Raw genomic sequence first — 115,343 nt, forward strand, 5'->3', positions numbered from 1 at the left:
ACATCCCAGACATCCCAGACATCCCAGACATCCCAGACATCCCAGACATCCCAGACATCCCAGACATCCCAGACATCCCAGACATCCCAGACATCCCAGACATCCCAGACATGTCACCCATGTCACCCATCATATCCGCCATCGTCAGCCATTCGGCCTTGTCGACAGCTGGCACAGGGGCTTGCACACCCGGACGCACGGCGAGAGTGCCGCGGGCGTACCCGGTCCGGTCCATCGTCTGGGCAAACACTGTGTGGGCCTCGTCCGTTGGAGCGACCACTACGTCGCAGGTCTCGCCAGGGCCGAAGCGGAACTCATCGACCGACACCGGCTCGATATCCTGTCCGTCGACCTGCACCACCTTCATTTTCAGGCCCGGAATGCGAACGTCATAGAACGTGTTGCCGGCCCCATTGATGAAGCGCAGCCGTACCGTCTGGCCCGGAGAAAATAGGCCGGTCCAATTCCCCGCTGGCGTCACGCCATTCATGAGGTAGGTCAGCGTTGCGCTGGAGAGATCCGCCAGATCGGTCGGATTCATCCGCATCTGGTTCCACATCCGTCGCTTGTCCATGGCAGAGGTCCATCCCTCACGCGAGACGTCGCGAAAGAAATCGACCACGGTCGGCTGGTTATAGTTGTAGTAGTCGCCCTGGATCTTGAGCTTGGTTAGGACGCGCATCGGATCCTCGTCCGTCCAGTCGGAGAGCAAGACGGTGTAATCGCGATCGGCCCGCACGCGGTCCTCGCCCGCGGGGTCGATAACGATGCCCCCATACAGCCCAGTCATTTCCTGGAAGCCGGAGTGCGAGTGGTACCAGTAACTGCCGCTCTGCTGTACCTTGAAGCGATACGTGAATGTTTCGCCCGGAGCGATCCCAGAAAAGCTGATCCCGGGTACGCCGTCCATCTGGAACGGCAGAATGATGCCGTGCCAATGAATTGACGTGGGCTCCGGCAGACGGTTGGTCACCCGGATGGTGACCGTGTCACCTTCACGCCACCGCAACGTTGGGCCAGGCAGCATGCCATTGATGGTAGTCGCCATGCCTGGCTTGCCGGTAAAGTTCACTGGGGTCTCAGCGATCACCAGATCGAATTCGGTGCCCCGCAGCACGGGCGCGGTGCCAAAGGCTGTGCCCTGGGCCTGCGACGCCCGCGCGGGCATCCCGCCCAAGCCCAGGCCAGCGATCACCCCTCCGGCGGCCAAGCCTTGCACAAATCGCCTCCGCGGAAGGTTCGGAAGCACCACGCCCATTGCACGATTGCTGCGCATCTCTTTATTCCTTGCGTAAGTCCCTGATGAGATTTGTACGGCAGGAGCAGCCTAATCACTCCAAGGCTACCTTAACCTGACCGAAACATTACATATTGGTCAGGTTGGTCAGCAACCATGCCGCTCCATGTACGCTACACGATACCGGTCGCACTTTTCGTGCGCCATAAGTAATAAAGAGACAGACATGAAGCTCCTTGTTGTCGAAGACGAATCCAAGACCGGCGAATATTTGCAGCAGGGGTTGTCGGAAGCCGGCTTTGTTGTGGACCTTGCCCGCAATGGCTTGGACGGCCGACATCTTGCAATGACGGGCGACTATGACCTCTTGATTCTTGACGTGATGTTGCCCGATCTCGAAGGGTGGCAGATCCTGCACGCACTGCGCTCAACTGAACTGGCTGTGCCGGTGCTGTTTCTGACCGCGCGCGATAGCGTCGCTGATCGGGTCAAGGGCTTGGAACTAGGCGCGGACGATTACTTGGTGAAACCTTTTGCATTCGCGGAATTGCTCGCCCGTGTTCGGAGCCTGCTTCGACGAGGCAGTGCGCCATCACTTGCAGAACGCATCCAGGTGGCCGACCTGGTGCTGGATCTGACTCGCCGTCGTGCTTCCCGTGGCGGTCAGCGAATCACGTTGACCAGTAAGGAGTTCTCGCTGCTGGAACTGCTAGCCCGCCGTCATGGCGAGGTGTTGCCCCGGTCCCTGATCGCCTCCCAAGTCTGGGACATGAATTTCGACAGCGACACTAACGTGATCGACGTCGCCATTCGACGCCTGCGCGCCAAAATCGACGATAACTTCGAACCTAAATTGATCCATACCGTCCGTGGCATGGGCTATGTCCTCGAAGGTCCGGAGGACGGGGAGTAATGAGGCGCCATTCACTAACGGCGCGGCTGACCGCGTATTTCTCCTTGTCATCAGCGGCCATGTTGTTGGGCCTCGGCATTCTGATCGCCCTGGCCATGGAGGAGCATTTTGCAGTGGAAGACTTTACGGCGTTGGGCGAGAACGTGAACGTTATTCGCCGGGTGGTTGAGAGTAGCTCTGCACCCGAGGTCTCTAGTCGGCTCAACGACGTGCTACAGCACCGCACGGATCTGATTGTGCGAGTCCAGGCGCCACAGGGTCAGGCCTTGTTTGCCACCCCCGACTTTGACTTTGCGGAGGTGTTGGCCGTGCTACGCAAGGCAGGCCGTCATTCCGGGGCCCTTGTTTGGCAGCAGGGCGAAGAGCAATACCGGGGTGTGCATATGCAAGTGCCACTGCGCGACGGCGATGCGCTCGACGTGTTGGTGGGCATCAATACGGAGATCCATGCGCATTTCCTACGAGCGTTTCGGAAGACGTTGATGCTCTACATCGCGTTGGCCGCCTTGGCGAGCGGCCTATTCGGATGGTGGGCGGCCCGGCGCGGGCTGTTGCCATTGCGCGCAATGGCTTCGCGAGCGAAGTCTGTAACTGCCGACCGCCTGAACGAACGGATGCCGGTTGATATGGTACCTGTCGAGGTTGCCGATCTTGGCGTGACGTTGAACGGCATGCTCGCGCGCCTGCAGGGCGATTTCCAGCGACTCACCGACTTCTCGACCGATATCGCACACGAGCTACGCACACCGATCACCAACCTGTTGACGCAAACCGAGGTGGCACTCTCACAGACTCGCGAGCCTGCGAAATACAGAGACGTCCTTGCTTCAAACGTGGAAGAGCTGCAGCGGCTGGCTCGGATGGTGTCGGACATGCTTTATCTAGCCAAGATGGAGCACAACCTGACGCTGCCTAGTGCCGAGATGATCGAGCTTGCCGACGAGGTGCGTGCCCTCTTTGAGTTCTACGATGCGTTTGCAGAGGACAAAGCCGTGCAGTTGCAAGTGGAAGGACAAGCGCAGGTGCGCGGCGATCGGCTCATGCTCAGACGCGCCTTCAGCAATCTGTTGTCGAATGCAATACGGCACACGCCCAGGTGCGGCCGTGTGATCGTTTCCATCAAGCCAGGCGAGGAGGATCTCGCCGTGACGATCGACAACGACGGCGAAGCGATTGCTCCTGACGTGCTGCCGTTCATCTTCGAGCGCTTCTTTCGTGCAGACAAGTCACGCGCGCGTCCCGAATCTGACGGAGCAGGCCTTGGCTTGGCCATCACCAAAGCAATCGTTCTCGCCCATGGGGGAATCATTTCTGTTACACGCGCGCACGACCGTACTCGATTTACCGTCCGGCTGCCGATCCGCTCCTGAACTTTGGGCGTCCGCTCGCTGACGTGATGCGCCGGCTCGACCAGGATGACGGCACAGGCGCAGTCCAACCTGTCCGAAATCTTGCTTACCTATGACGTTTTTGAAAGTATGTGCACGCATCACAACATGGCGACAGCATTTCTCCACAAGCACCAAGGCCCAGGCTCTCTCCTTGCTCCACGTGCATCGTGCCATTTCGGCACGTCGCCAATCAAGGAGAACCCAAATGCCTCACCAATACTTCCAAACCTGCATCGATGAATGCGCCGCGTGTCACGTGGCGTGCCTGCACTGCGCCGCCTCCTGCCTGACCGAAAAGGACGCTCTGACATTGAGCACCTGCATTCGGCTGGATCTCGATTGCGCTGATATCTGCGGGACCGCCGTGGGGTTGATGGCGCGAGGCAGCACCCAAGCCAATGCCATATGCGAACTGTGCGCGAGAATCTGTCAAGCTTGCGCCGCCGAGTGTGCCAAGCACTCCCATGAGCACTGTCAGGAGTGCGCGCGCGCCTGCGAGAAGTGTGCCGACGCCTGTCGTGCCATGCATTGAGGGTGGCATACCGGATCAATCTCGCTGATCTGGCGCAGTTGTAATACGAGGGTCACGTTTCTGTCAGCCTCAGCCTTCTACACTGCCGTGACTAGCAGTGTCTTGTTTCAACTTGAAGAAGGAGAACGCGATGAACATCCTGAAAAAATCCGCATTGATGGGGGCAGCGTTGCTGGCGCTCGGTATCAACGTCGCCAACGCGTCAATGGCTACCGGCGCGCGCGACCCCTATACCGATGGCGGTCACGCGATGGGCAAGCGCGACCCCTATACCGATGGTGGACGCGCAGCGCGCGACATCTACACCGATGGCGCGCATTCGATGGGCACACGCGATCCCTACACGGACGGCGGTCACCAGTAACTGAAAGCTCAACCCCGGAACACCCCCTTCCGGGCTTTCCCCCTCACCCCGGAGCGCACCTCCGGGGCTTTTTTGCACGTCGAGGCATTCGCTGCACGTGCTCGCTGGACTGACTCATCAATCCGCTTCAATCGCTCTAGTGCCGCGCACTCTTGCTCGCCGACGCACGATAGCCTTCGTGGCGCTTCCGGCCGATGAGCATGTGTAGGGGAACGGCCGCAACAGCGGCGATGCCCATCACAAGGTGCGCAGTCTTTGCAAGACCACTCCAATCTTCGGGGCCGTAATACAGACCATAGGCGCTGATGGTCAGCAGCAAGAACACGATTCCCGTCAACGTGCCGGTCACGCGGTTGCGGCGCGCGACCCACGCGAAGCGGATGTGCTGCGGCAGCATGGAACCGAAGAGAATCAGGCTGCAGAACGCAAAGGCGCCGTGCAATTGCAGTATCTGGCGGACGACCGGCGCATCCGCCCATTGAAGCAGGTCATGCAAAACTGTCCACACCAGTCCAGACACCGCTACCGCTAGTAATACGGCGAGAGCAAGCCAATAGTGATACGGATGCAAGCGGATGCCTGTCCCTTTAAGCGGATGTCGATGCGAGGATTGCGTCATGATGCAACAACGTGTGCGTGATAACTCGATAGCGCGCGGATCGTGGAAGGGGCCGTCGTGCCCGCAAGCATGGCAACCTTGGTAAGAGCGTCCGCCCAGATACAGCGAGGAGCGATAACGGTGACAGTCCGCTCTGCGCAGGGCGCCTCCGTCAGTATTTGTTGCGATCGAATGGACTCAGTACCGGGAGGCAATCCGAAGCTTTCTGCGAAATAGTGACCGCTGGTGGCCGCGGCCCCGTGGGCGAGCATACCGAGTAATTCCAGCCGAGCCGGCGCGTTGGCACTGCGTACGTGGATGGGCTGCGCATGTGTGCCAAAGACGCGCAGATCCCCTCCAGCCGAAACGGCACCACTGCGGATGCCGTGGTGCCGTAAACTCAGGACGGCCATGTCGACGGCAAAGCCTTTGGCGATGCCACCGAGGTCCAACCATAGCGGGCGCCGCTTGCCGATGCGATTTTCACCGAGCGTCACCACGTCCGCAATCCGCGCGTCGACTTCCGCTGTCGGCCCCGCCGGGCGGGGCAGAATCTTGTGTGCCACCAACATGCGGGCCACGGTGGGGTCGAACACGCCGCCGGTACGCTCGTGCATGCGCTGGGCCTCGCGCAGCACACGCATGGTCCAAGGGTGAACGCGGACCGCTTCGCCTACCGACGCCGCATGCAGACGTGACAAGTCGCTATCCGAGCGCTGGAAGCTCATCAACGCCTCGGCTTGCTCGATTACGGAGAACGCCGCTGCGATGGCGGTTTCTGCCAAGTGAGCGCAGTCCTGGGGATACACATCGTCAATGCGAACTTCAACGAAAGTCCCCAATAGCGGTTTGGAGCGACGAATCACATCTTGGCTAGTAAGAGGTCATACACAGCCAGCACCCGCTTGACTCCCTGGGTGATGTGTTTGCATGAGAGCGTCGCGCCACTGATGTTACGGATGTCTTTACCAAGCTGCACAGCATCCTGCGCGGTCTTACCAACAAACTGGGCACGCCAGTCGGCATTGCGCACCTCATAGCCATACGTTTCCTGGTACGTCAGGATATCGACGGCGCGCACGGCTCCCTTGGCGTCGAGCGCCACGGCATACGTGATTTTTTCATGCTTGCCCACCACGCGATCCACGATGAACCAGCCGCCAGTCGACACTTTCCAGACCCCCTTGTCATTGAATGGCTCGTGTACCCCGGAGCGCTCGTTCAATGTTTCGCGAATCTGGTCCGTAATCTGGAGAGGCACGGCCTGAAAACTCGCGCCAGGAAACATCTGCGCCTGAGCCTGTTGAACTGTCAGGTATTCCGTCGCTTGGACGGGCACGACCAGCACCGCAAGCGGCACTGCCGCCATGGGAGTCCACTTCATGTCTGTCTCCGTATCAATGGACGCGCTTCAAAATGGGAACCCCACCTTGACCATGAACTCGTTGCGCGCATGCTCGTCACCGAAGATACGGTTGCCTGCCACTACGTCCGCCTGGTCCTCGTTGTAGGTTTTGACTACGGGCAATTGGTGGCGCCACGCGGCCGTTACCCACCAGTGTTTGGTGGCGTAGTGCAAATTGGGGCCAAGAAACCACGCGGAGTGATCACGACGGTTATAGCGATACCCCTGGAATTCACGATGGTTGCGCGCCTCCATGCCCAGGCTCAGGTTGTCGGTCAAGCGATAGGACACGCCGGCGGTCAGATCAAGCATGGAAGCACGCTCAATATCACCCATGGCGGTTTTGTCGCGCTCATGGGCACCGAGAATATTGGCGGCAAAAATGAGCCGATCATCCAACCAGTTCTTCTGCAAGATGATGCGCCATTCGAGATCGCGCTCACGGGGCCCCAGTTCTGGCTCGATGTACAGTGCCAAGCCGATCGGATCAGTCACTGGGTTCATGAGTTGGTAGATCGCTTCGAGTGAAACAGTCTCGAAGCGAGTCTTGCGGTAACGCCCAGTCGGATCGTCATTGGGACCGAGATCTGTCAGCGGCCCACGCGTGGTGCCATCAAGACCATTCCGATTGGCGTTCACGTAGCTCCAGTTGAAATAGCCGGCCAATTGGAATTTGTCCGTCACGCCGTACTCGACTTCTTCGCGGTTGAGCAATCCGCTATAGGATCCTTGGGACTGGCCCCGCTGCAGGAAAGACTGGTGCTCGAATTCGAAGCGGCCTTTGGGCATAACGTCGGCCGTGTAAATCCACCCGAACGGCGATTCGCCGGCAAGCGCAGTTGTGGAACACAGCCAGGCAAGCGCCCCAGCAAGCCAAACCTTCCCCCAATGCGTGCTTTTTGTAGCACCTTGCATTTGACTCCCCTTCCGAAATAAGGAGATTGTAAGGGAGAATGAGAATTGTTCGCAATAGCCTCGTGAAGCGGCGAATGCTGGGATCAGAGTCGGGTCGCACGGAGTCGCAGCGCATTGGCGACCACCGATGCCGAACTCAAGCTCATCGCCAATGCGGCAATCATGGGTGATAACAGAAGTCCGGTAAAAGGATAGAGCACGCCGGCAGCCAATGGCACACCCAGTGCGTTGTAAAGGAAGGCGAAGCCGAGGTTTTGCTTCATGTTGGCAATCGTTGCCTCGGATAAGGCGCGGGCACGGGCAATGCCCCGCAGGTCGCCTTTCACGAGGGTAACCTGGGCGCTGTTCATCGCGACATCGGTACCGGTACCCATCGCAATACCCACGTCGGCTTTGGCGAGCGCCGGTGCATCATTGATGCCGTCGCCTGCCATCGCTACAACCAAGCCTCGTTCTTGAAGTGTGGCGACCAACGCCAGCTTATCCGCAGGCTTGACCTCGCCGCGAAACTCAACAATGCCAAGTTGTTTTGCGACGGATTGGGCGGTCACGTTTCCGTCGCCGGTAGCCATCACGATCCGAAGCCCATCGGCTCTGAGTTGGGTCAGGGCCTGCGGTGTTGTCGTCTTCACGCGATCGGAAACCGACAGCAGGCCAGCAAGGACCCCATCGACCGCCAGGTACATCACACTGGCGCCTCGGGCTCGCATGGCGTCTGCCTCGGTGGAGGCGGCATCGACAGCAACCGCGTGCGCCTGCATCAGCGAGGTGTTGCCGAGCGCCAGGCTTCGCCCAGCGACGTGTCCTCTCACGCCGATCCCTGACGCGGATTCAAAATCTTCCGGCCGCTCGAGCGCGAGCCCCTGTTCGCGCGCTTGCGCCACGATCGCAGCGGCCAAGGGGTGCTCACTACCTTGGTCCAGACTGGCCGCCAAGCGCAAGACGTCCATGTCGGAAAATCCATTGAGGCCAATGGCCCGATCGAATGAGGGGCGCCCTTCGGTCAACGTGCCTGTCTTGTCCACAATAAGCGTGTCGACCTTGCGCAGGTTCTCGATTGCTGCGGCATCCCGAAAAAGAATGCCGTGTTCGGCCCCTTTGCCGCTGGCCACCATGATGGACATGGGCGTGGCAAGCCCGAGCGCGCACGGGCAAGCAATGATCAGCACGGCGACCGCATTGATCAAGCCGTGGGCCCAACTCGGCTGTGGACCCCAGATCCCCCAGGCGAAGAGCGTCATGACGGCGATGCCGACCACACCGATCACAAAGACGCCCGCCACCTTGTCTGCCATCCGCTGCATCGGCGCCTTGGAACGCTGTGCTTGCGCAACCATTTGTACGATTTGCGAGAGGACCGTCTGCGCGCCCACTTTCTCGGACCGGACCACGAGTGCGCCCGAGGTGTTCATGGTGGCACCGATCACATGGTCGCCCGCGCGTTTGGAGACGGGAATCGGCTCACCGGTGATCATCGACTCGTCGAGCGCGCTCGCGCCCGCGACCACAACGCCATCCACGGGCACCTTTTCACCGGGTCGCACACGCAGCAAATCGCCCACATGAACATGGGCAATGGGAACATCCTCTTCGCTGTCGTCTGCGTTGATACGCCTGGCCGTTTTCGGGGCCAAGCCGAGTAGAGACTTGATTGCGGCTGAGGTCTGCGAGCGGGCTTTCAGTTCGAGCATCTGCCCCAGCAGTGTCAATGAAATGATGACGGCCGCCGCTTCGAAATACACTTGCACCCGGCCGGACGCCGCAAAGGTAGAGGGAAACACACCCGGCGCAACGACCGCTACCGCGCTGTAAAGATAGGCAGCCCCCGTGCCCAGGCCGATGAGCGTCCACATGTTCGGGCTGCGGTATACAAAGGATTGGGCACACCGTCTGAAGAATGGCAATCCCGCCCAAAGCACGACCGGTGTGGCCAGTGCCAACTCAAACCTGTCTTGCCATGCTGGATCGAGGCGAGTCAATCGGTGTCCAGCCATGGCCAGCACAAAAACAATCGCCGTCAATGGAAAGCTTGCCCAGAATCGCCGCCGGAAGTCCGCAAGCTCCGCATTCTCTTCCTCCTCTACCGCGGGCATGACCGGCTCCAGCGTCATACCGCATTTGGGGCACGTGCCGGGATGATCCTGGCGAATCTCCGGATGCATCGGGCAGGTGTAAACCGTGGGCGCGAACTCCGTCGTTGATGAGACGCCTGCTTTGTCGCTCTCGACAGCCTCGGGCACGGGGGGCGAATGAGCGTGTTGGTCGTCGCTGTCGCATAGGCGTTGGTGCGTGTACTCGTTGTGTGTTTGCGGTGCGTTGGCGTTTTCCTGGCGCGAAGCTGCTTCTTTGTGGCTGTGCTGGCGGGTCATGCTCGGCATCCTGTGAGGAAAGAGTGGCGCGCTACGAAGGTCGTAGTGAGCATAGCGGTCTGGCACAGGAGGAGCAATGGTGAGCGAAGACAACAACGCCGCCGTTGCACCCTCCGCCCTGGGCATGCCCCATGCTACCGACATTGAGTCCCGTTGGGGACTATCGTTCGTAACGCAGGACCACAACCTTCCAACATAGGGAGAGGATCGTGAGCGACAGCATTTCACTGGGCAGCGTGGGCCGCCGCAAGTTTTTGCACCGGATGGCTGGCACGGTCGCAACCGCGTTCGGCGGGACAATGGCCGCGCCCATATGGGCACAACAAGTTCAGAACTATCCGGGTGCGCTTACGGGGACCGACTTTGACTTGACTATTGGACGCACGCTCGTCAATTTCACTGGGCGCGCACGCTATGCCATCACCGTGAATGGGTCGATCCCAGCGCCGATACTGCGATGGAAGCAGGGGTCAAAGGTGACACTGCGGGTCACCAACACACTGGACACGCAAACCTCGATCCACTGGCACGGCATCCTCGTTCCATTTGCGATGGATGGTGTGCCCGGCGTGTCATTCCCTGGCATTCCCGCTCACCAGACATTCATCTACACGTTCAAGGTGAGGCAGGCCGGCACCTACTGGTATCACAGTCACACGCGTTTTCAGGAGCAGCTCGGACTCTACGGCCCATTGGTAATCGAACCACAAGAGCCAGATCTCGTCCGCAGTGACCGCGACTACATTGTCATGCTGAGCGATTGGACGGACGAAAATCCAGACAGCGTGTTCCTACATCTGAAGCAATCGAGCGATTTTTATAACTTCCAGCTACCTACGGTCGCCGACTTCGTTGACGACACAAGGACAGTGGGCATCTCGGGAGCGCTCAAACGTCGGCGCATGTGGAACGAGATGCGCATGAACCCTACCGACCTCGCCGACGTATCAGCCGCCACTTATAGCTATTTAGTCAACGGCGCCACTCCCTTTGCCAACTGGACGGCCATCGCGAAGGCCGGCGAGCGCGTACGACTGCGCTTTATCAATGGATCGGCTACCACTACCTTCGACGTCCGGATTCCGGGTCTAACGATGCGCGTTTGCGCAGCGGACGGGCAAGACGTCGAAGCGGTGGACGTCGACGAGTTCCGGATCGGGGTGGCCGAGACCTACGATGTGTTGGTGCAAATGCCCCAGGATGCTGCATACACGATCTTTGCTCAGGCGATGGATCGCAGCGGCTACGCACGTGCCACACTCGCGCCGGAGCCGGGCATGCGCGCCGAGGTTCCACCGATGGACCCTAAAACTTGGCTCTCCATGGCGGACATGGGAATGGAGACTAGCGGGATGGCTATGGGCAGAGAACAGCCCGGTACCACGATGCGAATGCCAAACAACGGATCCCACTCCGCCCCCCGCCATTCAATGCCGGAGATGAGCGGACCCGTGGCCGATATGCAAGACAAGCAACCGCAGTCAGGCCATGAAGGAATGGCATCCCCCATGCCGATGCCGCCACGCCAAAAGCCCATGATTTCTCCGCCAATGACGATGTCGGTCATGCAGACCGGCCCCGAAGTCGACATGCGTTCCATGAATCCTTCGAAGTCGCTCGCCGACCCCGGTCCAAGATTGCGCGACAACGGCCGTCGGGTATTGGCCTATGCGGATTTGCGAACGCTCGCCCCCCCATTGACGCTCGGCCCCCGGGCCGCGAAATCGTCCTGCACCTGACCGGAAACATGCGCCGGTTCATTTGGGGGTTCGATGGCAAGAAGTTCTCCGAGGCTGAGCCAATCCGTTTGTATTACGGCGAACGGGTGCGGATCACCCTCGTCAACGACACCATGATGAACCACCCCATGCATTTGCACGGCATGTTTAGCGAATTGGAGAACGGTGAGCGCCAAGCCCTCGTTCGCAAGCACACCATCAACGTTCAACCGTCCAAGCAGATCAGTTTCCTCGTGACGGCAGATGCCCCGGGGCAGTGGGCATTCCATTGTCACCTGCTGTATCACATGGAAGCCGGCATGTTCCGCAAGGTGGTTGTGGCCTAACCCATCGGCTAAGGAGCGAGTCATGTTGCCAAGAGTGCAAAGATGGCTGTGTTTGGTCGCCGCGCCGCTGGCGCTTACTGTGGACGCCGCAGGCGCACAGACAGCAGGCTCCTCCATGCAAGCCATGCCACAGAAGCGACAGGGCATGCCTGACCAAGTTCTCAGCCAGGGAGCAAACATGTCCGCATCACCCGAACGGGCCGCTAATACCGAGGAAAGCGGCATCAACGTCATCCTTAAGAGCGATGAGCCTCGCGTGCCCATGCGAGATCCCAAGCGAGGCATCACCATGCCGGGAAACACCATGGCCGACAACGACGTTTATCACCAATTCTTGTTCGACCGGTTCGAAGCCATACGCGCTCCCGCTGCCACCGGGTTGGCGTGGGACATGCACGGATGGATCGGAAAGGACATCAATAGGCTGTGGCTCAAACTGCAGGGTATGCGGCTATTCGGTAAGACCGAAGATGCAAAAGTTGAGGCGCTGTGGGGACATGCATTTGCTCCGTTCTGGGATTGGCAGACGGGCATTCGGCGCGACTTTGGTGGCGGGCCGGCGCGCACATGGGCAGCGTTCGGAATCCAAGGCCTTGCGCCTTACTGGTTCGATGCAGAGGCGACACTGTACGTCAGCAACGCGGGGCGCGTGGCTGCGCGTGTACGCTCTACCTACGACGTCCGCTTCTCACAGCGCATCGTCCTGACTCCCGAAATCGAAGCGAACGCCTACGCAAAGACTGACGAGGCACGGGAAATCGGCAGCGGGCTGGCTGACCTCCGGCTAGGTCTGCGACTCCGATACGAAGTCCGCCGCGACTTTGCTCCGTATATCGGCGTGGTTTGGGGCAAGAAGATGGGCAAGACCGCCGACTTTGCGCGAGCGGCGGGGCAAAGCGCGACAGATAGGCAAATCATTGCCGGCATACGGTGGTGGTTCTGAATGGGGGCATGGCCCTTTTTTTGTGTACCTCCCCTGAGGCTCATCTTCGGTATGAGCGCCTTACCGAGACGTAATTCGCGAGTCATCGAAGGGAGAGGAATGCCTCTCTAGAATCGTTCACACCACTTGACGCTCCAGGAGAAAACGATGAATCGCAATGGACTTGCTTCGCTCATGCTCGCAGTCCTCTTTGCCGCAAGCTCGGCGGCATGGGCCTCTGACAAATTCCGCGGTGACGGCGGGGACAATTGGATCGAACACGTGCGGCAAAGCCCGTCGGCACCCCCGTCGAATATGAACAAGACCGCATTGTTGTTCGGCTCACCTGCCCCTGCGTCAATGGCTGCGCGCACGGTGGTAGTGAAGCCCGGGATGAAGTACATCAATGTTGACTCCGGTGAGACCATCGCATTCTCCACGGGGACCGGGACGCAAGCGTGGACATTCATTGAAGCGATGCAGAGCACCTCGGTCGACCTGGGCGTTCTGCTGCCGGATGCACCCGAAGCCAAGGGAGTGCGTGTCATCATCGCGCGCAGCACCTGGTTCACCGGCAGTTAAAATACCACCAGCCCTGTCACGCCTCACACGGTTGTGCAGGGCTGGTTTCATTGCACCGCTTTGCTCGTCGCCAAGCGATCAGAGCCGTGACCTGGATCCCTGTGTTGACGAACTGCAATGCAATCAATGCAAATTGCTTGGTCTCCCAGTACACGAACACCAGGCCCATGTTGCCGGCAATCCAGGCTAGATAGCCGCGCGGGTCTTTGCGGGCAATGAATAGCTGGCCGGTTAAGCCGGCCAAGATAACGAAGAGTTGCAGTGGGCTCACGGTGATTTTTCGACTGTTGCGGCGGTTTCGCTACTGTGTCAGAACAGTGCAACGCGCAGTCTCTGCAACAGAGGCACATTGCCCGCTCATTCTTGGCTTTTGCCGTGCGGGCTAACGTCTGCCTCAGGTGTTGCACGCGGAGAAATTAAGGCGCCGCTGTACTGACGACCACCATCATTGGAGTCCAAGCCTCCATAGCCAGTTCTCTCGCTTCCCCCGGCTCCAACACCAAATCGATCGGTTGCGTGCCCGGTAGTGCGCCGATCCCGCCTGCGTCTTGTATATCCAAGCGGAGTTTCACGGAAACGCTTCCACGGTTGACCAGCCGCATGGAATAGCGCTGTTGAGACGAAAGCGTTTTGGACAGAATATCGCCCCGTTTGAGCGAAACGTCGATCTCTTCAGGGAGTGCGGATGAGGGCTGCATGCCGCCCAACGTCACGACGGGGTTGTGGGTGCCGAACCCATGTTCGAGATGCAGGACGAAGGCGCTTGCAATCGTGGGAAAGCTGGCAAGGGTTGCCAATATCGATATGACAGTACTTTTTCTCATGGCATCGTCTCCTGATGTAACTGCCCTAAGGCGTGTTGAGGCTGTGCTGTCCAGTGTTTGCGTTGGTGAGACATGGGTCACTTATCGAGGGGGGGCACGCGCGCACCGGAAAACGTCCAACGGCGGTGGAGATTGAAATTGATCAGGACCAAGACCCCGGTTGCGGTCACCTGCGCAACCAGATAGTGGAACCCTAAAGCGAGGAGGGATGCCAGTGCCCAGGCGTTGATCAACAATGCCAGCATCCATACGAGGGCGAATCGGGCGAGCGTCTCCGGGATCTTGGCTGACGCATCGAAGACCCACCGCCGACTGACCGAGTAGTTGAGCACCAGCCCCACCAGCGCCGCAATGGTTGATCCGAGCACAGGCTCGGTCCCCATTTGGACCAGCGCGTATAGGGTCAGATAGTGAGCGGCGGTGGAAACACCGCCGCTCGCGAGGTACCTGTAGAAGCGATGTCGATTCGTCATGGCGGCTCATTCTCGTAGGTGTATCGGACACGTGTAAATGGCGGGTTCCTGTTCGTTGAGTCGCTACCTTACTCCTTGACCGCAATGGCGAGCAGTGAGCCGCCGGCCGGAAAGTGAATGCCGCGGGTAAGCAAGCGAGACTCAACGTTGCAGACCGTCGAGAACAGGCGATTAAGCGTTTTCCCGATACGAAAGCCTTCGTCAACTTCCTGCTCGGTCCGTGCGATCTTTTGATGCAGACGCGAAAGAACCATGACCGGTAGCAGCAGCGACATAAAGGAGTTGACATAGAGCGGTCGGAACCCGGTGGCGCGCAACTTTTCAATGAGATCCCGGCGCGTATAGCGACGTTTGTGCTTGGCCGCATCGTCCACGCGGCTCCAGAGCCGGGGGTGCTGGGGCACTGTCAAGATCAGCCCGCCACCGCGCCGGCAGGCCTTGTACATCTCACTTAGGGCACGTCGATCATCATCGATATGCTCGATGACATCAAAGGCGCCGACCACCTCAAATGCCTCAACAAACGGTATCGCGCGAGCATCCATTTGCAAGAACTTCGCCCCGCAATGACGGCGCGCCATCTGGAGTGCATTCAGCGAGGGTTCCCCACCGCACACTTCTGCGTGCCGAAACCGATCTGCAATCGCGGCTAGGTTCTCCGCTGTGCCGCAGCCAACTTCCAGAAACGACTGGAGCTGCGGGAAATGGCGCTGCAGCGCCCACACGATTAGCCTGCGGCGATGCACGAACCAAAAGTGGTCAGCCTGCAGCTTTTGGTATTCCTCGAACAGCGGCTCATGGAAGCCGTCGTTGTCCTGCAGCATCTCGGGCGCCAAGCAAGCGACGCCATCACGGATGGTGGCTCGCCAGCCACAAGCGCTGCACGACCAAGCGAAGGGCCTCAAGGGTGTATGGCAACTTACACAGATATGCACGGCAAACTCCTACGCAGCAAGCAACTGCGCCATTGACGGCGTCCTGGTTGCTTGCTGACGAAACACTCGATTTCCCTTGGCGCGTGTAGAGGCGCTGCCAAAGGTCTTGCCGATGCGCCGTCTGCCTCCTCTTACAAAAGCGAAAGCTGGCTCGCCATCGGCGATGCGTGTTAGACAACCAGCCGAGGAGGCCGTAGGAGAAGGTCCGGGACGAAGCTGAGAAAGTGAGCGCGAGACGAACGATGTGTTTTCAATCTCGGCTGGTAAGCGGACATGGTCAGTCCCGCCAACATCGCATGCTGCGGAACTTCCCCGCAAGACGGACATGACTTGCAGCGGTCGTCGAAACGAACGGGCGTGGCTTTTCCATGGTGGTCATGACAATGCTCATGGCCGGCGCGTGCAGCGGTGGGGGGCCGCTGGGGCTGCATCTTTCGTAACTTCTTGGTTGTTGTATGCGCGCGTTCGCAGTCGGCGAGAATGCCTGCGCCCATGCCCTGTGAGGGCAGCGCAAGCAGTACTAACCAGAGCAAAAACACACGCAGCAACTTCACCGGGCACCATGAACCAACGATCACGAAGCCGCAGTCTAGGAAACGGAACCTGACCACAGAGTTACGGGCGCATTACAAGAATGCAGCCGGTTGAAGGTGTTTGGCGCTGCGCGTTTCCCTCCCACTAGACAAGGTGGGCATGCTGACGGCACAAGCATGCAATCGGTACATGATCGCTCGCGCCAGGACATGATTTGCCAAGGGTGCAAAGCCTACGCAACGCTCCAGTGGTCCACCCCAACAATAGAAAGAATATGCGCAGTGTGTCCTATCAGTTGCGCAATCGATCTTGGCAATTGCGCTCTTTCATATTGGCAATCGGGGTAGTCGTCCTTTTCAGGCATGTATGGCCTCGACGTCTATTGCAAGCCTCTGTTGGTGATGTTGAAACGGTCTGCATGCATGTATCCGGCTTGCCTGGTAGGCCGCTGCTGAAGCAATCCCGCAGCCTTGATGAGATCCGCGCACCTTGTCCTTAGCAAAATCATGGCGTCCCCGAAGGCCGCCGCCGGCACGCGCCAGCCTACCCTGCGCAGACGAAGTTCAGCATTTGGACCAATGTCAAACGCCAGCGTGTCGCCGGTAGCCAAGCCCGTGGTCGTCGTCTGATCATCGGGGGGAGCATCAAGATTGGCCTTAACAGGCCTCGTCGGCATCTGGTTGATCGGCGTCACAAAGCGCTCCACCATGGCACCCATGCTTCTCCTCTTCGTCGACGGCGGGCGTGCTACAGCATCAATTGCCGTGCGGTTTTCGGCACCCCTATACTCATCTCACACAACCGGGATTCCCAGGTCGTTGGTAGCAGCTTGCCGTCCCGGCGCTAGCGTAGATATTGATCAACAACGCAAGGAGCACACTATGTCGCGTACCCTGATGATGTTGGCGCTGGGCGCGGTCGCATCGTTTCCGGCGCTTGCCGAGCCGCCCGAGGTTATGCAAGGCAAGCTGGTCGATGAGCACAAGATGACGCTGTATGTTTTCGACAAAGACACTGCGGCCGGCAAAAGCGCGTGCAACGGGACGTGCGCGACCAACTGGCCACCCGCGCTGGCCGATTCATACGACAAGGCGAGCGGTGATTGGAGTTTCATCACCCGTGATGACGGCAAGCGCCAGTGGGCCTACAAGGGCCATCCGCTTTACCGCTGGAGCAAGGATCAGAAGCCGGGCGACACCACTGGCGACGGCGTCATTGGCGCGTGGCACGTGGCCAGGCCTTGACTGGCGCGTTAGAAGAGCACGTGGATGGAGCGGGCGCTGCGGCCCAATGATTCAACGACCTGCTCTTCATGCGATCGGGATCGCTTTGGCCTCACTTGCCTTTGGCGCGCCGGCTCGTGCAGAGGGTGACCCCGCGCGGGGTGCACAAGCCGCCCGCACTTGCATGGCGTGCCATTCATTTGCACCGAGTCGCCACTTGACGGGCCCGAGCTTGGCGGGCGTTTTGGGACGTAAAGCAGGCACAGCCGACGGCTTTGCACGCTACTCTGACGCCCTCAAGCAATCAGGTCTGGTCTGGGACAAACGGAACCTCGATGCGTGGCTTGAGAATCCGGCGGCCCTGGTGCCGGGTAACGCGATGACCTTTCCCGGCATTGCCGATGCACGCACGCGGGCCGATCTGGTCGCCTACATTGAGGCAGTTTCCACGGGGCGTGTGAAGGTGCCCGATCGTGGCCTGCCGAATTTGAAGGAGTCCGATGCGGCGTCGCGGGTCACCTCAATCCGCTTCTGTGGCGATACCTATCGCCTCACCACCGCCGACCGGAAGGCCCACGTCTTTTGGGAGTTCAACCTGCGCTTCAAAACCGATGGCAGTGCTGCCGGCCCGGCTGCCGGTCAACCTGTGCTGATCGGCACAGGCATGCAGGGCGACCGCGCCGCCGTGGTTTTTGCGCGCCCCGAGGAAATCTCTGCCTTCATTCAGAGGCGGTGTCCATAAAGACTGGCCACCCTGCCAACAGCATCTAGAACCCGGTGGCGATACTGCTGCATAAGCTGCGGGCGGGGTCAGGCAGATCTCAATGCTTCCCGTCGTCGCCGAAGGCTTTCGCGAGACTGTCGAGAAAAAGGCTTGCAGACTGGAAGCCGATCACTCGCACCGGGCTCTCACGTCCATCGGCACCGTACAAGATGATGCCGGGTGGACCGAATAGGCCGAAGCGTTTGAGCAGGGTGCGATCGTCGGCAGAATTGCGTGTCACGTCGGCCTGCAGCAGCACAACATCCGCCAGCCGTGCCTGGACTCTCGGATCGCTAAAGGTCAAGCGTTCCATCTCCTTGCAGCTGACACACCAATCGGCATAGAAATCTAGTAGCACCGGCTTGCCGGCCGCGGCGGCCTGCACCAGGCGCGCGTCGAGTTCGGCCACAGAACGGATGCGCTCGAAGCGCACCAGCGCCGGGCCAGCAGTGGAGGCGGGCGCCATCAGGCCAGCACGCAGATGCGACAGCGGCTGGAGCAGATCCCGTCCGCCGGACGCCAGACCGACCAGCAGGATCGCCCCTGCCAGCGCGGCCACCATGCCCATGCCCTTGCCCAACCGGGTCAAGCTGCGAGGCTCTGGACCAAGCGAACCGAAGGCGCCCAGGAAGGCGGAGGCAATCAGCAGCAGCATGGCCCACGCCGCCATCAATGCCCAGGGTGGCAAAAGCGGGCTGACAGCCCAGAGCGCCTCGCCGAGCAGCAGGAAGCCCAAGAAGCGCTTCGTCACCATCAACCAGTGCCCAGCGCGCGGCACAAGATAGCCAGTAGCGACGCCGACCAGCACCAACGGCGCCCCCATGCCGATCGCCATACCGAATAGTGCACCGCCACTGCCAATCGCATCACCGGTTTGCTCGGCATCGGTCAGCGTGCCCGACAGCGGCACAGGCACGCTGCGCACGACGACCAATGCTGAAATCACGCCTGCTGCTGCGGCAACAGCAATCCGACCGCCCGACCAGCGATTTGAGGATGCCGTCATTGGGGGCAGCCGCCCTAGCTCATAGAGTCCGAACATTGACAGCGCCAGGGCCACCGCCAGCATGGTAAAAGCCCCCAGCGCCCACGGCGTCAGCAGCCCCGTCGAGAATCTCTCGCCGAGCAATCCCGCTGCCACGCCGACACCGGCATCAGCCACCGCCGTTCCGAGCACGTAGGCTAATGAGACCACCAAGGCACGACCGCGCGTCACGTGCTCGCCGACGACGATTGACGACAGGATCGGCACCATCGCCAGCACGCCTGGCGTGAGCGTCATCAGCAGACCGAGGCCGAAAAAGACCGTAGCAATCCTCCCAAGCTGGTGGCCGGCCAACACGTGCGCAACGCGGTCGCCGTCGTCATTCCTTGGCGCGGCTGATGGAACAGCCGGCCCAATTTGCCCCTCTCCCAAGCTGGGCAAAATCGGCATCGCCGGCGGCACGGGCGACGTCATTGGCCTGCTGCTCCGATGCTTATCGAATAGGCCACCGAGCAAGCCACCGCCGACCTTGTACACACTGTGCATCGGCGGATAGCAGATTCCCTTGTCGGCACAGCCTTGTGATGTCACCGTCAGCAGCCATTCGCCGTCAGCCGGCACGACCGCCACCGGCACGCGAATGGTGACGCCGCCATGATAGATCTCCATCTGCTTGCCGAGCGCTTCGTCAAATTTGACCTGCCCTGGCGGAAACTCGGGCGTACCGAGCTTGACCCCAGCCGGCTGTGCGGCGAACACAAATCGCTCACGGAAGAGGTGATAGCCGTCGGCGATGTCGAAGTGCACCTCGATGGAGCGGTCGTCGAGTTGCCGCGCCGCAAAGCGGAAGGCCTGCTCCGGTGGCAAGAGATTTTCCTCTTCCGCGGCATGGGCAACACCACCGGAGCCTGCGACGCAGAACCACAGGACAGCGAGCAGCAGCAAAACGAGCTGTGCCGGGGCGACGCCTCGTACTCGCCCGCCACCTCCAGTGCGCGTCGCTGCCACGCTCCACCCCATACATCACTCCCTGACCTCAATGACCGACCACACCGTGCTGATCGCGCTATAGCCTCTCGGCGGATGCCCTCACGCCTCGCGGGTCACACGGGCATGTGATCCCGTGCCGCCTGGCGCCCCGCCATTGACACACGATGGGATTATTCCGCCGGACCAGCCGACTCCCCAGGGGGAACGTGAAGATGCAAGAACCCCTCGACAGGAACAACCGCGACGATCCCGGCGCCCGGCACCGTCGATTTTCCGACCTCAACGATCGCGTTGGTGATAGCCTCGACCTCGGCCTCGTCCGCGAAGATTTCAACCTTGGTGTGCACGGTGGTCAGGTCACTGGAAAAGAAGTTCTTGTACTCGCCGTACCCCTTGACCTTTGTGATCGTCAGGCCAGGGGCATGGGCGGTCGCGAGCTGCCTCTCCAGCGACTCAAGCAGTTCAGTGGGAATGATGGCGATGATCCATTTGGTACGCATAACCCTCTCCTTGATCATCAAGGTGCGACCACGGCAGCCGGGGCTATAGGGCGAGAAATCATGAGCCCACGTGGGTGCTGAATAGCTGTTTCCATTGACTGCGGCCCGGTACGAACATGGGCACCCTGCGTCGATACGCCTCGTAAGCGGCCCCAAAACGGCTGACCATGTCTTGTTCTTCCTTGCGCGCCAGCCTGACATAAACAAACACAATGACTGGCAACAGCACCACGGTGATCAGCGTGGGCCAGTGCACCAGCTGCCCAAAGACAGCCAGCATGATGCCGAGGTACTGCGGGTGACGGACGAATCCGTAAGGCCCCTCCTGGGCGATGCGGCCGGCACGGCATGCTCGATAGACAGTGCTCCACCCCCAAATCAGCAGAATGAGGCCCGGGAGGATAAAGACAGTCGCTATCACCATCTCGACCATTGCGCCTGCCATGCCATAACCGAGCAGCGTTGCCCACAGATGCCCACTGTAGGCCGTCAGCGGTATGTCGATTCCGAGGAAGCCCGTCAGGAGGTAGATCGTGAGGGGGAAGCCGTACATTTCCGCGTACAGCGCGATCACAAAGGCCTGCACGAGACCCGCCCCAGTCCATTCGCGCCAGCCTTGCGGCGCCACGTACCGATACAAGATCCATGACACCACCCCAACCAAGACCGCGACCAGGTTCCAATGGCCGTAGTGCGCACTGAAACTACTCATGATGCTCATCGCACTCCTCCCGCAGACGACAGGATTGGATTTGCCCCTGTATCTCCGGACACAGCCTCACACTTGCGCTGATGATTTCGCGTACCACGCTGGCCTACAGTCCTTGTCCTGCTCGCGCTGGAACCCGCCTTCGCGATACGCGCGGCCGCACTCACGATTCACTTTTCGATCCGAAACGGCTGCTTCCGCTCAGGCGTGTCCTCTCTCATGGAACGCCGCTGATCGTCTTGACCTTGCATGCCTTTCATCATCAGCCACATCGATAGCGGGCAGACGAGGATCAACAGGTAGGGACCAATGCCCAGCACGAAGGCACGAACTGACGGGAAAACGGCATAGGCGACTGCCAAGATCGCCACCAGGGCAGCGCCCACGGCGACCATGGTTCTCGTGTTGCATTTCATAGCGGTACTCCTGTGGTACTCGGTCGTTCGCGATACGGCCGGCCACCGTCATTTCGATGAGGGCGTCTGGATCTTGTCCGCGTACTTGCGCAGGATTTCCCCCATCGCCTGCATCATTTCTCCGTGCATCTGCATCGAGAGCTTTTCGTTTCCGGGCGGCAACTGCCCCATCATCGGACAACCGCCCATCATCCCGCCGTCCATCATGTGGCCCATCATCATGGAATGCATGGGGTCTTGCGGACTTGCTTTGGCGCCTTCGGTAGCGCGACTGGGGCCGGCTGCAGCGCTCCATCCACCGGCCCCAAGCAGGGCAAGCGCAAGCGCTGTGGCCATGACTGATCTCGTTCTCATGACGATCTCCATCTTCGATTAAGTTCCGTGCTGTTCGCCACCGGTTCCGGATGCCGCAAGATCAAGCGGCTTACTCCCGGTAAGCGATTGCGTCGATATACGCGCCTCGACGACCAGGCCGAAGCGCATGCGATCATTTCGCCTCGGATGGGCCCTTCGGGCTGGCGCTGTCCGCCGACGACTTCATCATTTCAGCGCACTGCTTCTGCATCGCATCCTTGGCTGATGCGGCGCCCGGAGCTGCGGCAGAGCGTTTCGCCGCCGCGCGCGCACTGTTGATGGCATCCCAATTGGGACCTGCGAAGGCCGCGCCAGCGGCAACACCAAGCGAAACGAGAACGATGATTCTGAGAATGGAATGCATGATGGTCTTCCCCACATAAGGTTTCTTTCCGGCTCAGTCAAGGCAGAGTCCAGGGACATCCCGCCGGGGGAGCGATTGAAATCAAGGCTCGCGGCGACGGATTGCCGCGTGTGGGGAGCGATCAGATTCGCAAGCGCGCTGTTGCGAGGTAGATGGGCCCAGGTACTGCAACGGGCCGAGAGGCCTTCGGGTAAGCCGGTCCGGCGTAAGGCGTCGGAGGAAGAACGTGCACGAGCCCAATTGCGGCGGGCAGCATGCCAAGATCAGGAGCGTGGCCGTTGGCATCCGCCCAATGGCGCCCATCGTGCCGATGGTCCGCGCAGAGCGCGGGCTGCGCCTCATCCATGTGCTGGCAGTTCACGACGGAAACAACCATCGTCGAGGAGTTCGCCATGGTCCCCGCCTCGGGCGGGCAAACGTATCCCGCAATCGCAAGGCGCGAGAAAAGCACCATCGCGATCAATGAGAGCGTAAGCAGCCGAGCGAGAGGACTTTGGCGATGCATCATGAATCACTGCCAACAATTGTGTTCACTCTAGTTCTGCCAAACCTTGACCGCAAGGCGGGCAAAAACGGTGAGGGGCGATTGCGCACGGGCATGATGGTCATCCAAGAGGCAGCGCCTAAAACACCTGCGTTCTCAACCGAAGCGCATTGGAAATCACTGACACCGAACTCAGGCTCATGGCCAAGGCCGCGATCATCGGTGACAGCAGCCACCCGGTGAACGGGTACAGCACTCCGGCTGCCAGCGGTATGCCCAGCGCGTTGTAGACGAACGCAAATCCCAGGTTCTGTTTCATATTGGCAATGGTGGCCTGCGACAGTTCCCGTGCGCGCGCAAGGCCGCGCAGGTCACCCTTGACCAGCGTGACCTGGGCGCTATGCATTGCCACATCGGTTCCTGTCCCCATGGCAATGCCGACATCGGCTTTGGCCAGTGCCGGTGCGTCATTGATGCCGTCGCCAGCCATTGCCACCACGTGGCCCTCGCTCTGGAGTTTTGCGACCAGCGCCAGCTTGTCGGCCGGTTTGACCTCACCATGAAACTCGTTAATGCCAAGGGGGCCGGCCACGGCTCGCGTTGTCGCGATGCTGTCGCCGCTTGCCATCACCACGCGAATCCCGGCTGCTTTGAGCGCCGCAAGCGCTTCGGGGGTGCTGGCCTTGACCGGGTCCGAGACCGTCAGCAGCCCCGCCAATTTCCGGTCAACGGCCAGGTACATGACACTGGCGCCGTACTGCCCCAGCACGTTTGCCCGCAACGCTTGCGATTCAATATCGACTTGCTCCCGACGCATCAGGGAGGCATTGCCGAGTATCAGTTGGTGACCGTCAACCCGGCCTCGCACGCCCATGCCCGCGTCCGATGCGAAATGTTCGACCTTCGCCAAGGTCAGGCCCCGTTCACGCGCCGCCGCAACGATGGTGGCCGCCAGCGGGTGCTCGCTGCCTTGATCGAGACTCGCCGCCAGACGCAGCACCGTGGTCTCATCGAGCGAATCGACGGCCAACGCCCGCTCGAAGACCGGACGGCCTTCGGTCAGCGTGCCGGTCTTGTCGACGATCAGGGTGTCGACCTTGCGGAAATGTTCGATGGCCGCCGCGTCGCGGAACAGAATGCCCTGGGTCGCCGCCTTGCCGCTCGCCACCATGATCGACATCGGTGTAGCCAGCCCCAGCGCGCATGGACAGGCGATGATCAGCACGGCCACCGCGTTGACCAGCCCAAAGACCCAGCTCGGCTCGGGACCGAACAATCCCCAGCCGAAGAAGGCAAGCACGGCGATGGCTACCACCACCAGCACGAACACCCCGGCCACCTGGTCCGCCATCCGCTGCATTGGCGCCTTCGAGCGCTGGGCCTGGGCTACCATCTGCACGATCTGGGACAGTACCGTCTGAGCGCCAACCTTTTCCGAGCGCATGACCAGGCTGCCCGACGTATTGAGGGTGGCGCCGATCACGTGGTCGCCCGCCCGCTTGAAGACAGGCAGTGGCTCACCGGTGATCATCGATTCGTCGATGGCACTCACACCTTCAATCACAACGCCATCGGTCGGCACTTTCTCGCCCGGCCGAATTCTCAGCAAGTCACCGACATGCACGTGCGTGAGCGGGATGTCCTCCTCGCTGCCGTCCGGGTTGATGCGGCGTGCTGTCTTGGGTGCCAGACCAAGCAGCGACTTGATGGCCGCCGAGGTCTGTGAGCGCGCCCTCAGCTCGAAGATCTGGCCGAGCAGCGTCAGCGAAATGATCACGGCGGCGGCCTCGAAGTAGACCGCAATGCGGCCATGCACAACAAAGCTGCGGGGGAACAGGTCGGGCGCCACGGTGGCCGCAACGCTGTACACGAACGCGGCGCCGGTGCCCAGACCGATCAGCGTCCACATATTTGGGCTGCGGTTTCGGAACGATTGCAGGCACCGGGCATAGACGGGGAAGCCTGCCCACAGGACCACGGGCGCAGATAATGCGAACTCCACCCAGCTTTGCACCGTCGGCCCCATTGCCCAGGCATGTTCACCCAGCATCGCAAGCAATGCGGTGGCAATCGTCAACGGCAAGGTCCACCAGAAGCGCCGGCGGAACGCTGCGAGTTCAGGATTCTCGTCGGCGTCGAGGCTCGGCATCTCAGGCTCAAGCGCCATGCCGCATTTCGGGCAGCTCCCGGGATGGTCCTGACGGACCTCGGGATGCATAGGGCAGGTGTAGACGGCGCCAGGTGCTGCACTGGCTTCGTCACCGGCGGAGACATACTTGGCTGGCTCCGCCTCAAACTTCCTCTGGCATGCCGCGCTACAGAAGACGTACCGCGCCCCCGCGTAGTTTGACTGGTATGGCGTACCGAGCTTCACTGCCATGCCGCACACTGGATCTCGGTCCTCGGTGGCGGTCACAAGCGTCAGTTGCTTCGCCATGGCGTGCTGGTGGTCCCCGCCTTGTGCGCACAAATCTCCGCCGACGTGCCCGGGCGCAGGGGATGACGTATGCGGATGTGGTCGTTTGTCGTTCATTCTCGCGGTGCCTCAATGCCGCGTGGCATGTGCCACAGGCTGCCTCTCTGGGACGGCGCTGCTGATCGCGTCCAAAATCGGGCAGGCGGGGCGATCGTCGCCGTCACAGTGCTGGGCGAGATACATCAGGGTGTCGCGCACGCCGGTAAGCGCGGCAATCCGAGCGTCCAGCTCTTGAATGCGCTGCAACGCAATCGCCTTCACCGTTGCACTCGCGCGCCGCTTGTTTTCCCACAGCCCGAGCAATTCTCGAATCTGCTCCATGGAGAAGCCCAATGCCCGCGCCCGCCCAATGAAGCGCAGGGCGTGGATGTCGTTGTCTCCATACGTCCGGTAGTTGCCCGCGCTCCGGGCAGCCGACGCCACCAGGCCAATGCTTTCGTAGTAGCGGATCATTTTGGCCGAGACCCCGGATACGCTCGCGGCCTGTCCGATATTCATGGTGTGCTCCTCGATTCCTGCGTGCATCGAAGCTTCGGCATCACGTGTCCGTGGCATGTGCCACGGGAGCGACGCGTACCCAAATCTTCACGGCTTCACGGTAGACCCTGCCCACGTGGGAAGGTCAAGGACGGCGCGCTCGTTCTTTTGTCCGATCGCGGCGCGGGTATCCGGCGAAGTTACATTGCGCATGAAAAAAGGTATGCTTCCGACAAAGTTTCCACGGCAATTAACCCTTGCGTCACACGCTGCGCCGGCATTCTTTCTTCGCTGGCTTTCTCCTGCTGGTCTTCCTGTCAGTCCAACTGGCAGCGGCGGCGTACGCCTGTGCCGGCAGCCGATACCAAGTGGGCAGCAACAACATGAAGGCCGCCCTGACCGAATCGTGCGCCGACATGGCCAATGGGACCGATCAGGGCAGCAGCCAGGACAAGGACAACGGCGCGCTGTGCTTGGCCCACTGCCAGGCTGACTCCAAGAGCGCTGATCATGTCGCACCGCAACTGCCGGTGTTCTTGCCGGTGCTCACCGGCGTCATCGAACCGGCCCCCGTGGCGTTTGCCAATATCCGCACGGTGCTGCGCACACAAGTGGCAGCGCGCGCGCCGCCACCACCGCTGGCCGTTCTTTACTGCAGTTTCCAAACGTAGCCTCCAGACCGACGTCACCCGGTGCTGCCCTCTCTAGATTGGGGTAGCTGTCGTCGTTCTTGGAGGCTTTATGCTTTTTCCACGTCGCCTGACGCTGGCGTTGCTTTGCGCGCCTGCCTTCGGCATCGCGATGTCGCATGCCGCGACCTCGCAATCTGTCCCTACGCTTTCCGTTGAGGAAACCGTCGCGCTCGCCACCGCGCATGCCGGCGACGCCGAATCCTCGCGCGGGACCATCGACGCCGCGACCCAAATGGCGGTCGCCGCCGGCCAATTGCCGGACCCCGTGCTCAAGCTCGGCATCAACAACGTGCCGGTCAATGGCCCCGACCAGTTTTCGGTCAGCCGGGATTTCATGACCATGCGCTCCATCAGCGTGATGCAGGAATTCACACGCCCGGACAAACGCCGCGCCAAGGTGGCACGCTTCGAAGCGGAAGCCGACGCTGCCGAAGCGCAGCGCGCGGTCAGCATGGCCAACGTGCAGCGCAACGCCGTCAGCGCATGGCTGGACCGCTGGTATGCCGAGCAGACGGGGACCTTGCTGGGCCACCATGGACACCCACTTGAACTTGCGTTGCAGGCGGCGACCGCCGCGTATCGCAGCGGACGGGGCACGCGCGCCGACGTGCTGGCGATGGAACTGGAAATCCAGAAGCTGCAGGACCGCCTGGACGAAAACCGCGCCGCCGTGGCGGCCAGCGCCGTCGCGCTAGAGCGCTGGATCGGTCCGGCCGCCACCCGCCCGCTCTCCGAGCCGCCGCGCCTGGACGTTCCCCTGCCGGTCGAGCGGTTGGCGCGCGGTGAGTTGGATACCGTGCCTGAGGTCGCCGCCGCGCAACGCGAGGTGGGTCTGGCAGAGAGCGAGATCCGGGCCGCTGCGCAAGCAAAGAAGCCAGATATCACGGTCGAGCTGATGGTCAGCCAGCGCGGCTCCGCGTTCTCGAACATGGGCTCCGTGAACGTCAGCTTTCCGCTGCCTTGGGACCAGGGCAACCGGCAGGACCGCGAAGTCGCGGCCAGGCTGGCCCAGGCCCAGGCGGCACGTGCCAAGTCCGAAATCCTCCGGCGCGACACCCAGGCCATGGTCGGCGCCAAGCTGGCCGAGCTGCAGCGCAATCTCGAACGGCTCAAGCGCTATGACGAGAAGACCTTGCCGCTCGCCAGCACGCAGGCGGAGGCGGCCCTGACAGCCTACCGCGCCAATACCGGATCGCTGCTGGCCGTGGCCGAGGCCAATCACCGCGCCATCGATACGGAATTGGAACGGCTCGCGCTGGAAGCCAAGACGGCCAAGCTGTGGGCCGATCTGACCTTCCTGGTTCCGCTGCCCACCGCGCAGACCGAGTCCGCCATCAAGGAACGCAAATGAAAAAACTGGTCATTGCAACGGCTGTGGGGCTCGTTCTTATCGGGACCGCCATCTATGGCGCCTACCGGGTCGGCGTCACGCAGGGTGCCCGGTTGGCACCATCGTCGATGCCGGCCAGCTCGGCATCCGGCCTCAAGGCCGGCGACGTCGATCCCCAGACCGGCAAGAAGGTACTGTACTGGCACGACCCCATGGTGCCCGGGCAGCGTTTCGACAAGCCGGGCAAATCCCCCTTCATGGACATGCAGTTGGTGCCCGTCTATGCCGAGGGGGACGGAGGTAGCGGCATCGCGGTCGATAGCCGTGTTGCGCAAAACCTCGGCATCCGCACGACCGAAGTCAAAGCCGGCCGGTTGAGCGCGGTGCTGGAGGCGCCCGGCAATATCGCCATCGACGAGCGCAGCGTGCAGGTGATCCAGGCGCGCACGAATGCCTTCGTCCAGCACGTCGCGGTCAGGGCGACGCTTGACCCCGTGCGGCGGGGGCAGGCACTGGTGACGCTGTATTCGCCGGACTGGGTGGCGGCCCAGGAAGAGTATCTGGCCGTGTTGCGCCAGTCGGCACACGGTCAGGCCGATCTCGCCGGTGCGGCCAAGGCGCGCATGCTGCAGGCCGGCATGACGCCGGGTCAGGTCAGCGCGGTCGAGGCATCCGGCCGGCTGCAGCCCAGCGTGGGCATCGCAAGCCCCATCGATGGCATCGTGACTGAGGTTGCGGTGCGAGACGGGATGACCGTCTCCCCCGGCATGACGCTATTCCGCTTGGCCGACCTGAGCCAGGTCTGGGTCATTGCCGAGGTACCGGAAGGCCAAGCTCGCATCATCTCGCCTGGCCTCGCGGTCAAGGTGACACCGACCGGGGCAGTCGAGCCGCTGGTCGGCAAGGTCGACACCGTGTTGCCCGACGTCAACCCGGCGACGCGGACCATCAAGGTGCGCATCGTCCTGCCCAACAAGGGCCGGCACCTGTTGCCGGGCATGTTTGCCACGGTCCGCTTCGACAGCGGCGAGCACCAGGACGTGCTGACCATCCCGTTGGAGGCCGTCATCCGTACCGGTCAGCGCAGCATTGTCATGGTGGACGGAGGTCAGTCGGGCTTTGTGGCCACCGAGATCAAGACCGGGCGCGAGGCCGGCGGCATGGTCGAAGTCCTGGCGGGCCTCAAGGCTGGCCAGAAGGTAGTCACCTCCGGCCAGTTCCTGATCGATTCGGAGGCCAGTCTGCGCGGCACCACCGAGCGCATGGCGGCGCCGGCCGCGGCATCTGAGCCCGCGGCGGCCACCACCGAACACGAAGGCGTCGGTCGCATCGAGGCCGTCACGGGTGAAGGCCTGACAATCTCGCATGGTCCGATCCCCTCGATTCAGTGGGGTGCCATGACGATGGATTTCGCGGCGCCGTCCGCCGGGCTACCGAAGGGACTGAAGGCGGGTGACCGGGTGCGATTCCGCTTCCACCTGGATAAGGACGGCATGGCAGTCCTCTCCTCGGTCGCGCCCGCCGGCGCGGATCAGGGAGGCAAGCCATGATCGCCCGGCTGATTCTGGCGTCGATCCGCAACCGCTTCCTGATCCTGCTGGCGACGCTGATGCTGACTGCGTGGGGATTGTGGGCCGTGCGTAGCACGCCGCTCGATGCCTTGCCCGACCTGTCGGACGTGCAAGTCATCATCCGCACACCGTTCCCCGGCCAGGCGCCGCAGATCGTGGAGAACCAGGTCACCTATCCACTGACCACCACCATGCTGTCGGTGCCGGGTGCCAAGACGGTGCGCGGCTACTCGTTCTTTGGTGACTCGTTTGTCTACGTGCTGTTCGAGGATGGGACCGACCTGTATTGGGCACGCTCACGGGTGCTGGAATACCTGAACCAGGTGCAATCCCGCCTGCCGGCCGCCGCCAAGCCCGCGCTGGGCCCGGACGCGACCGGCGTGGGCTGGATTTACGAGTACGCGCTGGTGGACAAGACCGGCCAGCACGATCTCAGCCAGCTGCGCGCGCTGCAGGACTGGTTCCTGCGCTTCGAACTCAAGTCGCTGCCCAATGTGGCCGAGGTGGCGTCGCTCGGCGGGATGGTGAAGCAGTTCCAGGTCGTCCTGATGCCGGATCGATTACGCGCCTACAACCTGTCCCAAGCCAAGGTGCTGGCGGCGCTCAAGGGAGCCAACCAGGAGACTGGCGGCTCGGTGCTGGAGTTGGGCGAGGCGGAATACATGGTCCGCGCCAGCGGCTACCTGAAGACGCTCGACGACTTCCGGCAGATTCCACTGACGACGAACGACGCAGGCATCGCCGTTCGCCTGGGCGATGTCGCCACCCTCCAGCTCGGGCCGGAGATGCGGCGTGGCATTGCCGATCTCAACGGCCAGGGTGAGGTCGCTGGCGGCGTCATCGTGATGCGCTCCGGCAAGAACGCACTGGAAACCATCGAAGCGGTCAAGGCTAAGCTCGCCACGCTGCAGAAGAGCCTGCCAGCCGGTGTCGAGATCGTGCCGACCTACGACCGTTCCGCGCTGATCAACCGCGCGGTGGAGAACCTGACGCACAAGCTGATCGAGGAATTCATCGTCGTCGCATTGGTGTGTCTGGTGTTCCTGTTCCATCTGCGCTCGGCGCTAGTGGCCATCGTCTCGCTGCCGCTGGGCGTGCTGGCGGCCTTCCTGGTGATGCGCTACCAGGGCGTCAATGCCAACATCATGTCGTTAGGCGGCATCGCCATCGCCGTCGGTGCCATGGTCGACGCCGCCGTGGTCATGATCGAGAACGCGCACAAGCACCTGGAACGCTGGCATGAGGAAAATCCGAACCGCGAGCTCGAAGGCCACGAGCGCTGGAGTGTGATCGGCGAATCGGCAGCCGAGGTCGGGCCGGCGCTGTTCTTCTCACTGCTGATCATCACGCTGTCATTCATTCCGGTGTTCACGCTGGAGGCGCAGGAAGGCCGGCTGTTCTCGCCGCTGGCATTTACCAAGACCTACTCGATGGCAGCAGCGGCTGGTCTGTCGGTCACGCTCGTGCCGGTCCTGATGGGTTACATGATCCGGGGACGGATTCCCACGGAGCAGTCCAACCCGCTCAGCCGCTGGCTGATCCGCCTCTACCAGCCGATGCTGGCCAAGGTGCTCGCCTACCCCAAAGCCACCGTCGGGATCGCCGCCGTCCTGCTGATCGCAACCGCCTGGCCGGTGATGCGGATCGGAGGCGAATTCATGCCGCCGCTGGATGAAGGCGACCTGCTGTACATGCCATCGGCGCTGCCGGGGCTCTCCGCCGGCAAGGCGGCCCAGCTATTGCAGCAAACCGACCGCCTCATCAAGACCGTCCCTGAGGTCGCCAGTGTGTTCGGCAAGGCAGGCCGCGCCGACACCGCCACCGATCCGGCCCCCATCGAGATGTTCGAGACCACCATCCAGTTCAAGCCGCGCGAGCAGTGGCGGCCCGGCATGACCACCGACAAGCTGGTGGAGGAACTTGACCGCGTGGTCAAGGTACCGGGCCTGTCCAACATCTGGGTGCCGCCGATCCGCAACCGCATCGACATGCTCGCCACCGGCATCAAGAGTCCGGTCGGCATCAAGGTGGCGGGCACGGACTTGAAGGAAATCGACCGGCTGACCACTCGGATCGAGGAGGCCGTCAAGACCGTACCCGGAGTCACGTCCGCGCTGGCCGAACGCCTGTCCGGCGGGCGCTACATTGACGTCGATATCGATCGGATGGCCGCGGGGCGATACGGCCTCAATATCGAGGACGTGCAAAGCATCGTGTCATCAGCCGTGGGGGGAGACAACGTGGGTGAAGTCGTGGATGGTCTGGCCCGGTTCCCCATCAACGTCCGTTACCCACGGGACTACCGCGACTCGGTCGAGCAGTTGCGGAGCCTGCCGATCGTCACCGACCGCGGCCAGCAGATCACGCTGGCCGACGTGGCCCGTATCCAGGTGGTGCAAGGCCCGCCGATGTTGCGCAGCGAGAACGCCCGGCTGTCGGGCTGGGTGTACGTGGACATCCGTGGGCGCGATTTGCGTTCCGCAGTGAAAGACATGCAAGCGGCGGTCGCCAAAGCGGTGCCGATGCCGGCGGGCTATGCGCTGAGCTGGTCGGGCCAGTTCGAGTACCTGGAGCGCGCCAGCGCCAAACTGAAGGTCGTCGTGCCGTTCACTTTGCTGATCATCTTCGTGCTGCTGTACCTGGTGTTCGGCCGGATCGACGAGGCGCTGCTCATCATGGGCACGCTGCCGCTCGCGCTGATCGGCGGTTTCTGGCTGCTCTATCTGCTGGGCTACAACTTGTCGGTGGCCGGGGTCGTCGGCTTCATCGCACTGGCCGGCGTGGCGGCCGAGTTCGGCGTGATCATGCTGCTCTACCTCAAGCAGGCGTGGACGGAGCGGCAGGAGGCGGGCCAGAACACGATACCAGCGCTGCTGGAAGCCATCCAGGAAGGCGCCGTGCTACGGGTCCGCCCGAAGGCCATGACGGTCGCCGTCATCCTGGCCGGCCTGATCCCGATCATGTGGGCGCACGGCACCGGGTCCGAGATCATGCAGCGCATTGCCGCCCCGATGGTCGGCGGCATGGTCACTGCGCCCTTACTGTCCCTGTTCGTCGTCCCAGCCGTGTATCTGCTGATCCGTCGGCGGCAGACGAAATCATCACCACTTCCCACCCACCCCTCACATCAAGAGGAATCACCATGAAGCACATCAAGACCTTTGCGATCCTGCTTGCACTCACTGCAGCGCCAGCGGCATTTGCGGCCGAATCCATGGATGGCATGGACATGAAGCCGGCCGGCCATGCCAAGCAGTCACCCAAGCCCGTGGCTGCGGAGATCCGCAAGATCCACCTCGACACCGGCAAGGTCACGCTCAAGCACGGCGCCATCGACAACCTCGGCATGGGCGCGATGACGATGACGTTTGCCGTGAAGGACAAGGCGTCGCTGAAAAACTTCAAGGAAGGCCAATCAGTGTTGGCGGTCTTTGACATGGTCGATGGCCAGCCGACCGTGGTGGACCTGCGGAGCAAGTAAGCCGTCGGCGGCGCACGGCCCATCGGTCGTGTGCCGCCGCAAGGTATGGCTGCAATCAGCCGGACAGGGTTTTCGCCGTAATGCCATGCCGTTGCGTCAACACTGCCAGCATCAGCGATGCCGCGCCCGCGGAGATAGCCATATCAGCAAGGTTGAATGCCGGCCAGTGGAGTTGCATCCAATGCAGGTCCAGAAAGTCCACGACCTGACCACGCCAGACGCGGTCTGTGAGATTTCCCGCTGCACCGCCAAGGATCAAGCTGTACGCCAAAGCTTCCATACGAGACAACCGCTTGCGCAACGTGTGGGCCAACCACGCTGAGACAGCCAGGCCCAAGCCAATAAAAAGGTAGCGCTGCCAGCCGGCCTCATTGGCGAGGAAACTGAAGGCCGCGCCAGGATTGCGCACGTACACGAGGTTGAACGTTGACGTGATCTCAACCCGCTCACCATAGGCAAACATCCGCGTGATGGCGAACTTGGCAGCTTGATCGGCCATGAAGCAACACGCCGCAACGCCATACCAGACCGCGTTCGGTGTGCCACGGTTCCTCCATGTTGCAGCAAGCAACGGCACCAGGTGGCCAGCGACAACGACGCAGCCAGCCCCGAGGGTCCAGCCCGCAAGTACATCCGCCGGAAAATGCATCCCCGCCGCAATGCGTGACCACCCGACGAGAGCGGCGTAGCACACCAAGGCGAGATGGCCTCGACGTCCCATCAAGGGCCAGAGTGCGCCCACAACCAGTGCCGCGTAGGTCGCGTGTCCGCTGGGCAGGCTGTAGCGCAGTTCCGCTACGCCGATGACGTGCACGAGAGTGCCAAGCACTGCGGGCGGCCGCGGGAAATCCAGCCCCCACTTCAACGCGGAAGCGGCCAGCAAGGCGAGCGCAAAGGCCACGCCGAACGTGACCAGACGGTGCCGCACAGCGCATGCGCGAGTCGGATTCGATGCAGACGTGGACCACCACCACAGGCCCAGCAGCATGAGCGGCGCGGTCCAATAGCTCCCAACCAGACTAAAAAGCCACGCCCACGGGTCCAGCGCGCCCGGCGTCCCGGAATTGATGGCCTGGAACAGCGCGACATTCCAGCCGCCCCAGTCGTACAACAGGAACTTCCAATTCATTTGCGCAGCAACCTCAGCCCGTTGCCGACCACCAGCAGGCTGGCCCCCATGTCGGCAAACACCGCCATCCACATGGTGGCCTGGCCGGTAAAGGTCAGCACCAGGAACACCACCTTGATGCCGAGCGCCAGCGCAATGTTCTGCTTCAGAACTCCCGCCGTGGACCGGGATAGCCGTACAAAGGCCGGGAGCTTGCGCAGATCGTCGTCCATCAGCGCGACGTCGGCCGTTTCGATCGCCGTGTCCGTCCCGGCGGCCCCCATCGCGAAACCGATATCGGCCCGTGCCAGCGCCGGCGCGTCGTTGATGCCATCGCCGACCATGCCGATGGTTCCCTGTGCCGATAGCTGCTCGATTTCGCGCTGCTTGTCTTCCGGTAGCAGGTTGCCCCGAGCTTTGTCGATACCCACTTGCTGCGCGATCGCCTCCGCGGTGTGCGGGTTGTCACCACTGAGCATCACGGTTTTGATGCCCAGCGCGTGCAGGTCCTTGATCGCCTGGCGACTGCTGTCCTTGATGGTGTCGGCCACGCCGAACAGCGCGCGTACGCCGTCCGGGCCGATCAGCATCACGACGGTTTTGCCCTGGGTTTCGAGGGTGGCAAGGTTGGTTTCCAATGCCGGCGAGCACACCCCGAGTTCCTCAACCAGGCGATGATTGCCCAAGTGATAGAGCGCACCGTCGATATGGCCCCGGACGCCGCGCCCAGGCATGGCCGCGAAATCGGCGACCTCGCCTGGGGTGAGACCTTTGTCCTGCGCTGCGCGGGCCACCGCCTGAGAGACGGGGTGGTCGGAGCGAATCGCCAGGCTGGCGGCAAGCCTCTCGGCGGCCGAGGGGTCTGTGCCGTTCCAGGCCATGACATCGGTGAGCGCCGGCTTGCCGTGTGTGATGGTGCCGGTCTTGTCGAGCGCCAACCATTTCAGCTTGCGCCCCTCTTCGAGATAGACCCCGCCCTTGATCAGGATGCCGCGTCGCGCGGCGGCGGCCAGGCCGCTCACGATGCTCACCGGCGTCGAAATCACGAGGGCGCAGGGACACGCGATCACCAGCAGTACGAGGGCCTTGTAGATCCAATCCAGCCAGGCGGCACCGAACAGGAGCGGCGGCAAGATGGCCACCGCCAGCGCGACGGCGAAGACGATGGGGGTGTACAGCCGGGCGAACTGATCAACGAAACGCTGCGTGGGTGCGCGACTGCCTTGAGCAGCCTCCACTGCGTGGATGATGCGTGCCAGCGTAGAGTCGCTTGCCGCCGCGGTGACGCGGTACTCGAACGATCCGGACTCGTTGATGGTGCCGGCGAACACCGGGTCGCCTTCCGCCTTCTCGACCGGCAGGCTCTCGCCCGTAATCGGTGCCTGGTTCACGGAGGAGCGCCCCTGCAGCACCTCGCCATCGAGCGCGATGCGCTCGCCCGGCTTGACCCGCACCCGGCTGCCGACGGCAACGGTCTTGGCATCGACGTCGCCCCAGCTCCCATCGCTGCGCTGAACCATGGCGGTCTCGGGCGCGAGATCCATCAAACCACGGATCGCGTCACGCGCACGATCCAGCGACCGGGCTTCGACGACTTCGGCCAGCGCGAACAAGACCATCACCATCGCTGCTTCCGGCCAGTGGCCGATCACCATCGCGCCCGTCACCGCAATCGACATGAGGGCACTCATGTTCAGGTTGCGGTTCTTGAGCGCGATCCAGCCTTTCTTGTAGGTGGTGAGCCCGCCGGTCAGGATCGCGGCTAATGCCAGGACCACCACCACCCAGTGATTGCCACCGTTGAGCCAATAGACGACCTCCGCCAGTACGGCGTTCGCCCCGGAAATGGCAAGCGGCCACCATTTGGTGGGCGCGGCATCCGGCACAGAAGCGGGTGCGGCAGCGGAGGTGTCGCGGACCTCGGCATCGAAGCCAAGCGATTGGATGGCGGCCAATACTTGGGGCAACGTGTGCGCAGCGTGACGGACCGCCAGCGTGCGCTGAACGAGGTTGAAATCAAGACCGGCCACACCCGGCACGCCCGCCAGCTTGCCCCGAATCAGTGCTTCCTCAGTGGGACAGTCCATCTGCCGGATGGTCAGGACCGTGCTTTGCGCGGAACGCGTCTCTTCCGCGCGCACGGCTTGCATGCCAATGGCCGACAACGCCTGTTCGATTGAGGCCGGGGACGGCAGCCGGTGATTGACGGTCAGCGAACGCTGTACCAGATTGAACTCAAGCTTCACCACCCCAGGCAACGTCGCCAGCTTGTTGCGAATGAGCGCTTCCTCGGTTGGGCAATCCATGTTGTCGATCCGGTAGCGCGAGCGCTTCAAATCGACGCCAGTTGCATCGGGGGCCGGAGGCGCCACGTTGACAGCAGCGCAATCGCATCCCTTCGGGCCGCATTCGCTCACGGCAACTCCTTGTCGCTTGAATTGGATTGGGCTTAAGTACACACTCTATAGTTACTATAGAGTCAAGAGACTCCTGCCCAACATCATGACGATTCAGATCGGTGAACTGGCCAAGCGCACGGCGTGCCCGGTTCAAACCATCCGCTACTACGAGCGCGAAGGCCTGCTGCCGCCGCCTGAGCGCAGCTCAGGAAATTTCCGGCTGTATGGCGAGCGGCACATTGAACGGCTGCAGTTCATCCTCCACTGCCGGTCGCTGGACATGCCGCTGAGCGACGTGCGGGCTCTGCTGCGCTACCGCGAGCAACCGCGCGAGGATTGCGGTGCGGTGAACACCCTCCTGGACAAGCATATCCATGAGGTCGAGCGGCGCATCGAGGCGCTTGCGGCCTTGAAGCGCCATCTGTACGCGTTGCGCGAAAGCTGCTCCGATGGCCGGGCCGCTGAAGCGTGCGGGATCCTGCAAGGGTTGTCCGACGCGAGTTACGGGTGCGACGCTGACGTCACCCGTCAAGGCTGATACGCAGCCCACAGGTCATCGTCCCGATTCTTCGCGCCGATCATCTCTCAGGAACCGCCTGCACGGCTGCAGGGAGGACGTGGATGGCTTTTGCTGCGAAACATGAATTACAATCATTCTCATTTAAGGCAATCTCTCCCGCTTCGCCGGAAGGTTTTTCATGCAGCTGCAGCGCGTCGTTTCTCTCCTCCTGTTCTACCTTCTGGCATCGGTCTCAAGCGCGTACGCCGACACGCTGTCGACGCAAGACAAGACCAAGCAGGTCTGGCAGTTGCTTGATTATCTGGCGGTCGATTACGGCCGCTCCGTCAAGGACGGGCAGGTCGCCAATGCCGACGAGTACGCCGAAATGCAGGAATTTGCGCATGCGGCGGAGCGCCAGATTGCAGAGTTGCCGGCGGGGCCCGGCACGCAAGCACTGCTCAAGGATGCCGGGGCATTGCGCTCGCAAATCGCCGACAAAGCCGCGCCAGCCGCAGTCGGTGAGCAGGCGCACAAGCTCGCGGATAGCTTGCTGGCAGCCTATCCGGTGCCAATGGCGCCCAGCAAGGTGCCCGACCTCAAGCGTGGGGCCACGCTGTATCAAAATCAGTGTGCGTCCTGCCACGGTAGCTCCGGACACGCCGATGGCGTTCTGGCCGCCAAACTGAGTCCGCCGCCCATTGCCCTGGCCGATCATCAACGGGCTCAGGAGCGCAGCGTCTTCGCGCTCCAGCAGATCATCACGCGCGGTGTCGAGGGCACCTCGATGCCGAGCTTCGCGCAGCTCACCGACGACGATCGCTGGGCGCTCGCCTATTTTGCGTCGACCCTGTCGTATTCCGATGCGGATCGGCAAGCCGGCGCCAAGTTGTGGGCGTCCCGCCCTGAGTTGCATGGCGCGGTGCCCACGCTCGCCAAACTCAGCCAGACGCCCGAGGCGTCGCTGGCTAAGTCGACCAGCCCGGATGCTGCGCGGCAATTGACCGCTTACCTCAGAAGCGCTCCGGACGTGCTGAGCGCGTCCACCGCTGACAGTCTCGCGATTGCCAAGGACAAGCTGAAGGAAAGCGTGGCCGCCTTCGACCAAGGTGACAAAGCGACCGCCTCGCGCCTTGCGCTTTCCGCCTACCTCGACGGCTTCGAGCCGGTTGAGCCCGCCTTGGCCGCCAAGAACCAGGCGCTGTTCCAGGACATCGAAAAGACGATGGGGCTGTACCGCAACGCCATCACAACCGGACAGGCAGGGCAAGTGCAGGAAATCGCTCAGCGTCTGCAGACCATGTTGACCGAAGCCCAGGACGCGCTGGGCGGCACTAACGATCCGCTGTCGACCTTCCTGGGCGCCTTGACGATCCTGCTGCGCGAAGGCCTTGAAGCGCTGCTCGTCGTGGTCGCCATGATGGCGTTCCTGAAGAAAGCGGAGCGCACGGACGTGCTTCCGTACGTCCATGCCGGCTGGATTGTTGCACTGGCCGCCGGTGGGCTGACGTGGGCCGTCGCCACCTATCTGGTGGACTTGAGCGGCGCCAGCCGCGAGATGACCGAAGGTTTCTCGGCGATCTTTGCGGCCGTGGTCCTGCTTGGCGTGGGGATGTGGATGCACCAGAAGAGCCTGGCCGGTCGCTGGCAGGCCTACGTGAAGCAGAAGCTGTCGTCGGCGCTGAACAAGCGCTCGGCGATCATGCTGTTCGTGCTGTCGTTCGTGACGGTGTACCGCGAGGTGTTCGAGACAGTGCTGTTCTACGCCGCACTGTGGAGCGAAGGCAACGGCATCTACCTGCTGGCCGGCTTGGGCTCGGGGATCGCCATCCTGGCAGCCATCGCCGTTGTTCTACTGCGATCCTCGGCACGCCTGCCGATCCGCCAGTTCTTTGCCTTCAGTTCGGCTCTGGTCGCTGTCCTGGCGGTAGTGCTGATCGGCAAAGGGGTCGCAGCGCTGCAGAAGGTCGGCTTCCTGCACATCACGCCGATTTCGATGCCGCGCATCGACGTGCTGGGAATTTACCCCTCTGTGCAGACCGTGCTGGCCCAGGTGGCGATTCTGTTGATCATTGCCGGCATGATCGCCTACAACGTGCGGTCTGCATCGAACAAGGCATAAGCGTCAGCCTACCGCGAACCAGGGGTCCGGCCGAAGCGCGTCGGACTCGTACAGCCTCAAGTGAGCTGCCGTCACCGGCGCATACGCCCGGCACCTGCCGTCTCGCCCGACGACAGCCTCCGCGCGCCATACCGCGCAAGGATGATCAACGCGATGGTGGCCACACAGAAGGCAGCGCCGGCATAGAAGGTGAAAGCGGCCCCGAGCTGGTCCCACAGCAGGCCAGCCAAGGCGCTGGCCACCAGCAGCGCTAGGCCGCTGGCCAGGTTGAAGAAGCCGAAAGCAGTACCGCGCAAATCCTCTGGGGCGGTGTCGGCGACCATGGTGGCGAGCAGCCCCTGCGTCATGCCCATGTGAAGGCCCCACACTGCCACACCGGCAAGCGTGGCGGCCCAATGCGCGCTTACTGCTAGCACCAGGTCGGCGAGAATCAGGACCCCAAGGCCCCACGCCAGCAGCGTGGTGTGACGTAGGCGATCGGACAGCTTGCCAAACGGATAGGCCGAGAGCGAATAGACGACGTTCATCGCGACCAACACCAGCGGCGCCAGGTATAGCGGCAGGCCGACCTGCTGGGAGCGCAGCACCAGAAACGCTTCGCTAAAGCGCGCCAGCGTGAACAGCGCTCCAATTGCGACCACTTGCCAGTATGGACGTCCAAGCCGGACAAGGTTCGCCCACTTGATCGGGTTGGTCCGCTTGGCGCCGATGTGGGTATCCGGTTCCCGCACGCCGACCAGAAGGAGCAACACCGAGAGAATGCCCGGGATGACGGCCACCCAGAAAACAGCCCTGAAATCGTTCGCCCACAAAAACATCAGGCCAATGGCGATCAGGGGGCCGAGAAAGGCGCCCACAGTATCCAAAGACTGCCGCAACCCGAAGGCTGCCCCTCGGAGATGCGGTGGCGCAATGTCTGCGACCAGCGCGTCACGGGGTGCGCCCCGAATGCCCTTGCCGATCCGGTCGGCCAGACGCGCCGCCAGCACGACTCCCACCCCTGGCGCCAGCGCGAAGAACGGCTTAGACAGCGCCCCAAGGGCATAGCCCAGCACCGCGATCCCTTTACGCTTGCCGAGGTAGTCGCTCAATGCGCCCGAAAACACCTTGACGATCAACGCAGTCGCCTCGGCGACACCCTCGATGAGGCCAACATAGAAGGCACTCGCGCCGAGTGCGGTCACCATGAAGACAGGCAGCAGGCTGTGAATGATTTCCGACGAAATGTCCATCAGCAGGCTGACAAAGCCAAGCATCCAAATCCCTGCGGGTATCTGGCTCAAGGTGGTGCGAGTGGGTGCAGTCACAGCGATTGGCTCTGTGTCGGGTGGATCGATCCTGCCATAGCGAGGCCGAGAACCGCGGTCGCTTGAGCCGCGCTGGTCGCGCCCATACCGTATGGCCGCGCCACGAGTCTATCCGCTCCCTTGAGGTCGTCGCGACACAAACGGGCATTTTCCCGCGATTACAGCAGGTTCTTTGTCATACACGTGGCGGACGCCGGACACAGCAAGCTGAATTGCGAGCTGGATTGAAGCGAGCCAGGCGCCAAGCGCCGGTCGAAGCGCTCGTACCCCAGCGCGGTGAAGTAGCCTGCTGCTGTCGTCGTCAGCAGAAAGAGGCGGCTTACGCCAATGGCAAAGGCATCGCGCTCGGCGATTCCCACGAGGGCGCGGCCAAGACCGTTCTGGCGGGCGCATTTGGCGACGGCGACCGATCGGAGCAGCGCATCCGACCCGTATAGCTCCAACCCTGCACAAGCCAAAAGCTCTCCATCCTGCACAGCCAGGTGGAAGCGGCTGACTTGCCCGACCGCAACATCCTCGCTCGGCAGCCCTTCCTCAATGAGCAGCGCGCGAATGGCTGGATAGTCCTCAGGGCGTGCAGGGCGAAAGTCAGGTGTGCTCATTGGAGAAGTCAATCCGCCGGGTGTTCGCCGGAGGACTCGATGACGTTGGGATGCCCGCGACGCGCCAGACGCGGCTCCAGCATCCGGTGCAGCATCAATCCGAGCACCGCGCCAGCGCATTCGGCCAGCACAAAACCCGGTACGCTGCTTGGGGCAATGCCGGCGAAACTGTTGCTGAACATGCGTCCGAACGCGGCCGCCGGGTTGGCGAACGACGTAGAGGCCGTAAACCAGTAGGCCGCACCGATGTAGGCCGCCACCATGGAAGAGGCACGACCGTTCGGCGCACGCAGAATCACCAGCAGCAGCCCCGCGGTCGCCACCGCCTCGGCAATCCATTGCCCCGGTCCGCTGCGCACCTTGGTCGAGAACTGCAGGATCGTCATGTCGAACATGGCGTGCGCCAGCCATGCACCCAGTACCGCCCCCACAAGCTGTGCCGCGATGTAGGGAGCGAGCGCCGAACCGGGCAGTTCTGCGCGTGCCGCCATGACCGCACGGACAGCCGGATTGAAGTGCGCGCCGCTGATCGGCCCGAACACCTCGATCAGGATGTAGAGGCCGCCGACCGTGGCAGCTGTGTTGGCCAGCAGTGCCACCGCGACGTTGCCGCCCGCCAGGCGCTCGGCCATGATGCCGGACCCGATGACAATGGCGAGCAGTAGCGCCGTGCCCAATGCTTCGGCGGCAAGCCGGCTGCGCAGATCCACCATGGCGTTCAGTCTTGCGAGATGCGTTCGAGCTGCGCTTGCAACTCGGCGTTGGAGAGCGTATCGAGTGGCAACGCCAGCAGTTGTAGCATGCGGTAGCCGATGGCTTGGCGCGTCACCTCAAACGCTTGTCGCTTACCCTCGTCGCCGCCTGGAGCGTTGGATGGGTCGGCATAGCCCCAATGCACCTTGACCGGGCTGCCCGGCCAGTAGGGACATTGCTCGGCGGCGGCGCTGTCGCACACGGTGATGACGACGCGCATCTGTGGCGCACCGTCAGCGACGAACTCGTCCCAGCTCTTGCTGCGATAACCGGCGGTGTCGATGCCGGCGTTGGTGAGGGCTTCCAATGCAAACGGGTTGAGGCGGCCGCTCGGCGCGCTACCGGCGCTGTAGGCGCGCACGTCTTTGCCGAGCTTTTGTGCCCAGTGGTTGAGCATGCCTTCACTCAGCACGCTGCGTGCGGAGTTGTGGGTGCAGAGGATAAGGACGTTTGTAGTCATGGGAAGAAATCGGGTTATTGCTGGCCGATGTCGCGCACAGCCTTCTGTAAGGCAACGGTATCGAGCTTTGGAATTGGCAACGACAGGAACAGCTCGATGCGGCGCTTCAGGGTGATGGCTGCATCGCGGATGGCCTGCTGCTTGCGCTCGTCGGAACCCTCCACCGCTGCAGGATCAACCACACCCCAATGGGCGGTCATGGGCTGGCCCGGCCATACCGGACACACCTCGCCGGCTGCCTTGTCGCAGACGGTGAAAACGAAGTCCAGTTCGGGCGCGCCGTCTTGCGAGAACTCGTCCCAGCTCTTGCTACGGAACCCGTCCGTCGGGATACCGAACTGCTGCAGGGCATGCAGCGCAAACGGGTTCACCGCACCGGCGGGGTGGCTACCTGCGGAGAAGGCCTTGAATCGGTCGCCACCGAGGTGGTTCAACAGACCCTCGGCCAGGATCGAGCGCGCGGAATTGCCGGTGCAGATGAACAGCACGTTGTAGGTCTTGTCGGCCATGGAGGGGCTCCTAGCAGCAGGACGAACCCGACTTCACCGCAATCCCAATCGGCTTTCCACCCGGCGCACGCGGAGCGCAGCAGGCGGAGCCTTCAGTAGCAACTTCTTCCTTCTTGCCTTCGCTGAATACCGGGATGTTGCCGAGCGAATGGAAGTGCTCCCACGCGATGCCCTGCGGGTCGGTGATCCAGTGCTTGTCGCTACGGGCGTAGCAGCAGGTGGTCTCGCCCTCGTCCAGCAACGCCATGTCTGCGGCTTCGGCTCGCGCCTTCAACTCGGCCAACTCGGCAGCGTCATCGACCTGGAAGCCGAGGTGGTCCACTCCGGCGGCGCTGCCGCGCGTGGAGATGGCAAAGTTGATGCGCGGATCGTCCAGCATCCATTTCGCATAGTCGCTTTCCACGCGCGCCGGCTCGGCGGCGAACAGCTTCGAATAGAAGGCGATGCTCTTGCCAAGATCGTCAACGTGAACGTGTACGTGAAATCGCTTCATTTGGCATCTCCAGTCAGCATTTGCATGCGGTGGTGTCGGCTTCCAGGCAGGCTTCGCCCTGGCAGCAGTTGGCGGTCAGGAAGCCCAACAGTGCATCCATATGGTCGTAGGCCGCGCGGTAGATCAGGTTGCGGCCGTCGCGCTCTTGCGTCACCAGGTGCGCGTTCATCAGTTCCTTGAGGTGGAACGACAAGGTCGCACCCGGCACGTCGAGCTGTTCGGCGATCGCACCTGGAGTCATGCCCGTGGGCCCAGCCACCACCAGCATGCGGAAAACTTGCAGGCGGAGGCTGTGCGCGAGCGCGGCGAGGGATCGGATGACGTCGTTTTCTTCCATATTTCCAATGTAGTAGAAATATGGATTGATGGCAAGGAGTACGGTCACTGTTGACCGGTGCCACATCACGGTGCTGCAGCGGCGACAATATGGCCATCCAGCCCACCACGACTGCTTCATGGCCGACATCGACCGATACCTGGAAGCCGCAACCCGCGATCACACGCGACGCAGCTATCAGTCTGCCATCCGCCATTTCGAGCGGGAATGGGGAGGCTTCCTGCCGGCCAGCGCCGACAACATTGCGCAGTATTTGGCCGAGCACGCGCAGACGCTTTCCATCAACACGCTGCGTCAGCGTTTGGCTGCGATCGCGCAATGGCACATCTCGCAGGGCTTTCCGGACCCCACCCGAGCGCCACATGTCCGCAAGGTTCTGAAGGGCATCCAGGCGCTGCACCCGGCCCAGGAGCGACGTGCCAAGCCGCTGCAGCTCGCCCAACTGGAGCAGTTGGTGGCGTGGCTGGACGCGCAAATTGCGGCAGACTCGGCCGCGGGAAACGTCCATCCACTACAAGTTCATGCCCGCAACAAGGCGCTGGTGCTGATCGGCTTCTGGCGGGGCTTCCGCTCCGACGAACTGAGCCGGCTGCAGATCGAGCACATCACGGTCGAGGCCGGCCGGGGCATGACGATCTTCCTGCCGCGCACCAAGACGGACCGCAACCACGTGGGCACCACCCACAAGGCACCGGCCCTGTCGCGCTTGTGTCCGGTCGCCGCCTACGAGGCTTGGCTGGGCGCATCCGGATTGGCCGGCGGCCCCGTGTTCCGACGGATCGATCGCTGGGGACGGATGGCCGACGACGGGCTGCAGGCCAGCAGCATCGTGCCGTTGCTGCGTTCGCTGTTTCGTGACGCAGGCCTGGCGCAGGCGGGTAGCTACAGCAGCCACTCGCTGCGGCGCGGCTTCGCCACCTGGGCCAATGGGAGGGATGGCCGGGATTCGTAAAAAATCCGCCACATCCGATCTAAGGTGCTGATTTGAAAAGAAAATAGGTCATAGGATCAAGCGGTGGAGCGCGCCTCTATGGATTCAAGGGGCAACGTACACTTCAAAAACATACACCTTCGCAATTGGCCGTACGGCCACCGACCCTGCTCTCAGTGAGCCACACTGGTATCACCTGACGCCTGCGGTGCACGTTCCAGGGTGTCCGCCGAAATCAGTTTGCGCCCATACAGCATTCCCGGCACCAGCACGCTGGTTATCGAAACAAGACGCGCATACGAGCGACAAATTGAACGCATTCTTTGAGAAGATAGACTCCGATCTTTTGAAGAACACTGGCGTGCATGACCGATTTGACAAGAACGCTCATTGAGCGATGGAAAGCTGACAGGGACGGGACATATCAGACGTGGTTTCTCTGGCCGGAGCGCCTCAAGAACTTCCGCTCCATTCGGCGCGGCATCGGCGCGGTCGTCAATGAGATTCAAGCTGGGACATTCGGCAACGCCTATCGCGGGTCCCCCCTCGAAACCGTGGTCTCCTCGATTGCAGAGCAGCGCCAGATCTTCAAGGGGGCGGACCATGCCTTCCTCTGGAAGCCCAAACTGCGCATCCCGGACATCTATGAGAATGCCGATCATCAGCGAGCGTTCGCCAGGCTGCTGCATACGTGCAATTGCTGCGACACCGAACAAGAACTGGTTCAAGCGATTCAGCAGTTGAACCAACACGGCATCAAGGGGCTGGGCCCGGCCGTCGCCAACCTGCTGTACTTCATTCACCCGACGCTGGCGGTTCCCTTCAACACCGCGATCGTCAACGGATACAACGCGCTGACGGGTTCTCGCGTCAAGCTCGGGAAATGGGACCACTACCTGGCCATGCGCGAGGGTGTGCTGTCCCTGAATGGTCGCTACCGCGACCTCCTGTCCAACGATTTGGGCGCAGTTGCCGGACTGCTGTTCGATATCGGAATGGAGCGCTATCCGGCGCCGCCGCGAGAAGGCGATGCTGCCACGATCGCTGAGTGGGAGAGCAATCTGGCCAAGGCGCGCGAGGAAGCGGCCTCCTTCGCCAAACAACTTCAGGCGGGACGAACCGACGATGCCTCCCATACAGAGGTGCAAGGCTGGTTGCGCGATCTCGGCAAGGCACTGGGCTTCGCAGTATGGGTGGCAACCAACGACCGTAGCCGCCCTTACAACGGCGGCGTGCTCAGCGATGGCTGCCTGGCAACGTTGCCGAACTCGCTGTTGGTAGCGGGTGCCGACACCGTGCCCCTTATCGACGTCGTTTGGCTGAACGCTGCTTCGCTGGAGGTGGAAGCCGCCTTCGAGGTCGAACACACCACTTCGATCTACTCAGGCATCGTGCGACTGCTTGATTTAGCCCTGGGCACAGAACAGCCGGCGAAGAAACACCTGTTCCTGGTTGCGCCGGATGGACGAGAGGCCGACGTGCGCGCTCAACTTGCACGCCCCGCCTTCAGCCGCGTATCGGAACTTGGCATCCGATATGTGCCCTACACCAGCCTCACCGAGCACCGGGAAACCATGGCCCGGTTCGGCGCAGGTATCAAGCCGATTGAAGCCATCGCCAAAACGCTCTGACCGGTGGCACGATTGCGGGTGCCAAGGAGACGGTCACACCCCATCAGCTGTATGCGCGGAACACGGTGGCCTGTCCGTCCAATCCGATCAGCAGGACGTTGTATGGCATGCGCCGATTACCGTATGCCGGCCCATCCATGCCAGGGGCGCCGAGCGGCATGCTGGGGACCGCCAGCCCGATCGCTTTCGGGCGCTCCTGCAGCAGACGCTTGATTTCGCGTGCCGGAACATGGCCTTCCAGCGCATAGTCCTGCACGATGCCCGTGTGACAAGAGGCATAGCGCTCTGGCATGCCAGCCTTTCGCCTGGCTTCCACCGTTTCCTCGACGTCATGTGCAACCACGTCGAACCCGTTGTCCCGCAAGTGGGCAAGCCAATCCTTGCAGCAGCCGCAACCCGGCGTTTTCCACACCTGGATCACGGGTTTCGATCCGGCCTTTTGCGCCAGGGCTACGGCAGGCAGCAGTAACAGACCTGCAATCAGGGACCGTCTTGTCGCGGACACGGGCTTGGCAGTCGGCGATTTCATCATCATGGTTCCTCCGGCAAACAGGTAAGCAGTATCAGGTTCCAGGCGGCGAAAGCACACCAAGCCAAGCGACCAACGCCAAAATCAGTATGGCAAGGCTGGTTTCCATGACCAGACTGCGGCGCAGTGCTATCACCGCGTGGACGTGGTCTGCGGCCCTAACCGCCGCCGCAAGCCGTGGGCTCAGCCGATAACGATTGGCTGCGGCCAGTCCGAGCATCAGCGCGAACAAAGCCAGCTTGATCAACAATAAGCGCCCGTATGGCGTGGTGAACAACCCGTTAATCGTCGGCCCAACGATCAAAAAATAGTTGAACGTCCCTGTCGCAAACAGCGTGGCAACAATCAGCGTCCCAAGACGCGCGAAGCCATTGGATGTGTGACTAAGGATTTCCACCGTTTCCGATGAGGCCGCTTGTCTTGTCGACGCCAGCAGCACAAACGCTGCCAATGCGCCAACCCAGGCGCCCGCGGCCAAAACGTGCGCGATATCAAATGTGAGATGAAGGTATCCCTTCACACCGTCGTCCATCGCCCCATGCCCGGCCCAAGTGACCGTTAGCAGAGCCACCGCACCCAGCCCGGCGCACACGCCGAAGTGAGGCGCTGGGTGCTTCCGCAAACGCGCAACGGCGACCAAGCATCCGGCCAGGGCCACCAATCGCGCCATCCAGGCCAGGCCAACCGCGGTGGTGGTCAGCATCATGCTGAAGACATGGCTGGTGAGTTCAGCGTACTCGGTGGCCCCCGTCATCGCCTTGGCCATGACAACGAAGCTCCAGAGCGACAGCACGATGCCCAATGCGGCAGTGACTCCGACGGCACGGACGTATCGGCGCGCAATCGCCGTGGCCCGGTGATCGGGTCGCAACGCCTGGACCCCGAACAGCGAGACCCCGAAAAGGATCGTCAAGTCCAGGTACAGCCCAAAGCGCAGGGCGATATTGAGCCAATCGTCCGCCATGGCCTTACTTCACCTTGAACGTGAAATTCCCCGTCATCGGGTGGGTATCCGACGAGACCGCGCGCCACTCCACCTTGTACGTCCCGGTCGTCAGCGGTTGTGCGGGCGTGATGACCATCGTCTTGGCGTCGTCGCCGGCGGAGACTTTTGCGCCAACCTTCATCGGGTTATGCCCCGACATGCCGGGCATCTCCGTCATGACGAGATTGGCCCCGGAGAATTGTGTCGTGAGGGTCTCCGAGAACTTCAGCTCGATCTTCGTCGGCGCAGTCACTTCCGCCTGATCGGCGGGCGTCGAAGAGACCAGTTTGGGATGCGCGAACGCGGCCGAAGCCAGAAGCGCCAAGGACGTGCCAATGATGGCCTTGGTGGCAAAACGAGACGTGAACATAGAAACACCCTTGTGGTTGGGAGTTGAGAAAACTAGAACCAGAGGCGCACACCCGCAACAAAACGGGTGTCGCCGCGGCGCCCACCGGCCGCTTCGATCATGTTGGCGGTACCGCCAAATGCCTGACTGCGTTCGACGCCGATATAGGGCGCAAACTGGCGGCTGAACTCATAGCGCAGCCGCAAGCCCACCGTCGCGTTGGAAAGCCCGCTGCCAACGGCGAGATCGGGATCGCGCTTGCCATAGAAGTTGGCTTCGATGCGCGGCTGCAGGATCAGCCGCTGGGTCAGCAACAGCTCGTATTCGCTGGACAGACGCAATGCCGTGCGTCCACTATTGCCCACATAGGCGGTGGCCTCGACATCGAACCAGTATGGAGCCAGACCTTGCACGCCGAAGGCCACCCAGTTGCGTGTGGGTCGGCCGAAACCCGTGTCATTCCGCACACCGAGCTGGGTATCCCAGAACGTTGTGACGGCATGGCTCCACAGCAACTCGGTGCGCGCCTCTTCGAAGCGCCCCTTTGAGACATCGCCTTCGGCTTTTAGGACCGCTTTGTTGTACACGCTGCCGAACCGGGCTTGCAATTCGTAGGCGGTTGCATTGGCATCGTTACCGTGCACCCACTCCAGCCGGTCAACCAGCACTGAGCCAAAGTTGTGCGCGTCCGCCATCATCATCATGTGGCGGGGATCGCCCAGTGCGTATTTGCCGGTGCCGAGCTGGTATCCGCCCGAGTAAGCATCGGGATCGCGTGCGTCGGGCGGCGCCGAACCATCCTGCATCTTCATGCTGCCGTGGTCCATGCCTTGCATCGAGCCGTGGTCCATCCCCTGCATTGAGCTGCCAGTATTCTGAGCGCCAGATTGGGACGCCGGGGTTGTCTCCCCGTTCATCAGTTGGATTTCCTGGGCCGAGGCAACGCCGATGCCGGCGGCAGCCAGCGCCACAGTCAACAGTGTTCTTACGTGCTTGTGCATGATCAATCCGCTGTGAAAGTCGAGCATCAGACCACCACCACTTCGCGGAACATACCCGCATCCATGTGCAACATCAGGTGGCAATGCCAGGCCCAGCGACCCAGCGCGTCCGCTGTGACGAGAAAGCTGATCCGTTGGGCGGGCTGGACGGGGATGGTATGCCGGCGCGCGAGGAACGTACCGTCCGGCGCTTCCAGTTCGCTCCACATACCATGCAGGTGCATGGGGTGCGTCATCATCGTGTCGTTGTGGAGGATGACGCGCAGCCGTTCGCCATAACGGAAGTGCACAGGTGTCGATTTGCCGAACTCCACGCCGTCGAACGACCACGTGTAGCGCTCCATGTTGCCGGTGAGGTGCAGTTCCACCTCGCGCTCCGGACCGCGCTTATCCATCGGACCGCCGATGGTATGCATGTCGGCGAGCACCAGAACGCGGCGCCCGTTGTTGCGCAGACCGACGCCGGGATCGTCCAGGTTGGTGCGCGCCATGTCGACGTGCATATCGGTGCTCGGACCGTATTCCGTGCGCGCGTGCCGTGCTGTCTTGCTCGGCACCTTCAAGCTGTTAGCCGCTCCGCCGGATTCCGCATGCTGGCTGTGGTCCATCATCTGCATGCCGCCGGAGTCCATCATGGTCATGCCAGTGTCGTCCATCATCTGCATGTCGCCATGATCCATACCGGGCATGCCGCCGTGGTTCATACCGGACATCGCACCATGGTCCATGCCCGACATGCCACCGTGGCTCATGCCACCCATACCGCCCATGTCACCCATCATGTCAGCCATGGACAGCCATTCCACCTTGTCGAGCGCAGGCACTGCAGCCTGCAAGCCCCGGCAGACAGCCAGCGTGCCACGTGCATAACCAGTACGGTCCATCGACTGCGAGAAGATGGTGTAGGCGTCGTCCTTGGGCGCGACCAGCACATCGCAAGTCTCGCCGGGGCCGAAGCGGAATTCGTCCACCGTGACCGGCTCGATGTTCTGCCCATCGACCTGAACCACCTTGAGTTTCAGCCCCGGGATGCGCACGTCGTAGAACGTGTTGCCGGAGCCGTTAATGAAGCGCAACCGCACAGTCTCGCCCGGCGTAAACAGGCCCGTCCAATTGCCGGCCGGCGTGACGCCGTTGGTCAGATAGGTGAGCGTTGCACTGGAGAGATCGGCCAGATCGGTCGGGTTCATGCGCATCTGGTTCCACATGGCCCGCTTTTCCATGGCCGCCTTCCAGCCATCGTTGGAAACGTCGCGGAAGAAGTCCACCACCGTAGGCTGGTGGTAGTTGTAGTAGTCGCCCTGCGTCTTGAGCTTGGAGAGGACGCGCATCGGATCTTCGTCGGTCCAGTCCGACAGCAGCACGCTGTAATCGCGGTCGGCCCGGATCGCGTCACCGCCGGCGGCATCGATGATGAGGGCGCCATAGACCCCGGTCATCTCCTGGAAGCCCGAATGCGAGTGGTACCAGTAGCTGCCGCTTTGTCGCACCTTGAAGCGGTAGGTAAAGGTCTCGCCGGGCGGAATGCCGTGGAAGCTGATGCCCGGTACGCCATCCATCTCGAACGGCAGGACAATGCCGTGCCAGTGGATTGACGTCGGCTCGCGCAGGCGATTGGTCACGCGCAAGGTGACGGTGTCACCCTCGCGCCAGCGCAGCGTGGGCCCCGGGAGCATGCCATTGATGGTCGTGGCCATAGCCGGCTTGCCCGTGAAGTTGACCGGCGTCTCGTCGATCACCAAGTCGAATTCGGTGCCGCGCAGCACTGGTGCGGTCCCCAGCGCGGTGGACGCAGCGGATGCCGCCGAAGTGAAACCACCCAGGCCCAAACCGGCGATGACACCGCCGGCAGCCAAACCTTGCACAAACCGCCGCCGCGGCAGGTTCGGTAGCACGAGGCCGGATGCACGATTGCTGCGCATGATCGAGATTTCCTTAACAAAATGTCCGACTCTGAAAGGTGGGTGCAGGCTACCCAGCGCCAGGCTACCCCGACCTGACTGAAACATTACAAATCCGTCATCTTGGTGTGATGCCGCCTGCAGCGCGGTACTCTACAGCCCATAAATCATAGGAAGTGATTCAGGCGCGATATGAAACTGTTGGTCGTCGAGGACGAGCCCAAAACCGGAGAGTATCTGCAGCAAGGCCTGACCGAAGCCGGCTTTGTGGTCGATCTGGCACGCAACGGTACTGACGGCCGCCATCTGGCCATGTCGGGCGACTACGACTTGCTGTTGCTGGACGTGATGCTGCCTGACGTGGATGGCTGGCAGATCGTCCAATCGTTGCGCGCTGCGGAACAGGCGGTGCCGGTGTTGTTCTTGACCGCCCGCGACAGCGTGGCCGACCGCGTCAAAGGCCTTGAAATGGGCGCCGACGACTACTTGGTGAAGCCATTCGCGTTTGCTGAGTTGCTAGCCCGGGTCCGCACGCTGCTGCGCCGGGGAACCGGTGCCGTCTCGTCCGACCGAATCCAAGTGGCCGACCTTGTGCTGGATTTGGCTCGCCGTCGTGCCTCACGCGGAGGCCAGAAGATCCCGCTGACGAGCAAGGAGTTCTCCCTGCTGGAGCTGCTGGTCCGCCGCCGTGGCGAGGTCTTGCCTCGCTCCCTGATCGCCTCGCAGGTCTGGGACATGAACTTCGACAGTGATACCAATGTGATCGACGTCGCCATTCGCCGGTTGCGCGCCAAGATCGACGACCACTTCGAGCCGAAGCTGATCCAAACGGTACGCGGCATGGGTTATGTACTGGAAGCGCCCGAGGACGCGGCCTGATGGGGCAGTTCTCCCTGACCACTCGGCTCACCGCGTATTTCTCGCTGTGTTCGGCAGCCGTCTTGCTGGGCCTGGGCGTGGTGATTGCGCTGGCCATGGATCAGCACTTTGCGGTGGAGGACTACACCGCGCTGCGCGAGAACGTCAGCGTCATTGAAAAGATTGTCGAATCGAGTCCCGCCGAACAGGTCCCCGAACGCATCCGCGAGGCAATCCAACATCGCACCGATCTCGTAGCTCGTATCCAGGGTTCGGACGGGCACATGCTGTACGTAACCCAGGATTTCGATTTTCAAGCGGCAACGCAAGCGCTGGCGCAGTTGCGGCATACCAGCGAAACCCTCGTTTGGGCGCAAGGCGGTCAGCAATATCGGGGCATGCACGCGGCCATCCCACTGCGAGATGGATCATCGGGCGAGCTTGATGTCCTGCTGGGGATCAACACGGACATTCACGCCCACTTCCTCCACACCTTCCGCGGGACGCTCGCTTTCTATATCGCCGTCGCAGCGCTGGCCACGGGCCTATTCGGCTGGTGGGCTGCACGCCGAGGCCTGGCGCCTTTGCGCACCATGGCCTCGCGGGCGCGCACGGTGACTGCCGACAAGCTCGATGAACGCATGCCTGTTGATACCGTGCCAGTCGAAGTGGCGGACCTTGCCGCGACCCTGAACGGCATGTTGGAGCGCCTGCAGAACGATTTCCGCCGCTTGTCGGACTTCTCGACCGACATCGCCCATGAACTGCGTACGCCTATCACGAACCTGCTCACGCAGACGGAGGTCGTGCTATCCCAGCCGCGCGAGGGCACGAAGTATCGCGATGTGCTGACCTCCAATGCGGAGGAACTGCAGCGCCTGGCACGCATGGTGTCCGACATGCTGTACCTCGCCAAGATGGAGCACAGCCTGACGCTGCCAAGCGCCGAAGACATCCGCATCGCTGACGAAATCCGCGCGTTGTTCGATTTCTATGACGCGCTTGCAGAAGACAAGGCTGTCCTGCTCGAAACGCGGGGCGATGGACACGTCACAGGAGACCGGCTCATGCTGCGCCGTGCGTTGAGCAACCTGCTCTCCAACGCCATCCGGCACACCCCGCGACATGGCCGCGTGGTCGTCTCGGTCAGTGATGATCGCGACGGCATGACGGTTTCGGTAGACAACGACGGCAGCGAGATCGCGCCGCAGCTGCTGCCATTTATCTTCGAGCGCTTTTTCCGGGCGGACAAATCGCGCGCGCGGCCCGAGTCGGAAAGTGCCGGCCTTGGCTTGGCCATCACCAAAGCGATCGTTGCGGCGCACGGCGGCACCATCACCGTTGCGCGCATTGACGGGCGCACACGGTTCTCTATCCGCCTACCGCGTTGCATCGATGCCGCAATATTGTCTGTATAGTTCTTTGCACACTGCGGCGACTACTGCCAAGCCGGGCTTGGCGGGCATTTTGGGTCGCAAACCGAAACAGCCGCCGGTTTCGCGCGCCACTCCGATGGACTCAAACGATGAGGATCGGCGCTTCATCGTACTCGGAATACGATCCTGCCATTGACAGGATGCCCATCGGATGAGACCGCTTGCCAGTCAACGCGATAGGAACCAGCCATGAGAGGTTGAGTCGGCTGAATAACGACCGTCTTGGCGTCTCCGCCACGCGATACTTCAGCCGGAATCTTCATCGGCCCGTGAAGCGCCCGGCCCGGCAGCCACGCCATAACTAGATTACCTCCCGAAGGCGGGAATACAAGTTCCTCTGAAAATCTCAATTCGATTCGCTTTGGGGCGGCCACTTCAGAATTGTTCGCTGGTCTCGATGAAACCAGCTTTGGATGGCCGAGAGCGATCTCGCTCAGAATCGCGAACAGGACGGTGACTGAGCCTCGCAATGCGCGGCGACTTGCGGACATGGCGCACCTCCGTTTCTTGGGAATGTGCATTTAGCTTAAGTCGTTGCACACGGAGCCTGTTGATGCAGGTCAGACCACCCACGAGCAACTAGCGTGCGATGAGATGGTAATCGGTGTCCCAAAACAGCACGATATGGCAATGCGTACCGAAGTTGTTGGTGCGCGCGGTAGCGCCCGCTGGGTGATGTCACGACGCATAGAGGTGTACGGGTTCGGCACCGGCTCGACACCGTCCACCAGAGGCTAGTTCTAGACCACTTTGCTGTGGCGCTGCTACGTTGGTGATTTGCTGCCCAATGCGATCCGGCACACCCCCGCGACATGGCCTTGTGGTCGTCGTGGCGCACGCGCGTCTCCACGTGCCGACCGCATTCCGCCGAGAGCGCGAACACTTCGGTTCACCATGGGCCACTGGCGGAAAGCGCACATGACCGCCACATGGCGGTCCGATTACGGTTCGGACAGATCTGGCCATTTGCGACTCAACGTGCCCCGCCTCTTTGGCACAAGGCGCCGTCCTTGCTTTCTCGTGGGTGCGCATGCCATGTCGGTACGCCAACCACCCAGGAGAACGACGATGTCTCACCAAACCTATCAAGAATGTCTCGACGCCTGTAACGCGTGTCAGGTCACATGCTTGCACTGTGCTGTGGCTTGCCTCAACGAGCCAAGCCCGGCGGAACTTGCCGACTGTATTCGCCTGGATCTCGATTGCGCGGAGTTGTGCCAGACTGCCGTTGGTTATATGGCACGCGGCAGCAGCCAAGCCAAAGCCGTTTGCGTATTATGCGCAACCATCTGTCAGAAATGCGGCGCAGAGTGCGCGAAGCATGCACACGACCACTGTCAAACTTGCGCACGTGCGTGTGAGGAATGCGCGCAAGCCTGTCGAGCTATGCAATAACGGCTTTGAACCCCAGTTCAATTGGAAGGAGCAAATGGCGCTGATAGGTCACATCCGCCGTCACGTGTTACACCATCCACGAATTGCCGGTTCGGTGCGCTGCCATTGGAAAGCGGCCTCAAAAGCACAATGCGCGCACATAGCACGAGGAATTTTCATTGTTGTTCATGCGCCCCGCCCTTCCCTCGTCTGCCTTTCTCCTTCTGCTTGAAAGCTGCGCTGCTCTGGCTGACGTTCAGCCTGCCGCGCCGCGCCCCACCAACGCAGTGCAGCCACACTACCAAGCAGCAACACAGCCGCCGCTGCCCAAAATGGAGCGAACGTATTCCATCCAAACAGGGTACCGGCACTCACCGAACCTAGTGCCTGCCCCAGGTTGCCTGCGGCTGCCTGCCTTGCCAACAGCGACCCAGCGAAACTACGGTCACCTTCCAGCAACTCATAAGACAGCACCGGTCCAATCATGCCGACGCCGGTAGCCACCACGGCGATTAGCAGCCCAAGCGCGGCGGCATCGGGCACCAGTGCGGCAAAGCCCAGTGCCACCGCTGAGCCGGCAAATGCGCCGGCAACCCAGCGATGGTCGATATGCTTGCGCACTGCCGGAAGCAGCAGCAAAGCCTGCGCGGCGAGCATCGCCAGGCTGCACGTGACAAACATCACCGCAATCATCGAGTTGGGTAGGCGCAGTGTCTGGCCACCAAACAGGCTGAAGCCGACTTCGAAGGTACCTGCGGCAAAGGACGCCAGCAGGGCTAACAGCATCGATACAGCAACGAAGCGCTTGCGCTGCCGGGTCATCTGCACCGAGCCGCTGTCGAGCAAGATCGGCTTGGTCGTGCTCAGGCAGCGGCGAACCGCCAACAGAAGTGGCAGTCCGACCGATGCGACCACCAACGCGGGCCAGTTGACCATACTGGGCATCTGGCCTGCAGGCATGCCCATCAGCGGCCCGGCAAGCCAACTACCGAACGCGGGGCCCGCGAGAAAGCCAACGAACGATGCACTACCGATCAGCACAAAGCGCCGACTCCTGTCCTCGGTATTGCTGATGTCGGTCACATAGGCCTGGGCACCGGGCACGATAGCCGCTGCCCCCGCCCCGGCGATCAATCGACCGCCATAGATCGCCATGAGACTGGGTATTAGCGCGACCATCGCGGTTCCCAGCACAAACATAGCGAAGCCGGTAGTCAGCGCCGCCGCCCGCCCACGATGATCCGACTGGCGGCCCCACCACGGCGCAAAGATGAACAGCGCGAGCGTGTAGATTCCTCCCAGCATGCCAACGTGCCACGCCAGCGTTTGCCGCGTCGCACCAGGCAGGTACTGCGCCAGATACAACTGCAGCAACGGCAGCCCGACTCCATAGCCGAGAGAGACAACAAATACCAGAGCAAGCAGCACGACCAACGCTGGCCTGACGGCCCGCGCATCGAGGGGTGCGGGAGTGGCGGACGATTGATTAAGCATGATGCCTTCAGCCCGCGCCGTGAGCGGCCACCGGAGCGGTCACGCCGTTGTGGACCGTCGCCGCGCTTGCGCGTCGGATTCCAGTCAGCCGGGTTCGCTTGAGCATTAGCGCGTTAATCGCCACTAGCGCAGAGCTGCCCGACATGGTAATCGCCGCCACCTCGGGGCTGATCGTGAATGGGTAGAGTACGCCGGCCGCCAACGGGAACGCCACTACGTTATAGGCGACCGCCCACCACAGGTTCTGATGCATCTTTCGCAAGGTCGCGCGGGACAGTTCAATCGCACCGACCACATCCAGCGGATCGCTTTTCATCAGGACCACATCGGCACTCTCCATCGCGACATCGGTGCCCGCACCGATCGCGAAGCCCACGTCGGCTTGCGTCAGCGCCGGAGCATCATTGACGCCATCGCCCACCATGCCGACCTTCTTGCCCTGCCCCTGCAGTTCCTTGACCTTTGCGGCCTTGTCGCCCGGCAGCACGTCGGCCAGCACGATGTCGATGCCCAATTCCTTCGCAATGCGCTCAGCGGTCGAACGGTTGTCACCGGTTAGCATTGCGACCTGCACCCCGCGGCCATGCAGTGCCTTGATCGTCTCGGCCGAAGACGGCCTCACTGCGTCGGCGATCGCGATCAAACCGATCAGGCGACCGCCGTGTGCGACGTGCACCACGGTGCGGCCTTGGCCCTGCAGACGGTCGGCATCTGCCTTGAGCGCGCCAAGGTCAACGCCATTGGCCTCCATCAACCGCCGATTACCGAGCAGGGCCAGCCGACCGGCCACCACCGCCTGCGTGCCCTGCCCATCGATGTTGGTGAAATCCGTCACCGCTTCGGAGGCCAGTGCGCCGGCACGCTTGAGGATCGCGACCGCAAGCGGGTGTTCGGAGAGCTTTTCGACCGAGCCTGAAACGCGCAGCAGGTCGTCTGGCGTTACGTCCCGGGCCACCGCTATATCGACCACTTCCGGCTCGCCAAGCGTCAGGGTGCCGGTCTTGTCGAAGATCACCACATTTAGCCGTGTCGCGTCCTCCAGCGCCGCAGCATTCTTGAACAAGATGCCGTTCATCGCGCCCAGGCCGGTACCCACCATCACCGCCATCGGCGTCGCCAACCCCAGTGCATCTGGGCAGGCAATCACAAACACCGTGATCGTGAGTGTCAGTGCCAGCAGTACCGGCTGCCCGAGCACGAAGTACCAGACAGCGAAAGTGGCCACACCGATCAGGAAGGCGATCACGACCAGCCATTGTGAGGCCTGGTCGGCCAGCAACTGCGCTGGCGCTTTGGAATTCTGCGCCTCCTGCACCAGTTTGACGATCTGCGCCAACGCGGTGTCGGCACCCACCTTGGTCGCACGATAACGGAAGCTGCCGCTCTTGTTGATCGTCGCGCCAATCACCTTGTCGCCCACCATCTTCTTCACCGGCATCGACTCGCCGGTGAGCATCGATTCGTCCACCTGAGAACCGCCCTCGAGCACCTCGCCGTCAACCGGAATCTTGTCGCCAGGACGCACCAGGACGATGTCGTCGAGCAGCACTTCGGCGGTCGCCACAGTCACTTCCTTGCCGGCGCGCAAGACAGTGGCCTTTGGCGGGGCCAAATCCATCAGCGCGCGGATGGCTTCCGACGCTCCTGCGCGCGCGCGCATCTCCAGCCAGTGGCCCAGCAGAATGAACACCAGCAACACCGACACAGCCTCATAGAACTGCGCACCGCCGAAAATGAAGGTGCTGCCGACACTGAAGACGTAGCCGGTGCCGACGCTCAGCACCACCAACACCGCCATGTTGAGCACGCCATTGCGCAACGCACGCGCGGCGGCGACGAAGAACGGCCACGCGGGGTAGATCACCGCAGCGGTGGCGAGCAGGAACAGCCACAGCCCCAAATCCAAGCCGAACGGTGGCTTCAGCTTGATGAAATCCATGCCCATCGGGGCATACAGGAAGATCGGCACCGTAAACGCCAGGCAGACCCAGAAACGGTTGCGCATGTCGCGCGCCATCCCCTTGGCATCCATACCGGGGCCATGGCCCATCTCGTGGGCCATTGCATCCATGCCACCGTGAGCCATCGCGGCGTGGTCGTGCGCGACGGGCGCCTCCGCTGTGGCCGGCCCACCAGCGGCATGTACGTGCCGCTCAGGATGCTCGTGCTGAATATGGCCGTGCGCGTGTGCCGGCGCCACAGCATGCTCCATCGGCCCGCACATGTGCCGGGGCAACATTTCGCCCGCACAGTGGTACCCGCAGTCCTGGATTGCCGCCCGGATGCGTTCCGGATCAATGCGCCCCTGGTCGTACGTCACCGTGGCCGATCCGGCCACCGCGTTGACCGAGACATGCTCAATGCCCGGCATCTGCGCTAGGTGCTTTTCGACGCCGCGCGCTGCCAGCGGCGATAGTAGCCCTGCCACCTCGAATGTGTTGGTTGTGCTCATGAGGGAATCCGTTGTTGGGGAATCGAACGCAGTGCGATGAAGTGCAGTGCGACAGCGCCACTCAGCAGCGCGGCGAAGAAGCACCACACCGAAATGAACCAATGGGCATAGAAAACGTAGGCGGTGAACGAAGCGGCCAGCGTGAGCGCCCCGAACACCTTGACCCAAACATGGCTGGAGAGCAACAGGCTCACCGTCGTGGAAAGCAGGTACAGCGTCATCGACGCGACAATGTAGAAATGCGGGGACTGGTAGTCCACATGGCCTGCCATCGGGCGCGCCTGAATCGGGTTGACCACCAGGCTGTACAACAGGTATGCACCCACAGCCAGACCCATAACCACAAAGGCCAACAACCCTCGGCGGCGCGGACCCCGGGGCTCTAGCAGCCATGCCGCTAAGGGGACGTACACCGGCCACAGTACGTGGGAGAAAAATGAGTACACCTGCGTAGCAACAAAGTTAAGCCAAGCGGGGCCACCAAAACTGAGCCAGACCACCCCCTCGACAAGCTGCTGGATCGCAAACAGCAATGGGATGGCGGCATAAGGGCGCTCCGCCGGGCAGCGCGCCATACGCAGCGTCACGGTGCCGATTGCCAGCAGTAGCGTGCCGGAGCCAAAGCTGGCCGTCGCGGAAAAGCACATAGCGCTAGTTCCCCCAATCCCAATGCGGTCGACTGCGGTACAGATCACGCCGTGTCATCGGCACAGGCCATTTACCCGGGTGGCGATTGGACGCCAGGATTTGATAGATGCCGGAGCCACCGGCCTCGAACTCCAACGCGCAGGCCGCCATGTACAGGCGCCAGACGCGATAGGCGGCTTCTCCAACTTCAGCGATCGCCGCATCGCGCTGAGCCTCCAGGCGATGCACCCAGTGCCGTAAGGTCATCGCGTAGTGCGGGCGCAGTCCCTCGACGTCATGGATCTCAAAGCCCGCGCGCTCCATGCCGAGTTGGATGTTGCTGATGCAATCAAGCTCGCCGTCGGGAAATACATAGCGATTGATGAACTCGGTGGCAGCTGTCTTGTTCCACCCTTCCTCGTCGTGCGTGATGCCGTGGTTCAAGAATAGGCCGCCCGGCTTGAGCATCCGACGCACCACCGCATAGTAGGCCGGCAGGTTGCGCAGGCCGACGTGCTCGAACATCCCGATGCTGGAAACCTTGTCGTAGACACCCTCGCCTTCCAGATCACGGTAATCGCGCAACTCCACCGTGACGCGATCCTGTAACCCTTCGATCCGAATGCGCTCGCGGGCGTATTCGAGCTGTCGCTCGCTTAGGGTGATGCCGTGGGCGTGCACACCGTGCTCGCGCGCGGCCCAACATACGAGCGCCCCCCAGCCGCAGCCGATATCCAGCAGCCGTTCGCCGGGCCGCAGGCGCAGCTTGCGGCAAACGTGCTCAAGCTTGTTGCGCTGCGCCGTGTCCAGCGAATCGGAGGGCTGCTCGAAGTAGGCGCAGGAGTACACCCGCTCCTCGTCCAGCCACAACCCATAGAACTTGTTGGACACGTCATAGTGGAACGAGATCGCGGCGCGATCGCTGTGGCGCGAATGCCGGTGCGCGAAGCGCCGGGCGACCCGGGATGCGAAGCCCGCATCCGGTTTGATCTCACCCAGGTCCGGAGCGGGCAGCATTAACGCGTCCTTTAACAGCGCGAGCTTGTCGCGCCACGACAACTGGATCGACTCGAAATGGTTCTTCAACCGGAGCGCGCCGTACAGGTCTCCCTCGATGTCGAGCACGCCCCGAAAGTACGCGTCAGCCAATAAAAGGGGACTGCGCGCCACCACCAACTGACGCAACAGGCTGGGGTCCCGCACCACCAACGTGAAATCGACCGCCGTATCGTGCCCGTGCAGCGTGTCGTTCCACAGCCGCAGTGCGGGCGGCTTCTCCATCCCAGCGAGCAACCGACGCAGGATGCGTAGCGCCGGCTCGGTGTCGGTCGAAGGAACGCTGCCAATAAATGCCTTGGTGCTGTTCATCTCTTGCCCTCCCGTTGGGTTGATGGCTCGTCGCGGTCCTCTCCGCCAATTGACACGATGAAGCGCCAACCCGACATCGGAATCGCGGCTTTGCAAAATCCGGCCAGATCTATCTCGAAGTGAACGTGCGGAGTCTTGGCACTCATGTGGCACCCCCGGGGTCTTGCATGAGTTCACGAACCGCGGACGCTAGGTCCGGGGCAACGGAGATTCCATTGGTGGGATGGACAACCGTGTCGCAGCTCACCACCAGCCCGGCCCCAGTGGACTCCAAATCCTGAACCGCGTTGCCTGAAAACACCGCGTGAATCGCGATGCACACAGGCGCGGCCAAGCCCGCGCGCCGCAGATGACCAATGGTCTCGGCCATCGTGCGACCGGTGGAGACAATGTCATCGACCAGCACCGGCGTGTGGTCGCGCCAGCGCTCCACATCCGGCACCGAAACCTCGACATCCCGGTCACCTTTGCGGACCTTGTGCAGCACCACCATGGGCGCGTCCGCCCTGCTTGCGACATCGGCCACCCATTGGTTGCTCTCCTCGTCAGGGCCCACAAGCGCCGGGCGTGTCACATGGGCGCGCAGCCATGCCGCCACAGCCGGCGCCGCGTGGACGTGACGCGTTGGGATTACATAGACCTGCGACAACTTGGTGATGCGGTGCAAGTGGGGATCGACTGTTGCCAGCCAATCAAATCCACGCGACAACCAGGCTGCAAAATGCCGTGCACTCACCGTCTCACCCGGCTGGAAGCAACTATCCTGTCGCATGTAGGCGAGGTAAGGTGCGACCAGACCAACGTCGGTCGCACCGTTCTCCCGGGCGGCCGCCGCCAACAGCAGCAACGGAATCAGCTTGTCGTCCGGCCGGTCTAGCGTGCAGACGATGGCGACCCGCCGCCCCTCCACGGCAGACTCCACCCGCACATACGACTCTCCATCCGGAAAGCGCCGCACCGTCGTAGTCCCGCGCTCTGCGCCCAACGCCGAAGCCAGCTTCTCTGCCATCGCTTCATTGCCCGGCATGGCAAAAATCAGTGGCGTCATCTCGAATCTCCCACATCGATCAGCGGGTGAGCCTCCAGGTAGTCGAACGCGTAGTCCAACTCGCCGAGCGCTTCGGCATGCACGGTGAACAGCGGCATACCTCGCTCGACGCGATCCCCCAGCTTGACATGCAGTTCGAGCCCGGCAGCGGGTGCCTTCGGTGCCCCGGCGAGCTTGGCCACGCGAGCCAACCGCCGGCTGTCGATCTCACGTACCATCCCGTCACGTTCGGCCAGCACAGGCTCGCGTAGCCGCGCCCGCTGCGGCTCGCGTAAGCCCCCTTGCGCTTTGCAGATCGCCTGGAATTTGGCCCACGCGGCGCCGCTATCAAGCAACCGCTGAGCGACCAAGACGCCAGTACCCGGCTCGCTGTGACCGCAAAATTCCAACAGTTGTCCAGCCAATGCGACAGCGCGCACGCTCAGATCCTCGGGCGCGCGCTCGGCACGCTGAAGGACTGCCAGCACGTCGTGCGCCTCCAGTGAGGGACCAATGCCACGGCCCACCGGCTGCGTCCCGTCCGTACGCACTACCTGCAAGTGCAAATCAAAGGCCTGCGCTACCTGCTCCAGCATTTGCTTCAGGCACTCGTAGTCTGCGTCACTGCGCACCTTGGCGGTCGGCCCGACCGGCACATCGATCACGGAGTGGGTAGCGCCGGCAGCGATCTTCTTCGACAGCACAGATGCCACGAGCTGCGCGTCGCTGTCGAGGTCCAGCGGGCGCTCGACGCGGATCAACATGTCGTCGGCCGGGCTGAGCGCCAGCGAGCCTCCCCAGACAAAGCAGCCGCCCTCGCGTTGGACAACGCGGCGCATCTGCTCCAAATCGAGCGCCACCGGCGTCATCGTTTCGATCACGTCGGCGGTGCCAGCCGGCGAGGTAATGGCCCTTGACGACGTCTTCGGCATCGTGAGCCCGGCCGCGGTGATGATCGACACGACAATCGGCGTCGTGCGGTTTCCCGGCAATCCACCCACACAGTGCTTGTCCGCGATCGGTGCATGCCCCCAGTCGAGCCGCTTGCCCGCGGCCAGCATCGCTCGCGTCAGATCGATCGTCTCCTGCAAATCCATCCGCCCGCCGGCGCAGGCGCTTAGAAAAGCGGCGATATGTGTCCCAGGGTAGCTGCCAGCGGCGACGTCACTAATGATCGAGTCCAGAGCCGACGCGTCGAGCCTGTGGCCGTAGATCTTCGCCCGCACCTGGCTCATTGAGTCCAGCGTCGGGGCATGCGAGATCGTGATCCGGTCGCCCGGCGCGGGCGCCAGCGCTCGCCACGCGCTGTTCGAAAGCGCCGCCTCCCCCAACTCCAGCAAGGTCGGATCGACAACGTTCAGCGTGGCGATGATCGAGCGTCCGTTCAGGCTAATCAGTACTCGCGTCTGCGCCTCGAAACCCTCGGAGCGGCAAACATGGCAGTCTCGATGCATGTAGACGACATATTCCTGCTGCGTCTCGATGCCCATCCGACGCACGGCAAGACTTGCCCTGTGGCGAGGGTTCCTCATACATCGAACTCCACGTGCTGTCCCAACAACGGAACGCTGGCGGACCACCCAAGTTCCCGCTCGATGCGCTGGCGCATCGCATCAGCCGGCCCCGGCTCGCCATGGGTGACGAACACCGAGCGCGGCGCCGCTGGCGCACTGCCCAGCCACTCGATCAATTGGCTTGCATCGGCATGCGCCGACATGCCCTGCAGTGAAATCACTTCGGCACGCACGGCGACGTCCTCACCGTGAATGCGCAGGCTTCGCTCACCAGCCTGCAGCCGCGCGCCGCGTGTCCCCCCAGCCTGATAACCGGCCAGGATGATGGTGTTGCGCCGGTCCGGCGCCAGATGCTTCAGATGGTGCAGCACGCGGCCGCCGGTGGCCATGCCGCTGGCCGAGATGATCACAGCCGGGAGGGCCAGCCCAGCCAGCGCCCGCGATTCCTCCGGGGTCCTGATCATGCGCGCAGCTTTGTACATCCCGAGGCAATCTTCGAGCGACAGCTTATGTTCGGCGTGATGGCGGTGATAGATCTCGGTTGCATCTATTGCCATCGGGCTGTCGAGAAAAACAGGCAGGTCTGGAATCGCGCCCTGTTGCTTCAGCTTGTGGATCAAATGCAGCAGCAACTGTGCACGCCCCACCGCAAACGCCGGAATCACGACCATGCCGCCACGGTGTGCTGTGCGAGCAATCGCCTCACCGAGCACGGCCTGCGCATTGGGTACCGGTTCGTGTAGCCGGTCCCCATAAGTCGATTCGACAACGATGTAGTCTGCCTTGGGAGCCGGCGCAGGCGCACGCATCACCGGGTCGTCGGGGCGGCCAACGTCTCCGGAGAACAGCACTGTCGTCTGCCCCGCTGTCAGTTCGGCCGAGGCCGCGCCGAGAATATGCCCAGCCGGGCGCAAGGTCACCGTAACGTCGGGGACGACGTCCACACACTGGTCGAAAGGCAATCGGTGCAACTGTTCCATTGCGCGACGTGCGTCGTCCTCCGTGTACAGCGGCAAAGCCGTGGCGTGCTTGGAGGTGTGATGCCGGTTCGCATAGGCGGCGTCCTCCTCCTGGATTCTCCCGCTGTCGGGCAACAGCAGACCGCATAGTTCGATTGTCGAGGGCGTCGCCAGAATCCGGCCCCGGAAGCCCTGTTTCACGAGCAACGGTAACGCACCGGCATGGTCCAGATGGGAGTGTGTCAGCACCACCGCATCGATGTCGGCGGCGCTGAACGGCAACGGCTCCCAGTTCAGCAATCGCAACTGCTTGTAGCCCTGGAACAACCCGCAATCAACCAGCAGGCGCTGCCCCTGATGCTCCACCAAATACTTTGAGCCGGTCACTGTGCCGGCCGCACCGTGAAAACTGAGCTTCATCGCCTCCCCCTTTTTGTCATGCGTGGTGGTGGCGATCCGCTTGCTTGTCGCCAAAATTCGGGATGAACCGCGGGGTGTGCGACGCATAGTGCGCCCACTCCTCCCCAAATTCGCGCTCCGCCCACTTCTCTTCCGTAATGGCCAAACGCACGTACATGACCACCAGCACTGGGAACATCAGCAGTGTCAGGATGGTCGGCCACTGCAGTAGAAAACCGAACATGATCAAAACGAAGCCCACATACTGCGGATGCCGGATACGGGAGTAGGCGCCGGTGGTCGCCAGCGTATGGCTCCGCTGGTTGTGGTAAAGCACCGCCCAAGCGGCCGACAATAGCCAAAAGCCACCGCCGATGAAGATAGCGCTCAGCAGATGGAACGGCCCGAAATGCGGATTGGCGCGCCAGCCGAACATCACCTCCAGCAGGTGGCCAGCGTCATGCGACATGAAATTCACGCCGGGGAACTTCGCGCTCAGCCAACCCGACAGGAGGTAGATCGTCAGCGGGAAGCCGTACATCTCGGTGAATAGCGCCACCAGGAACGCAGAGAACGCGCCAAACGAACGCCAGTCGCGCGGGCTTTGTGGCTTGGCGAAGCTGAACGCGAAGATGATGAAAACGAGGGAATTGATGATTACCAGCGACCATAAGCCATAGGCGGGAGGTGTCGATTGGTCCATGATGGCGCTCCTCTGAGAAGAACTTAGTGGTGGTGATGCTGAGCGCCCTGAACGGGCGGTTGTTCGCTGGCCGTCGACCCCGATGGGCGGCTACTTCCGGAATCGGAACCGCGCGGCTGGTCCTCGTGACCTGCGTGCCCTCCATGGCCACCGTGCCCGTGGAAGAGGTGCAGCAGCGGACAAGCCAGCAGTAGAAGAAACGGCAACCAGCCGAACAGATGTGCCCGGTGCTCGGTGAACAGGAAGAACAGGGCAATCAACGCAAACGCAATGAAGATGGCCCCTGAACCGATGCGGCCCGACTGGCGGTGCCTGGAGAGAGATCGAAGCGACGACATGAGAACTCCTTCGCAAGGTCAAGGTTAGGGACGCCGATCGGTGCACTGCCCGGCCGCCCCTCCTAGCGGTCTATCAGTGGCAGCATCCACCGCTCTTGTGAGCAGTGCCGGTTGGGACGTCACCATGGTGGGCATGCTCCGTCTTCGCTCCGGCGCCAGTGCTAAGCGACTCGGCTTCGTAACCGGCTGCTGCCAGCGCGGCCAGCATTGCGGGCGCGGCCTGGGCGTTACCGCTGACGCGCGCGATACCGCGCGCCAGATCCACGTCGACGGCATCCACACCAGGCACTCGCTGCAGTGCATGAGTAACCGACGAGACGCAGGAGCCGCAGCTCATGCCCTTGATCTTCAGTTCGATAGTGTCCATGGAAGAAATCCTTTTAGGAGGTGACGTTGAAAATCTCACTGCGACTGCGTTCAACACAGCGCCAGACACTTTCCGGCAGTAGAGAAAGAACGCAATCGAGACGCTCGGGGCGAATGCCGACCAAGGCCGCTTTTGTTCAGTGCATTGACGATGGAACGGCGTGTTGCAACGCACCTTTGGCGGTGTCCGCACTGGATGCGCGTCAAGGCGATACGTAAGACAAAGCCGCGCACTGCCAAACAGCGACAGAGCGCTATAGCGTCAACCGGAGGAAGACGATTGGTATAGACGCGAACTTGTCCGCTGGCCGGGGATTGGACTGACGGTGCACACTGCAGCGGTCCACCTCCGGCGTGGATGCCATGCTCATCGGTAATGGCACGGCCACCGGAATGAGAGGCTTGTCATGATCCGACAGCACACGGGGAATGCTGGTTGAGGACTTTTCGCAGAAGCTGTGGCAGGCAATCTTGCCGCTATCGTCACAGCCATCATCGTCGGCATCCGCATGGTGTCCATGACTGTGGGCTGACACGTGGCCAGATGCCGGCGCTGCGGCCTTACCTGCATCCGCGACAGCGCACGCGTTTGCGATGCCGACGGCCAGACCCAACAGCCACACCAGTAGCATTTGAGCTGCCCAGCGGCGTAGATGTCGGGAGTGGAAGAACATGATTTCTGCCCAAAGAGAGGAACGGTCACACAGAGTCAGCCTAGGCGCGGATGTCCAACCTCCGGTTGATACAAATCAACCGTAAACCGTCCGACGGTTCAACTCAACAACGTCTTCAGGCCCGCAAACGCAGCGCCTGGGTCAGCAATCCCGTGGTAAATGGCCGGGATCTCGTTCTTCAAGCCCAGCAGCCCATAAACCGCGTGCATCGCGCCGCGAACCGAATATTCGACGGTGAACACTACGTCCTGAGGGATCTCAACATACTGCCCAAGCAGCGCGAAGTTCTTCGCTCCGTGCGGGATCACTGGCGGCCGATCCGAAGGCTCGCGGCGCTCAAATTCGCTGGTGATGTACGGCATCATCACCGGGATCACAGTGGTGGTACGACAGACCTCGTCAAGAATGTCCTCGCAATGCAAATGGTGCAGCAGCTCGGTGAGGATTTCCTGGCCGGTTGCCTGGGCCATCGTCTTGTCGATGTAATCGCCCTTGTTGTCCACGAAGAGCCCGTAGCCCCACAGGGTGTACATGTCTTTCGGCTGTCCGGCGAAGTGCGGCGCGTGAGGCACGACGATCGACATCAGCCAACTCGAATCCTTGAACGTCATCAGACCGCCGGTGCCTGGCGCATTGCCGGTAAAGGTCTCAATCCGGTGCACAAGCGCCGGGCTGCGCATCGTCAAGGTGAACGACTCCCACTTGCTTTCGTCGACGTTGCCACAGAACGCATTCGGCCGCCCGAGCCCAGGTTCCTTACGGGCCATGGTCTCCCACAGAGTCCAGGCGCCATCGCGTTTGTCGCGCACCAGTTCCGGTGCATGGTGGTCGTCCCCATAAGACGCGTCGGCGGTCATCGAGCCGATGGTGATGAGCACCAGATCCTCTTGCCGCACGTCATAGGCCATCGGCTGTCCGCCGCGCACCACGCGCAGCAGTCCAATTCGCCGGCCGTCACCGGTTTCAACAAAGTCGACATCCTCCACCTTTGTGCCATATTCGAACACCACACCCTGCTGTTTCAGCCATTGCTCCATCGGCCGCACGATCGCGTCATACTGGTTCAGCGGCGTGCGCCGTACGCCGGCCAACGTGTGGATACGCGGGAACTCCTGCAAGAAGCGCAACATATAGCGTTTGAGTTCGATCGCGCTGTGCCAGTTCTGGAAGGCGAAGGTCGTACGCCACATGGCCCAGAAGTTGGTCTCGAAGAAGTGCGGCGAGAAACAGTCCTCAATGCGAAGCGTATGCAGCAGCCCTTCTGGCGTGGCCAGCAATCGCATGATCTCCAACCGGTCATGGAGGTTGAAACCCAGATCGGCAGCGTCGAGGATACGGCGTTGCCCGTCGATCAGCCGGGCGTGTGAATCCGAGCGCCATTCGGCGTTGAAGGCCCAGGCCTGCTGCTTGACACTGATTTTCGGATCATCCAGCGACGGAATGCTGTCGAGCACGTTCCACAGACAGACATAAGTCTCTTCGGTGAACATGCGACCGCCCCGAGTTACATAGCCTTTGTGCGGATCACCGGAGCCATCGAGCGCACCACCGGCCACCTGCTGTTCCTCCAAGATGTGGATGTTCTCCCCCTTGAAGCCTGCGTCGCGAATCAGCAGCACGGCAGCCGACAATGACGCAATGCCGCTGCCAACCAGGTATGCGCTACGGTGCTCGTTCTTCGTTACCTCAGCCATGGAATCCTCTGATTCTGTGTGGATGCTCAATGAGCAACGCGACTTGGGAATACTTTAGGTGGGTATGCGATCGATACTTTGCGCCAGCGCAAGTTGCTGTTGAGTCTCATGCCGCCGTAATGGATTTGTCATGTTTGCTTTCCGCGACACATCCCCTATCGGCTGGGCACAACCATGGAGAAGCCACGGCGCTTGCGCCCGCGCGCGCGGCCCCAATGTCGCGGGTTGATGAAGGTCAACCTCGGCGATTTCCAAGCGTCAATACTGGGAACGCATACCAATGCGCGGTTGTCCGGCGCCTACCCAGGCCGCCCACCAACCTTCCCAGCATTGGAGACCAGACTCACTTTCAATAAGGTCGACTTGGAGAAGAATCCCATGGAACCGCGACAGCAACAGTTCTCCCTCTGGTACGTGCTCGTGACCATACTGGCCATGCTTGCAATCCAGACGCTCTTCGTGTCGGGGCATGTCGAGACGATCCCATACAGCGATTTCAAGGTCCTACTGAAGGCTGGCAAGCTCAAGGACGTGGCTATTGGTGAGCAGGCTATCAGCGGAACCTTCTCGACAGAAGGTATCGACAATCTCCTTGCCAAGCAGCAGATCGAGGAAATCCGCCGAGAGGCAAAGGGCGACCACGCCTTCTCCACGCTTCGAGTGGCCGATCCTGAGCTGGTGCAGGAGCTCGAAGCGGCAAAGGTGCGCTTCGTCGGGCAGCCCGACAACAAATGGCTGAGCACGATCCTCTCGTGGGTTGTGCCGGCCGTCATCTTTTTCGGTATCTGGAGCTTTCTCATCAAGCGCGTGGGCGGCGCCGCCGGCAGCATGATGGAAATTGGCAAGAGCAAGGCAAAGGTCTACATGCAAAAGGAGACCGGCGTGACTTTTGCCGACGTGGCTGGAATCGACGAAGCCAAGGAGGAGCTGTCGGAGATTGTTAGCTTCCTGAAAGATCCTCAGCGGTACCAGCGCCTGGGCGGAAAAATTCCCAAGGGCGTGCTGCTGGTTGGGGCCCCGGGCACTGGCAAGACCTTATTGGCAAAGGCCGTGGCAGGCGAAGCCGGCGTGCCATTCTTCAGCATGAGCGGCTCCGACTTCGTCGAGATGTTCGTTGGTGTGGGTGCAGCACGGGTCCGCGATCTCTTTAAGCAAGCCGAAACCAAAGCCCCCTGCATCATCTTCATTGATGAGCTTGACGCACTCGGAAAGACGCGAGCACTGAATGCGGTCGGCGGCAACGAGGAGCGCGAACAAACACTGAACCAGCTTCTGGTCGAGATGGACGGTTTTGATAGCAACAAAGGCGTCATCATCATGGCCGCCACAAACCGACCCGAGATACTGGACCCCGCCCTGCTTCGCCCCGGTCGCTTTGACCGCCACGTCGCACTGGACCGGCCTGACCTCAAGGGACGGGAGCAGATTCTCAAAGTTCACGTCAAGGGCGTTGTCCTCGCTCCTGAGGTCGACCTGACTAAACTCGCCGGACGGACCCCGGGGTTCGCAGGTGCCGATCTTGCCAACTTGGTTAACGAAGCCGCGCTCCTTGCCGCGCGCAAGAGCAAGCAAATGGTCGAGATGGCAGATTTCGACGAGGCGCTTGACCGGATCGTCGGCGGCCTGGAAAAAAAGAACCGCGTGATGAATCCGAAGGAGAAGGAAACTATCGCATTCCACGAGGCAGGACATGCCATCGTCGCGGAGCATCGGCCGCTGGCTGACCGTGTCTCCAAAGTTTCCATCATTCCGCGGGGCGTTGCGGCGTTGGGTTACACGCAACAGACCCCAACCGAGGACCGCTACCTGCTCAAGCGCAGCGAACTGCTTGACCGGCTCGATGTCTTGCTCGGTGGCCGTATTGCGGAACAGCTCATTTTCGGCGACGTATCCACGGGCGCACAGAACGACCTGCAGCGCGCAACCGACATGGCTCGGCAGATGATTACCCAGTTTGGCATGAGCGACCAGCTGGGCCTGGCCACGTACGAGAATATGCCGAACCCGCTCTTTGCTGGGACGGGGCTAATGCAGCGCGAACGCAATGAATACAGCGAGAGCACCGCACAGATGATTGATGCTGAAGTCCGTAAGCTATTGGCAGAAGCAAGTCATCGCGTACAAGCGACGCTGGAAGGACAGCGGACCAAGCTCGATGCTCTGGCCCAATTACTTCTCGAGAAGGAAGTGGTTGACCGCCAAGACCTGGACATGTTTTTGTCAGCGAAGGTGACGCCAATGCCTCCGCCCAAGCCCGTCGCGAATATCGAGGAGTCAACTGCAACGGGGAAACCGGACCAAAAAACGCAAGGCACATAGAGCGAAGATTGATGCCATGGCATGCCAAGAACGCAACCACGCCAAAGCGCGGCCGGCTGCCGGCAATCAATGCGTTCACCACGTGAGACAGGCGCCCCGATGGTGTATTGAGCTACCGACGCCCTCCCCGCGTGGGGGTTGTGCCACCGTCAGCCTTCGTGCCGTTGCCGAGCACTGCCCGCAACGTATCGACATGGCGCCGGCCGTGGCGCACAAGCCGATCCGGAAATCGCGAGGCGAGCCAGGCGTAAACATGGTATTTCGCCAACTTGCCGAGCCACAGTGCGGCGATGACCTCTGCGACCGGAAGTCGCGAGATCGCCGCAAACATGAGAGCGGGGGTGAGAGGCACCGGTAATGCGGCAATGACCGAAAGCGATACGACGCCGTAGTGTTCGAGCCAGTGGGTCGCATCACGCCACGCGGTGGATCGCACCACGTCCGGGTAGGCAGCGAACAACCGGTTCCACCCCAGGTGATGAAAGACGAGGTACAGCACGAGAGCGCCAACAGCGGCCCCCAGGCTGGCCAAAGTCGCGATGGACACCCAGCGGCGCGGCGCCAACAGGACTGCGGCCATCAGCAGGCTGGCAAATGGAACCGACATCGACAGTTCCGCCGCCAGTGCTGCCCCGGCAACCACCAGTGGGAACGCGCGCGAGTCGGCCCGCCGGGTTAGGGCACGGAGCAGACCGGACTGCAGGCTCAGGCGTAGCATTGCTCAGTTGCCTTCATCGCTCACGCAGACGACCTTCAAGCGTCTCCTCCTTATCGATTGCGTCTGCTGGATAGCATCAGGATGCGAGACGTTTCGCATCGAGGCACTCCTTCGAAAATTCGAACACGACCTCAGGATCGGGAGCGACCAGCTTGTTCTTCTTGCCCGCGTAGTGCAGCCGCGACAGGATGTGACGAATCAAGTTGAGCCTGGCCGTGCGCTTGTCGTCGGCGAGCACGATGTGCCATGGCGCGGCAGCCGTGTGCGTATGCATCAGCATGGCGTTGCGTGCCGTCGTATAGGCATCCCAATGCTTCAACGCCACGGCGTCGACCGGGCTCGTCTTCCACTGCTTGAGCGGATCGCGGCGCCGCTCGGCAAGTCGGCGAGCTTGCTCGGCTTTGCTGATGTCGAGGTAGTACTTAAGCAGCTTGATACCGGAATTGACGAGCATTTCCTCGAAGTGGGGCACGGAGTACATGAACTCGTCATACTGCTCAGCAGTGCAGAAGCCCATCACGCTCTCAACGCCTGCCCGGTTGTACCAGCTGCGGTTGAAGAGGACAAACTCTTCGGCGAGAGGAAGATGGGGCACGTAGCGCTGGAAATACCAGCCGGTGCGCTCGCGATCTGACGGCTTACCCAGCGCTACCACCCTCGTCTCGCGGGGGCTGAGAAATTCGATAATGCGTTTGATGCTGCCGTCTTTGCCTGCCGCATCCCGCCCCTCCAGCAGGACAAGGATGCGGTCACCACACCCGATGAAATGCCGTTGAAGCTTGACCAATTCAATTTGCAGCAGGTGCAGTTGCGCCTCGTAGTCCTCGCGACCCTGGACTCCTTTGGCAGCATCGACTCGCGCCTGGCTGGACGATAAGCCAGTTACGTGTTCGGCGTCCGATGAAGTGGTCTTTTTCTTCGACTTGCCTTTTGCCATATGCGCACCTCCGGCGTTGGCTATGGAAACGGGAGTAACGCTCCAGAGCGTCATCAGCCGTATGGCGGTTTCGTTGTTACGAAACGCTCAAATGGGCAGACAACCACATTTTGAACCTACGAACGGGTGAACAAGCTTAAGCACCTGCCAATTTTGCGCGGTTGATGTGAGTCAAGCGCCCTCCGATGTATGGTCGAATTCAGGAGGACATGGATCAGCGCGACTATTGCGCGATCCTTTGCCCGAATGACGCTCTCGTAATGTGGTCGTCATCGCTCGGTCAGGGGCGGATTCTTATAGTGGCTCCCATAGCAAGTCCTTTGAGTCCAACCACTTCAGGAGAATGCAATGAACCACACCAAGAAGACCGTCTTGATCGCAGCCGCGCTGATTTCTCTCGGCGCGAACATTTCCAGCGCAGCAACCTCCAGCAACGGGGCCCTCGCTCAGCGCGACGTCTACACCGACGGGGCGCGGGCTGCTGACGCGCGCGATCCGTACACTGATGGCGCCAAGGCTGGAAAGTTTGAGATCTACTCGGACGGCGCATGGACGGGCGACACGCGCTATCCGGCCACCGGTGGCTCGTCGAGTTGAGGCATTACGAAATGTCTACGCGATCATGGCCCTCAACCTGAGTTGACAGGTCTTGGTCGCTGCTGACCTTTTCGACGTCCAATCATCGTCTTACAGGCTTGGCGAATCCGCCGAGATGCATTGGTCGGCACAGTATCGGCCATGCTCCATCCGGTATCAAGGTTCACTTCCGCCGATGTGCGGAGGCGAGACCGAAATCCGATATTCGATGTCATTCGTTCGGTCAACAAGTTTCACCAGTACGCGGAAATACACGCGCCCACTCAGCACCGAGGTGAACACCTGGCCGTAGGAAACCTGGCCGTTGATAACCATGGGCGTCAGATACTTCGGCGGCGAATCAACGATCCCGACTTCCTTGAGTTGCGCACGCACCACGGCATCTGTGATACGGGAGCCGTCGGCACGAAACAACGCCACTAGCAAGTGGTGAGGGCGGCCGCCTCCCGGTGAAGGTGCGCCATGCGACTCCTCCAAGTCGAGCCTTTCCGAGGCGATGGCGGCGGGAATCAACCCCCAGTAGAGGACGACGCCCTCACGTTCGAGCCGCGCTTGCGCGAGCGTTTCCACCGACGGCAGCGCCAAGACACAAATCACCGCAGCGTAGGGAACAAATGAGCGCAGAGACAACATATTCACCTCCTACCGCGACTTCGCAAATATCAAACAGAGATTTCTGCGTCTTCACAGGATGACCGGCTTGCCGGGCAACCTCTGCTCGCGCCGGTCGCGCGCCGGGAAATGCTGCGTCAGGCGCAGCGTGATGGATCGTATCCCGTCGATCACACCGCGCTCATATTCGGCGCGCCGACACGCGGCTTCCATCTGGCTGCAGATCGCCTGCCATCCTTGAGCACCAACCCGCGCGTGAATGCCACGGTCGGCAACGATCTCGACACTGCGGTCCGCCAGCAATAGATAAATCAGGACGCCGTTGTTCTGCTCTGTGTCCCACACACGCAGTTGCGAAAAGACTTCAAGAGCCCGTTCCCGCGCCGTCACCCCCTTCCATAGCGCAGAGAAGCTCAACGCGCCTTCCACGGCAAAGCACAGATGCCCGACATGGGACGACTCGCTTTGAGCGATCGCTTGCCCGATGGCCCGCATCGCCTTGCGCGGGAACGCTCGCCTGACGCGCCAGTGCGTCGTCAGTAGATGGGAAAGAATTCGCTTGATGTTTTCCATCACCATTTTCCCGAGGCACCACCACCACCGAAACCACCGCCGCCTCCACCGAAACCGCCGCTGCCACCGCCGAAACCGCCGCTGCCACCGCCGAATCCCCCGCGGCCCGAGCGTGAGCCTGTAGACCAAGAGCCTCCGTGCCCAACCATGCCCGGACCCAATAGCGTATAGATGAGCGCGATCACTCCCGCCGTAAACGCGACAAAAATGGCGCCCGAAAGCAACCAAGCGACTAGGGCGACGGCGCCGCCCGCTGCAACCGCCCCCGGAAAACGGCCAAGGAAGTCTCGCAGCGCGCCGCCAAACACCAACGTCAACACCAGAATGACAGGCATATAGGACCGAACGGATACGCCTCCGTCGCGCGTCGACCGTGAGGGGGGCGGCAGTGCTTCACCCTCAATCACGGCTTGCATACTCTGAACACCGTCTTTCACGCCGCCATAAAAATCGCCAGTCTTGAACCGCGGCGAGATGACTTCGCTAATGATGCGCTTGCTTGTCGCATCGGTTAGGACACCTTCCAACCCGTACCCGACTTCAATGCGAAGTGTGCGGTCGTCTTTAGCGATGATCAGCAGTGCGCCGTCGTCGACGCGCTTTCGCCCCAACTTCCATTGCTCGACCACGCGCAGCGAATACTGTTCGATGGCTTCGGGCAGTGTGCTGGGCACGATCAGTACAGCGATCTGCACGCCCTTTTTGTTTTCGAAGGCTTGCAGCGTCTGTTCTAGCTCTGCTAGTTGCCCAGGCGTGAGTGTGCCGGTCTGGTCAGTCACCCGCGCCGTCAAGGGTGGCACGGCAACTTCGGCAACCGCCCCAAAAGAGACGAGCGCAGCCGCTGCCACAAGCAAGCCACGCGCGATTTTGAGGAGGTTCACTTGGAGCTCCCCGGCGCACTGGCGGACGGCGAACCGAATTCCACCTGGGGCGGCTTGGCAATGGCCGTCTCGTTGGCAACGGTGAAATTGGGCTTCTCCTGATAGCCGAAGGCCTTCGCGGTCAGATTCGATGGAAATGAGCGCACGGTCACGTTGTAGCTCTGTACCGATTGGATGTACCGATTTCGTGCAATGGTGATCCGGTTCTCGGTCCCCTCAAGCTGTGCTTGCAGATCGCGAAACCCAGCATCTGCCTTCAACTGCGGGTAGTTCTCCGACACGGCAAGGAGTCGGGACAGCGATCCGGTCAACTGCTGCTGCGCCGACTGGAATCGGGCAAACGCCTGCGGATCATTGAGCAACGCAGGCGAGGCTTGGATGGCGCCGACACGCGCGCGAGCCTCAGTCACCTCCGTCAACACCTCTTTCTCATGACTTGCGTAACCCTTGACCGTGTTGACCAGGTTCGGTACCAGGTCGGCGCGCCGCTGGTATTGGTTCACGACTTCAGACCAGCCTGCCTTGACCTGTTCATCCTGCGCTTGAATGGTGTTATAGCCGCACCCCGAGAGGCTGATTGCCAAAATTACCGCAACAACGACTGACCATGCTGCTCGCATCAGACACCTCCATTTTCGAGATTCTTAGCCCCGGAGGCATGGGAACACCGCGCATGGGCCAACCATGCCGTTCCTGCCACACAAGAGCCCATGCCGCTCCGGGTGTCCTGTTTCCATGCTAGTCACTCGGGCGGCGAATTTGTTGATGTCGCTCAAGGCCCACAATCGCGACCCCCGAGGGGACGGTCTTAATACCAAACTGGACTGCCAGTGAATAGAATGACCCAATCGGATTTGGGCAGGAGCGTCTTATCATGCGGACTGTCGGCGAAATTGCACTCTCCATCTCGACCACGTCGACGCTGGAAGCCACACAAACCGAAATTGCCGAGCACAAGGGCTTCGGCCATCCGGACAGCCTGTGCGATGGCGCCGTCGAGGCGGCAGCCTGCGCCCTATCCCGAGCCTATCTGCAAGCATACGGAGCGATTCAGCACTTCAACCTGGATAAGGCGCTGTTAATCGGAGGCATCAGCCAGCCACGGTTCGGCGGCGGCAAAGTTCTGCGTCCCGCGCGGCTGATCGTCTGCGGCCCCGTGACCGAGTTGCCGTCGGCTTCGGCCACGTCACTCGTCGAGCAATCCATCCGCGAATACCTGGTGGCAACCTTGGGAAAGGCAGGCAATGACATCGGCATCGAGCTTGTTTTGAGGCCTTCGGCGCCGAATCTTCAGCGTGTTATCCAGCAGGCGGCGCTTCCGCTGGCCAACGACACCTCCTTCGGCGTCGGGTACGCACCCCGCTCCCGACTCGAAGACACGGTCCTTTGCGCTGCGCGCGTCCTGCGCTCCAACGAATTTCGCAGCGCCTTTGATGCGGCTGGGGCGGATTTTAAGATCATGGGGCACCGGCTGGGCGCGCACTTCGGCCTTACCGTGGCGCTCGCACTCGTCGACCGAGACGTGGGAAGTATTGAAGACTATTTCACACTCAAGGGCCGATTGGCAGCGTACCTGGCTGGGTGTCTGCCGACGGCGTGCCATATCGGGATCAACACCCTGGATGACCCAGCTACGCTTGACGAGAGCGGAATTTACCTGACCGTGACCGGGTTAAGTGCGGAGCACGGCGACGATGGCGAGGTCGGCCGCGGCAATCGCGTCAACGGCTTGATCACGCCGTACCGCCCGATGTCATTGGAAGCGGCAGCGGGAAAGAATCCGGCCGCGCATGTCGGCAAGCTCTACAACGTGCTGGCACATCGATTGGCGGCGAGCATTCATGCCGACATCGAAGGCGTGGATGAAGTGACGGTCAGGCTGCTCTCGGCAATCGGCCACCCGGTCGACCAGCCTCAGTTGGTGGCGATCGACCTTGCAGCGGCGGGTGGGTTCTCCGCTGCGCGGCAGCGGCAAGTTCGCGAGCTGACCGCGCAGCATTTGGCGGCGCTTCCAGCGCTGATACGGGAGTTGGCCACGGGTGCCATCGCCGTCTTTTAGCGGAGCGCTGCATCGTTGCTTTCGAGGCCCCATTGCTTGTAGCGGCGCCTCTAGAACTTTCCTGATCGCAGGATCGCAACCGCCCAAGCGAGGCCCATCACGCTGGCGACGACGAAACCCAGAAGCCCCAGCACTGGAATGCCCGCATAGTGCGGACCGCTGTGGAACGCCATGACGATTGAGGAGCCAATCACGACGCTCGCAATAATCAAGCTCAAGCTCAGCCGGTTGCTTGCACGGTCGATATGCGCTTCCAATCCTTGCAACTGGTCGTGTTTGATATGCAGCGTCGCCTTACCGCTGCTGAGCGCCTCCACCGTGCGGTTCAGAATGTCGGGCAGCAAGGCGGCGGCGTGATGCAGCGCGCGCAAGGTGCGGAATCCCCTGCTGAACTCGGTCTGTACATTCGCCCCCTGCAATAGTTTGCGGCCGAGCAAATGCGGCGCATATTCCCGCAAGGACGCGAGTGCGTTGAAGTCCGGGGCGAGCGTCAACGCTTGCGATTCGACCAGCATGAACGCTTTCGAGACCAGCAGAAACTGGCGCGGCAGTTTGATCCGATGGCGCTGGCTGAGCAGCGCAAACTGGCGGACAATTTCGCCGAACGAATAGCCTTTCCCGGCGGCTTCGTAGTATGCGTCAAGTGCCTGCGAAGCATCGCGGGTAAATGCCTCACGATCCACCCCCTCGGTCGCCACCCCCATCTCGAAATAGGCATCCACCATCCATGACACCTCGCCGGAACTGACGGCGAGAATCAACTGGGCCAAGGCTTCCTGATCATAGGCGGACAGCCGTCCCATGATGCCAAAGTCATGAAAGCAAAGCCGGCCGTCCTCCAGCAAAAATACGTTGCCCGGATGCGGGTCGCCGTGAAAGAAGCCGTCCTCGAAGACCTGCTTCAAGAACGATGCCATCAGCGCCTGCGCCACGCGCCGTCGGCTCTCCTGTTCGGACGACGGAATATGCGTAAGCTTCTTGCCGAAACTGCGCTCCATGGTCAAGACACGTCGGCTGGTCTGCTCCCAAAAGATGCGGGGCACGAAGACGTGCTTATCATCCTGCAAATTCTCCCTCAGGAGATCGCCGTTGCGCGCCTCGACTTGATAGTCCAATTCTTCGTTGATGAGCCGGGCAAACTCTTCCACCAGATCGCCCGGGCCAAATCGGCGACTCTCCGGCACATACCGCTCCAGTTGACGGGCCAAGAAGCGCATGATCCTGACATCGGCATGAATGATGGGCTCGATGCCGGGGCGCTGCACCTTGACCACCACGCTGGTGCCGTCAATCAACTGCGCCGTATGGACCTGGCCGATCGACGCGGCAGCCAGGGGCGTCTCATCGAAACTGGTGAACAACGCGTGAACGGATTTGCCCAGTTCACGCTCGACAATCTCACGCGCCTGCTCGCCAGGGAAAACAGCGACATCATCCTGGAGCCGTTGCAGCTCCTCGATATAGACCTCCGGCAACATATCGCGCCGCAGGCTCAGAAGCTGGCCAAACTTGACGAACGCGGGCCCCAGCCCTTCGAGCGTAGCTCTCAGCCGCTTTGCATCCTGATCGGTCGCTTGCACCGCCTCAACTGAAGCTTCGAGTGCGTCACGGCCAATCCGTAGCCGCTCCACATAATGCGCCCACCCTGCCCCGGCCAATGCGCGCAGGATGTACAAGAGCCGTGGCAGTTCAGCGGGCACCCGCTCGCGCACCGCTGGTTCGGGATTCGCATGCGTTATGACGCCCATGTTCCTTCTCCTCGTTGCCCACCTTCCCCATTGCCGCGCCATGCACGCATCCGAGCCCAGCTTTCCGGACGTCGACAGCCGGCAAGCACTATCGTTTTAGAAGAACCACTGTATCTGCGTGTAGTAGATGTGATGGAAATGTCCAAACTCACTGCCACTGCTGCCCATAAAGAACTGGGCGCCGATCTGCCAGTCGAGATTCGTCTTGATCGAATAGGTCAGCAGGGGCGAAACGAAACGGCTATGGTCGTCCAAATTGACCACCACATAGCCCTCCCACTTGAGCAGCGGCGTGATTTCGTAGCTCATGTAGCCACCAGCATAGTGCTTGGCAACGCTGCGAATCTTGCCGGTCAACAGCGACGTGAAATCGTACGCGGCGGCATTGGTCGTGCCGGCGCCGTTGTAGTAGAGCTCGGCGCTAAGCGTGAGCGTGTTCGCAAACGCATAATCGAGCGCGAGAACGGCACGTTGATAGGTCGAGCCAGTCTTGGCACGCACTTGCGTGAACTCACCACGAATGCCCGCCGTGCCGATCTGCCCCGCGAGATCGAAGCCGGCGACCTGCTCATTGCCGAAGCGCCCGCCGACAATGGAATAGTCCACGCCATGCGTGTTGGCGTGCCAATTGAATGCCGCGCTGGAGTCCGCGCCACCGTGCCCCGGCGCGTACACAGCGCTGATGCGGGAGATGGGCCCCAGCTTGTGCTCGGCCAGCACCGCGTCGACACCCACGCGCTCCTCGCGCTCGATGGCAGTCGGGTTCAGGGGGTTCAGCAGGTCGAGCGGGCTCCAGAAACGGCCCGTTCCCCATGCGATGCGCTGCCGCCCGATGCGCACATCGGTGTCGCCCGATGACAGGGTGACGTTGCCGCGATACAGCCGGTGCTGGCCGTAGTACGAGCCGCCACGCAGGTAATTGCCGTCGAGATCCAGGTACTGATCCGGCGCGAGACTGCTCTGGCTTGCGAACTGTGCGGTGTGCAGGTAGCTGCCGAACAGCAATTCGTTGTCGTACTGCAGATCCACGGCGACGTGCTCGGAGAGCTTGCCCTGCAACTGCAGCCGCAGGCGATTGAGATCGAGCAGATAGCGTTGCCCGCCGGGCACGATGGTTTCCGATTCCTCCAGCAAGCTCTTGTAGTAACCGGAAAATTTCAACCCGGACTGCGACGTCTCCTGCGCCGAGGCTCCGAAGGCCAGAGCCGCCAGAAGTCCGAACGGCACGGCTTGCTTAAACATGGCGTATCGCTTGCACTGGATCGAGCCGCGCCGCCTTGGCCGCGGGATAGAGCGAAACCAGCACGCCGGCAATCAACAGCGCAATACCCGGCGGGACCACCGTCGCACCGAAAATGCGCGGATAAACGATGCCGGTCAACCCGGGGATGGCGGAATATCCGGCGAAGAAGCTCGACAGGTCCATACCGGCATGCCCAAGATACAGCACCAGCGCAATGCCGGCGCCATACCCGACGGCAGACGCGATCAACAGCAAGGCGATGGACTCATATACGACCATGCGCCTCAAGGCGGCGGGCGACGTGCCAAGCGCCAGCATCACGCCAAACTCGCGCGTGCGCTCGGTGACGGCCATGAACACGGTATTGATGACCGACGTGGTAATCACCAGAAGCAGCACCGCCAGGATGATACTGCTCACCACGCGCAGGAGCCGGACCATGTCTTCGAGCTGCGGCAAGAGTTCCTGCCACGGTATCAGCGTCACGTCGGTGCCACCGATACGCGCGCGTAGCAGGGCAACGGCAGCGGACACGTGCGCGCGATCCTCCAGCCGGACATTGATGGTGGAAACGCGTGAACCGAGCGCAAGCAACGACTGCGCCGCTGGCAGCGTGACAAAAGCAAATGCGCCATCGAAACTGGCACTTTCCGTCGAGAAAATGCCCCCCACCCCGTAGGCTGCCGTGCCGAGCTCGCCGTTGGCGGCCTGGGCCATGACGACGATCTTCTCGCCCAGGCGGACACCGAGCTTGTCGGCGAGCCTGCGGCCAATCATGACTTCGCGATCGGCGCCAGGTATGAGCGCCCGTCCCTGGACAACCGTGCGGGAAATGAACGTGACCTTAGCCTCCGCCACCGGATCGATGCCGATGAGCATGATGCCTTCGGATTTCGAGGCCGTGCTGGCCAACGCCTGGACCTGGGTGCGCGGCGCAGCCGCAATCACGCCAGGCGTGCCCCGGACGGCTTGCAGCAGCGAGACGGCATCGTCGATGGCAAGCTCGGGGGCATAATCCTTGCGAAAGCCCTTGCGTTCGACCTGGATGTGCCCCGTCAGATAACGCGTGGAGTTCTCGATCGTCTGGTCGAAGAATCCGTCGAAAAACCCCAGGATGAAGACAAAGCCCACGATGCCGAAGGCAGCGCCTGCGGCCATGAGGGCCGTGCGGCGTGGATTGCGCAGCAGGTTGCGCAGTGCGAGCAGCACGAACACCGGCAAGCGGGAATCGCCCGTGTTTCGTGACGACACCCGCATGGCAGCGGGTAGCCCGCGAATCGCCTCGATGGGCCGCAACTGCACGGCCTTGGCAGCGGGATACAGTGCCGCCAGCCCGGCAATGACGAAGACCGCCACTGACAGCACGACGCCACGCTCGGCGCTCACCACCGGATAGACGACGTCGGACAGCCCGGGCATCGTGCGCAGCCCGGCTTCAAAACCGTGCAGATGGATACCCGCGCGCGCGAAATACGCCGTCACTGTCCAGCCGACGGCGTTGCCGACGATCAGGCCAACGATGCCCAGAAGGATCGATTCATACAGGACCAGCCGAAGCACGCGCGTGCGGCTCATGCCGACGGCAAGCATGATGCCGAATTCGCGCGTGCGCTCCATCACGGACATCAGCACAGGATTCGCCACCGCGAAGACGACCACCACGAAGAACACCAACAGCACCACGTAGGTCGTGACCTCGTGAAAGCGCGAACTGACCGCTACCATCGGTAGCAGCCGTGGCCACCCCACGACTTCGTAACGATCTCCCAGGCGCTCGGCGAGCCCCGCGCTGACCGGCTCCAGGCGCGAGCGCTCGCGCAGCCGCAGGGCGATGGCGGTGGCGCCACCGGGCGCGGAGAGAAACTCCCGCACAACAGGCAGCGGCATCACGGCGACGTAGCCGTCGAGATCGTCGATCTTGCTGCGGAAGATGCCGCGCACCGGATACTTTCCGCTCGATATCGAGCCGTCGTAGCCCTGCCCCACGAACACGATGTTCTGCCCGGGCCGCACCGCGAGCGCTTCAGCAAGCATCTCCCCGATCAGCACGCCGGGCGCGCCGGTCGTCAGCGGCTGCCCGGCCACGATGGCGTCCGAGAGCATCGTCACCTGCGCCTCGTCTGCCGGCTCGACGCCGACGAGCATGAGGCCGCGCGACTTGTCGCCCCGGCTGGCCAGCGCTTTGGTTTCCAGGCGGATGCTGGCGGCTGCCACCCCAGCCTCGTTGCGCACGGCATGCAGGATGGGGGCCGAGTCTGGCATGGCGAGATCAAGGATCGGATCGTCGTGGTAGCCCTTGAGATGCACCTGCGCATCGCCGGCGAAATACCGCGTGGTGTTCTCGACCATCTCGCGGTTCATGCCAGCGGTGAATCCCCAGTTGAAGATCATCGCCGCTAGGCCGATGGCGATCGACGAGATGGTGATGGCGGAACGCCTGCGGTTGCGCAGCACATTGCGCACGGCGAGTGGCAGCAGCATCATGGCGGTCGGCGCTCATCGGCTTCGATCCGGCCGTCACGCAGGCGAATGACCCGCCGCGCGCGTTCGACCACCATCGGGTCGTGGGTGGAGAACACGAACGTCACGCCGCGCCGTTCATTCATGGCCTTCATCATGTCCATGAGCGCGGCGCCGGCTTTGGAATCCAGATTGGCGGTCGGCTCATCGGGCAGCACGATGATCGGCTCGGCCGCGATGGCGCGCGCCACCGCCACGCGCTGCTGCTGCCCACCGGAGAGTTGCTGCGGACGCCTGTGCTCCATCCCTTCCAATCCCAGTTCCTTGAGCAGCGTCATGGCGCGGTCCCGGCGCTGCATCTCTGGCACCCCCTGCAACAGCATCACGAATTCCACGTTTTCTAGCGCGGAAAGAACGGGAATCAGATTGAACTCCTGGAAGACGAAGCCGATCTTGCGCAAGCGGATGTCCGAAAGCGCGGCTTTACCCAGTGTCCCGATCTCGCTGCCGTCGACCCAGACATGGCCTTCGGTGGGTGAGTCCAAGCCACCGATCACGTTCAGGAGCGTTGTCTTGCCCGAGCCGGACGGCCCTACCAGCACCGCAAAGTCGCCTTTGCGGATTTCCAGATTGATATGCTGCAGCGCATGCACGACGCTGGCACCTTGCCGATACAGCCTGGAGACACCTACGAGCTTGACGACTGTATCGGCTGCAGCATTCATGGCTTTTGCAGATTGCGCTGCGTAAAGCGTTCGTCGTCAATCGGCTGGTCGTAGCGCGCGGCCTTGACGACGATCACGGTTGCGTGGCCTGGATCATTCACGGGGCGCATTTCCCATTTGGTCGGAATGGTGCGGCCACCCATCGGGCCAACGTCGGAGAACGTCAGGACCCGCACCAGTTCGTTGCGCTCGTTGTAGTAATACTGCTTGAGCGGAATCGTATCCGCTTGCCGAATCCAGTAGAGAATCTTTCCCCACACGACGGCGGCATCCGGCTTGGGAATCGATTCAATCACGTAAGACGCGGCGCCGTTCAGCACCTCCGTGCGGAGAACCCGATGCGTGTAGTCATCCACGGCGCTGCTTTGCTTGACCAAGTCGTCGTTGGTGAAGTCGGAGCCCATCCAGGGCTGCAGCATCATCGACGGCGGAATCTTGATGGTGCGCTCGATGTTGGGCAGGTAGTTCCACATCTCCGAGCCGATACGCAGCGACCCAATACCGGCCTCCTTGGCCGGCGCCAGAACGCGGATGAACGAGCGCCGCGGCCGCTCCATCCAGGCGCGCAGGTCAAGCGCGCGCTGCCAGCGCGGTGTGGTGATCGTCATCTGGAACTCGCCTTGCAGCGTCTTGCCCCACAGCAGGGTATCGACGCGATCGACGAGCGTGCGGCCGTCTGGTTCCTCAGCCCAAGCCCCACCCACCATGCATGCGGCAGCAAACGCCACAAGGCACGCGGACACCAGAGAGGGAATGGCCTTGCGAACCATGGTGCCATCCGGGCAGCTGAACGATTTCATGGCATCCGACTAGCCAGGACGGCCAGACCCTTGCCGTGGCCATTCGACAAATGCCAGCACCCAAAGCCCGATCAGGTTGAAGAATGGCACCAGCACCAGAATGGCCCAAAAAGGCGACAACCCGATCCGCATCAGGATTCGGCCGATGGGATACAGCAATACCACCGCCATGACGGCAAACGTGATCCAGTGAGCGAGACCATAGCCGGCCATGTCGAACCCGTGAACCATCATCGTGCACCTCCTCGTGAAACCCAAGGTGTAACCCCAAGCACAATTCACGTTACACCTTTATGGGCGGCATCGCTTTACCTGGATCAAGGCATATTCGATCCAATTGCGTAGCAGGTAATAGCTTACCCGTCGCCATTTCAGCCCCCATGTGCCAGAAACATGCACCTGAAGATCAAGCAACTGGAATGCATGACAGAAAAGTCACCTTCCGGTCAGCTTCCCATCGGGAAGCAGTTGGCAGACTGCCGATACCCCGCTCATGGAAACCATCCCCGCACCCACCGCCCCTGCCCAAGAGCATTGGGGCATGGCGTACGAGACCAAACATCCTGCTATTGGCTGGGTGAAATGAGACATGGAGCGCCGATCCGGCTTGACATGGATCAAGCCACGGTCGCTATCCAGCAGGAGTCAGTGCAATAGTGGCCCCTCATCACCCAGAATGGACTGCAAAACTGAACCGCCAACTTTTATCGCTAGGAGACACAACGTGAACCGCAAAACCATCCTTTCCGCACTGCTGCTTGCAACCGCCGCATCCATGTCGGCCGGCGTATTTGCCACGGACAACGACATGCCCATGGCATCCGAAGCCTCCGGCGCGCACAAAATGAAACCGCATTCGCACGTCGCCGAGAAAGCTGGCGCTTCCGCCGCCAGCGCGCCGGCGGCCGCCCCCGCCGAGGACACCAAGGGCAGGGACAAGTCCAAGCATTTCCATCCCGATACCAAGTAAGTCTGCGCGCGGGCTCAGAAAAGAGCCCGCGCTTCAATTCACCTGACCTGCGACAACGAAGTTCGGCCCGATGCGGCTAAGCTGGCCTACAAGGCCCATGCAGTTGCACCGCATGATTTGCAGCCCGTGTCCGCACTGTCTGGTGACGGACATCACGACTTTCACAGGAAGTGATGAGGTGGTGTGATGACAGACCGTACGGTACAGCGCAAACGACGTCCGGCCCGATCGGCGCCGGGTGTAGCAGCCCCGGCGCTGCGGTTGGTTAGCGAACCGGACCACCAGGCCGAGCCACAGCCGGCACCTGCCGAGCCCCCTCTTGAGCAAGGGTGGGACTACTGGGTGGATGTCACGCAGCGGTGGATTCTGTTCATCGATATCCTGCGGCAACGCGCCAACAATATGTTGGCCCATGAGGAGGCCGGCCTGCCGCCACCGCTGCATTTCGACTACGAATTGCTACTGGATGCGCGAACCTTCGAGCGCCCGGCCAACTATGCCCTGCTCCGTATCACGCGCTGTGGCACCGACCACCTGGAGCGACAGGTTCGGGCGGATGCAACCCCCGTCATCGTCATCGACCCGCGTGCCGGTCACGGACCGGGCATTGGGGGCTTCAAGCGCGATTCGGAAGTCGGCATGGCCCTCGCCGAAGGCCATCCTGTCTACTTTGTCAGCTTCTTCCCGGCCCCCTGCCGCGGACAGACCCTTGGCGACGTCCTGAACGCGCTTCGTACCTTCGTCGAGGAGGTCGCGCGACGGCATGACGGGCAGGCGCCGGTGCTCTACGGCAACTGCCAGGCCGGCTGGGAAGTGATGCTCCTGTCTGCCCACTGCTGCGAGCGCGTCGCCTGCCCTGCGGTGCTCAACGGCTCCCCGCTCTCGTACTGGTCCGGCGAAGCAGGCGTCAACCCGATGCGCCTGCTCGGGGCGTTCACCGGCGGCGTGTGGTCAGCAAACTTTCTTGCCGATCTGGGCAACGGCCGTTTTGACGGTGCATGGCTGGTACAGAACTTCGAGGCACTCAAGCCTGAGTCCGCGCTCTGGACCAAGCTCTACACTGTCTTCGCCGATCCGGATGGTGAAGGTGACCGGTTTTTGGAATTCGAGCGCTGGTGGAATGGCTTTTACTTTCTCAGCCGGGAAGAACTGGTCGCAACCATCCAGGATCTTTTTGTCGGCAACAAGTTGGAAACCGGCGAAGTGCATGTCGACGGTAAGTGCACGGTCGACTTACGGCGCATTTGCAAACCGATCGTCATCTTTGCCTCGTACGGCGACAACATCACGCCACCGCACCAGGCGCTCGGCTGGATTCCCGTCGTGTACGAAAGTACGGAAGCTCTGGTCGCCGCCGGCCAGCGAATCGTGTATCTCACCAACCCGCATGTCGGACACCTCGGCATTTTCGTCTCCGCAAGCGTGGCGCGTCACGAGCATCGCGCGATCCTGCAAAGCCTCGATGCGATTGAGGCGCTGCCGCCCGGCTTGTACGAGATGAAGCTGTCGGAACACTCCGATGCGCCGCCACAGAACAACTCCCAACGCGGGGTCACGTTTGAGCCGCGTCGCGTCGAAGACATTCAATTCCCATACCCGCGTGCCCTGTTCGAGCATGTGCGCGCCGTCTCGGAAATCAACGAACGGCTGTATGACCAGTTCTGGAGCCCAACCGTGCGCGCGCTGGCAACGCCGTGGAGCGCTGAATGGCTGAAATGGAGCCATCCGATGCGCTGGACGCGCTATGCATGGTCCGAGCGGTTCCAACCATGGCTGTTGCTCGTAGCCGCCATGGCTGCGGGCGTGAGGGCCTCCAGGCGAAAAGCCGGGGAAGACAATATCTGGCGCGCTTCGGAAGAAGCGCTTAGCGCCACGCTGACACACACACTTGAGACAGGTCGGTCAGTGCGCGACTTGGTGGCCGAGACGGCATTCCAGTGGCTTTACGGGCCATCTTGGCCCTACTCGTTTGCGCAGTCTTATATTCCGGCATCAGACCATCGTGACTGCGACGTTGGAGAAGCAACGGTTCGCCAAGCTTGCAGCGCTTGCGACACTGACGTGCGGTGAGGTTTCCGGCGACTCTTAGCTGCATATCCAATGGGCGGTTGTGATGATCCAGACATGGGCAATGGCCCAATCAACGGGCGCTCGAATTTGCCGGCCAAGCGCACTAGCAACGCGAGCCTCAGCGGGCAGCGCTTTCTCTTTGACCTAACTGGCCGTTGTGCGGCGACTAAAAGAAGGCGCCCGCCGCAAAGAACCGTACTACAAACATGATGGCGGGATACAGAAGGGACCATCACGTGAGCAGTTGGCCGGCAGATGCTTGAAATCTACGCCATGGAAAAGCGTGCCCATGAAATCCACGAAAGGTTCGGGCGCCGCCAGCCAAGCCAACGTGCATTACGTGGAGAAGAGGATCAGAGTGGCGGACTCTGTTACAGCGGCTGCGAAGGGTTGCCTCCTGCCGAGGATGTCGTGATCAATGAGACGACGCCTTCGACGCACCACTGCTCCAACGGGGGATGAAACGTGGTGTGCGCTCACAATACGCTTCGTATGCCCGGCCGAACTCGGCCAGCGCATCTCGCTCCTCAGTCAGCGCGAGATGAACATACATCCAGACCAGCACTGGAAACATGATCAGCGTGAGCAACGTCGGCCACTGCAGCAGGAAGCCGAGCATGATCAGGACAAACGCCACATATTGCGGATGGCGCATGCGGGTATAGAGTCCACCGGTGGCCAGACGGTGCTGCTGCTGCGCCAGATACAGCACCCGCCAGGCGGAAGCGAGCATGATGAAACCACCGAAGATCAGCAGGTTGCTTAGGATGTGGAACGGCCCGAAATGCGGATTAGCGCGCCAGCCGAACATCACCTCCAGCAAATGCCCCGCGTCGTGAGAGAGGAAATCGATACCGGGAAAATGCTTGCTCAACCAGGGCAGCAACAAGTAGATCGTCAGTGGGAACCCGTACATCTCCGTAAACAGCGCCACGAGAAACGCCGAGAAGGCCCCGAAGGACCGCCAGTCACGCGAGGTCTTTGGCTTGGTGAAGCTGAAAGCGAAGATGATGAAGATGGCCGAGTTGATGATGACCAACGACCAGAGCCCGTAGCCGGATTGTGTGTCGTGCTGCATCGTTACTCTCCCTTTGGATGTACGTGCGTTGACGGCTCGCCCCCTTCGTCTTGGTGGCCGTGGTGCATGAACAGGTGCATCAACGGGCAAGTAGCGAGCAACAGGAAGGGCAGGAACGGGATCACGTGTGCCCGATGTTCCGTGAACAGGAAATAGGCGATCACAAGCAGGAAGCCTATCAAAACCCACCTGGACCTGAAGACTGTCCTGTGCGCCGCGTGCGGCCCATCTTCAGGGTTCATTTGATCATTCATGCGAGCCTCCTCGTCCACAGGCAATCGGCTTGAAAAAAGGCTGGCTAGCAGCACCCGCCGTGATGGCGATGGTGTTGGTGGACGAAACGTGAAGGATTCTGCTGAAAGACCGCGCGAGATTGCTCAGACTCGAAGTAGAACGTCTTCCCTTCAAAATTGGCCGTGATGGCGTGGGTCGGGTCAACCCGGTTTCCGGTCACTGGGTCACTGTTTGCATCTGGAGCGCCGTGCATCATGCCGGCACCCTCGCCGCCTCTGGAGCGCATCGCTTGGCTGCGCCAAAGGAACACCACCACCAATCCGCCCAGCACGATCCAGATCAGGTTTTGCGAAAGCCAGGTCATTTTCCACCTCCGTCTTACGACTTCCTACGCGATTTCAGTTCCCGCTCCACTGCCGCCTCAACCTCTCGTCTGGTTTGCCGTGAAAGACGCAAACTCATCCAGATCACCCAGACCGGACAGGCCAGGAGAATCAGCGCAACCAGCACCGAGAACAGTGAGATTCCGTACCAATAGAGGATGGCGGCGGCCAGCGCCGTCGCCACGGCGGCACAGAACCAGACAGCGGGTTTCATGCCGGCACCTCCTGCGCCTTACTTGTCAGCCGCACGCGCTTGAGCATGGCCGAATTCGCCACCACGCTAAGCGAGGACAGCGACATCGCCGCCGCCGCCAGGATGGGATTGAGCAGGCCGAAAGCCGCCACCGGAATGCCGATGGTGTTGTAGAAGAAGGCCCAAAACAGGTTCTGCTTGATCTTGCGCATCGTGGCGCGGGACAACTCGATGGAAGCCGCCACGTCGCGTACGTCATTGCGGATCAGGATGATGCTGCCGGTCTCCTTGGCCACATCCGAGCCCGAGCCGATAGCGACGCCGATATCCGCCGCAGCGAGCGCGGGCGCGTCGTTGACCCCATCGCCGACCATGGCAACCACCTCGCCGTCCTTCTGCAAGCCCTGGATGGTCTTGACCTTGTCTTCCGGCATGACCTCTGCGATTACGCGCTCGATGCCGACCTGCCGCCCGATAGCTTGCGCGGTGCGCTGGTTATCCCCACTGAGCAGAACCACCTTGATGCCGCGCGACTTGAGCATGGCAATGGCCTCTGACGCCTCTGGCTTGACCGTATCGGCCACGGCGATGATGCCAAGCAGTTCATGCCCGATCCCCGCCAGCATCGCTGTCTTGCCATCAGCCTCCAGCCCGGCCAGCGTCGCTTCAATCGTATCGACTGAGATGGCCTGCTGCGCGAGCATGCGCCGGTTTCCTAGCCAGGCCTGCTGGCCGTCGATGGCCCCCTGAATACCCATCCCCGACAGCGCCTGGATGTTGTTCGCCTTACGCGTCGCCAGCTCACGATGCTGTGCGGCACGGACGATCGCTTCGCCCAGCGGATGCTCCGAGCCGGACTCGACCGCTGCAGCAATACTGAGCAGCTCGGCTTCCTGGTGTGTCCCAAGCGGCAGGATATCGGTCACGGTCGGTTCGCCGCGCGTAATCGTGCCCGTCTTGTCAAAGACAACGGTGGTCAATTTCTCAGCGCGTTCGAGCACTTCGCCGCCGCGGATCAGGATGCCGGCGTCCGCGCCTTTTCCCACGCCGACCATCAAGGCGGCAGGCGTCGCTACACCCAGAGCGCACGGGCAGGAGATGATAAGCACGGCAATAAAGGCGAGCAGCCCCTGCGGGAAATGCCCCGCGAGCGTCCATCCGATGACAGCCAGCAGTGCAACGCCCACGACCGCCGGCACAAAATAGCCGGTCACCTGGTCGGCCAGCCGCTGAATCTGTGCCGAGCTTGCCTGCGCGTCTTCTACCATCTTGATGATCTGCGCCAGCGCCGTATCCGCACCGATGCGGGTCGCCTGGAACGTAAAGGCGCCTGACCGGTTCAGCGTACCGCCGATCACCGTTGCCCCAGGCTTCTTGTCAACTGGCATCGACTCCCCGGTCAGCATCGATTCGTCCACGCTGGTTTGCCCGTCCGTCACCTTGCCATCGGTTGGAATCTTCTCGCCGGGGCGGACCACTACCAGCTCCGAGACCATGATGCTTTCGGCGGGAATCTCGACTTCCTTGCCATCGCGAATCACGTGCGCCACAGCGGGCTTGAGGTCAAGCAGGCGACGGACTGCGGCGGAGGACTTCTTTTTGATGATCTCCTCCATGTACTTGCCCAGCAGCACAAAAGCGATGATGACCGCGGACACCTCGAAGTAGACATCGCGTTCGGCCACCTTCACCGGCAACCAGGATGGGAAGAACAACACGACCACGCTGTAGAAGTACGCTACCGACGTACCCAGCGCGATCAGGAAATCCATGTTGATGTTGCGCGTGCGGACCGCGTTCCACGCGCCTTTGTAGAAGCTCCAACCTCCAATGAACTGTACGGGGGTCACCAGCAGGAACAGCCATATTCCCCATGTGAACCAAGGCAGCGCCGGAATGGGCGCCCAAGTCAGCAGGGTCGCACCTGCAGCCAAGGCCAGAAACGCCCCGGCGCGTAACACCGCCAACGCCAGCACACCGGTCAAGGCAATGGTGACGCGCGTCTTCATCGCCTTCAGTTCGGACTCCGGCGACTCAAACGTGTGCAGACAGCTCTCGCTGCAGAAGTAGTACTTTCGCCCTCCTCGCTCTGCGGACAAGGCAGTGGCCTTGTCAACCATCATTCCGCAGATGGGGTCCTTGGCCAGTTGCTTCGTGCTTGCGGACACCGCAGCAACTCCGGTTGGCGCGTGATCATGGGCCGCGCCGTCGTGGTCATGCGCGTCATGCGCGTCATGCGAGAGATATCGCGCCGGATCAGCGAGAAAAGTCTTCTCACAGTGCCGAGAACAGAACCAATAGCGCTGATGCCCGACTTCCGTGCTGGCTGCTGCCTGCGCAGGGGAAATCTCCATACCGCAAACCGGATCGCGCACGCGACCGGCATCGACGACCGGTTGAGCGATGCGCAGCGCGCTCTGCCGACCGACCACTTGATCGCCACGATGGTGTCCGATGGAATCGCTTGGCATGCCAACCTCGGATGTGCTGATTGTTTAACTTGATTAGGTCTGGGCACAACTACGATTGCAGTGTGTTCCACGCCCGGAACGGGAGGTTGATACGGGTCAAGCGAGAGCAATTCGTTGTGATACGTCAACTGGCGACCACCGATCGCATATCAAAATGAAATCCCATCATTTCAGGAGGCAGCACCATGACGAACAACAAGCATGTTGGCTTTCTTGTAGCAGGCGCGCTGCTGATCGCCAGTGCATCGGTCTGGGCCGTTGACGAGCACCACCCCGCCGCAGCGAGCCAGCCTAGTGCGGCAACCCCAGCGAAGACTGCCCCTGCCACGGCAAACTCTGCGGATACGGAAAAGCGCTTCGAGCAAGCCCGTCAGCAGATGAAGAAGATGCAGGCCCAGATGGACAAGATCCATCAGACCAAGGACCCGAAGGAACGGCAACGTCTGATGGCCGAGCACATGCAGGCCATGCAGGACACGATGCAGACAATGCACGGTATGGGCGGCCCGATGATGATGGACATGATGGGCGGTCAAGGGATGGGGGCCGGCGGTGCGGCGCCGATGATGGGCGGCTCGGGCATGCCCATGGAGCAGCGCATGAACATGATGGAAAACCGCATGGACATGATGCAGATGATGATGGACCAGATGCTCAAACAGCAGGAACCATCAAAGAAACCTTGACGTTGCCATTGTGGGAAGGTGAATACTGCCCAGAATTGGTCAACAGGCGTGCGTGACGCATACCTGCTGACCGTTAGCTTGAACCTACGCAACATCTGACAAAAATCCGCGCGCGATGAATCCCCTTTGGCGCATGCTGATGATCGTGCTGCTTGCCGTGGCGTTGCCTGCGCGCGGGCTCCCCATGGCATCAATGCAGATGCACGGCGCTGTGGGTCTGCCAGGGCTGTCGACAGCGCATGATGTCGTACAAGCCGAGAAAGGACACCCCTGCCATATCACCGGTGACGGCCATGCCCAGAGTGGTTCCGACTGCACGGACACCGCTCCTTGCGTGTCTTTCTGCGCTGTGATCGGGGCGCTTTCCAGCCCAGCGATGCCGCTCGGCGCCAAGGGGATGCACATCCTGGTTCCCGCCCAGGAGCCTGTCTATATTTCCGCAGTTCCTGTGCCGCTCGAACGGCCACCCCGAGCCCGCTCCATTTAGCTTTACGGATCGCGCCTTTTTGCAGTGCGGCATCCGTATAGCGGCGTAAGCGAATACGCCACGCAAATTGCTAAGCCGGCATTCATGCCGGCCCCGCGTGAAATCACTGGAGCATCACCATGAAGAAGGTCATTCTTTCCGCTGTCGGCTTGGCGGCTGTTTTGACATCGTTGACGGCCATTGCCGGGCCAGACTGGCAGGTCATCGAGAAAGCTCGCAACGCGAAACTTGCGCAGATCCGCGCAGCGCAAGCGCAGAAAAGCGCTGGCATGCCTGCGATGCCGCAGCCCTGCCAAGACATGATTCAAGCGCCGAAATAACACGGTGGGGCGTTCTGCATTATCGGCAGGACGCCCATCGCGCGATGGCACGTTTGCGGCAGATCAACCCGTTCGATCATAAGCCGCGTCCGCGTGCACATCGCGCGTAGCCGCTGTTACCATTCGATCCAATCACATCATCTGCAGAACGTGCGCGCATCGCTTCGCCGGCCGTGGTTCGCCGGATTCCTAGTCATCGCTTTCCTGACAGTTCAACTGGCAGCGGCAGCATACGCCTGTGCGGCAAGCCGCGGCTCAGCGGAGGTCATGCCCACCATGGCCGATGCGACCGACGCCGGTGCCATGGTGCAGTCGTGCCCCGAGATGGCCATGCAGGCGCAGCAGGATGTGCACCAGCATGACGGCCTCTGTCTTGAGCACTGCCAGAGCGGCACCAAGTCGGCCAATCACGTATCGCCGCAGATTCCCATCTTCCTGCCCGTCCTGATCCGGATGATCACGGCCGAGCCAGTCATCATGGCGGACGGCCAATCGGTCTTGCTCGCCGATGTGGCGCCCCGTGCACCACCACCCCCGATTCCCATCCTGAACTGCTGTTTCCGCACGTAGCCTCCGAAGCGACGTATCTCTCACGCCTTGCCGCCTAACCGGCAAGGTGGTCGTTGCTTTCCGGAGGCTTTATGCTTTTGCGTTTTCCCCCACGCGGTGGGCGCTTGCTCGCGCTCGCCGTCCTGCTGCTTTTAAGCAGTCATCTGGCGTATAGCCAGACCGATGCGCTCTCCTTGCAGGAAGCGATCGGCTTGGCATCGTCCCGCTCCGCCGACGCGGAAACCTCCCGCGCCGGTGTACAGTCGGCGCTCGACATGGCCGTGGCGGCAGCCCAACTGCCCGACCCTGTCCTCAAATTCGGCGTGAACAATGTTCCCGCCGATGGCAGCGACCGGTTCTCCATCGGCACCGATTTCATGACCATGCGCTCGGTCAGCGTGATGCAAGAGCTCACGCGGACCGAGAAGCGCCGTGCCCGTGCGGAACGTTTCAACGCCGAGGCCTCCGCGGCCGAAACACAGCGTGTCGCCGCGCTGGCAGCCGTCCAGCGCAGCACAGCGCAAGCCTGGCTTGACCGCTGGTATGCCGCACGTACCGTTCAACTGCTGGCGGAACAAACAGCCTCTGTCGCCTTGCAGGTCGAGGCAGCCGAGGCGGCCTATCGCGGCAATCGCGGCTCACGCGCCGACATCGTAGCTGCACGCCTTGAACGGCAGCAGTTGCAAGACCGGACCGACGAGGCCCGGGCGACGGAAGCGTCTGCCAAGGCCATGCTGCGGCGCTGGGTAGGCGACGCATCCAGCCGCCCGCCCGCCGCGCCCCCCAGGTTCGACGTCCCGCAGTGGCTCGACGCGCTGGACGACGCGGCCATCGATACCCTGCCCGATGTGGCCGCTGCCAGCGCGCAAGCCGCCATGGCGGACGCTGAAGGACGTGTCTCTCGTGCGGCCAAGACACCCGACGTGACGGTGGAGCTGATGTATAGCCAGCGCGGACCGGCTTACGCCAACATGGTGTCGTTGAACGTCTCCCTGCCGATTCCCTGGGATCAGAAGAACCGCCAGGACCGCGAGGTCTCGGCCAAGCTGGCGCAAGCCAATGCCGCGCGCGCTCAAGCAGAAGTCTTGCGGCGCAACATGGTGGGCCAGATTCTGGGCAAGCGCGAGACGTTGCGACTGAACCAACGCCGCCTGGATCGCTATCAAACCACGACCGTCCCGCTAGCGCGCGCGCAAACCGAGGCAGCGCTAACGTCCTACCGGACTGGAAGCGGTTCGCTCGCCGCGGTCGCCGAGGCAAGCCGCAAGGCACTCGACCTTGCGCTGGAACGTCTCAAGCTCGAAGCGTCGACGGCCCAACTCTGGGCCGAGCTCGCCTTCCTCAAACCGCTCCCCACGGCAAACCAGCCGACCTCCAACGTTGGAGTTCAACCATGAACCGAACCATCTTTGCGCGCATTGCAGCCAGTCTGGTGTTGGCGAGCCTTGGCATGGGCGCCACCTACTACCTTGGCGTGAGGCAGGGACAGCGGAGCGCGCCCACGCAGGCGGCAGCATCTGCCCAAGCCGCCGATGCCCCGCTCAAAGCGGGCGACATCGATCCCAAGACGGGCAAGCGGATTCTCTATTGGCAAGACCCCATGGCACCTGGCCAGCGTTTCGACAAACCAGGCAAATCACCTTTCATGGACATGCCGCTTGCCCCCGTCTACGAGAATGGCGCCGGCGGGAGCGCCGCCGTCACGGTTGATGGCCGTGTGGCACAGAATCTTGCTGTGCGCACGGCTGAGGTCAAGACCGGCCGGCTGGACGCCATGCTGGAAGTGCCCGGCAATATCGCCATCAACGAGCGCGGCATCGAGATCATTCAAGCGCGCGCCGCCGGCTTTGTCGAACGGGCGTACGCGAAAACCACGTTAGACCCGGTCAAGCGCGGGCAACCGCTGATCGTCGTCTACGCGCCGGAATGGGTCGCCGCACAAGAGGAGTACCTGGCCGTTTCGCGTACGGCCAACGCCCTGCAGGGGGACCTGCGCAGCGCAGCGTTGCTGCGCATGCGCCAGGCCGGCATGACGGAGGCGCAGATCCGGCTGGTCGAATCCACCGGCAAGCCACAGCCACGGCTGGCGATTTCCAGCGACATCGATGGCGTCATCACCGAGGTCGGGGTCCGGGACGGCATGGCTGTCGCACCCGGCATGACGCTCTTCAAGATTGCCGACTTGTCCACCGTGTGGGTCTTGGCGGAGATTCCCGAGAGCCAAGCATCGGCCATCCGCCCGGGCCAGGCGGTGACGGCCACGGCGACGGCAATCGCTGGACACGCGCTGACCGGCAAGGTGGATGCCATCCTGCCCGACGTCAATGCCAATACGCGAACCGTCAAGGTGCGCGTCGAACTCCAGAACCGGGACCGCCGCCTCTTGCCCGGCATGTTCGCCAACGTGCGGTTTGGCGCGCAAGCCGGCCCGGACAAGCTGCTGGTCCCCACGGAGGCGTTGATTCGCACCGGTACGCGCACGATCGTCATGGTGGACGCCGGCAATGGCGGCTTCAACCCCATCGAAGTCAAGACCGGAGCCGAAGCCAATGGGCAGACCGAAGTGACCGACGGTTTGAGCGCGGGACAGAAGGTGGTGGTTTCCGGGCAGTTCCTGATTGATTCGGAAGCTAGCCTGCGCGGCACCGCCCAACGCATGGCATCGCCACCTGCGGCCTCCGCGCCCGCAGCGGCCGCCATCGAGCATGAAGGCGTCGGCCGCATTGAGGCTGTCACCAGCGAAGGCCTGACGATCTCACATGGCGCGATTCCGTCCGCGCACTGGAGCGCGATGACAATGGATTTTGCCGCACCGCCCTCCGGCCTGCCAAAGCGCTTCAAGCCTGGGGACCGTGTGCGCTTCCGGTTCCAACTGCATGACGATGGCATGGCAGTCCTGTCCTCGGTCGAGCCGGCCGGCGCGGATCAGGGGGGCAAGCCATGATCGCACGGCTGATTCTCGCGTCCATCCGCAACCGCTTCCTGGTGCTGCTAGCGACCGTCATGCTGACGGCCTGGGGTCTGTGGGCCGCGCGCAGCACGCCGCTCGATGCGCTGCCCGACCTGTCGGACGTACAGGTCATCATCCGCACGCCGTTCCCTGGCCAAGCGCCGCAGATCGTGGAAAACCAGGTCACGTATCCGCTGACCACCACCATGCTGTCGGTGCCGGGCGCCAAGACGGTGCGCGGCTACTCGTTCTTCGGCGATTCGTTCGTCTATGTGCTGTTCGAGGACGGGACTGACCTGTATTGGGCACGCTCGCGCGTGCTGGAGTACTTGAACCAGGTGCAGTCCCGCCTGCCTGCGGCGGCCAAACCGGCGCTGGGCCCGGATGCCACCGGCGTGGGCTGGATCTACGAATACGCGCTGGTCGATAAGACCGGCCGGCACGACTTGGCCCAACTGCGGGCGTTGCAGGACTGGTTCCTGCGCTTCGAGTTGAAGGCCCTGCCGAACGTCGCGGAGGTCGCTTCCGTCGGCGGCATGGTCAAGCAGTTCCAGGTGGTGTTGCAGCCGGACCGGCTGCGTGCGTTCAACCTGACACAGGCCAAGGTGCTGGCAGCGCTCAAGGGTGCCAACCAGGAGACCGGTGGCTCCGTGCTGGAACTGGGCGAAGCCGAGTACATGGTCCGCGCCAGCGGCTACCTGAAGACGCTCGACGACTTCCGGCAGATTCCCCTGATGACGAACGATGCGGGCATCGCCGTGCATTTGGGCGATGTCGCCACCGTCCAACTCGGGCCCGAGATGCGCCGTGGCATCGCGGAACTGAACGGTCAGGGCGAGGTGGCAGGTGGCGTCGTCATCCTGCGTTCAGGCAAGAATGCCCTGGAGACGATCGAAGCCGTCAAGGCCAAGCTCGCCACGCTGCGCACCAGTCTGCCCGAAGGCGTGGAGATCGTTCCTGTCTACGACCGGTCCGGTTTGATCAAGCGCGCGGTGGACAACCTGACGCACAAGCTGATCGAGGAATTCATCGTCGTCGCTGTCGTGTGCCTGGTGTTCCTGTTCCATCTGCGCTCGGCACTGGTGGCAATCGTCTCGCTGCCGCTGGGCGTCCTGGCGGCCTTCCTGGTGATGCGATACCAGGGCGTCAACGCCAACATCATGTCGCTGGGTGGCATCGCCATCGCCGTCGGCGCCATGGTCGACGCGGCCGTGGTGATGATCGAGAACGCGCACAAACATCTGGAGCATTGGCTCGAGGACAACCCCGGCCGCGAACTCACAGGCCACGAGCGCTGGAACGTGATCGGGGAATCGGCGGCAGAAGTGGGGCCGGCGCTGTTCTTCTCGCTGCTGATCATCACGCTGTCGTTCATCCCCGTGTTCACGCTGGAGGCGCAGGAGGGCCGCCTGTTCTCGCCGCTGGCGTTCACCAAGACGTATTCGATGGCGGCAGCGGCTGGGTTGTCGGTCACGCTGGTGCCTGTGCTGATGGGCTACCTGATCCGCGGGCGTATCCCGAGCGAGCAATCGAACCCGCTCAGCCGCTGGCTGATCCGCCTCTACCAGCCAATGCTGTCCAAGGTGCTGGCGTATCCCAAGGCGACGGTCGCTATCGCCATTGTGCTGCTGGGGGCAACGGCCTGGCCGATCCTGCGCACAGGCGGCGAATTCATGCCGCCGCTGGATGAGGGCGATCTGCTGTATATGCCGTCAGCATTGCCTGGGTTGTCGGCCGGCAAGGCGGCTCAGCTCCTGCAGCAGACCGACCGCCTCATCAAGACGGTTCCCGAAGTGGCCAGCGTGTACGGCAAGGCTGGGCGCGCGGACAGCGCAACGGACCCGGCGCCGATCGAGATGTTCGAGACCACCATCCAGTTCAAGCCGCACGACCAGTGGCGCCCCGGTATGACGACCGACAAACTGGTGGAAGAACTCGACCGCGTGGTCAAGGTGCCGGGGCTGTCCAACATCTGGGTGCCACCGATCCGCAACCGCATCGACATGCTCGCCACCGGCATCAAGAGCCCGGTCGGCATCAAGGTGGCGGGCACGGACTTGAAGGAGATCGATCGACTGACCACTCGGATCGAGGAGACCGTCAAAACCGTGCCGGGTGTCACCTCTGCGCTAGCGGAGCGGTTGTCCGGCGGACGATACATCGACGTGGACATCAACCGACAGGCCGCCGGCCGATACGGCCTGAACATCGACGACGTGCAAAGCATCGTGTCATCCGCCATCGGTGGCGATAATGTCGGTGAGGTGGTTGACGGCCTGGCCCGCTTCCCGATCAACCTCCGCTATCCGCGCGATTATCGGGATTCCGTGGAGCAGTTGCGGCGTTTGCCGATTGTCACTGACCGGGGCCAGCAGATTGTGTTGTCCGACGTCGCGGACATCCGCGTCGTGCAGGGCCCGCCGATGCTGCGCAGCGAGAATGCCCGGCTCTCGGGTTGGATCTATGTCGATATCCGGGGGCGCGACCTGCGCTCGGCGGTGAAGGACATGCAGGCAGCAGTGACCAAGGCGGTGCCGATGCCGGCGGGCTACGCGCTGAGCTGGTCAGGGCAGTTCGAGTACCTGGAGCGTGCGAGTGCCAAGCTGCAGGTGGTCGTACCATTCACCTTGCTGATCATCTTCGTGCTGCTGTACCTCGTGTTCGGCCGTATCGACGAGGCGCTGCTCATCATGGGCACGCTGCCGCTCGCACTGATCGGCGGGTTCTGGCTGCTGTATCTGCTCGGCTATAACCTGTCGGTGGCCGGAGTCGTCGGCTTCATTGCGCTCGCCGGGGTGGCGGCCGAATTCGGCGTGATCATGCTGCTCTATCTCAAACACGCTTGGACCGAGCGGCAGGAAAACGGTCAAACTTCTACCCAAGCGCTACTGGAAGCGATTCAGGAAGGCGCCGTGCTGCGTGTACGCCCCAAGGCCATGACGGTGGCCGTCATCCTGGCTGGCCTGCTCCCGATCATGTGGTCGGACGGCACAGGCTCCGAAGTCATGCAGCGCATTGCCGCGCCGATGGTCGGCGGCATGATCACCGCGCCGTTGCTGTCCCTGTTTGTCGTTCCTGCTGTCTACCTGCTGCTGCGCAGGCGTGGCAGCGGGCAATCCATTCCCCAACCACCCTCTCATGACAAGGTCTCACGATGAACTACGTTTCCGCTGTTGTATTCGCCCTGACGCTGGCGTCGACTCCAGCCGCCTTTGCGGCCACGCCGATGGAAGGTATGGACATGAAGCCTGCTGGTCAAACCAAGCAGGCGCCCAAGCCCGTGGCAGCAGAGGTCCGCAAGATCTACCTCGACACCGGCAAGGTCACGCTTAAGCACGGCGCCATCGACAATCTCGGCATGGGCGCCATGACGATGACGTTTGCCGTCAAGGACAAGGCATCACTGCAGCACTTCAAGGAGGGCCAAGCGGTGTGGGCCGTCTTTGATATGGTCGACGGTCAGCCGACCGTCGTCGATTTGCGGAGCAAGTAAACCCTCGGCGGCGCACGGCCCATCGGTCGTGCGCCGCTGCATGCTGCGGAATCAGCCAGAAAGTCCCTTCACGAGGGCGCCTTGTCGTGACATCAATGCTGAGCGCAACAACCCTGCTATAGCGACGCTGCTAGCCCCGAGCATCCAGCCGGCGACCACATCCGCCGGGAAATGCATCCCGGCGGCAACACGCGACCACCCGACCAACGCGGCGTAGAACACCAACGCGAGACGCCCCCGAAAACCCACCAAGGGCCAGAGTGCCCCGACCACAAGCGCTGCGAACGTCGAGTGCCCGCTCGGCAGGCTGTAGTGCAGTTCCGGCTCACCAATGACGTGCACGAGGTGGCCGAGTACCGCCGGTGGCCGTGGGAAATCCAGCCACCACTTCAAGGCGGAAGCGGCCAGCAGGGCAAGCGCGAAGGCCAACCCAAACGTGACGAGGCGTTGCCTGACAGCGCACGCGCGCGCTGGATTCGACGCTGATATCGACCACCGCCAGAGCCCCAGCAGCAAGAGCGGCGCAGTCCAGTAGTTGCCAATCAGGCTAAAGCACCACGCCACCGGGTCCAGGGCGCTTGGCATCCCCGAGTTGATGGCGTGGAATAGCGCGACGTTCCAGCCGCCCCAGTCGTACACGAGGAACTTCCAATTCATTTGCGCAGCAACCTCAGCCCGTTGCCGACCACCAGCAGGCTGGCGCCCATGTCGGCAAACACCGCCATCCACATGGTGGCCTGGCCTGTAAAGGTCAGTGCCAGGAACACGACCTTGATGCCGAGCGCCAGCGCAATGTTCTGCTTCAGCACCCCGGCCGTGGACCGGGATAGTCGTACAAACGCCGGGAGCTTGCGCAGATCGTCGTCCATCAGCGCAACGTCGGCCGTTTCGATCGCCGTGTCCGTCCCGGCCGCGCCCATTGCGAATCCAATATCGGCCCGTGCCAGCGCCGGCGCATCGTTGATGCCATCGCCGACCATGCCGATGGTTCCTTGTGCGGATCGGCGCTCGATTTCGCGCTGCTTGTCTTCCGGCAGCAGATTACCGCGAGCCTCGTCGATACCGACCTGCTGCGCAATCGCCTCTGCGGTGTGCGGATTGTCGCCGCTCAGCATCAAAGTCTTGATGCCCAGTGCGTGCAATTCCTTGATCGCTTGGCGACTGCTGTCCTTGATGGTGTCCGCCACACCGAACAACGCGCGTACGCCGTCCTGGCCGATCAGCATCACGACCGTTTTGCCCTGGGTTTCCAGCACGGCAAGCTGTGCTTCCAATGCCGGCGAACACACGCCCAGTTCCTCGACCAGACGATGATTGCCCAGGTGATAGAGCGCACCGTTGACATGGCCCCGGACGCCGCGTCCGGGCAAGGCCGCAAAATCGGTGACGTCGCGCAGGGCTAGGCCTTGGTCCTGCGCCGCGCGGGCCACGGCCAGGGAGACGGGATGGTCGGAGCGGGCAGCCAGGCTAGCTGCCAGGATCTGGGCGGCGGACGCGTCCGCACCGTTCCAGGCCACGACGTCCGTCTGCGCTGGCTTGCCGTGCGTGATCGTGCCGGTCTTGTCGAGCGCCAACCATTTCAGCTTGCGTCCCTCTTCCAGATAGACGCCGCCCTTGATGAGGATGCCGCGCTTCGCGGCGGCCGCCAGGCCGCTCACAATGCTCACCGGCGTCGAGATCACGAGCGCGCAGGGGCAAGCAATCACGAGAAGAACTAGGGCCTTGTAGATCCAGTCCAGCCAAGTCGCACCGAAGACCAGCGGAGGGACGATGGCCACCGCAAGCGCAACCGCGAACACAATGGGCGTGTACAGCCGGGCGAACTGGTCAACGAAGCGCTGCGTGGGCGCTCGACTGCCTTGCGCGGCCTCGACGGCGTGAATGATCCGTGCCAGTGTGGAGTCGCTTGCCGCTGCGGTGACGCGATATTCGAACGACCCGGATTCGTTGATGGTGCCGGCGAACACGGAGTCGCCCGCTGCCTTCTCGACCGGCAGGCTCTCGCCCGTGATCGGCGCCTGATTGACGGATGACCGCCCCTGCAGAATCGTGCCATCGAGCGCGATGCGCTCGCCCGGCTTGACCCGCACACGGCTGCCAACGGCCACGGTCTTGGCATCGACGTCGGACCAACTGCCGTCGCTGCGCTGTACCGTGGCTGTCTCCGGGGCGAGATCCATCAGCCCCCGGATCGCATCTCGGGCGCGGTCCAGCGAACGGGCTTCGATGACCTCCGCCAAGGCGAAGAGGACCATCACCATCGCCGCTTCCGGCCAATGGCCGATCACCATCGCCCCAGTGACTGCGATCGACATGAGGGCGTTCATGTTCAGGTTGCGGTTCTTGAGCGCGATCCAGCCTTTCTTGTAGGTGGACAGCCCGCCGGTCAGGATCGCGGCCAGCGCCAGGATCACCACCACCCAATGGTTGCCACCGTTGAGCCAATACACCACTTCCGCCAGGACGGCGTTCGCGCCGGCAATGGCAAGCGGCCACCATTTGGTGGGCGCGGCATCTTGTTCGGGAAGCGGTGCTGCGGCAGAGCGGTCGCGCACCTCGGCATCGAAGCCAAGCGACTGAATGGCAGCCAGCACTTGCGGTAGCGCATCGGCAGCGTGTTGAACGGCGAGTGTGCGTTGGACGAGATTGAACTGCATGTCTGACACGCCCGCCATGCCCGCCAGCTTGCCGCGAATCAGCGTTTCTTCGGTCGGGCAGTCCATCTGACGAATGGTCAGGACTGTGCTCTGCCCGGCGGGGCTTTCATCGGCGCGAACCGCTCGCATGCCAACGGCTGCCAAGGCTTGCTCGATCGGCGCCGGGGATGGCAGCCGGTGCTGGACGGCCAGCGAACGCTGCATCAGGTTGAACTCAAGGTTGACCACGCCGGGCAGCGCCGCCAGCTTATTGCGAATGAGCGTTTCTTCCGTCGGGCAGTCCATGTTGTCGATCCGGTAGCGGGATCGTTTCAGGTCAACAGCCGCCGCATCGCCGTCCGCCGGCGTCACCACGTTGGTGGCAGCACAACCGCACCCCTTGGAGCCGCAATCACTCACAGCACCTCCCTTTGTCGCTTGAAATGGATTGGACTCAAGTACACACTCTATAGCTACTATAGAGTCAAGGGACTTCGGCCCGACATCATGAACATTCAGATCGGTGAATTCGCCAAGCGCACGGCCTGCCCGATTCAAACCATCCGGTACTACGAGCGCGAAGGCCTGTTGCCGCCGCCGGACCGCAGCTCGGGCAACTTCCGGCTGTACAGCGAGCGGCACATTGAGCGGCTGCAGTTCATCCTCCACTGCCGGTCATTGGACATGCCGCTGAACGACGTGCGGACACTCCTGCGCTACCGCGAGCGACCGGACGAGGATTGCGGCGCGGTGAACACCCTCCTGGACAAGCACATCGAGGAAGTCGAGCGGCGTATCGAGGCACTGGGGGTGTTAAAGCACCATTTGTGCGCGCTGCGCGAGACCTGTTCCGACGGGCGAGCTGCAGAAGCTTGCGGAATCCTGCAGGGGTTGTCCGAAGGTAGCGGCACGTGCACTGGAGACGGCACGCACCGCTGACACGAAGGGGAATGGCCGAACGGGTTCGCTATGTGACCCCTTCGGCCGCATGTTTTTTGACCAGCGCGACATCTGCGTCACGAAACATGAATTACAATCATTCTCATTTAAAGCCATTTCTCCCGCTTCGCCGGTAGGCTCTTCATGCAACTGCAGCGCGTCGTCACCCTCATCCTGTTCTACCTGCTGACATCGGTTTCAAGCGCGTACGCCGACACGCTGTCCACTCAAGACAAGACCAAGCAGGTCTGGCAATTACTCGACTATCTGGCGGTCGATTACGGTCGCTCCGTCAAGGACGGCCAGGTGGCCAATGCCGATGAGTACGCCGAAATGCAGGAGTTTGCGCATGCGGCGCAGCGCCAGATTGCCGAGTTGCCGGCGGGGCCACAGACGCAAGCCTTGCTCAAGGATGCTGGCGCGTTGCGCACGCTCATCGCCGACAAGGCCGCACCCACCGTCGTCGGTGAACAGGCGCATAAGCTCGCGGACAGCTTGCTGGCCGCCTACCCGGTGCCGATGGCGCCCAGCAAGGTGCCCGACCTGAAGCATGGAGCTACGCTGTATCAAAGCCAGTGCGCGTCCTGCCATGGCAACACCGGACACGCCGATGGTCCGCTGGCCGCCAAGCTGAGCCCGCCCCCCATAGCCCTGGCCGATCATCAGCGCGCCCAGGAGCGCAGCGTCTTCGCCCTCCAGCAGATCATCACGCGCGGTGTCGAGGGCACCTCGATGCCGAGCTTCGCGCAGCTCACTGACGATGATCGCTGGGCACTGGCCTATTTTGCGTCGACCTTGTCCTATTCCGATGCGGACCGGCAAGCCGGCGCCAAATTGTGGGCATCCCGCCCGGAGCTGCATAGCGCGGTGCCGACGCTCGCCAAGCTCAGCCAGACGCCAGAAGCGTTGCTGGCCAAGACGATCAGCCCGGATGCCGCGCGGCAATTGACCGCCTATTTGAGAAGCGCGCCGGATGTGCTGAACGCCTCCAACGCAGACAGTCTCGCAATCGCCAAGGACAAGCTCAAAGAGAGCGTAGCCGCCTTCGACCAGGGCGACAAAGCGACTGCCTCGCGCCTGGCGCTCTCCGCCTACCTCGACGGCTTCGAGCCGGTCGAACCGGCCCTGGCCGCCAAGAACCAGTCGCTGTTCCAGGACATCGAAAAAATGATGGGCCTGTATCGCAACGCGATCACTACCGGTCAGGCCGAGCAGGTACGGGACATCGCGCAGCATCTGCAGACGATGCTGACTGAAGCCCAGGATGCACTGGGTGGCACCAACGACCCGCTGTCGACGTTCCTGGGCGCCTTGACGATCCTGCTGCGCGAGGGCCTGGAGGCACTGCTTGTCGTGGTCGCCATGATGGCCTTCCTGAAGAAGGCCGAACGCACCGACGTGCTGCCATACGTCCATGCCGGCTGGATTGTTGCGCTGGCCGCCGGTGGACTGACGTGGGCCGTCGCTACCTACCTGGTGGATTTGAGCGGTGCCAGCCGCGAGATGACCGAAGGCTTCTCGGCAATCTTTGCGGCCGTGGTCCTGCTCGGCGTGGGCATGTGGATGCACCAGAAGAGCCTGGCCGGTCGCTGGCAGGCCTATGTGAAGCAGAAGCTGTCCTCCGCGCTGAACAAGCGCTCGGCGATCATGCTGTTCGTGCTGTCATTCGTGACGGTGTACCGCGAGGTGTTCGAGACCGTGCTGTTCTACGCCGCGCTGTGGAGCGAAGGGAACGGCATCTACCTGCTGGCCGGCTTGGGCTCCGGGATTGCGATCCTGGCGATCATCGCCGTCGTGCTGCTGCGCTCCTCGGCGCGCCTGCCGATCCGCCAGTTCTTTGCCTTCAGCTCGGCTCTGGTCGCGGTCCTGGCAGTGGTGCTGATCGGCAAGGGCGTTGCGGCGTTGCAGAAGGTTGGTTTTCTGCACATCACGCCGATTTCGATGCCGCGTATTGACGTGCTGGGGATTTACCCGTCCATGCAGACGGTGATCGCACAGGTGGCGATCTTGCTGATCATTGTGCTCAGCTTCGCGTATAACCTCCGATCGCAGAAGGCATCGAGCAAAGCGTAGTCGCTACCTTGATTTGAGAGTTCAATGGCGGATATCGACAGGTATCTGCAGGCAGCGACCCGCGATCACACACGGCGCAGCTATCAGTCCGCCATCCGTCATTTCGAGCAAGAGTGGGGTGGCTTCCTGCCGGCCAGCGCCGACAGCGTTGCACGCTATCTGGCTGAGCACGCACAGACGCTTTCCATCAACACGCTGCGCCAACGGTTGGCTGCGATCGCGCAGTGGCACGTTTCGCAGGGCTTTCCCGACCCCACGCGAGCACCGCACGTCCGCAAGGTGCTCAAGGGCATCCAGGCACTGCACCCCGCGCAGGAGCGGCGCGCCAAGCCATTGCAGCTCGCCCAGTTGGAGCAACTGGTTGCCTCGCTGGATGCGCAGATCGCGACCGCCTCGTCTGAGGGCAACGCCCATCAACTCCAGGTGCATACCCGCAACAAGGCGCTGGTGCTGATCGGCTTCTGGCGGGGCTTCCGGTCGGACGAACTGAGTCGGCTGCAGATCGAGCACATCACGGTGGAGCCCGGCCGGGGCATGACGATTTTCCTGCCGCGCACCAAGACGGACCGCAACCATGTCGGTACGACCCACAAGGCGCCCGCGTTGTCGCGCTTGTGCCCAGTCGCCGCCTACGAGGCCTGGTTGGCGGCGTCCGGCCTGACCGAGGGCCCCGCGTTCCGCAGGATTGACCGCTGGAGCCGAATCGCAGCCGATGGACTGCAGGCCAGCAGCATCGTGCCTTTGTTGCGCGCGCTGCTCCATCGCGCAGGACTGCCGCAATCGGACCGCTACAGCAGCCACTCACTACGACGGGGCTTTGCAACCTGGGCGAACTCGAACCAGTGGGATCTCAAGATGCTGATGGAATACGTCGGCTGGAAGGACGTACGCTCGGCCATGCGCTATATCGACGCGGCCGACCCATTTGCCCAGCATCGGATCGAAACAGCGCTGTCGGTCGCACCCCGGCCGGGCATTGCAGTCTGACAGGTCCGGTCTGGCGGACCTCTGCCATTGCTTTGACGCAGTAACCTTGCATGAACCTCTAATAAACGCGATTGCGGCCGACCCGTGCCAAGCAGGACTTCATGCTTGGCTCGCACGCCGGCGAGGTGCCGCCTCCAACAGGGCATCCTGAAATTGGTGGATCTTGAAGCTCAAAACGCCCCGGAAATTCACATGGGCGAAGTGTGCCGGCCCCATGCGGCGCAGCCAGTCATCGTCGATCCGTTGCCCCTTGCGCTGCCACGTATCCACCGTCGTTTGCATCCGCTCGGTATTCCAGGCAATCACCAGATTGGTCAGCAGCGAGAGCGCCCCGGAAATCGCGATCATCTCGTCCTGGCGGCGACCGCGCTCGTGTTGGACCTTACTCATATAAATCGCCCGCTGGAGATGGTGCACGGATTCACCCCGATTGAGGAGCGTGCGCAACTCGCGACGAAACTCGATGTTGCTGAAAAAGTCGCATAGGAACAGCGTGCGCAGCAGCTTGCCCAGGTGATCCGCTGCCCGGTGGATCGGGTCACCCTGGGCAGCACTGCCGAAGCGTTGCAGCGCAACGATCGCGCTCACGCGCCCCGCGTGAATGGACGCCACCAGGCGTAGCAAGCCATCCCAGCCGTCGCGGATCGCCTTGAGGGAGACCTCGTGCGACACGGCAGCCGACAATCCCTCCGTCACCGACAGGGCACGCGGCAGGTACAGCTTGCGCTCCGACAGGTTGCGCAGCCAGGGACAGAGGTCAAAGCCAAGTAGCTTGGCCACCGCCATCCCCACGTTCGTGTAGCCATGGGTGTCGACGGCGAGCCGCAGCAGCCCACCGTCAGCGCGGGTTTCGTTGTGACGCATGACGCCTTCGATCGCCGCGCCAGTTTGGCGCTCGTTGAGCACCATCGGCTGGTTGTAGACGATCCCATGCTGATCCAGCACGTGCGTATAGACGCCAGCGGCGTGCGTGCGTCGGCGGGGATCAGCGCGCGCGTAGAACAGATGTGGGGACGTGTCCAGGCTCATGGAGTCGCTGGAGGCGAGTTGGCCGGTGCCCCATAGATCGGTGATCGGGTGCGTGCGCTGGAACTCCACCACACGTTCGTTGGCGCGGCGCAGCCGGCCGGGCATTTCCAGGGAGCGCATCGCGGTGGAGACGTGCGCGAGGTCCAACTGCGGGATCATCGCCGCGACGCCCTTGGCATCCAGTTCGGTGCCGTGCGCGATCAGGGCTGCATAAAGGGAGACGAGTTCGTGGGCATCCCGCGCCTTGCGCGCCAACAGCACTTCACTGAAATTGGTGCGCGCATCCATCTCCAGAATCATGTCGGCAAACTGTGCGCTGCCGATGTCCTTGAACAGCAGATCTCGGGTGCGTTGAGGCGTGGTATCCGTGGTCTGCGCTTCCAATGGCGACAAATGCAGGATGCCGTCCGCGTCGATCGTAAAGTGGCCAGCCTCACGGGCCTCGTCCAGCGCAGCGAGACCCGCCTTCAAATGCTCGGTCAGGCGATCAAGATAGAGCCTCGCTTGGCTTGGCAGGCCGAGCGAAGACAGATGCCGGTCGCGGTCGACCTCCCACTGTGCCGGCGGAATCAGCAACTGGTCTCGTTCTCGAAACGACAGGCTATGGTTGATCCACACCGTGCCGCGGCGCAGCCCCTTGCGCAAACTCATTACAGCAGAGGCCTCCAAGGCACGCAGCGCGCGCTGGCGGTCCTCACCGTCGACCAGGTCGCGCCAACTGGCGCTCACTGGCACATTGCAGTCTGGCGGCAACTCCGTCATGCCCCGATCGTGCAAACCGCCAACGAGATCGAGTTGGCGCATGGCAGGATCGTTACCGTGACTGGCGAATTCCAACGCCCGCAAGGGTGTCAGGAGGTTGCGGAGTCGGTGGTGGTCTTCGGTAAGGGTTTCGCGCACGCTTGCGGCGTGACTTGCCGGCGGCCGACTGGACAGACCCTTAAGCAGCTTGCCGATGTCGGCCAGTCGGTCCTCGGCCGAGCGGCGGGTATCGTCCACCAGGGCCTTGATCTCCACCAGTTGCTGCCGGTATTCGATCGCCGAGCGGGCTTGCTTCGTCGTGGTCTTGTTGTACGCCTGCCGGACCAGGTCTGAGATACGGCGCCCGCTTTGGTACACCATGGCGTCAGTCAACTCCAGCAAGGTGACACGCAGGAAGAACACCAGTTCGAGCGTGCGCGTCGACGCTTTGAGTTCGCGGATTTTGGCGGGACGGCGGGCCTGGATACGTTGGCCGTAGGCCCGCTGTTTCTCGATGGGGACCGCGTCAAATGTCCAGGTATGCGCGCCGAGGTCCTTCAAGAAGCTGATCTTGGCCAGCATCTCGGTCATCGTTGACGGGCTGTGGCGCGCGGGTGGGGTCTTGAGCCATTCCAGCACCGTCGTGCCCGATGTGGCGTGCTGGGCAAACACCGCAGCCTCGGCCCGCAGGATCTGCTCGCGCGAGACCACCACGTCGATCATGGCCAGCAGATCCCGCTCGATGCCCGCCCAGATGGAGCGGGCCAGATCCTGCAGCGCACGCGTCGACGGGATCAGAATGCGCCGTTCGTACAACCAGTAGTGCGCGTGCTGAAGCAGTTCCTCAACGGTCAGCGATTCGGCGGCGTCCTGACGCATCCAGGCTTCGAGTCCGGCCCATTGCTCGTCATCGAGGCGTGTCAGGCCCAGATATTGGAGGGCCCAGACCTGATGCTCATACAGCGTCGGGTATCGCTGGTAAATGGTGCGCAGCGAGGCGATCGTTGGTGTCTCGACGGCGAGTTTTTCGCCGATATAGCGCAGCAACTGACGGGGGAGTGTGTTGAGTTGGTCCAGCGTACGGCCGCTGGCGCGCAGAAAGACCAACTGAATGGCGACTCCAGGGCGGCTGGCGCGTCGGAACTTCTGGTTGATCGCGGCGACATCGCTAGCGGTCAACGCGAAGTAATGCTCGACGTCGAACTCCGGCAGACGCGTGGGTAGGGAGTCTCTTCCCACATAGCGAAATTCCAAGCCCGGCATCTTGTGCCCCCGTCAAGGTGGCGCGATCCGAAATCGCGGGCGAATATCGTACTCCCGAAGTCACTGGAGGGCAGCAGACAATTGTCGGCAGAGACCTGGGGCCCTTATGAATAAAGGCTCTGCGGGGAAACCGTAAGAAAATGCACGAAAAGGACAATTACCCCGCAAACTGCGGAAACAACGTGGCCAGCGCCTGCTGATCGGTTTCGACGAACGTGCGCAGGCCATCCATCGCGACGACCAGTTGGTGATCAAACATGTCCGCTTCATCCGACAGATCAACGCGGACCGAGGCCTTGAAGGCTGCGAGCGCCTTCTCGCGCGTCACGTCTGCCCCCATCCAGCCCAGACTGCGAATGAACGTGTGCACTTCTTTTTTTCTGTGGGAGAAGCCGTTCAGCATCGACGGCTGAGATTTGAATCGTAGTCATTTCGATATCTCAAAAAAAAAATGGTCCGCCTCTGGTGAGAGCGGACCAATATGGTTGGTGGAACCTACTGAGTGGCCAGTGCGACCACATCGATGACAGCATCGGCCTCGTCGACCAGATCGGGTGTTTGCGAGATGAAGAACTCCCGCTCATACCCTCCCTGGCGCAACACCTCGCGCTTCATTTTCATGAACTCGCGCTTGCGCTCCGGATCAAGCGGGCCATCCGCCTCGTCCGTGAACAACGTCTGGAAGGCGGTGCCGGCGCCCTGCGCGCGATATAGCGCAATACCACGCGTCAGGCATTCGTTGATCCACACCTTCTGCCCGCCGGACATGACCGCGAACTCCTTCTCGCTGTCAGCCTGAGCGTCGTGGACACGAATCTCAAACCCCTCACGCTTATCGCCGTTGGCCAGCTCCGTTTGCGTGTGGATACCGATTGTGAATCGGGGTCCATAGCACGCCAGGAGCAGGTCGTTGACCTTCTTCGTGATTTCAGGGCCTGCATCGTCGATCGACAGCGCAATCACACCGTCATTGCCCAAGGCCTTGCCGAGCAGCTTCCACGACGAAATCTCGTCGGAGATCCGCTCTGCCTTACGCTGCACAACGGGTAGTGCCTCCAGATCAACCAGGAGGCCCTGCCGCTCGGTGCTGAGCGCAGTCTGAGTCCGGATCAGTGCTTCAATCCGGCCTTCGAACTGGGCAATGCGCTCGCGCGAGCTGGCAACCTGACGATCAAAGTCCGCGATCTTTCCGGTAACGTCGGCACTTTGCAGTGACGTAACCTCCCGGTTGATCGTGGCCAACTGATCGTCCGTCGCAACAACGTCGCGCTGGTATCGCTCCTTTCGGGCGGCAGCTTCGGCGTTCAGCTCGACCAGATCACGCTCGGCCTTCGCCAGCGTCTCTTGGGCGTCGTCAAGCAATGGCTTCTGCGCAGCAAGTTCGGTCAGCCGTTGCAACTCCCGTTGGTCGGCCGCCACCTGCCCCTGCAGTGCTCGAAGTGAAGCACGTTGGCCCGCCAACGGCGCGAGCTGCTCATCGAGCGCCGTCTTGAGCTTGAGCTTGTCCCGGTAGCCGGTTCGAAGCTCTGCCAACGAGATCCGCACTTCCGTGAGATCCGTGCTCGCCCTGCGCGCCTGAGCCAGCAATGGGCACGTCGAGTGCATCGGATTGTCCCGGCACGGAACAGACTCAATGACGTCGGCCTGGCCCTTCAGCGACTTTTCAAGGACAGCCTTCGATTCACCTTGACCGGCCATGTTTTGCAATTCGCCGATGATGCGCGATTGGTCAGGCACAACCTTTTCGAGCTGAGCAATCCCCTCTTGCAGCCGAATTGCCTCCGACTGTCGCTGCGTGACGGTCAATTGCAAAGCATCACGCGAGGTTGCGGCCGCCAGGATGGCGGTGCTGCTGGCCAGGATTGCGCGGCGGCTTGAAATGACGGCCCCCAGTTCCTTGGCTTGCGCCTCGGTACGTTGCACGGCAGCCCGTTCGTCGTTGTCAAGCGTTCGGCGCCTTGCTTCCTGGGCCACCTTCTGTTGGCCAAGCTCACGCATGCGCGCTTCTGCTACGGTGCTGCTCGCCTGCTTGGCTGCAAGCGTCGCACGCTCCTGAACCATCTGCGCATTGGCCTCCAGCTCACGATCACGCGCCTGGCGGGTCTCAACCAACGAGGCCTCCGCCTGCTCGATCTCCAAGGAGAGTCGTGCAACACGATCGCGCCGACCAACCAGGCTGGTGATGTTGTGCTGAACGACATCCAAAGCACGGCCGAGGCACTTCGCCACGTCCATAGCCTTGCCCGACAGCTCACGCATCCGCTCCAGACCAAGCAGCTCAGCAAGCAACTTCTTGATTTCAGAGGTCTGGTAGCCAGCAATCGGCCGTCGGTTCTGGGCAGAGAAGACACTGGTGAAGAACGCCTCCGATGATCCGAGGACCGATTCCACACAGCGGTTGTACGTCTCCGCCTTACCGTCAGACAGCGATCCGTCTGCCAGTTGAACCGGTTGCCATACGCCGTCCGAGCCAAGCACAAACAGGTAGTACTCGGCCTTGCGCGTCTTGCCAGAATTACGAAACGCGAACTGTGACCGGTATTGCTGGCCATCGTGCTCCCATTCCAAATCCTTTTCGGCCCGGGTACCCGTGAGGTGGTCCCAGTACGAAAACGCATCGGCCGACATCTTCGATGCATGGCTAGGCATCAGCGGATACGGATGCAGGTTGTCCATGATCGTCGTTTTGCCGGCACCGTTAGGGCCCATCACGGCGATCAGTCCGGTCGGCAGCTCGCGCAGGTCGACCGTCACACTGTCGCGGTGCATCCCATCCAGGATGCCGCGAAAGCCAGACAGGGTCAGTTTGAGAGGTCGCATGGTGCCCCCTCACCGCTGAAGCCAGTCATGTAGTAGTCGCCGGGGATCTCCAGCACCTCACGCGAGTCGTCATACGTGACGACGACGTCGACTTCCGGCTTGCCGGCTAGTGCGCGCTCGAACGAACGCACGGCCGCGAAAAATTGCGTCCGTGCCAGGTCAAGCACCTCCGGAAAGGTGGTGCATGCGGTCAAGGCCTTGAGTTCAGCCTCACTCCACTGGCTGGTGTAGCCGTTGGAGAGGGACCACAGAAGGTTCTGCACCTGGACCGTGGGCGCCACGGTAAAAACCGTGCGCTCACCGTCCGTTTCGACAGCCATGACGAGCATGTGGCCGCGCGTGGCGATCACCGCGCCACGACCATGACCGAACGGCTGGAACAGCATCGCACGAGTGAATTCGTGCTTGCCCACCAACCGCGCGGCCAACTCGGAGGCCGGCAGATCGGCTTCAAAGCAACGGGTCCACTGGGAACCTGCGGGATAGAGAATCATGATGCACTCCAAAAATTGGGCGAAGCGCATCCCCAACGGGTTGTGCGCCCGTCCGGGTTCAAAGGAATAGGTACTGCTGGTCGATGCGTCGTAGACGCGGGGAAAACCGAGTTTCGACAGCCCCGAAGGCTGTCGGAACGTGGCTCACACGTTCAAGGGTTGGGCGGCATCTGCCGCGAAAAGGTCATCGGTCAGCCAATCCAACGACGATTGGTTCTGAACTTGGTCAGCGTCCTGCCAGGCCGGCTGAACTGTCACCGGCTCAGCCGTGGCGGACGCCACCGTTTCACCGTTGTCGGCAGCAGACCCGCTCTCCAACGAGGCGACCACTCGATCCGCGATGTCTTGCGGCTCCAGTGCCTCCAGGATGGACAGGCGCTCCAGCAACGCGTCCGGCTTCACGTCGGTCAAACCGCACCAACGCTGAACCTTCTCACCGAGAGTCGCCGCGCGGCTGATGCCCTCCGCACGGCTTCTGACGGCAGGCAACACACGCGGATCCAGCTTCAGCTCCGCGGCGCCGGCGAACAGCGTGCGGATGGCCTCGCGGTCGACCAGCTGGCGATGCTCCTCGTCAATGGTCCAGCGAACGCGCACGAACTTGTCCTGCGTTTGCTCGGCGATGTTGGCCAGGCGCTCCATATCCGGCGGGCCGTCGAAATCGACACAGACCGTTTCGCGCGCCGGCGTTTCCACCTGCACCGCTTCGGCCCGGCCCGGCTTGATCTGCCAGCTCAGGTAGCCCTTCTTGCCCTTTTCGCCGTAGTGGAAGCACCCGATGGAACCGGCGTAACCGACCAGCCGGCCTTCGCGTTCCCACAACTGCATCGCATGGATATGTCCCAGCATGAAGGCATCGCACTCGGCTTCGAACAGCGCGCCGAGCGAGAACTCATGGTCGAACCCGGCCATCGGTACGCCGTGCTCGGTGTAGCAGCCATTGACCGTTCCATGCGACACACCGATGGTTCGGATGCCTTTGGACCGCAACAGCCGATTCACCTTGCCGGCGGCACCCAGGAATACCGTCAGATGCTCGCCCACCGCGGTTGCCGCATCCATGGCGCCCACGATGCCCGCCAGCACAGCCTTGTTGACGGTCGGAACGCAGGTGAACACAGCAGAGGGTGTGCCCTCCTGCAGCAGCGTTTCCAGCTCTTCGACGGTGAACAGCGGGCCGGCCGATGGCAGGAACGTCGATCCGACGAGCGCAACCTGGTGAATGCGATCGGCGACGTAGACGGGGTGGCGGCTACCGATCAGCCGGAACAGGTCCAGCGTGCCCGGCGGCTCATGCGAGAAGGTCCCCTGCAGCATGAGGACCGGCATGTGGCCCGACAGCGCATGAATGCGCTCGGCAAGCACCCGCAGTGCCGGCGTGTGCGCGTCGAGCCGATGATCGGTTGCGTCACCGGAAACGATACCCACATGGCAACCACGCGCGACCGCATCTTCCACGGCGAAACCGAAGCATCGGTCCGCTTCCACCAACCGCTCAGTCGAATAGTGCAGGTCGGAAAAATGACCCACGTGAAGGCTTTCGCCATCGTTGGGCATGCTCACCTCCTATGGAATAGCCGCAACCAGAACGGTCACAGCAACAGAAAAGAAAAACGGCGTCGGGGGAACTCTCGACGCCGCACGTTGATGCTACGACCAGGCGCCAAGCCGGCGCAGGTCAAGCTGAGAACAGACTGCCATCGAACTCCGCTTTCACCTTCTCGCGGAAGGCGGGAGGAGACACGAGAGCCACACCCATCTCATCGATCAGCGCTCGCATGTCCTGCTCGCGCTTGGTCCAGCCCTTGCCAAACTTGGAGTGTGCGTACACGCGCAAATGCTCGCGCGTTTCCTGCCCCTCCATGCCCAGCGCCACGATGAGACGTTCAAACTGCTCGGCGATAGAGCCGCCGACAGGCGGCTCGCTCTGCGCTCCTGGCTGACCACCCTCCTCGCCTGACGTTGGCGTGGCAGTGGCGGCCGGCTCGGTCGTGGGGTGCTCCAGCAGGGCAACCGTCTGCGTACCCACCTCGATCGCAGCACCAATATGGTCAGCGCCATCCAGCAGCGCGCCCAGGTCGATTTCGGCATCCAGCGTGGTGAGCCATTGTTTCTGGCGTACCGGCAAGCCGTTATCGTCGATGCGGGAAATCTCCACTTCCTGCTTGGAGAGCCAGAACCTGGTGCCGACCAGACGGCCGCCGCGCGCAATCGCCACAGTCTGCATGGCCGCATGGGCCTTCTGCAGGACGTAGATCGAATTGGTGGGCAACTCAATCAAGCCAAGGCCTCGAATGTCAAGGATCGCAAATAGGAAGCTGGCCGTGAGGTTGCAGTGTCGGTCCTGGTATTGCGGGCAGACCTGCGGGTCGCATACGCCATCGGGAATGGCGTCGTCCTGGCGCAGGATGATGGTGCGGCCGCCGAAGATGCGCTTTGCACGCCTGGCGCGGTCACTGCGCTCGACAGGTGCGTACGTCTTGCATTGACGAAGACCATCCGCCCCGTACTGCGACCAGAACACCTTTCCCGTGCCGTTGAATACCGCCAGCTCGTTGGGGATGTTGCGCAACCAGTCGTCGAACGCAAAGACGACCGGAAAGCGCCAGAGCTTGAGGCCGTCACCGCGATCCTCCCCGTATCGGGTCAGGATCTCTTCCGCGATGGCAGGATTCGTGAAATCACTGCCACGACACGTGAAGTACGGCGTATTGCGGGGGATGAGGGCGTAG

The 115,343-nt window shown here is 62.0% G+C and carries 105 protein-coding genes and 1 pseudogene (1 of these 106 running past the window's edge); 36 read left to right on the forward strand and 70 right to left on the reverse strand.

Features of this window, described 5'->3' with window-relative positions; translation table 11 throughout:
• Positions 1-1,276 (reverse strand): copper resistance system multicopper oxidase (locus R2N11_RS15795; protein ID WP_316681672.1); only part of this gene is annotated, 1,276 nt, incomplete at its 3' end.
• 187 nt (positions 1,277-1,463) lie between these two features.
• On the opposite strand from R2N11_RS15795, the gene R2N11_RS15800 reads away from it, so the two are divergent.
• The 4 genes from R2N11_RS15800 (at position 1,464) to R2N11_RS15815 (ending at position 4,437) form a co-directional block, all read left to right on the forward strand.
• Positions 1,464-2,150, forward strand: a complete 687-nt coding sequence (locus R2N11_RS15800) for a heavy metal response regulator transcription factor (protein ID WP_316681673.1) — start codon at positions 1,464-1,466, stop codon at positions 2,148-2,150.
• Positions 2,150-3,520, forward strand: coding sequence for a heavy metal sensor histidine kinase (locus tag R2N11_RS15805; RefSeq protein ID WP_009241639.1), 1,371 nt, complete (start codon positions 2,150-2,152; stop codon positions 3,518-3,520). Before R2N11_RS15800 ends, R2N11_RS15805 begins: the two co-directional genes overlap by 1 nt.
• Before the next feature lie 226 nt (positions 3,521-3,746).
• Positions 3,747-4,073 (forward strand): four-helix bundle copper-binding protein, encoded by a 327-nt coding sequence (locus R2N11_RS15810; RefSeq protein ID WP_009241640.1) that lies wholly within the window; start codon positions 3,747-3,749, stop codon positions 4,071-4,073.
• Positions 4,074-4,203: 130 nt separating this feature from the next.
• Positions 4,204-4,437 (forward strand): hypothetical protein, encoded by a 234-nt coding sequence (locus R2N11_RS15815; protein WP_009241641.1) that lies wholly within the window; start codon positions 4,204-4,206, stop codon positions 4,435-4,437.
• Positions 4,438-4,573: 136 nt separating this feature from the next.
• Here R2N11_RS15815 and R2N11_RS15820 read toward each other — a convergent pair whose 3' ends face one another.
• From R2N11_RS15820 to R2N11_RS15840, 5 genes are all read right to left on the reverse strand, one after another.
• Positions 4,574-5,056, reverse strand: coding sequence for a hypothetical protein (locus R2N11_RS15820; RefSeq protein ID WP_009241642.1), 483 nt, complete (start codon positions 5,054-5,056; stop codon positions 4,574-4,576).
• Complete coding sequence (locus tag R2N11_RS15825) at positions 5,053-5,901, reverse strand: FAD:protein FMN transferase (RefSeq protein WP_009277715.1); 849 nt, start codon at positions 5,899-5,901, stop codon at positions 5,053-5,055. Before R2N11_RS15825 ends, R2N11_RS15820 begins: the two co-directional genes overlap by 4 nt.
• Positions 5,898-6,419 (reverse strand): FMN-binding protein, encoded by a 522-nt coding sequence (locus tag R2N11_RS15830; RefSeq protein ID WP_004635288.1) that lies wholly within the window; start codon positions 6,417-6,419, stop codon positions 5,898-5,900. Before R2N11_RS15830 ends, R2N11_RS15825 begins: the two co-directional genes overlap by 4 nt.
• Before the next feature lie 27 nt (positions 6,420-6,446).
• Positions 6,447-7,355, reverse strand: coding sequence for a DUF6662 family protein (locus R2N11_RS15835; RefSeq protein ID WP_004635287.1), 909 nt, complete (start codon positions 7,353-7,355; stop codon positions 6,447-6,449).
• An 83-nt stretch (positions 7,356-7,438) separates the two neighbouring features.
• A complete protein-coding gene (locus R2N11_RS15840) occupies positions 7,439-9,724 on the reverse strand; it encodes a copper-transporting P-type ATPase (protein WP_009241644.1) in 2,286 nt (761 codons plus the stop codon).
• 263 nt (positions 9,725-9,987) lie between these two features.
• On the opposite strand from R2N11_RS15840, the pseudogene R2N11_RS15845 reads away from it, so the two are divergent.
• From R2N11_RS15845 to R2N11_RS15860, 3 genes and pseudogenes are all read left to right on the forward strand, one after another.
• A pseudogene (locus R2N11_RS15845) lies at positions 9,988-11,789 on the forward strand (copper resistance system multicopper oxidase).
• A 115-nt stretch (positions 11,790-11,904) separates the two neighbouring features.
• Positions 11,905-12,732, forward strand: a complete 828-nt coding sequence (locus tag R2N11_RS15855) for a copper resistance protein B (RefSeq protein ID WP_235202024.1) — start codon at positions 11,905-11,907, stop codon at positions 12,730-12,732.
• 126 nt (positions 12,733-12,858) lie between these two features.
• A complete protein-coding gene (locus R2N11_RS15860; RefSeq protein WP_232295863.1) occupies positions 12,859-13,293 on the forward strand; it encodes a CzcE family metal-binding protein in 435 nt (144 codons plus the stop codon).
• 16 nt (positions 13,294-13,309) lie between these two features.
• On the opposite strand, the gene R2N11_RS15865 is transcribed toward R2N11_RS15860, so the two are convergent.
• The 5 genes from R2N11_RS15865 to R2N11_RS15885 all read right to left on the reverse strand — a co-directional run bounded on the left by R2N11_RS15865 (position 13,310) and on the right by R2N11_RS15885 (position 16,777).
• Positions 13,310-13,564 (reverse strand): nicotinamide mononucleotide transporter, encoded by a 255-nt coding sequence (locus tag R2N11_RS15865; protein WP_009241650.1) that lies wholly within the window; start codon positions 13,562-13,564, stop codon positions 13,310-13,312.
• Positions 13,565-13,709: 145 nt separating this feature from the next.
• On the reverse strand, positions 13,710-14,117 hold the full coding sequence (locus R2N11_RS15870) for a hypothetical protein (RefSeq protein ID WP_009241651.1): 408 nt from the start codon (positions 14,115-14,117) through the stop codon (positions 13,710-13,712).
• Between the two features lie 77 nt (positions 14,118-14,194).
• Positions 14,195-14,590: a GtrA family protein gene (locus R2N11_RS15875; RefSeq protein ID WP_009241652.1), complete on the reverse strand. Its 396-nt coding sequence runs from the start codon at positions 14,588-14,590 to the stop codon at positions 14,195-14,197.
• A 68-nt stretch (positions 14,591-14,658) separates the two neighbouring features.
• Entirely contained in the window at positions 14,659-15,414 is a 756-nt protein-coding gene (locus R2N11_RS15880) for a class I SAM-dependent methyltransferase (protein WP_009241653.1), read from the reverse strand.
• A gap of 1,024 nt (positions 15,415-16,438) precedes the next feature.
• Complete coding sequence (locus R2N11_RS15885) at positions 16,439-16,777, reverse strand: hypothetical protein (protein WP_009241655.1); 339 nt, start codon at positions 16,775-16,777, stop codon at positions 16,439-16,441.
• 163 nt (positions 16,778-16,940) lie between these two features.
• Between R2N11_RS15885 and R2N11_RS15890 the strand changes: the two genes are divergently transcribed.
• Together R2N11_RS15890 and R2N11_RS15895 are read left to right on the forward strand one after the other, a co-directional pair.
• Positions 16,941-17,303: a COG4315 family predicted lipoprotein gene (locus R2N11_RS15890; RefSeq protein WP_009241656.1), complete on the forward strand. Its 363-nt coding sequence runs from the start codon at positions 16,941-16,943 to the stop codon at positions 17,301-17,303.
• 223 nt (positions 17,304-17,526) lie between these two features.
• Positions 17,527-18,024, forward strand: a complete 498-nt coding sequence (locus R2N11_RS15895) for a c-type cytochrome (RefSeq protein WP_021197398.1) — start codon at positions 17,527-17,529, stop codon at positions 18,022-18,024.
• 79 nt (positions 18,025-18,103) lie between these two features.
• Here R2N11_RS15895 and dsbD read toward each other — a convergent pair whose 3' ends face one another.
• The 8 genes from dsbD to cueR form a co-directional block, all read right to left on the reverse strand.
• A complete protein-coding gene (gene dsbD / locus R2N11_RS15900) occupies positions 18,104-20,050 on the reverse strand; it encodes a protein-disulfide reductase DsbD (protein ID WP_009241658.1) in 1,947 nt (648 codons plus the stop codon).
• 140 nt (positions 20,051-20,190) lie between these two features.
• Positions 20,191-20,520 carry a P-II family nitrogen regulator gene (locus R2N11_RS15905; protein ID WP_009241659.1) on the reverse strand — a complete coding sequence of 110 codons (330 nt, stop codon included), beginning with the start codon at positions 20,518-20,520 and terminating at the stop codon, positions 20,191-20,193.
• Between the two features lie 58 nt (positions 20,521-20,578).
• Positions 20,579-21,241, reverse strand: a complete 663-nt coding sequence (locus R2N11_RS15910) for a methyltransferase family protein (protein WP_009241660.1) — start codon at positions 21,239-21,241, stop codon at positions 20,579-20,581.
• 158 nt (positions 21,242-21,399) lie between these two features.
• On the reverse strand, positions 21,400-21,645 hold the full coding sequence (locus tag R2N11_RS15915) for a DUF2933 domain-containing protein (RefSeq protein ID WP_009241661.1): 246 nt from the start codon (positions 21,643-21,645) through the stop codon (positions 21,400-21,402).
• A gap of 48 nt (positions 21,646-21,693) precedes the next feature.
• On the reverse strand, positions 21,694-21,981 hold the full coding sequence (locus R2N11_RS15920) for a hypothetical protein (RefSeq protein WP_232295864.1): 288 nt from the start codon (positions 21,979-21,981) through the stop codon (positions 21,694-21,696).
• Between the two features lie 151 nt (positions 21,982-22,132).
• A complete protein-coding gene (locus tag R2N11_RS15925) occupies positions 22,133-22,363 on the reverse strand; it encodes a hypothetical protein (RefSeq protein WP_009241663.1) in 231 nt (76 codons plus the stop codon).
• A 623-nt stretch (positions 22,364-22,986) separates the two neighbouring features.
• Positions 22,987-25,380, reverse strand: coding sequence for a heavy metal translocating P-type ATPase (locus R2N11_RS15930; RefSeq protein ID WP_009241664.1), 2,394 nt, complete (start codon positions 25,378-25,380; stop codon positions 22,987-22,989).
• 12 nt (positions 25,381-25,392) lie between these two features.
• Positions 25,393-25,821 carry a Cu(I)-responsive transcriptional regulator gene (gene cueR, locus R2N11_RS15935; RefSeq protein ID WP_009241665.1) on the reverse strand — a complete coding sequence of 143 codons (429 nt, stop codon included), beginning with the start codon at positions 25,819-25,821 and terminating at the stop codon, positions 25,393-25,395.
• A 236-nt stretch (positions 25,822-26,057) separates the two neighbouring features.
• Between cueR and R2N11_RS15940 the strand changes: the two genes are divergently transcribed.
• The 5 genes from R2N11_RS15940 to R2N11_RS15960 all read left to right on the forward strand — a co-directional run bounded on the left by R2N11_RS15940 (position 26,058) and on the right by R2N11_RS15960 (position 32,874).
• Positions 26,058-26,471 carry a hypothetical protein gene (locus R2N11_RS15940; RefSeq protein WP_009277706.1) on the forward strand — a complete coding sequence of 138 codons (414 nt, stop codon included), beginning with the start codon at positions 26,058-26,060 and terminating at the stop codon, positions 26,469-26,471.
• Positions 26,472-26,541: 70 nt separating this feature from the next.
• Positions 26,542-27,843, forward strand: coding sequence for a TolC family protein (locus tag R2N11_RS15945; protein WP_009241667.1), 1,302 nt, complete (start codon positions 26,542-26,544; stop codon positions 27,841-27,843).
• Positions 27,840-29,372: an efflux RND transporter periplasmic adaptor subunit gene (locus R2N11_RS15950; RefSeq protein ID WP_009241668.1), complete on the forward strand. Its 1,533-nt coding sequence runs from the start codon at positions 27,840-27,842 to the stop codon at positions 29,370-29,372. The genes R2N11_RS15945 and R2N11_RS15950 overlap by 4 nt, the downstream gene beginning before the upstream one ends.
• Positions 29,369-32,539, forward strand: coding sequence for an efflux RND transporter permease subunit (locus R2N11_RS15955; protein WP_009241669.1), 3,171 nt, complete (start codon positions 29,369-29,371; stop codon positions 32,537-32,539). The genes R2N11_RS15950 and R2N11_RS15955 overlap by 4 nt, the downstream gene beginning before the upstream one ends.
• Positions 32,536-32,874 (forward strand): copper-binding protein, encoded by a 339-nt coding sequence (locus R2N11_RS15960; RefSeq protein WP_009241670.1) that lies wholly within the window; start codon positions 32,536-32,538, stop codon positions 32,872-32,874. The genes R2N11_RS15955 and R2N11_RS15960 overlap by 4 nt, the downstream gene beginning before the upstream one ends.
• Before the next feature lie 55 nt (positions 32,875-32,929).
• Here R2N11_RS15960 and lspA read toward each other — a convergent pair whose 3' ends face one another.
• Positions 32,930-34,003 (reverse strand): signal peptidase II, encoded by a 1,074-nt coding sequence (gene lspA, locus R2N11_RS15965; RefSeq protein WP_009241671.1) that lies wholly within the window; start codon positions 34,001-34,003, stop codon positions 32,930-32,932.
• A complete protein-coding gene (locus R2N11_RS15970) occupies positions 34,000-36,399 on the reverse strand; it encodes a heavy metal translocating P-type ATPase (RefSeq protein ID WP_009241672.1) in 2,400 nt (799 codons plus the stop codon). Before R2N11_RS15970 ends, lspA begins: the two co-directional genes overlap by 4 nt.
• Positions 36,400-36,484: 85 nt before the next feature.
• On the opposite strand from R2N11_RS15970, the gene cadR (R2N11_RS15975) reads away from it, so the two are divergent.
• Complete coding sequence (gene cadR, locus R2N11_RS15975) at positions 36,485-36,919, forward strand: Cd(II)/Pb(II)-responsive transcriptional regulator (RefSeq protein WP_009241673.1); 435 nt, start codon at positions 36,485-36,487, stop codon at positions 36,917-36,919.
• A 160-nt stretch (positions 36,920-37,079) separates the two neighbouring features.
• Complete coding sequence (locus R2N11_RS15980) at positions 37,080-39,002, forward strand: cytochrome c/FTR1 family iron permease (RefSeq protein ID WP_009241674.1); 1,923 nt, start codon at positions 37,080-37,082, stop codon at positions 39,000-39,002.
• Between the two features lie 71 nt (positions 39,003-39,073).
• Here the strand turns inward: R2N11_RS15980 and R2N11_RS15985 are convergent, their stop codons facing one another.
• The 7 genes from R2N11_RS15985 to R2N11_RS16015 all read right to left on the reverse strand — a co-directional run bounded on the left by R2N11_RS15985 (position 39,074) and on the right by R2N11_RS16015 (position 43,463).
• Positions 39,074-40,258 carry an MFS transporter gene (locus tag R2N11_RS15985; RefSeq protein ID WP_009241675.1) on the reverse strand — a complete coding sequence of 395 codons (1,185 nt, stop codon included), beginning with the start codon at positions 40,256-40,258 and terminating at the stop codon, positions 39,074-39,076.
• A 209-nt stretch (positions 40,259-40,467) separates the two neighbouring features.
• The gene (arsN2, locus tag R2N11_RS15990; protein WP_009241676.1) at positions 40,468-40,911 is read right to left on the reverse strand and encodes an arsenic resistance N-acetyltransferase ArsN2; all 444 of its coding nucleotides are present in this window, start codon (positions 40,909-40,911) and stop codon (positions 40,468-40,470) included.
• Between the two features lie 8 nt (positions 40,912-40,919).
• Positions 40,920-41,624 carry an aquaporin gene (locus tag R2N11_RS15995; RefSeq protein WP_009241677.1) on the reverse strand — a complete coding sequence of 235 codons (705 nt, stop codon included), beginning with the start codon at positions 41,622-41,624 and terminating at the stop codon, positions 40,920-40,922.
• A gap of 5 nt (positions 41,625-41,629) precedes the next feature.
• On the reverse strand, positions 41,630-42,124 hold the full coding sequence (locus R2N11_RS16000; RefSeq protein WP_009241678.1) for an arsenate reductase ArsC: 495 nt from the start codon (positions 42,122-42,124) through the stop codon (positions 41,630-41,632).
• 14 nt (positions 42,125-42,138) lie between these two features.
• Positions 42,139-42,633 carry an arsenate reductase ArsC gene (locus tag R2N11_RS16005; RefSeq protein ID WP_009241679.1) on the reverse strand — a complete coding sequence of 165 codons (495 nt, stop codon included), beginning with the start codon at positions 42,631-42,633 and terminating at the stop codon, positions 42,139-42,141.
• A 10-nt stretch (positions 42,634-42,643) separates the two neighbouring features.
• Positions 42,644-43,126, reverse strand: a complete 483-nt coding sequence (locus R2N11_RS16010; RefSeq protein ID WP_009241680.1) for an ArsI/CadI family heavy metal resistance metalloenzyme — start codon at positions 43,124-43,126, stop codon at positions 42,644-42,646.
• 13 nt (positions 43,127-43,139) lie between these two features.
• Positions 43,140-43,463: an ArsR/SmtB family transcription factor gene (locus tag R2N11_RS16015; RefSeq protein WP_009277705.1), complete on the reverse strand. Its 324-nt coding sequence runs from the start codon at positions 43,461-43,463 to the stop codon at positions 43,140-43,142.
• Between the two features lie 118 nt (positions 43,464-43,581).
• Between R2N11_RS16015 and R2N11_RS16020 the strand changes: the two genes are divergently transcribed.
• Both R2N11_RS16020 and R2N11_RS16025 read left to right on the forward strand, forming a co-directional pair.
• Positions 43,582-44,415 (forward strand): site-specific integrase, encoded by an 834-nt coding sequence (locus R2N11_RS16020; RefSeq protein WP_009241682.1) that lies wholly within the window; start codon positions 43,582-43,584, stop codon positions 44,413-44,415.
• Positions 44,416-44,759: 344 nt separating this feature from the next.
• Entirely contained in the window at positions 44,760-46,025 is a 1,266-nt protein-coding gene (locus tag R2N11_RS16025; RefSeq protein WP_009241683.1) for a hypothetical protein, read from the forward strand.
• A 43-nt stretch (positions 46,026-46,068) separates the two neighbouring features.
• Here R2N11_RS16025 and R2N11_RS16030 read toward each other — a convergent pair whose 3' ends face one another.
• Genes R2N11_RS16030 through R2N11_RS16050 form a run of 5 tightly spaced genes read right to left on the reverse strand, consistent with a single transcriptional unit; the run spans position 46,069 to position 50,811 of the window.
• Positions 46,069-46,557: a DUF411 domain-containing protein gene (locus R2N11_RS16030; protein ID WP_021197391.1), complete on the reverse strand. Its 489-nt coding sequence runs from the start codon at positions 46,555-46,557 to the stop codon at positions 46,069-46,071.
• A gap of 31 nt (positions 46,558-46,588) precedes the next feature.
• The gene (gene copD / locus R2N11_RS16035) at positions 46,589-47,518 is read right to left on the reverse strand and encodes a copper homeostasis membrane protein CopD (protein WP_009241685.1); all 930 of its coding nucleotides are present in this window, start codon (positions 47,516-47,518) and stop codon (positions 46,589-46,591) included.
• 4 nt (positions 47,519-47,522) lie between these two features.
• Positions 47,523-47,909 (reverse strand): copper homeostasis periplasmic binding protein CopC, encoded by a 387-nt coding sequence (gene copC, locus R2N11_RS16040; protein WP_009241686.1) that lies wholly within the window; start codon positions 47,907-47,909, stop codon positions 47,523-47,525.
• Positions 47,910-47,941: 32 nt separating this feature from the next.
• The gene (locus R2N11_RS16045) at positions 47,942-48,916 is read right to left on the reverse strand and encodes a copper resistance protein B (protein WP_009241687.1); all 975 of its coding nucleotides are present in this window, start codon (positions 48,914-48,916) and stop codon (positions 47,942-47,944) included.
• Positions 48,916-50,811, reverse strand: a complete 1,896-nt coding sequence (locus tag R2N11_RS16050) for a copper resistance system multicopper oxidase (RefSeq protein ID WP_009241688.1) — start codon at positions 50,809-50,811, stop codon at positions 48,916-48,918. Before R2N11_RS16050 ends, R2N11_RS16045 begins: the two co-directional genes overlap by 1 nt.
• A gap of 171 nt (positions 50,812-50,982) precedes the next feature.
• Here R2N11_RS16050 and R2N11_RS16055 point away from each other — a divergent pair, with 171 nt between their 5' ends.
• Together R2N11_RS16055 and R2N11_RS16060 are read left to right on the forward strand one after the other, a co-directional pair.
• Positions 50,983-51,669: a heavy metal response regulator transcription factor gene (locus R2N11_RS16055; protein ID WP_012435757.1), complete on the forward strand. Its 687-nt coding sequence runs from the start codon at positions 50,983-50,985 to the stop codon at positions 51,667-51,669.
• The gene (locus R2N11_RS16060; RefSeq protein ID WP_009241690.1) at positions 51,669-53,066 is read left to right on the forward strand and encodes a heavy metal sensor histidine kinase; all 1,398 of its coding nucleotides are present in this window, start codon (positions 51,669-51,671) and stop codon (positions 53,064-53,066) included. Before R2N11_RS16055 ends, R2N11_RS16060 begins: the two co-directional genes overlap by 1 nt.
• A 122-nt stretch (positions 53,067-53,188) precedes the next feature.
• Here the strand turns inward: R2N11_RS16060 and copC (R2N11_RS16065) are convergent, their stop codons facing one another.
• Positions 53,189-53,575, reverse strand: coding sequence for a copper homeostasis periplasmic binding protein CopC (gene copC, locus R2N11_RS16065; RefSeq protein ID WP_009277764.1), 387 nt, complete (start codon positions 53,573-53,575; stop codon positions 53,189-53,191).
• A gap of 577 nt (positions 53,576-54,152) precedes the next feature.
• Here copC (R2N11_RS16065) and R2N11_RS16070 point away from each other — a divergent pair.
• A complete protein-coding gene (locus R2N11_RS16070) occupies positions 54,153-54,479 on the forward strand; it encodes a four-helix bundle copper-binding protein (RefSeq protein WP_012435756.1) in 327 nt (108 codons plus the stop codon).
• 165 nt (positions 54,480-54,644) lie between these two features.
• Here the strand turns inward: R2N11_RS16070 and R2N11_RS16075 are convergent, their stop codons facing one another.
• From R2N11_RS16075 to R2N11_RS16125, 11 genes are all read right to left on the reverse strand, one after another.
• Complete coding sequence (locus R2N11_RS16075; RefSeq protein WP_004635140.1) at positions 54,645-55,952, reverse strand: MFS transporter; 1,308 nt, start codon at positions 55,950-55,952, stop codon at positions 54,645-54,647.
• A gap of 7 nt (positions 55,953-55,959) precedes the next feature.
• The gene (locus R2N11_RS16080) at positions 55,960-58,404 is read right to left on the reverse strand and encodes a heavy metal translocating P-type ATPase (RefSeq protein WP_004635142.1); all 2,445 of its coding nucleotides are present in this window, start codon (positions 58,402-58,404) and stop codon (positions 55,960-55,962) included.
• On the reverse strand, positions 58,401-59,051 hold the full coding sequence (locus R2N11_RS16085) for a DUF6629 family protein (protein ID WP_004635145.1): 651 nt from the start codon (positions 59,049-59,051) through the stop codon (positions 58,401-58,403). The genes R2N11_RS16080 and R2N11_RS16085 overlap by 4 nt, the downstream gene beginning before the upstream one ends.
• Positions 59,052-59,055: 4 nt before the next feature.
• Positions 59,056-60,399 carry an SAM-dependent methyltransferase gene (locus R2N11_RS16090; RefSeq protein WP_009241691.1) on the reverse strand — a complete coding sequence of 448 codons (1,344 nt, stop codon included), beginning with the start codon at positions 60,397-60,399 and terminating at the stop codon, positions 59,056-59,058.
• A 142-nt stretch (positions 60,400-60,541) separates the two neighbouring features.
• Positions 60,542-61,447, reverse strand: coding sequence for a ribose-phosphate pyrophosphokinase (locus tag R2N11_RS16095; protein ID WP_004635153.1), 906 nt, complete (start codon positions 61,445-61,447; stop codon positions 60,542-60,544).
• Positions 61,444-62,958: a thymidine phosphorylase family protein gene (locus R2N11_RS16100; protein ID WP_004635154.1), complete on the reverse strand. Its 1,515-nt coding sequence runs from the start codon at positions 62,956-62,958 to the stop codon at positions 61,444-61,446. Before R2N11_RS16100 ends, R2N11_RS16095 begins: the two co-directional genes overlap by 4 nt.
• A complete protein-coding gene (locus R2N11_RS16105) occupies positions 62,955-64,319 on the reverse strand; it encodes an MBL fold metallo-hydrolase (protein WP_004635157.1) in 1,365 nt (454 codons plus the stop codon). Before R2N11_RS16105 ends, R2N11_RS16100 begins: the two co-directional genes overlap by 4 nt.
• A 16-nt stretch (positions 64,320-64,335) precedes the next feature.
• Positions 64,336-65,001 carry a methyltransferase family protein gene (locus R2N11_RS16110; protein ID WP_004635159.1) on the reverse strand — a complete coding sequence of 222 codons (666 nt, stop codon included), beginning with the start codon at positions 64,999-65,001 and terminating at the stop codon, positions 64,336-64,338.
• Between the two features lie 23 nt (positions 65,002-65,024).
• A complete protein-coding gene (locus tag R2N11_RS16115) occupies positions 65,025-65,339 on the reverse strand; it encodes a DUF2933 domain-containing protein (RefSeq protein ID WP_004635160.1) in 315 nt (104 codons plus the stop codon).
• A gap of 73 nt (positions 65,340-65,412) precedes the next feature.
• Entirely contained in the window at positions 65,413-65,706 is a 294-nt protein-coding gene (locus tag R2N11_RS16120; protein WP_004635162.1) for a heavy-metal-associated domain-containing protein, read from the reverse strand.
• Positions 65,707-66,477: 771 nt separating this feature from the next.
• Positions 66,478-68,073: an oleate hydratase gene (locus tag R2N11_RS16125; protein ID WP_004635167.1), complete on the reverse strand. Its 1,596-nt coding sequence runs from the start codon at positions 68,071-68,073 to the stop codon at positions 66,478-66,480.
• A 378-nt stretch (positions 68,074-68,451) separates the two neighbouring features.
• On the opposite strand from R2N11_RS16125, the gene ftsH reads away from it, so the two are divergent.
• On the forward strand, positions 68,452-70,392 hold the full coding sequence (gene ftsH, locus R2N11_RS16130; protein WP_009241692.1) for an ATP-dependent zinc metalloprotease FtsH: 1,941 nt from the start codon (positions 68,452-68,454) through the stop codon (positions 70,390-70,392).
• A 112-nt stretch (positions 70,393-70,504) separates the two neighbouring features.
• On the opposite strand, the gene R2N11_RS16135 is transcribed toward ftsH, so the two are convergent.
• Positions 70,505-71,110 (reverse strand): YqaA family protein, encoded by a 606-nt coding sequence (locus R2N11_RS16135; protein ID WP_009241693.1) that lies wholly within the window; start codon positions 71,108-71,110, stop codon positions 70,505-70,507.
• A gap of 76 nt (positions 71,111-71,186) precedes the next feature.
• The gene (gene ppk2 / locus R2N11_RS16140) at positions 71,187-72,047 is read right to left on the reverse strand and encodes a polyphosphate kinase 2 (protein WP_004635170.1); all 861 of its coding nucleotides are present in this window, start codon (positions 72,045-72,047) and stop codon (positions 71,187-71,189) included.
• Between the two features lie 348 nt (positions 72,048-72,395).
• On the opposite strand from ppk2, the gene R2N11_RS16145 reads away from it, so the two are divergent.
• A complete protein-coding gene (locus R2N11_RS16145; protein ID WP_004635173.1) occupies positions 72,396-72,644 on the forward strand; it encodes a hypothetical protein in 249 nt (82 codons plus the stop codon).
• Positions 72,645-72,800: 156 nt separating this feature from the next.
• On the opposite strand, the gene R2N11_RS16150 is transcribed toward R2N11_RS16145, so the two are convergent.
• From R2N11_RS16150 to R2N11_RS16165, 4 genes are read right to left on the reverse strand one after another with little or no spacing between them, the layout of a single operon-like run.
• Positions 72,801-73,277, reverse strand: a complete 477-nt coding sequence (locus R2N11_RS16150) for a hypothetical protein (protein ID WP_009241694.1) — start codon at positions 73,275-73,277, stop codon at positions 72,801-72,803.
• A gap of 51 nt (positions 73,278-73,328) precedes the next feature.
• Entirely contained in the window at positions 73,329-73,829 is a 501-nt protein-coding gene (locus tag R2N11_RS16155) for a TPM domain-containing protein (protein ID WP_004635178.1), read from the reverse strand.
• The gene (locus tag R2N11_RS16160) at positions 73,829-74,710 is read right to left on the reverse strand and encodes a TPM domain-containing protein (RefSeq protein ID WP_004635180.1); all 882 of its coding nucleotides are present in this window, start codon (positions 74,708-74,710) and stop codon (positions 73,829-73,831) included. Before R2N11_RS16160 ends, R2N11_RS16155 begins: the two co-directional genes overlap by 1 nt.
• Positions 74,707-75,330: a LemA family protein gene (locus R2N11_RS16165; protein WP_004635183.1), complete on the reverse strand. Its 624-nt coding sequence runs from the start codon at positions 75,328-75,330 to the stop codon at positions 74,707-74,709. The genes R2N11_RS16160 and R2N11_RS16165 overlap by 4 nt, the downstream gene beginning before the upstream one ends.
• A 254-nt stretch (positions 75,331-75,584) precedes the next feature.
• On the opposite strand from R2N11_RS16165, the gene R2N11_RS16170 reads away from it, so the two are divergent.
• Positions 75,585-76,769, forward strand: a complete 1,185-nt coding sequence (locus tag R2N11_RS16170) for a methionine adenosyltransferase (RefSeq protein ID WP_004635185.1) — start codon at positions 75,585-75,587, stop codon at positions 76,767-76,769.
• A gap of 50 nt (positions 76,770-76,819) precedes the next feature.
• Here the strand turns inward: R2N11_RS16170 and R2N11_RS16175 are convergent, their stop codons facing one another.
• The 6 genes from R2N11_RS16175 to R2N11_RS16200 all read right to left on the reverse strand — a co-directional run bounded on the left by R2N11_RS16175 (position 76,820) and on the right by R2N11_RS16200 (position 83,979).
• On the reverse strand, positions 76,820-78,517 hold the full coding sequence (locus R2N11_RS16175; protein WP_004635187.1) for an ABC1 kinase family protein: 1,698 nt from the start codon (positions 78,515-78,517) through the stop codon (positions 76,820-76,822).
• A 96-nt stretch (positions 78,518-78,613) separates the two neighbouring features.
• On the reverse strand, positions 78,614-79,759 hold the full coding sequence (locus R2N11_RS16180) for a hypothetical protein (protein WP_004635189.1): 1,146 nt from the start codon (positions 79,757-79,759) through the stop codon (positions 78,614-78,616).
• Positions 79,752-82,244: an ABC transporter permease gene (locus tag R2N11_RS16185; RefSeq protein ID WP_004635192.1), complete on the reverse strand. Its 2,493-nt coding sequence runs from the start codon at positions 82,242-82,244 to the stop codon at positions 79,752-79,754. Before R2N11_RS16185 ends, R2N11_RS16180 begins: the two co-directional genes overlap by 8 nt.
• Positions 82,241-82,945, reverse strand: a complete 705-nt coding sequence (locus R2N11_RS16190; RefSeq protein WP_004635197.1) for an ABC transporter ATP-binding protein — start codon at positions 82,943-82,945, stop codon at positions 82,241-82,243. The genes R2N11_RS16185 and R2N11_RS16190 overlap by 4 nt, the downstream gene beginning before the upstream one ends.
• On the reverse strand, positions 82,942-83,745 hold the full coding sequence (locus R2N11_RS16195) for an outer membrane lipoprotein-sorting protein (protein ID WP_021197388.1): 804 nt from the start codon (positions 83,743-83,745) through the stop codon (positions 82,942-82,944). Before R2N11_RS16195 ends, R2N11_RS16190 begins: the two co-directional genes overlap by 4 nt.
• A 9-nt stretch (positions 83,746-83,754) precedes the next feature.
• On the reverse strand, positions 83,755-83,979 hold the full coding sequence (locus R2N11_RS16200) for a hypothetical protein (RefSeq protein ID WP_004635200.1): 225 nt from the start codon (positions 83,977-83,979) through the stop codon (positions 83,755-83,757).
• A 490-nt stretch (positions 83,980-84,469) separates the two neighbouring features.
• Between R2N11_RS16200 and R2N11_RS16205 the strand changes: the two genes are divergently transcribed.
• Positions 84,470-84,715 (forward strand): hypothetical protein, encoded by a 246-nt coding sequence (locus R2N11_RS16205; RefSeq protein WP_004635201.1) that lies wholly within the window; start codon positions 84,470-84,472, stop codon positions 84,713-84,715.
• Positions 84,716-84,901: 186 nt separating this feature from the next.
• Entirely contained in the window at positions 84,902-86,785 is a 1,884-nt protein-coding gene (locus R2N11_RS16210) for a DUF3141 domain-containing protein (RefSeq protein ID WP_004635203.1), read from the forward strand.
• Positions 86,786-87,200: 415 nt separating this feature from the next.
• On the opposite strand, the gene R2N11_RS16215 is transcribed toward R2N11_RS16210, so the two are convergent.
• Genes R2N11_RS16215 through R2N11_RS16235 form a run of 5 tightly spaced genes read right to left on the reverse strand, consistent with a single transcriptional unit; the run spans position 87,201 to position 91,144 of the window.
• Positions 87,201-87,863 carry a methyltransferase family protein gene (locus tag R2N11_RS16215; protein ID WP_004635205.1) on the reverse strand — a complete coding sequence of 221 codons (663 nt, stop codon included), beginning with the start codon at positions 87,861-87,863 and terminating at the stop codon, positions 87,201-87,203.
• 2 nt (positions 87,864-87,865) lie between these two features.
• Positions 87,866-88,117: a DUF2933 domain-containing protein gene (locus tag R2N11_RS16220; RefSeq protein ID WP_004635207.1), complete on the reverse strand. Its 252-nt coding sequence runs from the start codon at positions 88,115-88,117 to the stop codon at positions 87,866-87,868.
• Positions 88,118-88,161: 44 nt separating this feature from the next.
• On the reverse strand, positions 88,162-88,461 hold the full coding sequence (locus R2N11_RS16225) for a YHS domain-containing protein (RefSeq protein ID WP_004635209.1): 300 nt from the start codon (positions 88,459-88,461) through the stop codon (positions 88,162-88,164).
• Positions 88,462-88,475: 14 nt separating this feature from the next.
• The gene (locus R2N11_RS16230) at positions 88,476-88,694 is read right to left on the reverse strand and encodes a hypothetical protein (protein WP_004635211.1); all 219 of its coding nucleotides are present in this window, start codon (positions 88,692-88,694) and stop codon (positions 88,476-88,478) included.
• Positions 88,691-91,144 carry a heavy metal translocating P-type ATPase gene (locus R2N11_RS16235; RefSeq protein ID WP_004635213.1) on the reverse strand — a complete coding sequence of 818 codons (2,454 nt, stop codon included), beginning with the start codon at positions 91,142-91,144 and terminating at the stop codon, positions 88,691-88,693. The genes R2N11_RS16230 and R2N11_RS16235 overlap by 4 nt, the downstream gene beginning before the upstream one ends.
• A gap of 185 nt (positions 91,145-91,329) precedes the next feature.
• Between R2N11_RS16235 and R2N11_RS16240 the strand changes: the two genes are divergently transcribed.
• The 7 genes from R2N11_RS16240 (at position 91,330) to R2N11_RS16270 (ending at position 99,629) form a co-directional block, all read left to right on the forward strand.
• Positions 91,330-91,830, forward strand: coding sequence for a hypothetical protein (locus tag R2N11_RS16240; protein WP_004635214.1), 501 nt, complete (start codon positions 91,330-91,332; stop codon positions 91,828-91,830).
• 606 nt (positions 91,831-92,436) lie between these two features.
• On the forward strand, positions 92,437-92,637 hold the full coding sequence (locus tag R2N11_RS16245; protein WP_004635218.1) for a hypothetical protein: 201 nt from the start codon (positions 92,437-92,439) through the stop codon (positions 92,635-92,637).
• Between the two features lie 150 nt (positions 92,638-92,787).
• Positions 92,788-93,207 carry a hypothetical protein gene (locus tag R2N11_RS16250; protein WP_009277756.1) on the forward strand — a complete coding sequence of 140 codons (420 nt, stop codon included), beginning with the start codon at positions 92,788-92,790 and terminating at the stop codon, positions 93,205-93,207.
• A gap of 71 nt (positions 93,208-93,278) precedes the next feature.
• The gene (locus R2N11_RS16255; protein ID WP_004635223.1) at positions 93,279-94,583 is read left to right on the forward strand and encodes a TolC family protein; all 1,305 of its coding nucleotides are present in this window, start codon (positions 93,279-93,281) and stop codon (positions 94,581-94,583) included.
• Entirely contained in the window at positions 94,580-96,130 is a 1,551-nt protein-coding gene (locus R2N11_RS16260; protein ID WP_004635224.1) for an efflux RND transporter periplasmic adaptor subunit, read from the forward strand. The genes R2N11_RS16255 and R2N11_RS16260 overlap by 4 nt, the downstream gene beginning before the upstream one ends.
• On the forward strand, positions 96,127-99,294 hold the full coding sequence (locus R2N11_RS16265; protein WP_004635226.1) for an efflux RND transporter permease subunit: 3,168 nt from the start codon (positions 96,127-96,129) through the stop codon (positions 99,292-99,294). The genes R2N11_RS16260 and R2N11_RS16265 overlap by 4 nt, the downstream gene beginning before the upstream one ends.
• Positions 99,291-99,629, forward strand: coding sequence for a copper-binding protein (locus tag R2N11_RS16270; protein WP_004635229.1), 339 nt, complete (start codon positions 99,291-99,293; stop codon positions 99,627-99,629). The genes R2N11_RS16265 and R2N11_RS16270 overlap by 4 nt, the downstream gene beginning before the upstream one ends.
• A 51-nt stretch (positions 99,630-99,680) precedes the next feature.
• On the opposite strand, the gene R2N11_RS16275 is transcribed toward R2N11_RS16270, so the two are convergent.
• Positions 99,681-100,286, reverse strand: a complete 606-nt coding sequence (locus R2N11_RS16275) for a phosphatase PAP2 family protein (protein ID WP_009241695.1) — start codon at positions 100,284-100,286, stop codon at positions 99,681-99,683.
• The gene (locus R2N11_RS16280; protein WP_012435722.1) at positions 100,283-102,685 is read right to left on the reverse strand and encodes a heavy metal translocating P-type ATPase; all 2,403 of its coding nucleotides are present in this window, start codon (positions 102,683-102,685) and stop codon (positions 100,283-100,285) included. Before R2N11_RS16280 ends, R2N11_RS16275 begins: the two co-directional genes overlap by 4 nt.
• An 87-nt stretch (positions 102,686-102,772) precedes the next feature.
• On the opposite strand from R2N11_RS16280, the gene cadR (R2N11_RS16285) reads away from it, so the two are divergent.
• The 3 genes from cadR (R2N11_RS16285) to R2N11_RS16295 all read left to right on the forward strand — a co-directional run bounded on the left by cadR (R2N11_RS16285) (position 102,773) and on the right by R2N11_RS16295 (position 106,264).
• Positions 102,773-103,204, forward strand: a complete 432-nt coding sequence (cadR, locus tag R2N11_RS16285) for a Cd(II)/Pb(II)-responsive transcriptional regulator (protein WP_009277754.1) — start codon at positions 102,773-102,775, stop codon at positions 103,202-103,204.
• Between the two features lie 144 nt (positions 103,205-103,348).
• A complete protein-coding gene (locus R2N11_RS16290; protein ID WP_012435721.1) occupies positions 103,349-105,277 on the forward strand; it encodes an FTR1 family protein in 1,929 nt (642 codons plus the stop codon).
• Between the two features lie 24 nt (positions 105,278-105,301).
• Positions 105,302-106,264 (forward strand): site-specific integrase, encoded by a 963-nt coding sequence (locus R2N11_RS16295; protein ID WP_012435720.1) that lies wholly within the window; start codon positions 105,302-105,304, stop codon positions 106,262-106,264.
• A 99-nt stretch (positions 106,265-106,363) separates the two neighbouring features.
• Here R2N11_RS16295 and R2N11_RS16300 read toward each other — a convergent pair whose 3' ends face one another.
• The 6 genes from R2N11_RS16300 to R2N11_RS16325 all read right to left on the reverse strand — a co-directional run.
• Positions 106,364-109,297, reverse strand: a complete 2,934-nt coding sequence (locus R2N11_RS16300; RefSeq protein ID WP_012435719.1) for a Tn3 family transposase — start codon at positions 109,295-109,297, stop codon at positions 106,364-106,366.
• 157 nt (positions 109,298-109,454) lie between these two features.
• Positions 109,455-109,700, reverse strand: a complete 246-nt coding sequence (locus R2N11_RS16305; RefSeq protein ID WP_012435718.1) for a hypothetical protein — start codon at positions 109,698-109,700, stop codon at positions 109,455-109,457.
• A 92-nt stretch (positions 109,701-109,792) separates the two neighbouring features.
• Positions 109,793-112,117: an AAA family ATPase gene (locus tag R2N11_RS16310; protein ID WP_012755750.1), complete on the reverse strand. Its 2,325-nt coding sequence runs from the start codon at positions 112,115-112,117 to the stop codon at positions 109,793-109,795.
• A complete protein-coding gene (locus tag R2N11_RS16315) occupies positions 112,099-112,611 on the reverse strand; it encodes a hypothetical protein (protein WP_012435716.1) in 513 nt (170 codons plus the stop codon). Before R2N11_RS16315 ends, R2N11_RS16310 begins: the two co-directional genes overlap by 19 nt.
• 144 nt (positions 112,612-112,755) lie before the next feature.
• Positions 112,756-114,168 carry a metallophosphoesterase family protein gene (locus R2N11_RS16320; RefSeq protein WP_012435715.1) on the reverse strand — a complete coding sequence of 471 codons (1,413 nt, stop codon included), beginning with the start codon at positions 114,166-114,168 and terminating at the stop codon, positions 112,756-112,758.
• A 121-nt stretch (positions 114,169-114,289) separates the two neighbouring features.
• On the reverse strand, positions 114,290-115,343 hold the 3' portion of the coding sequence (locus R2N11_RS16325; protein ID WP_012435714.1) for a recombination directionality factor. Its footprint extends 224 nt past the window's final position; the window shows 1,054 of its 1,278 coding nt (coding positions 225-1,278); its start codon lies off the right edge, out of view — the gene reads right to left on this strand; the stop codon is at positions 114,290-114,292.

The organism is Ralstonia flaminis, from assembly GCF_958415495.1.
In the GTDB taxonomy this organism is placed as follows: Bacteria; Pseudomonadota; Gammaproteobacteria; order Burkholderiales; family Burkholderiaceae; genus Ralstonia; species Ralstonia flaminis.

Coding starts and splice junctions, on each gene's coding strand:
- R2N11_RS15855 (WP_235202024.1), top strand. CDS start 11,905: ATGCAAGCCATGCCACAGAAGCGACAGGGCATGCCTGACCAAGTTCTC.
- R2N11_RS16015 (WP_009277705.1), bottom strand. CDS start 43,463: ATGGAAGAAAACGACGTCATCCGATCCCTCGCCGCGCTCGCGCACAGC.
- R2N11_RS16290 (WP_012435721.1), top strand. CDS start 103,349: ATGCAACTGCAGCGCGTCGTCACCCTCATCCTGTTCTACCTGCTGACA.
- R2N11_RS15820 (WP_009241642.1), bottom strand. CDS start 5,056: ATGACGCAATCCTCGCATCGACATCCGCTTAAAGGGACAGGCATCCGC.
- R2N11_RS16090 (WP_009241691.1), bottom strand. CDS start 60,399: ATGAACAGCACCAAGGCATTTATTGGCAGCGTTCCTTCGACCGACACC.
- copC (WP_009277764.1), bottom strand. CDS start 53,575: ATGTCCGCAAGTCGCCGCGCATTGCGAGGCTCAGTCACCGTCCTGTTC.
- R2N11_RS16005 (WP_009241679.1), bottom strand. CDS start 42,633: ATGGCCGACAAGACCTACAACGTGCTGTTCATCTGCACCGGCAATTCC.
- R2N11_RS15810 (WP_009241640.1), top strand. CDS start 3,747: ATGCCTCACCAATACTTCCAAACCTGCATCGATGAATGCGCCGCGTGT.
- R2N11_RS15905 (WP_009241659.1), bottom strand. CDS start 20,520: ATGCGTACCAAATGGATCATCGCCATCATTCCCACTGAACTGCTTGAG.
- R2N11_RS16025 (WP_009241683.1), top strand. CDS start 44,760: ATGACCGATTTGACAAGAACGCTCATTGAGCGATGGAAAGCTGACAGG.
- R2N11_RS16200 (WP_004635200.1), bottom strand. CDS start 83,979: ATGATGGTTCACGGGTTCGACATGGCCGGCTATGGTCTCGCTCACTGG.
- R2N11_RS15980 (WP_009241674.1), top strand. CDS start 37,080: ATGCAGCTGCAGCGCGTCGTTTCTCTCCTCCTGTTCTACCTTCTGGCA.
- R2N11_RS16265 (WP_004635226.1), top strand. CDS start 96,127: ATGATCGCACGGCTGATTCTCGCGTCCATCCGCAACCGCTTCCTGGTG.
- R2N11_RS15805 (WP_009241639.1), top strand. CDS start 2,150: ATGAGGCGCCATTCACTAACGGCGCGGCTGACCGCGTATTTCTCCTTG.
- R2N11_RS16170 (WP_004635185.1), top strand. CDS start 75,585: ATGCGGACTGTCGGCGAAATTGCACTCTCCATCTCGACCACGTCGACG.
- R2N11_RS16220 (WP_004635207.1), bottom strand. CDS start 88,117: ATGAATGATCAAATGAACCCTGAAGATGGGCCGCACGCGGCGCACAGG.
- R2N11_RS15830 (WP_004635288.1), bottom strand. CDS start 6,419: ATGAAGTGGACTCCCATGGCGGCAGTGCCGCTTGCGGTGCTGGTCGTG.
- R2N11_RS16020 (WP_009241682.1), top strand. CDS start 43,582: ATGGCCGACATCGACCGATACCTGGAAGCCGCAACCCGCGATCACACG.
- copD (WP_009241685.1), bottom strand. CDS start 47,518: ATGGCGGACGATTGGCTCAATATCGCCCTGCGCTTTGGGCTGTACCTG.
- R2N11_RS15950 (WP_009241668.1), top strand. CDS start 27,840: ATGAAAAAACTGGTCATTGCAACGGCTGTGGGGCTCGTTCTTATCGGG.
- R2N11_RS16210 (WP_004635203.1), top strand. CDS start 84,902: ATGACAGACCGTACGGTACAGCGCAAACGACGTCCGGCCCGATCGGCG.
- ftsH (WP_009241692.1), top strand. CDS start 68,452: ATGGAACCGCGACAGCAACAGTTCTCCCTCTGGTACGTGCTCGTGACC.
- R2N11_RS16095 (WP_004635153.1), bottom strand. CDS start 61,447: ATGACGCCACTGATTTTTGCCATGCCGGGCAATGAAGCGATGGCAGAG.
- R2N11_RS16100 (WP_004635154.1), bottom strand. CDS start 62,958: ATGAGGAACCCTCGCCACAGGGCAAGTCTTGCCGTGCGTCGGATGGGC.
- R2N11_RS16305 (WP_012435718.1), bottom strand. CDS start 109,700: ATGCTGAACGGCTTCTCCCACAGAAAAAAAGAAGTGCACACGTTCATT.
- R2N11_RS16165 (WP_004635183.1), bottom strand. CDS start 75,330: ATGCGAGCAGCATGGTCAGTCGTTGTTGCGGTAATTTTGGCAATCAGC.
- R2N11_RS16080 (WP_004635142.1), bottom strand. CDS start 58,404: ATGAGCACAACCAACACATTCGAGGTGGCAGGGCTACTATCGCCGCTG.
- R2N11_RS15835 (WP_004635287.1), bottom strand. CDS start 7,355: ATGCAAGGTGCTACAAAAAGCACGCATTGGGGGAAGGTTTGGCTTGCT.
- R2N11_RS15875 (WP_009241652.1), bottom strand. CDS start 14,590: ATGACGAATCGACATCGCTTCTACAGGTACCTCGCGAGCGGCGGTGTT.
- R2N11_RS16180 (WP_004635189.1), bottom strand. CDS start 79,759: ATGTTTAAGCAAGCCGTGCCGTTCGGACTTCTGGCGGCTCTGGCCTTC.
- copC (WP_009241686.1), bottom strand. CDS start 47,909: ATGTTCACGTCTCGTTTTGCCACCAAGGCCATCATTGGCACGTCCTTG.
- R2N11_RS16310 (WP_012755750.1), bottom strand. CDS start 112,117: ATGCGACCTCTCAAACTGACCCTGTCTGGCTTTCGCGGCATCCTGGAT.
- R2N11_RS16190 (WP_004635197.1), bottom strand. CDS start 82,945: ATGAATGCTGCAGCCGATACAGTCGTCAAGCTCGTAGGTGTCTCCAGG.
- R2N11_RS15880 (WP_009241653.1), bottom strand. CDS start 15,414: ATGCTGCAGGACAACGACGGCTTCCATGAGCCGCTGTTCGAGGAATAC.
- R2N11_RS15815 (WP_009241641.1), top strand. CDS start 4,204: ATGAACATCCTGAAAAAATCCGCATTGATGGGGGCAGCGTTGCTGGCG.
- R2N11_RS16295 (WP_012435720.1), top strand. CDS start 105,302: ATGGCGGATATCGACAGGTATCTGCAGGCAGCGACCCGCGATCACACA.
- ppk2 (WP_004635170.1), bottom strand. CDS start 72,047: ATGGCAAAAGGCAAGTCGAAGAAAAAGACCACTTCATCGGACGCCGAA.
- R2N11_RS16215 (WP_004635205.1), bottom strand. CDS start 87,863: ATGCAGCACGACACACAATCCGGCTACGGGCTCTGGTCGTTGGTCATC.
- R2N11_RS16275 (WP_009241695.1), bottom strand. CDS start 100,286: ATGAATTGGAAGTTCCTCGTGTACGACTGGGGCGGCTGGAACGTCGCG.
- R2N11_RS16055 (WP_012435757.1), top strand. CDS start 50,983: ATGAAACTGTTGGTCGTCGAGGACGAGCCCAAAACCGGAGAGTATCTG.
- R2N11_RS16195 (WP_021197388.1), bottom strand. CDS start 83,745: ATGAAATCGTTCAGCTGCCCGGATGGCACCATGGTTCGCAAGGCCATT.
- arsN2 (WP_009241676.1), bottom strand. CDS start 40,911: ATGAGCACACCTGACTTTCGCCCTGCACGCCCTGAGGACTATCCAGCC.
- R2N11_RS16110 (WP_004635159.1), bottom strand. CDS start 65,001: ATGGACCAATCGACACCTCCCGCCTATGGCTTATGGTCGCTGGTAATC.
- R2N11_RS16150 (WP_009241694.1), bottom strand. CDS start 73,277: ATGTTGTCTCTGCGCTCATTTGTTCCCTACGCTGCGGTGATTTGTGTC.
- R2N11_RS15925 (WP_009241663.1), bottom strand. CDS start 22,363: ATGCATTCCATTCTCAGAATCATCGTTCTCGTTTCGCTTGGTGTTGCC.
- R2N11_RS16225 (WP_004635209.1), bottom strand. CDS start 88,461: ATGACCTGGCTTTCGCAAAACCTGATCTGGATCGTGCTGGGCGGATTG.
- R2N11_RS16105 (WP_004635157.1), bottom strand. CDS start 64,319: ATGAAGCTCAGTTTTCACGGTGCGGCCGGCACAGTGACCGGCTCAAAG.
- R2N11_RS16060 (WP_009241690.1), top strand. CDS start 51,669: ATGGGGCAGTTCTCCCTGACCACTCGGCTCACCGCGTATTTCTCGCTG.
- R2N11_RS16135 (WP_009241693.1), bottom strand. CDS start 71,110: ATGCTACGCCTGAGCCTGCAGTCCGGTCTGCTCCGTGCCCTAACCCGG.
- R2N11_RS16050 (WP_009241688.1), bottom strand. CDS start 50,811: ATGCGCAGCAATCGTGCATCCGGCCTCGTGCTACCGAACCTGCCGCGG.
- R2N11_RS16240 (WP_004635214.1), top strand. CDS start 91,330: ATGACGAACAACAAGCATGTTGGCTTTCTTGTAGCAGGCGCGCTGCTG.
- R2N11_RS16070 (WP_012435756.1), top strand. CDS start 54,153: ATGTCTCACCAAACCTATCAAGAATGTCTCGACGCCTGTAACGCGTGT.
- R2N11_RS16115 (WP_004635160.1), bottom strand. CDS start 65,339: ATGTCGTCGCTTCGATCTCTCTCCAGGCACCGCCAGTCGGGCCGCATC.
- R2N11_RS16185 (WP_004635192.1), bottom strand. CDS start 82,244: ATGATGCTGCTGCCACTCGCCGTGCGCAATGTGCTGCGCAACCGCAGG.
- R2N11_RS15985 (WP_009241675.1), bottom strand. CDS start 40,258: ATGCTTGGCTTTGTCAGCCTGCTGATGGACATTTCGTCGGAAATCATT.
- R2N11_RS16320 (WP_012435715.1), bottom strand. CDS start 114,168: ATGCCCAACGATGGCGAAAGCCTTCACGTGGGTCATTTTTCCGACCTG.
- R2N11_RS15890 (WP_009241656.1), top strand. CDS start 16,941: ATGTCGCGTACCCTGATGATGTTGGCGCTGGGCGCGGTCGCATCGTTT.
- R2N11_RS16175 (WP_004635187.1), bottom strand. CDS start 78,517: ATGGGCGTCATAACGCATGCGAATCCCGAACCAGCGGTGCGCGAGCGG.
- R2N11_RS16315 (WP_012435716.1), bottom strand. CDS start 112,611: ATGATTCTCTATCCCGCAGGTTCCCAGTGGACCCGTTGCTTTGAAGCC.
- dsbD (WP_009241658.1), bottom strand. CDS start 20,050: ATGGGGTGGAGCGTGGCAGCGACGCGCACTGGAGGTGGCGGGCGAGTA.
- R2N11_RS15945 (WP_009241667.1), top strand. CDS start 26,542: ATGCTTTTTCCACGTCGCCTGACGCTGGCGTTGCTTTGCGCGCCTGCC.
- R2N11_RS15920 (WP_232295864.1), bottom strand. CDS start 21,981: ATGGCCACAGCGCTTGCGCTTGCCCTGCTTGGGGCCGGTGGATGGAGC.
- R2N11_RS16000 (WP_009241678.1), bottom strand. CDS start 42,124: ATGACTACAAACGTCCTTATCCTCTGCACCCACAACTCCGCACGCAGC.
- R2N11_RS16155 (WP_004635178.1), bottom strand. CDS start 73,829: ATGGAAAACATCAAGCGAATTCTTTCCCATCTACTGACGACGCACTGG.
- R2N11_RS16125 (WP_004635167.1), bottom strand. CDS start 68,073: ATGGCTGAGGTAACGAAGAACGAGCACCGTAGCGCATACCTGGTTGGC.
- R2N11_RS16235 (WP_004635213.1), bottom strand. CDS start 91,144: ATGCCAAGCGATTCCATCGGACACCATCGTGGCGATCAAGTGGTCGGT.
- R2N11_RS15955 (WP_009241669.1), top strand. CDS start 29,369: ATGATCGCCCGGCTGATTCTGGCGTCGATCCGCAACCGCTTCCTGATC.
- R2N11_RS16230 (WP_004635211.1), bottom strand. CDS start 88,694: ATGAAACCCGCTGTCTGGTTCTGTGCCGCCGTGGCGACGGCGCTGGCC.
- R2N11_RS15960 (WP_009241670.1), top strand. CDS start 32,536: ATGAAGCACATCAAGACCTTTGCGATCCTGCTTGCACTCACTGCAGCG.
- R2N11_RS16085 (WP_004635145.1), bottom strand. CDS start 59,051: ATGTGCTTTTCCGCGACGGCCAGCTTTGGCTCCGGCACGCTACTGCTG.
- R2N11_RS16260 (WP_004635224.1), top strand. CDS start 94,580: ATGAACCGAACCATCTTTGCGCGCATTGCAGCCAGTCTGGTGTTGGCG.
- R2N11_RS15800 (WP_316681673.1), top strand. CDS start 1,464: ATGAAGCTCCTTGTTGTCGAAGACGAATCCAAGACCGGCGAATATTTG.
- lspA (WP_009241671.1), bottom strand. CDS start 34,003: ATGAATTGGAAGTTCCTGTTGTACGACTGGGGCGGCTGGAATGTCGCG.
- cadR (WP_009241673.1), top strand. CDS start 36,485: ATGACGATTCAGATCGGTGAACTGGCCAAGCGCACGGCGTGCCCGGTT.
- R2N11_RS16010 (WP_009241680.1), bottom strand. CDS start 43,126: ATGAAGCGATTTCACGTACACGTTCACGTTGACGATCTTGGCAAGAGC.
- R2N11_RS16145 (WP_004635173.1), top strand. CDS start 72,396: ATGAACCACACCAAGAAGACCGTCTTGATCGCAGCCGCGCTGATTTCT.
- R2N11_RS16120 (WP_004635162.1), bottom strand. CDS start 65,706: ATGGACACTATCGAACTGAAGATCAAGGGCATGAGCTGCGGCTCCTGC.
- R2N11_RS15840 (WP_009241644.1), bottom strand. CDS start 9,724: ATGACCCGCCAGCACAGCCACAAAGAAGCAGCTTCGCGCCAGGAAAAC.
- R2N11_RS16075 (WP_004635140.1), bottom strand. CDS start 55,952: ATGCTTAATCAATCGTCCGCCACTCCCGCACCCCTCGATGCGCGGGCC.
- R2N11_RS15910 (WP_009241660.1), bottom strand. CDS start 21,241: ATGAGCATCATGAGTAGTTTCAGTGCGCACTACGGCCATTGGAACCTG.
- R2N11_RS15995 (WP_009241677.1), bottom strand. CDS start 41,624: ATGGTGGATCTGCGCAGCCGGCTTGCCGCCGAAGCATTGGGCACGGCG.
- R2N11_RS15915 (WP_009241661.1), bottom strand. CDS start 21,645: ATGAAATGCAACACGAGAACCATGGTCGCCGTGGGCGCTGCCCTGGTG.
- R2N11_RS15930 (WP_009241664.1), bottom strand. CDS start 25,380: ATGAACGACAAACGACCACATCCGCATACGTCATCCCCTGCGCCCGGG.
- R2N11_RS15870 (WP_009241651.1), bottom strand. CDS start 14,117: ATGAGAAAAAGTACTGTCATATCGATATTGGCAACCCTTGCCAGCTTT.
- R2N11_RS16300 (WP_012435719.1), bottom strand. CDS start 109,297: ATGCCGGGCTTGGAATTTCGCTATGTGGGAAGAGACTCCCTACCCACG.
- cadR (WP_009277754.1), top strand. CDS start 102,773: ATGAACATTCAGATCGGTGAATTCGCCAAGCGCACGGCCTGCCCGATT.
- R2N11_RS15885 (WP_009241655.1), bottom strand. CDS start 16,777: ATGGGTGCCATGGTGGAGCGCTTTGTGACGCCGATCAACCAGATGCCG.
- R2N11_RS16255 (WP_004635223.1), top strand. CDS start 93,279: ATGCTTTTGCGTTTTCCCCCACGCGGTGGGCGCTTGCTCGCGCTCGCC.
- R2N11_RS16030 (WP_021197391.1), bottom strand. CDS start 46,557: ATGATGAAATCGCCGACTGCCAAGCCCGTGTCCGCGACAAGACGGTCC.
- R2N11_RS16245 (WP_004635218.1), top strand. CDS start 92,437: ATGAAGAAGGTCATTCTTTCCGCTGTCGGCTTGGCGGCTGTTTTGACA.
- R2N11_RS16045 (WP_009241687.1), bottom strand. CDS start 48,916: ATGCTCGACTTTCACAGCGGATTGATCATGCACAAGCACGTAAGAACA.
- R2N11_RS16270 (WP_004635229.1), top strand. CDS start 99,291: ATGAACTACGTTTCCGCTGTTGTATTCGCCCTGACGCTGGCGTCGACT.
- cueR (WP_009241665.1), bottom strand. CDS start 25,821: ATGAATATCGGACAGGCCGCGAGCGTATCCGGGGTCTCGGCCAAAATG.